Below are 83,495 nucleotides of genomic sequence, written 5' to 3'. Positions count from 1 at the left end.
TGATTTGTTTACTTATATTTGGTTGTCAAAGATCATTCAATAACACTCTTGCTAGCAACTCGCTAACCGTCCATGTGTTGTTGGACGCGTATTATAGCACCAGCTAACTTTATTGTCAAGGGTTTTTTAGCTTTTATGGGAAATTTGTTGAAATTTATTCTTTACTTACATAATATATACAAAAAAATCCCTTTTATTACCTATGTTTAAGTGTAGTCTTTTATAATCATGATTTAATTTAACCTTCAAGGACTACAATGCGTCTACTCTTTCTTATCTCTGCCCTATTCTTTTTATCTGCTTGTATGAAAACAGATACCGTTGAAATTCCCTCCTCAACAGAAGAAAAAAGCGCTACACAGATCCTTAGCAACAAAACAGATGCCCAAAAAGCACGAGATGAGTACAAAAAGCTACAGGAACAAAGAGAAAAAGAGTAAATTCTATTATTAACCTTAGATTAATCTCTCTGGACTATACTTTGCATTATATTAAAAATTGAAGGAAATATTATGGCTTTATATGATAGAGACTATACATCAACAGAAGCTGGATACGTTCAAGAAGGCGCATCCGTAAGCTTCATGAAACAAACTTACCAACTCTTGGCTGCAAGCATGATCGCTGCTGCGGCAGGAGCTTATGCAACGATGCCTTACGCTGAGACAATTATGCAATACAAGTGGTTCATCTTCGGTGCTGAACTTTTAATACTTTTCTTTGGACTTAGTATGACAAGAGGTAAAGCAGGACTTAATTTGGCAATGCTTTTTCTCTTTACGTTTTTGACAGGTGTCTCTTTAGTACCGCTTTTGGCGTCGCTTATAGGTGCGGGTAATGGTGCAGTAATCGGGAATGCTTTCTTGATGACCTCTGTACTCTTTGGTGCATTAAGCTTGTTCGCTATTAATAGTAAAACAGACTATTCAAGTTGGGGTAAACCTCTTTTTATTACGCTTATCGTAGTAATCATTGCTTCACTTGTAAATATATTTATACTTCAAAGTCCAATGATGCATGTCGTTATTACTGCGGGTATCTTACTGTTATTTAGTATTTTTACGATCTATGATACGCAGAATATAGCGAATGGCGCATATGACTCTCCTGTAGATGCTGCTGTATCTCTTTATCTAGACTTCCTGAATATGTTTACAGCACTACTGCAACTTCTTGGTATTTTTGGAGGCGACGACTAAGAAGCGTCTTCAGGGAAGAATGCTTCTTACACGCTTCACTATGTCAAACTGATTTGAATGGCCTTTTATGAAGAAGGGCCATTCAAAGATGTAGCCTCAACAAACAACACTTCAAATTCCAAATAATCCAACGGATATGTTTTCATAAGTTGCTTTGTCTTTGTATAAGACAACTGCTTTTCTCCTCCGCTTACCCCACTTTTTTTAATGTAGTTAAACATCTCACGGACTGACTCAAAATGAAGTCGATACTCTTTGACTTCGAATGCAGCATCATAGTATTTTTCAATCGTCTCTTTCAATACTTCTGTATGGTAAATAGGTGAAGTGACTTTCGCCGTTTGGTGCAAAGTCTTAAATGTATTGGAAGTAAAAATAGTAAAATATGCATGAGATGCTTTTTTGGATATCTCAGATAGTGTGAAGTCCAAGTCTTTGCTCCACTGTAAAGCGGAAGAAGAAAGAAGCAGACTATCTTCTGCTAACGTGAATTTTTCAAACGTTTCACTCCTATTGAAATCAGCACAAATTTTTTCGATCTTCTCACCAGAGGGGTGTATTTCTAACATCTCTTTTGAGGAGTCCAGAGCAATGAAGTGTTCAAAAGAAATATTTTGTTTCTTTAGGTTCTTAAACACTTCTCCACTACCGCAACCCATATCCATCAGTGTTGTAAAATGAGATGCAGCAAGTTGCTTTACTAGTGATGCAGCAACCTCTGCTTGAATGACATTATAGGTGTCATACTCATATGCATAACGAGAAAACTCTTGAATGGCATTAGACATTAGTTCTCTCCTTTTTCACGAAATTGTAATCTTCATCACCATTTCAAACTTTTTTGGGTATAATCGCCGAAATTATACCCAAATTTAAATGGGCTATCCAACAAACATAAAGAGGCACAGATGACATCAACACTTTTAATCGTACAAATCGTACTTGCACTAGCCATTACAGTTGCAGTACTTCTACAAAAAAGTTCAAGCATTGGGCTTGGCGCATACAGTGGGAGTAATGAATCTGTATTTGGTGCAAAAGGACCAACTGGCTTCCTTGCAAAACTTACTTTTACCCTTGCCTTTGCATTTATCGTAAATACGTTAGCATTAGGGTACCTATATACTACTGCAAATACTGCATCTGTAGCAGACAGTATCGTTCCAGCAAATAATGCTGCTGTACCGGCAGCACCAATAACACCAGCAAGCACTACTCCCACAGCACCAGCGGCACCAACTGTGACAGACAATAGTGTTCCTACAAATAATACAGTTGTGCCAGCAGCACCAACATCAGAAGGTACTACACCTGCAGCACCGGCTGCACCAACTGCTAACTAATGCAGATATAAAGAAGGGTCCCTTCTTTATATCTTTCCTCCAAAAATACTATCTAAATACATAACAAGGTAAAAAAGGGTAAAATTGCCCTAAATAATGCCAAGGAGACAGTTATGGTAAATGAGATTTATGAACACACACAAGAGAATATGCAAAAAAGTATTGATGCGCTTAAAAGAGACTTTTCAACACTTAGAACAGGAAAAGTAACCACAGGTATCATAGATAACATTAAAGTAGATTACTATGGAACAATGACAGCATTAAATCAAGTAGGTAATGTCATCGCTACTGATGCAACAACGATCAGCATCACTCCATGGGAGAAAACACTTCTTCCAACGATTGAAAAAGCGATCCAAGAAGCAAATATAGGTGTCAATCCAAACAATGATGGAGATTTCATCAAACTCTTTTTCCCTCCGATGACAAGTGATCAGAGACAAGAGATCGTTAAACAGGCTAAAGGTATGGTCGAACATGCAAAAGTATCTGTTAGAAACGTAAGAAAAGATGGTAACGATAAGATCAAAAAACTTGAGAAAGATAAAGAGATCAGTGAAGACGAATCAAAAAAATCTCAAGATCAGATTCAAAAATTTACAGATGAGTACATTGCTAAAATAGATGAAGCTTTTAAAACAAAAGAAGCTGATATACTCAAGGTATAAGTATGCAAAAATCTTATGATGTAGAACAAGCCTATAGGGATGCAAATGCTTTGCTTGAAGGGCACTTCCTTTTGGCAAGTGGTAATCACTCAAACAGATATCTTCAAAGTGCAAAAGTACTTGAATATCCTAAAAAAGCCTCTTTACTCACTGATGCCCTTGCAGAGATGATCAGAGCACATGGTATTGAAGTGGATACTGTATGTGCCCCTGCCTTAGGCGGAGTACTTGCCGGCTATGAGCTTGCTCGTTCTCTTGATGTCCGTTCTATCTTCGTTGAGAAAAAAGAGGGAGGTATGGAGTTACGTCGCGGTTTTGAAGTAGCAAAGGGTGAAAGGATCATTATTTGTGAAGATATCATCACTACTGGTGGTTCTGCATTAAAAGCTGCTCAAGCCATAGAAGCACTAGGTGCTGAAGTGGTGGCATTTGCCTCACTGGCAAACAGAGGATTCTGTAAACGAGTGGGCAGTGATGCTGAAGCAAAAGAAGAGTGTAGCCTCCCAAATGATGTACCACTCTTTGCACTTGATGACTTTACCTTTGAAATGTTCACTCCTGAGGAGTGTCCTATGTGTAAAGAGGGAAGTACTGCTATTAAACCGGGGAGCAAAGGGTAAAGACTATTAAGAACGCGAAAGCAGCAAAGCTGCTTTTTTCTACCCTATCGTTGAGATCTTCTCGGCGAAGTGTCCAAGCGACTAGTCACGTTTACTATTTATATTCATTAGACAACTCTCCAGACAACAGCACATATTTCTACATCAATATCGGTCTTTCTTGGCTTAATACTAAATGTTTCTATCTCGCAGTTGTCTGCACTATATTTTTCATTTAAAGCATCTATTTTATCTTCTAGTTCATACTCTAGTGCCTCAATCTCTTCTTCGATAGCCACCATTCGCTCTTCAGCCCTGCTCATTTCTCCACGCTCTTTGAGTATCTTGCTTCCTTTACTGACTGCACGACCTATCTTTGTCGAACTTGGACGTCCAAACAAGGCACCGAGAACTGCGATACCCGCTTCAATCATTGAGCCTGTAGAGTCCGAAGCTTCTTTGTCTACCCTCTCTTTAGCACGTGTAAGTCTACCTAGAAGTGTTTTCTCTTTTTTACCATAACGTATTTGAAGTTTTTCTATTTCGATCTCTTTTTTATCATTCAGCCCATCTTCTAAACGGACCCTAAAGTCAGAACGTGATTCATCTACTTTAGATTCCAACTTAGGCGAGATACAACGCAGTAGTTCCAAATTATGTTGACGGTAGAGTGTCTCCTTTAATTCTCTTATCGCTTTTGCCAATCTCTTGTCTTCTAAAACAATCTCAGGAAGAGGATGAAATTTTGCATTAGAAGGAGCGGTATGGGGAAATCTATCAAAACCAAGTTCTTCTTCTATAGCATCTTCCCATATAATGCGTTGTTGTTTCTCTTCAAGAGGGATAAAAAGTTCAAGTGCTCTGTCTATATCGATACCTCTTCTTTGTTGATAAAAATGTATCTTTGCCTTTGCTCCCAAGCTTGCCGAAAATATATTTTGTTGTGAAGCATCAGGTTCATAATATTGAGGGATAGAATTATCAATATTTTGATAACTTTCCAGTGTTGAAGTCTCTTTTATCTTACTTTCTACTGACTTGGTTTCTACTCTCTGTACTGACTTTTGCTCTTGCATAAGAGATGCTATCTCATCTCTTTTGAGTGGTCCCTTAAGATAGCTCATCACCCAACGGGTACTAAAGAGTCTAATGTCATCCAAATGTGCACTTTTGAGAAAGAAGGTTCTCTTTTGTAGATTGGCTAGGAGATTCTTAATTTCGTTTTTGTCAAAGTTCGAACCTACTTTGCCTCCCAGCCCATCAATAACCTTCTCTATATCTTGAGTCGTTTGCAATCTACCTACAAACCATGTTCCAATGTTAGAAAGCCCTTTATAGTCCAGATCTACAGGGTTCTGCGTACTGAGGACTACTCCTACACCAAAAGCTCTTGCCTGCTTTAAAAGAAGCAACATAGGCTCTTTACTTGGTGGGTTCTTAGTAGGAGGAAAGAAACCAAAGATCTCATCCATATAGAGTAGTGTTTTGAGTGCAGAGGTTCCACTTTGACGACGCATCCAGGCGATATATTTATTGAGTAATAACGTGACAAAGAACATACGCTCATCATCATTGAGATGTGAGATGGAAAAGATAGCCACTTTGGCTTTACCCTTTTCGTCATAGAGTAGTTTTTGTATATCTAAACTCTCTCCTTGTAGCCAAAGTGAAAAACTTGGACTTGCAAGAAGCGCATTAAATTTGGTTGCCAATTTAAAACGGTCATTTTGCGGATAAAAATCATCTAATGGCAATACGCCTATTTTTTTAAAAGAAGGATTAAGTATCTTGCCTATGATAGCTTCTATGCTCAGATCCTCATTATCCAGCCATGATTTAGTGATGATCTGCGCAAGCAGGATATATTCTTTTGATTCTAATGGGTCTGCATTAATGCCTACCAAAGAGAGCAAAGAGGTGGTAGTACTTTTCAAGTAAGAAGCAAAAGTATCACTGTCTTCGAGTATCTGAGGAGGAGGCACTTCCAGTGAACTCATCACATTAATAGAGACCCCCGCAGAACTTCCTGGGGTATAGATCGTTTTTTTGACATCATGAAACTTTTGTACACGATCAGTACTTTGTCCCCAACTCTCTAATCCCTCTTTCCAGACAGCGGATATTTTCTTGGCATATTCATTGACATCAGCTTCTTTGGATTTTGCTTCATCCGCTACCCATGATTCAAAAGAGGAAGAGGAGAAGCTTGGGTCCGTAAGACATAGATCTCCCATATCTCCTTTAGGATCTATGATAATAGAAGGGATATTATCGATAACCGCTTCTTCAATGATGCCTACACCAAGTCCTGTCTTTCCTGAACCTGTCATTCCTATAATAGCTGCATGTGTTGTAAAATTTTTATTTTTAAGTAGTGTCAGTGCCTCAGTAGCTTCCATACTCTGTTTATCAACATCTTTCCCCAGATAAAAGAGTCCTAACTTTTCATACATCTCTTGCATCCCCTGATCCTTCATGTTAAAAATAGATACTGCCTATTTTAGCAGAAGTTTATTTAGTTCATTTGATTATTCTGTAAGTGTTGAAGTAGTATTGGTATCTGTTTTTCCTGCCGTTTTTTTCTTTTTCACTGGCTTGCTAATTCCCTGCAACATAAAACTGATAGGTTCTTTTGTTTTTTGTTGGATAAGCACCAAAATCTTATCTTTTTCATGATAGACATCAAAAACCTCTATGTCGGACATAACCAGATCAACTTCTACCCTCTCTTCTGAGTTCAAGGGCAAATGGTAGGCATTCCCCTCAATGCGCGCCAGTGTTCTATCTTTTTTAAGCACGACCCAACACACTTTTGCTGTTGGCAGGGCATAAAGGGAATTTCTCGTTTCTTCCATACAGACTCTACTGAATTCATCTTTTTGAATCGTAATATTTCCATCTGAACCCATCATGTCCAAATACAGTACTTTGGTAGATTTAGTGATCTTTTTAGATTTTTCCAAATACTTTGAAAGATGTTCATTGGAGTTTTGCATCATATCAACAGAAGAGAATAGTGCCACAATGACAATACCCAAAAGGGCAATAGATATTAGTACTTCTAAAAGGGTAAATGCTTTACGGCTAGACATCGACCTTAGCCGTCCATAAGCCCGACACGGATGGCTTCTTCATAACTCGTATCTCCGGCTAGAAGCATATCTTTGAGTTTATCTGAAATGGTTCTCATACCTTCTTTCTTCATCGCTTCTCTTATTTGATGGTCGTTATAGCCATCTTTCATCATCTCTTTCGCTTTGTTATCAATGATGAAAAGTTCACCGATAGCTTGTCTGCCCTTGTAACCTGTAAAATCACACTCTTTGCATCCTACAGCTTTAAAATATAATTTGTCTTCAGGCACACCTATCTCTTGTGCTATGGTAGGAGAAAGTTTTGCTTCTTCCTTACAGTGAATACAAAGTTTACGGGTAAGTCTCTGGGCCAATACGCCCAACAGTGTTGAAGATACAAGGAAGTTTGCAATACCCATATCCATCAGACGACTTAGCGCAGACGTTGAGTCATTGGTATGGAGCGTAGAGAGCAACAGGTGTCCTGTTAATGCTGAACGAAGTGCTATCTCTGCTGTTTCGCTGTCACGTATCTCCCCTACCATGATAATATCCGGGTCTTGTCTTAAGATAGAACGTAGTCCCGCTGCAAAAGTCAGACCCACTTTAGAGTTTACCTGTATTTGAGAAATATTGTCGGCATTGTACTCTACAGGATCCTCTACAGTAATGATATTCTTATCTGGGGTAGAGATATGCTGTAGACAAGCATGAAGTGTGGTTGATTTACCTGAACCCGTTGGTCCGGTTACCAGGATCATTCCGTGTGCATGATTGAGTAACTTGTAAAGGTCTTTAGTGATCTCTTCTGCAAAGCCTAAAGATTCAAGCGTAGGGATATGTTCTGTTTGAGAGAGTATCCTCATGACCACTCTTTCCCCATGATAGGTAGGTAGAACGGAGACCCTTACATCGATGGTCTTACCTGAGATAGCTAACTGCGTACGTCCATCTTGAGGCACCCTTTTCTCTGAAATGTCAAGATTTGATATGACCTTGATACGGTTAATCACCAAAGTCACGATACTTTTATCAAGGTCAAGATGTTTTTTAAGTGCCCCATCTATACGTAAACGTACCTCTCCTTTTTTCTCTCCACTCTCTATGTGAATATCACTTGCCCCTTTTTGAAGTGCTTGAAAAAAGAGTGAATTTACCAGTTTGATAATAGGTGCAGACTCTTCACTTGAAAGTAGATCCTGTGAATTACGGATAAACTCCAAAAGATCAGATTCTACTTCTATGAGCTCATCTGAAGTCGTTGCCATCTCTTCAAAATCTGTTCCGGTTTGGATCTCTAAAAATTTATTTTTTAATCTCTCAAAACTCTCTGTATCTACGATGTTTACCGGGTAGTCTACTGAGAGTTTCGCTAAATAGTTCAGTGCATCTGCCAGTGTCTCTTTTTCAACGATACATGTTTTGACATCATCGACCATAGAAAACAGTAGTGCATGTTTAAGTGCTAACTTGTGGTTGATCTCCTCTTCCCAGAGAGGGTCAAGGTTTACATCCTGAAGACGAGGGAAATGCATTACGCTTCCTCATCCAAAAGACTTAAGTTTCTCTGATGAGGCGTTCTTTTTATTCTGTTGCTTGCAGGGGAAACCGGTTCAACAGCAGAGACACCCGTCTCTTCTTCCAATGCTTCTTTGAAAAGATCGTTATACCTCTCCTGCACCTCATCCAGTTCTGAGAGCATCGCTTTCAGCTTTTGGAGATCATCACTCTTTCTTACGATATAAGGGGTAAGATAGATCACTACATTCTGTTCGCGCTCTACATCTGAGCTATGCGTAAATAGTGCTTCACCTAGATACGGTATATCGCCCAAGAACGGTACTTTAGATTGCCCTTTACCCGAAACATTTTTGATCAGCCCACCCAAGATGATCATCTCTCCATTGTTCACGATCGCATTTGTCTTGACCGTTCTTTTTGTAGTCGTTGGTCTATCGGCCATTTGCTCTGAAGAGGGATCAATATCTTCAAGTACTGTTTCTACTTCTAACGTGACCTTATTGTTACTTGAGAGTCTTGGCTTCACTTTCAAGGTCAGCCCTATATCTTCTCTAGAATAGTTATTCACTACGTTAGAGACTCCCGTCGTAGATTGTTGCGCCTGAGTCAAGATAGACATTGTCTGCCCAACATAGATCTCCGCCTCTTTATTATTCGTACAAAGCACAGAAGGCTCGCTCAAGATCTGTGCGGCACCATTTTGTTCAAGTAGATCAAGTGTTGCACCTAAAGCAAAGACCTTATCTGTCGCATCAAATTTGAATGCTGGATCAGAAGAGTAAATAGGATTACCATTGGAATCAAGTCCTTCATACGTCTCTGTATTCGTATTTAAAAATCCTAAAAGCGCTGGAGACATTTGCAGTGCAGCAGCGCCCATATTCCCAGCTAAAGTGTAAAGACCAGCGGATGTAATTGCCCCTCCATTAAATCCATACTTCAATCCTATCTGTTGGGCCATATTGTTATTCACTTCAACAATCTTCGCTTTCACATACACCTGCACTTTAGGAATGTCTATTCTTCTCACCGTGTCCCTGATATTTTTCATCTGTTCTGCTGTAGCAAGCAAGATCAATGCATTTCTTTCGATATCAGAGACCACCATAGCCTTAGTTGGTGGAGTTCCACCTTTTGTAGGTGCTTTAATCGCTACATTGTTCATCTGAGAGATCAATTTACTCATGATCTTTTCCATCTCTTCAACATTTGAGTTTTTGAGCCTGATGACATACATCTGTTGCGTGGTACTTTCCCCTTTAATATCAAGCTGCTTGATATATTTGATCATACGATTGTTATTGGCAGTGTTCCCCACAAGTATGATGGAATTGGTTGCTTCATCTTTAAAGATATCGACCTTTTCACTCTCAATGGTCTGCGGGAAAATTTTCTTTGCCATATTTTGAGCATTAGGGAAAACATCTTTTACCATAGAGTGTTTCAGTTTAAGTACAACCGATTTTTTTTCGCCTGTTACCTCAACCGCTTTAATGACCTTTGAGATAGCTTGCAAAGTTCTTGGATCTGCAGTGATCGCCAAAACATTATTCTCTTTAAACGAGATCACCTTTGCACTCTTGTGAAGCAATGGCTTGATCTTTGCACGAAGGACTGCAGCATTGGAGTTCTTTAACGGGAACATCACTGTTTTCATCGTCTCTCCCTCGATACTGCTACTTACTTCTAGGCCCTCTCCCGCAGCATCATTGGATTTGACGACCTTGTAGTACTCACCCTGTTCTACTATCGTTAAGCCTTTGCCTCCAAGTATAGAGTTTGCCAAAGAGAAAAGTGCACTTTTTTTAATCGGCTTGGTTGATACAAAATTGATCTTTCCTTTGAGGTCTGCTTCTATCAAAATGTTCTTTTGTGTAATTTTAGAGACCATCTCAATGAAATCTTTTACGCTTAGATCACGGAAATTTACATCTACCGTCTCCTCTTGGGCCTGCAGTCCTATAGACAATACCAACAATATACTCAATACAATTTTAGTTAACTTCATATTCTAACTCCATTTCTTCTTTACCTCTTTGAATGACCAATGTCAGGTTATCCATATCTGAAAGATTTTTATATACATCTAAGGCAGCATTATAGCTATTGATCTGCTGACCGTTTATCGCCTTAATGACATCACCTCTTCTAACTCCAAGCTTCTCAAAAAGTGACCCTTTTCGAATGAAGGAGATACTAAAACCTGTTAGGTCTTTACCTTTTTTTATCTCTCTGATACCAATATTCTTTTCAAGATCATTCATGTTCTTTGCATAATGATCTACCAGTGATCTATCTACGATCTTATGGTCACCTGCATCGACCACTTCACCTTCTGGCTCTTTTGCAGAAGAAACAGGGGCAGCAGCAGAAGGGGCAGCACTTTTTATGCTCCCCTTGCCTTTTGTACTGATGATCAAATTAATTTGATATGTTTTTGAACCCTTGCTGAATGTCGCATAGTTATTTCCTGCTCCTTCAAGTACAAACCCATTAATAGCTTCGCCTTTGGCAAGCACTGTAGTTTTACGTTTATGCTCTACAGTCACCACCGTTACATCAGAAGCGTTATAAATAGCTAAAAGCTTAATATCATTAATGCTTCCTGCTTGTTGTAGAGGTTTTTTGATCGCTGTAGGTGCAGGTGCTTCATTTGGCCCTAGTTTTACTCTATAGTAAAGGGCTTTAGCCCCTTTATCTTCACTATGTTGCACTCCTGTCGCCGGCAGCCAGAGTACCGCAACAAGGAACCAAACCATTTTAACCGCCAACAATAAGAACAATAGCGCCCAAAGCCCTTTCACTACATGCGGTTTAAAAAGATGTTTCATAGACCCATCCTTTTTCATCTTTTCTCAATTGAGGCTTTAACATCTGTATATTTTTACTCTCATTAAAATCTAAACGCACATTACGTTCACTTAGGTCAATGCTACCTGACATTGCACCAAAAGAGCCACTTGCATCAACCAAAACTTCTAATGGAGAAAGAATGGAGTATGTTGCCACTGCTTTTTCCGTATTTTGCGGTACCATCGTTTTTAATGAATCATCTACCTTAAGAGCACGTAATTCTATACAACTGTAGAAAAGTAAAGTAGCCAGTTTTACCTCTTCTATGGTTGCCACGTTGATCCCTTTAAAATAGACGGTAACCTGTTTCAAGTTTAAAGAAAACAACCCTTCGCTTATTTCTTCTTCATTAAGCATGATCTCATGTTTGGCAAGCACTTCTTCAAGCTTATAATAAAATTCTTGCTTAGGCATCAGAACAATAATGGCTATCCATGCAACCATAAAAACGATGAAACTCTTTTTTACCATTTGCATTTGAACTCCACATCGTAAGATGAAGCCAGTTTTTGAATGCTAAGCTTTTGTATCTCTATAGGCAAGTTTAAAATCTTTGTCACCAGACTGTTTAACTCTGAAGTCGTTAAACCTTTATAGGTAGCCGTGACCTTTTTATTCTTACTGTTCCATTTCACTTTATGCGCAGGGATGATCGTTTGGAGTTTACTGACCTTTTTTGTAGTCTTTTTATCGGACCATATCTTTTGCAGAGCAATCACTTCTTTGATCTCATCAACAGAGCGGCTCGATTCAAGTATCGTTTCAGCCTGTGAAGAGATCTGTACATTTTTATACATATATCCGCCTAACATCAACACAAAGGCAGCAAGTACTATCAATTCATTTTGATATCTTTTCCAAATCATAATGCACCCTCTATCTTCACATCATTGCTTCCTGCAACAGCCAAAATATTCAATTGATTTTTCTGTGCCAATGCTTTCACACGTTTTGCCACCTGGGCATCTTCGCATGAAAATTGTACTTTAAACATCTTTTCATTCATCTCCAGTGAAGTAAGGGTAACCCCTTTAAAGATCATGCCAGATAATGTTTTGATCATCTCTCTTTTCTTTCGCTCTGCCCTGTCAATTGTTTTGTATTTGCTCACGATACTGTCTCGTGTATATTTACTCTGAAGAGAAGGATATGCTTCAAGCAACTCTTGCATCTGGGATGCTCCTGCTTGAGAATGATCGCTGTAGCGCGTGCCCTCAACAAAGAACATCAGTGCAAAAAGTGCAAAAATAGCCGTAAGTATTGAGGCTTCTTTCTTGCGAAGTATAGAACCATAAGCCCCATGAAGTGCGACACCTTTTTTAGGTGTAAAGCTATTGTCAAAAACCAAGGCCGTCTCTATCTCTTCTGCCAATGCTCCCTTTGGAACCACGACTGTCATATCATCCAAAGAGACCAGTGCTTCATTGGCCCCCAGAGAAAGAGGTTTATCAAACTTCTCTACTGCCTGCTGGGTGAAGAAGATCTTGTCCACATTTTCCAGAGCAAATCCTTTGCTTTCCAAAAATACGGTGATCATCTCTAGATCATACGCAAGAAAGACCCAATGATCCTCTTCTTTCCACACCATATAATCATAATCCTTGCCCTCTTCAAGCAAACCATCAAAAAGTGATGGAGCGATTTTCTTAGCCTGGTATGCATATCGAAGAGGCAAGGCTTCTTTTTTTACTGTATAAAACTGTGGTGGCAACATTACATTCACACTACTTGACAATGTTACTTGCTTCATCGCAGGATAGGCAAGAAGTAAGTCTTTAGTATTTCCCATAAAATTCAAAATGTTTTGACTCTCCCTCAATATATTCAAATCTAAATCTATACTGCTGTTCATCCAGTGTATAGCTTACTAAGCATTCCGTTGATTCTAAAAATGTTTTGCCCGCTAAAATACTTTTTCTCTCGGTGTACTCTCCGCCATTTAAGGCAACAAAGTCTTCTAAAGAACCAGCACCAGCTATCCACTCTTTTGCTGTTTCTACATCCATACTGAAAAGATAGGCGATCAGCTCTGGTGAAGCATATTCGGCATCTATCTTTTCTGCTCCGGGAGAAAAACTAAAATACTTGTCCCATGGCACAGTTCCTATCTTCGGGTCATCCACCTCAAACTGGTATCGACCGAGTACCTCTTCGAACTGTTGGTAAGATATAATACCGTTTTTTTGGTGAAGCCTGCTTTGCTCTTTTTGTACAAATGTACTTTTGCCACCGATCTCTTCGAGCAGCATCTCTTGCAATCTTCCCACATCTTCTATATCATACTCTTGCGCAAGCAGTTCAAAAAGCTCTTGGGATACAGACTGTAAAGCTTCTTTCTCTCTTCCCCATCCTAACCAATTTACATTAACGCCTTTTTGCAAGGGGTCACACTGCAACACAAGTGAAAACCTTCCATCTTCTGTACTCAAAGGTAAAGCCGTACTATATAATACAGAAAAAAGGGTTTTTTTATTTTTAAAGTTTTGAAATACATTTGTTATATTTGTATAGTATACATCTGCTTGTATAAGTGCTTTTGTCTCACTGGAATCTTGTTGGACTTCTTCGAAATAACTCAAAAGTACCATCGTTAAGGCGATGATCACAGACAAGACTGACAACGTGATGAGAAGGGCAAAACCTTGTCTACTTTTTACAACGTTGCCGGTACTCTGGGTTTTATCCATCTAAAAGCTCTATTAAAGTAAAATTTGTACAATTTAAATCTAAAATATTATACCGAAGCAAACTAAAGGATGCACATGAAACAACATACACCATTAAGAGCAGGTTTTTCTCTTATAGAATTACTGATAGTTATCGTTATCCTTGGAGGGCTTGTTGCTGTTGTGGCTCCCGGACTTATGGACTCTGCTGAACAAGCAAAAAGAGATACCGTTTGTCTTAAAATGAGTGAACAGAAAAAAGTACTGGATATGTTCAAACTGGATAATGGTGTTTATCCCGATACAGAAGAGGGGTTTGAAGCACTTATTTCAAATCCTGACACGGATAAATACCCTAATTATCGTGCAATGCCTTATGCAAAAAAAGTACCTAAAGATTCATGGAAAACGCCACTTTTATACATCAAAAAAGGTGATGATCTTGAAATCATTAGTTTTGGTGCTGATCGAAAAGAAGGTGGAGAAGGCAGTAGTAAAGATATCCTCTTTAGCGAATGTAACGAATAAGATTTTTAGATGCCCTATGTCAAAAGATATGAACTGCGTAAGGGATTCTCTTTTTTAGAACTTCTTATCGTTATACTCATAGTCTCTATGGTCTATTTCCTTGGATTTGAGGGAGTGGAGATGGGTAAAAACAAGCCAAAAGCACTTACACCTCTTAACCTTAAATCCAATATTATCTCCTCAGAACTCTTTTACGGAAAAGGTACGCTTCTCTGTATCGACCAATGTCGATCTTGCTATTTTAGACAAGGGATCTCTTCTGCTTTTGAAGAGTATACAAGTCCTGTAGATCTCACCAATATCGAAGCCTATACGATTGACGAGTATGACTCACTCTCACGAATTGAATATGGTAGGTATCAAGATAAAAAGATCTGTTTGATCATGGATTTTTTCAATAATGGAAGTTCGACCCAGATCATTTTAAAGAATGACAAGGGAACCTATTTCCTCCCCGCTTTTTTTGGAGAACCTCAGAAATTTACTTCTCCACAAGAGGCAAAAGAGTATTGGTTGGAAAACAGTGCATTGGTATCTGGTAGCGGAGATTTCTATTGAGAACTTTACGTCCTGCCTTTACTATTATCGAGATACTCATCTCTGTGATCATTATTACTCTTGCTATTGTTCCTGTGCTTAAAGTTCATACTGACAACCAGGAACAGATCGTTTATATATCTGAAAGAAACAAACGCTCTTTAGAGGATTCACTCTATTTAAGCAAAGATATTCTCTTACATCATCAAGACAATAAAACTGCCTATGAAGTTTTGGAAAAATTCTTTAAGATCAAAGATTCTAAAAGTCGTGAGATCTTAAAAAAAAGCAATAGAGACATCTTCATCCCTGAAGAGAAGGATATCCTCTCCACAGAAGAACAGGGAGGTCCTTCAGCCGTTGTTCACGAGATCATGCTAAAAGATAAACATTCATCGATCTACTATCATTTCAACCTAGAAGGTTTTTGACCTTCTTGACGTTTTGATAAACAGTATAAAAAGACCTAAACCAACAACCATAAGTAAGGTATTACCCATAAGGTCATGTGACCAATAGAAATTTTCTCTTCCTTCCTCTTGCTCTACAAAATGCACTACGAGCAAGATACGCAATACATTCACAAATGAAAACACTATATAGCCTATAGCCATCCATAAAAACTTATGCCATACTGTAGCAGGGTAGGCAAATATAGACGCAAACAAAAAAAGTATAGGGATCATACCGTTACACGCCTGGTTAATAATGATCTTATAGTGTGGATTGATCCAGATATCTATGCCCTGAAGTTGATCTGGACCTAAAAAACTATTGAGTAAAAGAAGAGTGAGTGATGTTTGTGCTTCATTGAGATACACAGATAGCACATTGGTGTCTGCATAAAAAAAAGTAAAAAATATGGCAAGAAAAAGAAAGTAAAGTGCTATAAATCGTTTCATCTTGTACTATAGCAAGATACAGCTAAAAAAGTTATAATACTTATTATTTACTGCAAGGACGTAACACTGATGCTTTTTAAGTACAAAGGTTTTGACAAAACAGGTAAAAAAGTCAAGGGTACTGTTACAGCAAGTTCCATAGAAGAAGCAGGTCAAAAACTCCGTACACAAAATATCTATCATGAAGGGCTGACCCCAACAAAAGAGTTTTCACTTGAAGCCTTTTCCAAACGACAAATGCCAGGGGAACTTCTTAGTACTTTTTCTAAAGAGCTCTCTTCCTACCTCAATTCGGGGATGACTATACTTACCGCAATTAAACTCCTTGAGAACCAACATGAGGGGGAGAAAAAATATGTCTCTTTTCTGAATTCTATTAAGACCATGATCGATGAAGGAAAGTCCCTTTACCATGCACTTAATACGCAAAAGGTCTATGCCCTTCCGGAATTTTTCCTCCAAAGTCTTAATGTCGCGGGACAGAGTGGGAAAATGGTTGAGGTCCTCACCAATATGGGAAACTTTTTCTCTGCACAGAACAAAGTAAAAAAACAGGTGAAAGGAGCGATGACTTATCCTGCAATTATTTTTATTGTTGCTATAGGAATGACCTCTTTTCTTATCGCTTTTGTTGTACCGAAAATTACAGGGATATTTGAAGATACAGGTCAGGAGCTTCCTCCTATCACTCAATTTGTAGTTGGGTTAAGTGACTTTTTAACCTCTCACTATGTTGCTATCATTATAGCGATATTGCTTATTGTCATGATATTTAAAATCACTTATGCCAAAATTGATGCCTTTCATCGTATCATCGATTCACTATTTTTGAAAATGCCTGTGTTGGGTACACTGATCCAAAACCATGAATTGGGACGATTTTCTTACATCCTATCACTCATGCTAAGTTCTGGTGTGGCGTATGCCCAGGCGGTACAACTTGCTAAAGCTACTTTTGCAAACTATGGACTCCGCGATCTTTTTGAGAAAGCATCCGTAAAAGTACTCGAAGGAAATAAGCTTTCAAACTCTCTCCAAATGTCAAAAGGTGTAAAACTAAAGCGTAACTTTATGCAGTCTTTAGCCTTGGGAGAGGAGTCGAGTGAAGTAGCACAGATCCTAGATAACACCTCCGCACTTTACGCAGAAGAGAATGAAGACAAACTCAAGCTTCTGTTAGGTCTATTGGAACCATTTATGATGCTCTTTATCGGTGTGGTTGTGGGTGTCATCGTTGCAGCGATGCTTCTTCCTATCTTTACCATGACACAAGGATTGAAATAAAATGTCAACACTTAACAAACTCATACTTTTCATACTTCTAGCACTGCACTATCTACAAGCCGATACGATAGGAGGAGAAGTATCTCTAGGTTTCTTTAACCATGATCCTAGCGGAAATGCTGCTTACAAAGGTAGTTCTCAAAATCTTAATGATACTTTTGGCTTCAGCGAGGAACAAGATATCTTTTTGAAAGCGTATCTTGAACATCCTTTGCCTGTCATTCCGAATGTAAAGTTGGGGTATACCACACTTTCACATGAGGGAAGCAGTAACGTAAATGACTTTACGTGGGGGGATATTGACAACTTTACAGGAGATATTGACAGCAGTTTGTCATTAGACATGACAGATGTGACACTCTATTATGAACTCCTTGATAATTGGGCCGAAGTGGATGCAGGAATCACACTAAGGTATATCAATGGAGATATGGGTGTCACTGCCACTATAGCGAATGATGTTGCAAACTTTTCAACCTGGGTACCTTTGCTCTATGGCAAAGCACGTTTTAATATGCCCGTAACAGATCTTTCTTTTCAACTTGAAGCCAATGCGATCAGTTATTCGGATATAACCACATATGATTATGAACTCTCTGCCAGGTATACTTTGGTGATGGGGCTAGGCTTGGAAGCAGGCTATAAAGCATTTCATCTAGACAGCGATGACTTGGTAGATGGATTCCATGCAGACATGGACTTTTCGGGTCCTTACGCCTCTGTCATTTGGGATTTTTAATGGCAAAGCAACGTTTTAGAGATATCAAACAGGGAAAGAAGCAGGAAAACACTCCAAAAGTAAAGCCTGTACCTCAACAGGACAACTATGCTCCCGTAGGATTAAAAATAAAAGCATTTATCACTGATGCATTTATGCTGCTTATGCCTATCATGTATGTGGTCTTTTATCTTGTCATGGACGGGAGAGAAGGTTTTGCTGAACATAGGCTGGCAGGATGGTTCTATATACTTATTCCCCTGATCATTGTACAGACCATATTTATGTATAAGACCGGTCAAACACCTGGATATCGTGCCTACAACATCACGCTTATCGACGAAAATACAAAAAAGAAACCCTCTTTGTTTGTGATACTCTTTAGAAATTTGGCTGCTATACTGTCCCTTTTTACCATGTTAGGTTGGGCACTTATGTTTTTTAGAAAAGACAACAAAACATTACATGACCTCTTGTCAGCAACGGCTGTTGTAAACAAAAAATGAAACAAAACAGTGCCCTCTTCTCACCACTTTTAGGGGCTTACTACTTTTTTTACTTTGCACTTGTAGGTGTCTATGTCATCTTTATGCCAAAAGTCTTGCTTGACCTTGGATATGAGCCTCTGGAAGTAGGGATCATTTATGCAGCTGCTCCTTTTATGCGATTTTTACTCCCCTTTGCATTTAGACATTTTTTCTCTTTGACACCGAATGTCTATCAGCTCTCTTTACTCTTTACCTTTGTTGGTACCCTGTTTTTTTTAGCAACGATCAATGATTTCTGGATCTACCTTGTAGCAAACCTTCTTTTTGGTGCAGCGATGGGTATCTCACTTCCTTATGTTGAGACCATCGCCCTGGCATCTTTGTCTAAGCGACATTACGGGAAAGTACGTCTGTGGGGTTCTCTTGGCTTTATGGGTATAGCACTATGGTTAGGTAAAGTACTCAGTACACCTTATGAAGCGCTCTACTACCTAAGTGCAATGGCATTTTTAACCCTTTTTTTTGGCGCTATGCTTACAAAGTATGACACTATCTCGCACTCCAACCCGGAAGAAGATGCCTCCTTCTCACTCTCAAAGTATTGGGCATTTTGGATCTCCATCTTTTTAATGCAAGTAGGTTTTGGTGGGTTCTATAACTTCTTTACTATCTACGAAACTGCACATGGTATTTCGCTTGAAATGGTAAGCTGGATGTGGAGTTTTGGTGTGATATGTGAAATTTTTATGTACTACTTTCAAGGTCCTCTGCTGCAAAGAAACTTACTGCATATCTTGCAGTTTGCCACACTCGTCACTGCAGTGAGATGGATGATGCTCTACCTCTTCCCGGATTCAGTAGTACTCACTTTTGCATCACAATCCCTGCATGCCATAGGTTTTGCCCTCTACCATACTGCAGCCATTACTTATGTTTTTTCACTTTATACTCAGAAAAAGCTTGCCCAGCAGTTTTTCCTGGGCATTGCATTTGGACTTGGCGGTTCAGTAGGTGCTGTGCTCTCAGGGCAAATCTATGGGGAATATCTTTTCTTGGTAGAATCCATTATCACCTTTATGGCATTTGTTGTCCTGCTGATACACCAAAAACGTAAAAAGAGTATACAAGCATGACAAGATCTATCAACGCTGTTATATTTGCAGGAGGAAAAAGTTCTCGAATGGGTAAAGACAAAGCACTCTTGCCTTTTGGGGAATATCTTTCTCTGGCTGAGTTTCAATACGCGAAACTCAGTAGACTGTTCAACAAAGTATATATCTCAGCAAAAGAGCATAAATTTGATTTTGAGTGCATGGTGATCAAAGACACACGCAAAGAGACTTCACCTCTTATAGGACTTATTTCCATTTTTGAAACATTAGAGATAAATGAAGTGTTTATCCTAAGTGTAGATGCGCCATTTGTTGATGAGGAAATCATAAAGCATCTTTTGGAACATGATGAAAGTATGCTAGATATCATAGTAGCGCAAAGCCCAAGTGGTGTTCAGCCTCTTTGCGGGGTCTATAAAAGGTCCATTCTGCCTTTGGCCTACGCGCAATTAGAAAAGGGGAATCACAGGTTGGGTGATCTGTTGGGTCTTGCACATACACGTTTCGTGCCATTTGAAGAAGATAAACCGTTTACAAATCTCAATCATCCCGAAGAGTATCAGGAAGCGATTAAGCATTTTGAGAACTCTGCAGGGTAAGACAGGTTTCCCCCTCTATCATCTGAGTCATCAGTTTTCGAGAGAAGAAAACAAATTTTTCAAACAATGCACTATGATATTTGTCTTTATGATAGATCATTAAGAAATCTCTTTTACACTCAAAGTTCTCTACAGGAACCTTATAGAGTTTTCCTTCTTCCAACTCTTCTTTCACTGAGATCTTGGAAATACAGGTCAAACATTCACGGTTCATCAAAATACTTTTAATAGACTCGGTATGTCCGAGCTCTAAGAATACGTTTAAGTCGTCTACCCTCTCTTTAATATACTCTAAAAAAACTTCTCTGGTACCAGACCCCTCTTCTCTCAATACCCATCTTTTTTGAGACAGTGCATCTATCGTACTGGCTTCACACAAGTTTTTATCTGCTGTCACGACTACCAGTTCATCCACACCTATCTTCTCTTTTACTATATCTGCACCTGGAACAAATCCTTCAACAAAACCAATATCAATCATTCCTGCTTTGATCATTTCAGCTATCTCTTTGGTGTTCCCCTCTTTAAGTGTGATTTTGACATCAGGGTAAGAACTCATATAGCTACAGATAATAGCTGGCATCAGATAGTCGACTATGGTCGTACTCGCACCAACACGTATCATCCCTTTGTTCTCTGAATTCTTAAATTCATACTCAATATCTGAGAGTTTTTTAAAAATAGGATCAATCTCTTTATAAAAAGCACGACCCACTTCATTAAGAACGAGCTTCTTGTTGATCCGATCAAATACCGGTCGTCCTAAAATATTTTCCAATTCCTTAATAGACATTGAGATGGCTGATTGGCTTAGCTTCATATCTTTAGCCACATTGGTTAAATGGCCAGAGGCAACAACATTTAAAAAGATCTCCATTTGCCTAAGTGTTAATTTCATATCTACTCTCTTATTTATAATAATTTTATATCTGATATTTTATTATTAGTATAGTTAATAATTCGTAAATTATATCAAAATTATAGTAGAATTCTAAAAATGTTATCAATTATTTTGAATTAATAAGGATTTTTATGGCGTTTTCTCCAGAAAAACGTAAAGGTACCATGAGTGGGATTTTGTTTGTAGCCATTTTCGCAGCTGCTGCAACATTTATCGCATCACTCGGGCCAGTAAAGGCATTAGGCCTTTCACCTTTGGTCATTGGTATCGTTCTTGGTATTTTTTATGCAAACACCATGCATAATCAAATTCCTTCAGAATGGGAAACAGGTATTACCTTCTCTGCAAAAAAGATACTACGTTTTGCTATCGTTTTTTATGGCTTCAGAATTACGTTTCAACAGATTGCTGAAGTAGGTATGGACGGATTTCTAGTCTCCCTCATTATGCTTTCAACCACATTTATCTTTGGCTCATGGCTTGGATATAAGATATTTGGTATGGACAAAGATACCTCTATGTTAACTGCTTCCGGTGCTGCTGTTTGTGGTGCTGCTGCTGTACTCGCGACAGAACCTGTACTCAAATCAGAAGAGTACAAAACAGCCATCGCAGTCTCTATGGTCGTTTTATTTGGAACCATCTCTATGTTTCTCTATCCTGTACTCTATACCACTATCTTCGAAAACGCAACAGGTTTTCTGCATATGACTGCTAAAGAATTTGGTATCTATGTAGGTGGAACGATCCATGAAGTGGCACAGGTTGTCGCTGTACCATTTTCAATACCTGGAGCGCCTGAGGAAATGGCAAACGATGCAGTCATTGTTAAAATGACCCGTGTGATCATGATAGCACCTATGCTGATCATTTTGGGAATATACTTAAGCTACTCTGCGAAAAAAGAGGGTGGTCTTTCAGGAGAGGTCAAACTTGTGATTCCATGGTTCGCTGTCTACTTTATAGGTGTAGCAGGGTTTAACTCTTTACACTTAGTACCAGAAAATATCGTAAACATCATTAACGAAATAGATACTTTCCTTCTTACTATGGCTATGACTGCTTTGGGTATGGGCACACGCTTCTCTAAATTTAAAGGATTGGGACTGGCTCCTATCTATACTGCTACAGCTATGTTTGCATGGCTTGTGATAGGTGGATTTGTTGTGACTAAAATGGTCTGTGCCTAAAGAAGTCTTCATGGCCTTTTAATTTGCTGTAGATTTGAATAAATGGAGTGAGTGGAATAAAAAAGCATACTTACAGTATGTGACTGAGCGAAACGAAGCCATTTCTTTCAAGATGCAGTGAAATAAAAGAGCTGTCTTCTTCTGTAGCTTAGGGCTTCTAATATATCTGACTTTTCTATCTTCTCATGTGCATTTAAATCTGCTATCGTTCTGCCTATCTTTTTTACAGAAACGATACTTCTATATGAAAGTCCAAATTTATGTATGGCATTCTCTAAAATCTTATTTGCATTCATAGCGTCATGATGCACTAAATTTACAAAAATGGTTAAAAATATGTCAAATTGTAATATAATTTGATTGATACAAACACAAAGGAATATCATGGAGTATATTGAGCAGTCTATGAATCGTGCCAAAAATGGTAACTGTAAAGGTGATACCCTTTTTTTTCAAGCACTGAGAGAAGTGCTTGTCTCTATAGCGCCGCTTATAGAAAAACATCCCGAATATCTGGATCAACATGTCATCGACCGTATTATGGTACCCAACAGAGCCATACACTTTAAAATAGAGTGGCTGGATGATGACAATGTAGTACATGTTAATAATGGGTATAGAATTCAATTTAACAATGCTTTGGGACCCTACAAAGGTGGTGTACGTTTTCACCCATCAGTCAATCCGGATATCTTAAAATTTCTTGCTTTTGAACAGATATTTAAAAATGCGATCACCGGGCTTCATATAGGGGGTGCAAAAGGAGGATCTGATTTCGATCCTAAAGATAAAAGTGATAAAGAGATCATGAAATTCTGTCAAGCTTTTATGGCCGCTTTTTATAACAGTATCGGTGCAGATATTGATATACTAGGAGGAGATATAGGTGTAGGAGCAAGAGAAGTTGGGTACCTTTTTGGAAAATATAAACAACTCACAAACTCCTATGACAGTATCATTACCTCTAAACCACTCTCTCTAGGTGGAAGTTTAGGACGTATACAAGCAACAGGATATGGACTTGTCTACTTTACCCAAACCCTCTTGGAGGATAGGGGGGAGACACTCAAAGGCAAGATCTGTACTATTAGCGGCAGCGGAAATGTTGCGATCCATGCTATAGAAAAACTCTATGATATTGGTGCGATCCCAGTAACGTGCTCTGACTCCAGAGGTACCATACATGACAGTAACGGTATAGACCTAGAGCTTTTAAAAAACTTAAAACTGGAAAGAAGAGCCTCTTTGGAGTATTATACTCTGGAAAGAAAAAATGCTACCTATGTAAAAAGAGAAAACTATGTACAGGGCAGTAGTTTTGTATGGGATATCCCGTGTTTTGCAGCATTTCCATGTGCCACACAAAATGAATTAGGTGAAAACTGTGCACAATTACTTATACATAATGATGTAAAAATTGTTGCTGAAGGTGCTAATATGCCAACAACACCTAAAGCCATCGAACTTTTTGTAGAAAATAAAATTCTTTTTGCACCAGCCAAAGCAGCCAATGCCGGTGGTGTTGCTGTCAGTGTTTTGGAGATGAGTCAAAACAGTTCACTGAACTATCTTTCATCTGAAAAAGTAGATAAAAGGCTGCGAGACATTATGTCAACTATCTACATTGATCTCAAGAAAACATGTGATGAACATAATCTTGGGATGGACCTTATCTCTGCTGCAAATATATTAGGATTTAAACGTGTAGCTGATGCGATGATCATGCAAGGGGTGTAAAAATTATAAAGTGCTTTTCTAAAAAATGACAGTTCACATAATAGAGTCAGAAGTACTTAGATTGTGCGGAAGGTTTTCGAGGCGCACAATCAGTACTCCGACAAAACATTCCGTGCAAGATGTTTGATTATGCCTCTTTTAGTCTTCGTTTCCACTCTTTTTCGAATTTCTTTCTTTTCATATATGAGAGTTTTTCAATAAATACCTTGCCATCCAAGTGATCCATCTCATGCTGAATAGCAATAGCTAGAAAGTCATTATCTTCTATAGTATGCTTATGACCATCTCTGTCACAATACTCCACCTTAACATGTTTGGCACGCTCTACCTCTTCGTAGATACCGGGAATAGAGAGACACCCTTCCTGAAATTTTTCACTACCATCTTTTTCGATGATCACAGGGTTTATCATCTCTAAGGTATTTTCTTTAGGCTGATCATGCTCACCGTCCGTATCCTCTAAAGGGATATTTATGATAAGCGCTCTTAGATCAATGCCCACTTGAATAGCTGCGAGTCCTACACCATTACGGGCACGCATCGTCTCGTACATGTCATCAAGAAGATCATGCAAAGCACCATTAAAAGACTCTACCTCTTTTGAGATAAGTTTAAGTCTTTTGTCTGGATATACTACTATTTCTCTAACCATCTACTGTCTCTATTATGTAAAACTTTTTGTAAGTACTTTATCTATGAGACCATACTCCATAGCTTCTGCAGCAGACATAAAGTTATCACGTTCTGTATCTTTTTCAATACGTTTGGCTGTTTTGCCTGTCTGTTCTGCCAAGATCTCATTGAGTGTGTCTTTGAGCCTCTGAATCTCTTGCGCTTGTATCTGGATGTCTGTTGACTGTCCCTGTGCACCACCTGAAGGCTGGTGGATCATGATACGTGCATGCGGTAGTGCATAACGCTTACCTTTTGTACCCGAAGCAAGTAAAAAGGCACCCATAGATGCTGCTTGACCGATACAGATAGTGACGATGTCCGGTTTGATATAGTTCATCGTATCGAACATAGAGAGTCCTGAAGTGATCACGCCTCCCGGAGAGTTAATGTAAAAGTAAATGTCTTTATCCGGATCTTGCGCTTCAAGAAAAAGAAGTTGTGCTACAACGGTAGAGGCTACTTGATCATTTACCTCCCCACTTAGCATAATGATGCGGTCTTTAAGTAATCGTGAATAGATATCATAAGATCTCTCACCTCTACCTGTTTGTTCTACAACGTATGGAATATAGCTCATTTCTTACCTTTAATAATATATAGTTAAATAGATCTTCATATCAACTCAACTATACACTCTATAAGTTAACAAAGCAAACAGCAACGTTTGTTGCTGTTTACACATTTGTTTTATTTATCGAGACCTAACATCTTACCAAAGAGTTTATCTTCGATCATACCCATCTTCACAGCAGGGAGAAGATTATTTTCCTGGTAGTATTTGATCACTTCTTGTGGATCTTGTCCACTCATCATTGCTTCATAGTAAATAGCTTGTGATACTTCTTGATCATCTACAGCTACTTCTTCTTTCTTAGCCAATGCATCTACGATAAATGTTGCTTTCACAGATGCAACTGCATCTGCTCTTACTTCTTCACGAAGTGCTTCAACTTTTTCAGGGTTGTCTTTGAAAGAGTTAAGCTCATCTTCACTCATCTCTCTTGCTTTTGCATTGATCTTTGCATCGATCTCTTGTTCAACAATGTTATTTGGTAGTGCAAAATCAAATTTTTCAACCAATGCTTCAACCAATTTTGGTTTGAGGTCTTCATTATAGATTTTTGAAATTTCAGCAGATTCGATCTGTGTTTTTACTCTTTCAGTAAGCATTTCAAGCGTTGCATTCTCTTCACCCTGAAGAAGTTTTTGTGCCAACTCATCGTTAAGTTCTGCAGGTACTTGCTCTTGGATCTCGTGAAGTGTTACTTTAAACTCTGCCTCTTTACCTGCAAGATCAGCTGACTGATAATCTTCCGGGAAAGTTACTGTAACCGTTTTTTCTTCTTCATATTTCATACCGATGATCTGTTCTTCAAATCCTGGGATGAATTGACCTGAACCGATCTTTAGGTTAAACTTCTCTGCTTTACCGCCATCAAATGCTACACCGTCAACAAAACCTTCAAAGTCGATAAGAGTCATATCTCCATCTCTTACCATACGCTTTCTCTTGATCTTTGCATAAGGTGATTGCTGTGATGCAACTTCATTCAATTTTTCTTCAATTTCTTTCTCTGATGCTGTTGGTCTGTCAAAGGCAGGAAGCACATCCATGTGACCTTCTGCTTCAAATACTGGTCTTGTAGAAATTTCTACTTCAACGTCAATACCTGAATCTTTTTTATCATACTTTTTAAATGTCGGTTGTCCAAGAATGTCTGCTGAATTGAGACCTGCTTCCTTGATACCTGCATCGATAAGTTCTTTAAGCACTTCACCTTCAGCATCTTGTGCAAGTTTGTCGCCATGTAGTTTTTTCACTACATGTGCAGGTACTTTACCTTTTCTGAAACCATCTACTTTCATCTCTTTACCCGCTTGAACAGCCATCTTGTTAATATTCTCTTCAACAGCACTGTTTTCTATAGTACCACTTACGATTACATTTGCGTCGTCTACTTTGTTTACTGTAACTTTCACTACAATCCTTTTATATATAATTACGTGATTTTATCTAAATAAAGTTGAAATACCAATAAGCATTAAAATTATAGGGGGAAAAGGGTGGTAAAAAGGCTATCCAGAGTAGTTCTGGATAGCGAAGAGGTCACGCTATTTGTAAGTTCTTTTGATATCTTTTTCTATTTCAGCTGGGGTAGAAGCTATTTTCATAAACTCTCCCATGCTTAGAAGCGGTAAAGAAACTGCTAGGTAATACTTAGGATCCAACATCACAGCTTTACCATCTTTGATAATACTTCTGTATGGTAAGATCTGTGCATTATGACCAGCATCGATCTTAAGAAGGAATTTATTGGTTCTGCTTCTTAAACTGTGTCCCACAAGTGTTGATCCATTAGGAAGTTTAAGGCTGTAAGCAACATATTTGTTGTCTTTTAACTTACTTGCCAGATCTGAACCCTCACCTACATTGATCGTCTCATCTACATAAGGCATACCCATCATAAATTGATATTTAGCAAGTTTTGAAAGTTTAAACTCATCTTTGACTGTATGAAGATCACCAAGTGCTTTTTGAAGAGACTTCAATGTTCCAGAGAACTGACCATATTTAAACTTGTCTTGAAGATATGCCGCTCCAAAATATGATGGATTTTGTACACGTACTTCTTTTTCATTTACAAGTACATTCAGTGTTGCCAACCAAGAGTTTGTTGCTTGTAATTCTTTGTTCGTGATCGTGATCACTGTCGAACCTTTGATCGGTGCTGTTGTAGCCAAAACTGAGAAACCATTGGCTTTCAATTTTGATTGCACTGCATTTGCATCCTGTGCTTTAGCTGCATAGTATGTACTAAGTACTGCCGGTGCCGTAGCACCTATTTCTAATTTAGCACCTTCCGCTTGTGCAGTAACCAGCGCCAATAAAAACGCCAATGTCATTTTCATTAATTTCATCTTCTTTCCTTATTTTAGTAATTTCTTTACTTCAAATTGTTTGACTAGTCTTTACCTAGTGTTACAACTTCAAAGCCCATCTCTTTAAATGTTTCAACCACTTCTGCATCGATCGCTCTCATATAATCGATACGTTTTTGGTCTGTGAAGTTCAATGCATTGATCCAGTTGTCTACACTTGCATATCCTACATGTAATTCATTTGTTCCTTTAGGAATATAGAAATATACTGAACATGGTGCGAACATACCCGCTTCAGGAAGACCTCTGTTGAAGATAGAGTTTGAAAATTCAAAGTGACAAAGCAGAGAAACCCAGTATGCATCATATTTATCAAATTCTAAGTCCATATCAGAATATTCAAATTTGAAATCAATAAATCCAGCGATAATAAAATTATGCTTAGAGAAACGTCCATCATGATCCATGACAAAATCTTCAACGAATTCTTCCATATCATCAGGTTTCTCAAACTTTTTTACCAGTCTTGTAAGTCCATTTTTCGGGAGTGGCTTAGTATGCTCAAATCTTTTTGACATTGTAGGCTTCATCTCTTTTTTTACTAATTCATCAAAAGAACCAACCATATCTGTAAAGGCTTTTCTTGCATCTGCATCTTGTTCTCCGATGATATCTAGCATAGTATTCGGAGCAAGGTGTCCATACCATGTGTTATCATCTTTTGCTTTATCAAGTATTTTGTAACCAAAAAAGTTGTACGGAGCATAGGCACCAAAATCAGGGTTTTTAAGTAAAAGAGGTCTCAGTGCTTCTTTATTCACAAGTCCAAAGAAAGAGATCATCTCTAAAGTACTCTCTTTAAATTTATTGTAGTAATGCACTTGGATATCTTTATTGGCAGCCACTGTAGAGTAACCAACTGTGTCTATCTTTTTGATCAACTGGTCTAATTGTACTCTTTGATTACCTTCTGAACCCCAGAGTTCCGCTGTTAACTTTGCTTCAGCTTGAGCCAAGCCTACAAGCATCATAAAGGCTAGTATAACTTTATGTAATTTCATATTTTTTCCTTATAGTGTTAAATAGTAATTCTTATGATAATGCATATTGTATTAATAAGTGTTTAACCATCAAATAAACTGTACTATAATAGATTAAAGTCCTTTTTCGTATCACTCTTTATTTTCACTTCTATCTAAAAAACTATCAACCACTTCTCTCACATTAAAGCCCTGTTCTTCAAGCGTAGGTTTAAATTTTTGCGTTTTTTGTGCTTGAATACCCATACTTTTCAATTCTTTTAAGAACGCTTCACTATCCATATTTAATGCCTTGGCCACCTGTTCAAAAGATTTTCTTCCAAGTCCCGTAACTTTAGGTGTCTTATCCCCTAAAGAAGCGCTTATGAATCTGAAAATATCCCCTGGTGTTTTCCCTTGCTTAACAGCAATATCTTCTAAAATGTCTGTGTTTGACGCACTTATATTGTGTTCGTTCAATACTCTTAACACCTGTTCCACATCATACCCTGTCTTTTGACTAAAATCTTTCAGTGTAGACTCTTCGGCATGTCCGTAAGGAGGTTCTTCACTCTTCTCTACCCAACTCTCTTTCACCTCTTCGCCAAAATCAAGAAAAGTAGAGAAAGGTACTATTGTATAAAGTGTACCAAATAAAAAGAGTAAAACAATACTTAACGCGACTACCATCTCTTTGGTAAAAAATACAAAAGCTTTAGCCTGATTTTTCATATAACTCGTCAATGGTTTCCAATTATAATATATGTGTAACAAAGTTGTCACGATAAAAAGTACCATAAAAGTCGTATGTATCTCAGCAAACTGGTCCTTGCTCCACCCAAACAATTCCCAGTTTGTCCAATAGGCAACCCTGCCATGCGGTGCGATATAAAGAACTATCCCCGTATATGTCATCATGATCATGGACCAAAGCATGACCAGAGATGTTATTTTTTTCAATTTCATCTTTATCCTTTATCAAAGTATCTAGGATTTTAATATATTATAACATGCTAAATGCACAAAGTAACTCATGATATAATCCCAACATGCATAAAAAAACACACCAAAACATCCAAAACTGGTATCAAGAGAATGGAAGATTGGATCTCCCTTGGCGCAATACTTCAGAAGCATATTATATTTACCTCTCTGAAGTAATGCTCCAGCAAACGCAAGTAAAAACAGTATTGGATCGGTACTATATTCCTTTTATTGAACGCTTTCCTTCACTTAAACTCTTGGGTGAAGCGCCTCTAGATGATGTATTGAAGATGTGGGAAGGGCTTGGATACTATAATCGTGCTAAAAATTTACACAAGACCGCTACCCTTATAGATACACTGCCAAATGATATAGATGAACTGATAAAACTCCCTGGTATAGGCAAAAATACGGCACATGCTGTTGCTGCCTTTGCCTTTAACCAGCCCGTTCCCATCATGGAAGCCAATGTTAAACGTATACTATGCCGTTTACAAAAGATCAAAACGCCTAACGACAAAAAACTTTGGGAGCTCGCTTATGATCTGGTAGACAAGGTCCATCCATTTAACTATAATCAAGCAATGATGGATATAGGGGCAACCATTTGTCTACCTAGAATTCCCAAATGTGAGATCTGTCCCCTGAGTGATATTTGCAAAGGGCAGGAAGAGCCTACACTCTATCCTACAAAGAAGAAACGCGTTGTACCCACTAGAGAAGAAAACATACTTATCCGTGTCTATGATGATAAATTGGCTCTGACCCAAAGAAAAGGAAAATTCTTACATGGTCTTTGGGGATTTGAGAGTATGGATATTCCACCTTGTGCCTCTATATACATCGGTGAAATTACCCATGCCTATACACACTTTAAGCTCATTTGTAAAGTGTATGTTTATTATGAGAACAACCCTGAGCAGACAGATTACTTTAATGAAGCAGAAATACAAAAACTTGCCATCTCAAAAGTAGATGACAAGATAGTTAAATTGTTCACCAAAATAAATCCATAACGGGTATGTATTTATTGGAGTTTAGCTACAATGTGAAAAATATCTATATAGGTAACCATGATGAATAAAGAAGAAGAATTTGAACAGGCTGTGACCAAAGTCCTTGAACTTTTAGGAGAGGACCCTACACGCGAAGGTTTACTTCAGACACCTAGCCGTGTGGCTAAAGCCCTAAAGTTTCTTACAGAGGGTTATGATCAAGATCCAAAAGAAATACTCAACCAGGCTCTTTTCAGTACAAGTAATGATGAAATGGTATTGGTACGTGATATCGAATTTTACTCCATGTGTGAACATCACATGCTTCCTATTATAGGGCGTGCACATGTGGCATACATACCAGACGGTAAAGTGGTAGGGCTTTCTAAGATCCCTCGTATCGTCAATGTCTATGCCAGACGTTTGCAGATACAAGAGCAGATGACCGAACAGATCGCAGATGCTATTTTGGGGACGATCAAACCTAAGGGTGTGGCAGTAGTGGTTCATGCACGTCATATGTGTATGGAGATGAGGGGGGTTCAAAAGATCAACTCTACTACAGTCAGTTCTGCGCTTCGAGGTCTCTTCAAAAGAGATGAGCGTACCAGAAATGAATTTTATAATCTTATCAACACACCTACCCCTTCAAATTTTTAAACCAAAACGGATATTATCCGTTTTGGTTCTGCTTTACTGCTTACAAACGCTATAAAATATCTCTATTTACATACATATTTAATGCAAATCAAGGAAAAATAATCTAATTAGGAGTATAATAGTCCTAATTAAGTTAAAATTTTATCTTAGTTTAAGAATAAGAGCGTATTATGCCTTAACCTAATTAGGACTAAATTAGTCTTAATTAAAATGAGTATCGTTATAAATTAAAAAAATGAATTGAATTTTATTCTATTCAGAGGAGATAATGAATGAAAGTCTATTTAGACAATAATGCAACAACTATCGTTGACCCGCAGGTCTTCACAGAGATGGAACCGTATTTTGTACAAAAATATGGTAATCCAAACTCACTACATATATTTGCGAGTGATACACACCCTGGTATAAAGGCTGGTATGGAAAGAATCTATGCAGGTATCAATTCACCTAAAGAAGATTCTGTGGTTGTTACGTCTTGTGCAACAGAAAGTAATAACTGGGTACTCAAAAGTATCTATTTTGAACAGATCTTGACAGGTAAAAAGAACCACATCATTGTCTCTGAAGTTGAACACCCTTCTGTTATAGCCACTGCAAGGTTTTTAGAGAGCATGGGTACTAAAGTGACTTACCTTCCTATTAACCATGAAGGACTTATAGAGGCAAAGTCTGTAGAAGAGAGTATTACTGATAAAACTGCTCTTGTATCTGTTATGTGGGCGAACAATGAAACAGGTGCGATCTTCCCTGTAGAAGAGATCGGTAATATCTGTAAAAAGCATAATGTGCTTTTCCATACAGATGGTGTACAAGCTATAGGTAAAATACCTGTAGATGTACAATCATTTAATGTAGATTACATTACATTCTCTGCACATAAGTTTCATGGACCTAAAGGTGTTGGTGCCCTCTATATGAAAAAAGGTAAAGAGCTTATGCCTCTACTTCATGGTGGTGCACAAATGGGCGGATACCGTTCAGGTACACTCAATGTTGCTGGTATCGTAGGTATGGGTAAAGCGATGGAGCAAGCTGTTGATTCTTTAGAATTTGAGATGACTGAGATCAGAAGAATGAGAGATAATTTTGAAGATGAGCTCCTCAAGATAGAAGATACATTTGTTGTAACACCAAGAGAAAATAGAACACCAAACACCATCCTTATCTCGTTTAGAGGTATTGAAGGTGAATCAATGTTATGGGATCTTAGTCGTGCCGGTATCGGTGCAAGTACAGGTTCCGCTTGTGCAAGTGAGGACCTTGAAGCAAACTCAGTAATGGAAGCTATCGGTGCAGCAGAAGATCTTGCACATACAGCTATCCGTTTTTCAATGAGCCGTTACACTACACAAGATGAGTTAAACTACACACTTAACGTAGTTAAAGCTGCCGTGCTAAGACTTAGAGGTATCTCAAGTTCATACGCATATGCACCAGAAGGTCATGAGAGTGGATTAGACTCTCATCACCATTAATAAATAAAATAATAAAGGATATAAAATGGGTATAGATAGTTTAGTAGGTGGTACCATCTGGGATGAGTACAGTAATAAAGTAACAGATTTAATGAACAACCCACAAAATATGGGTGAGATCACAGAAGAAGAAGCGAAAGAAATGGGTGCTAAACTCATCGTGGCTGATTTTGGTGCAGAGAGTTGTGGAGATGCAGTAAGACTTTACTGGGCAGTTGAACCTGAAACAGACAAGATTCTTTCATCTAAATTCAAAAGTTTTGGTTGTGGTACTGCTATTGCCAGTTCTGATACTATGGCTGAACTTTGTAAAGGCAAAACAGTTGATGAAGCAGTAAAGATCACAAATATCGATGTTGAAATGGCAATGCGTGATGAGGCTGATACTCCAGCAGTTCCACCACAGAAAATGCACTGTTCTGTTATGGCTTATGATGTTATCAAGAAAGCTGCAGCACAGTACAAAGGTGTAGATATGGAGAGCTTCGAAGAAGAAGTGATCGTGTGTGAATGTGCACGGGTAACACTCTCTACACTTCAAGAAGTGATCCGTCTAAATGACCTTACAACAGTTGAAGAGATAACAGACTATACAAAAGCAGGTGCTTTTTGTAAATCATGTATCAAGCCTGGTGGACACGAAGAAAAAGATGTCTATCTTGTAGATCTTTTGGAAGAATACGAGAAAGAAAAAATGGCTGGTGGCGCAACACTTGGTAATACAGGTGGTGCTGATGCTGATTTTGCACAAATGACTATCGTTCAGCGTATTAAAGCGGTGGACAAAGTTGTCGATGAGAATATCAGACAAATGCTTGTTATGGATGGTGGCGATATGGAAATTCTTGACATCAAAGAGAACGGTGCAAATTTTGACATTTACATCCGTTACTTAGGTGCATGTTCTGGTTGTGCAAGTGCTGACACAGGTACACTTTTTGCCATAGAAAATATTCTAAAAGAAAAATTAGACGAAAACATCAGAGTTTTACCTATCTAATTACCTTTTCTTTACACAAACCCAAGGCTTAACTTGGGTTTGAGATCACCTTATCTACCATCAACTGTACAGTTGTCTTTCCTCTAAAATGATTTTCATTTACCGTATAGGTAATATCTGCCTTTGATCCTACTTCAAAAACCTCTTTCGTTTTAAACTTCACACCTTGCATGACTATACCATCCTGTGCAAAAGAAAAGCGTAAATGTTCACCCTCTTTGCCCATACTGTCTGCCTGAAGTATCTCTACATTCGTGCTAATAAACTTTGGTGTCGTGTTTCCCTGTCCGTAAGGTTCATACTTTTTAACAATAGATGTCAGATCAAAAGAGATATATGAAAAGTGTAGATTCCCTATGATCTCTGGATCAACTACTTCTTTCACATAGTTACCTTCAGTAAAGTTTTTTTGTACTTCTGTTTTAAACGATTTCAGGCTCTCTTTCTTCAAAGAAAGACCAATGGCTGCCTGATGTCCTCCAAACTTCTCCAGATGTATCCTCGCACCATCAACGATACTAAAAAGATCACACTCTCCAAAACTTCTACCACTTCCTTTAACTGATCCCTCTTTGCTTTGACTGAGTACGATACAGGGTTTTTCACATGCCCGTGCCACTCTTGCAGCTACAATGCCAACTACACCTTCATGCCATGCTTCACCCACTACTATAATCACTTCATCGCTATGATCCACCTGTAACATTGCCTTTTGTGTAATATCGTATTCTGTAGATTTTCTAAGTGTGTTAAATTCTATGAGACGTTCAAGTCTTACTCTTGCATCATAGATATTGGTCGAAGATAAAAAATCTACGGCAAAAGAAGCATCTTCCATGCGCCCTGCACTGTTGAGCAGAGGTGCTAAGAAAAACCCTATATCCTCAGCATTTAATGTCTCTTTTTGACTATGTTCCAAAAAAGCTTTAATCGCAGGTCTTTCAGTCTTGTTCAGTGCTTTTATGCCCGCTTGTACCATAGCTCTGTTGATATGCTGCAAGGGCATCATATCTGCAATGATAGCAATAGCAACAAGTTCCATATACGCCATCATATTGATTTTCACATCTAAAGCATTTTTTAATGAAGCAATAAGATACCAGGCGATCTGTGCACCACATACTTCTTCGTAAGGAAAGTCACACTCTTCTTGTTTTTGGTTTATGATCGCATAGGCATCGGGTATTTCTGGTGCAAGTATATGATGATCTGTGATAATGAGTTCTATACCCTCTTCTTTACACAGTTTAGCAGCATAGACTGCTGATATGCCGTTATCTACTGTGATCGCCAGATCTGTACCAAGTATACGGGGAATAATGTTCGATGAGAGCCCGTATCCATCTCTGAATCGGTTAGGGATGATCCACTCTATCTCATACCCTATCTCTTCGAAAAAAAGTTTCATCAATGTCGTAGAGGTTACACCATCCACATCATAATCACCGATGATGGTGATTTTTTCTTTGTCTTGAATAGCTGAAACGATACGTTTTGTCGCTTTGTCCATATCTTTAAAAGTAGAAGGTTGAGGGAGGTCGCGTAAAGTAAGAAAACCCTCTTCAAAACGTGTTTGAAGAAGTGTTTGCAATATCTGAAGTGTAAGGGTAGGATAAACCTTACTCATTTATTCAGGTTTGTTATCAATAGACGCTTTTACAAATGCCATGATAGATGGATTTGCATTTTGAAGTCTTGAGGTAAATTCAGGGTGAAATTGAACACCTAAAAACCAAGGATGTTCCTGCACTTCAACTGCTTCAATAAGCCCATGTGATTCACCAGTTATATCTAATCCATTCGCTTCAAATGCTTCTCTGTATTTAGGATTCGCTTCATAACGATGTCTATGTCTTTCAAAAATAATAGGTGCATCATATGCTTTTCTGAGATTTGAATTTTCTTTTGTTTCACATTCATATTCACCAAGACGCATTGTTCCACCCATAGGAGATGTTGTTGTTCTCACTTGTTTTGAACCGCTTGCATCTATAAATTCATCAATAAGATAAATGATTGGATTTGGTGTATTTTTATCAAACTCTACTGAATTTGCATCTTCAATTTTAAGTACATTTCTTGCAAATTCAATCATTGCCAGCTGCATACCAAGACAAATACCTAAAAATGGTATTTTATTCTCTCTAGAATACTGGATCGCTTGAATTTTACCTTCAACACCACGTTCACCGAAACCGCCAGCAACTAAAATGCCGTCACAATCATTCAAATATTTTTGGGCACCGTCATCTTCTACTTTTTCACTATCAACCCATTTGATATTTACTTTATGATCTAAATGTGCTCCTGCATGTATAAGTGCTTCAGTAAGTGATTTATACGACTCTTTTAAATCTAGGTATTTACCTACAAAAGCTATTTTAGTTTCAGCACTTGGCATAATGATCTTATGTACTAGATCTGCCCATTCATCCATTTTAGGTTGACAATTTTCAAGATCTAAATGTTTACATATAGGTGTCAATATATCCTGTTTTAAAAAGTTTAACGGTACTTCATAAATAGTAGGTGCATCTATCGCATCTATGACTGAATCTTCATCTACATCACAAGAGTAAGCGATCTTTCTTTTTAAATCTGCTGGAACAGGTTGTTCTGCTCTAAGCACAAGCATATGTGGTGCGATACCTATACGTCTAAGTTCTTGAACAGAGTGCTGTGTTGGTTTTGTCTTAAGTTCTCCAGCTGCTTTGATATAAGGTAAAAGTGTGACATGTATATTCATGACTTGTGTTTTACTAAGTTCATGTTTCATTTGTCTGATCGTTTCTAAAAAAGGTAAACCTTCAATATCACCAGTAGTACCACCAAGTTCTACAATAAGAATATCTTTATTCTCACCTGCTCTTATAATACGTTCTTTAATTTCATTTACAATATGTGGAACGACCTGGATCGTTTTACCAAGATACTTTCCTTTACGTTCATTTTCAATCACTGTTTTATAAACAAGACCTGTCGTAAAGTTGTTATTTTGTGTGAGTGATGTATCTAGAAATCTTTCATAGTGTCCTAAGTCTAGGTCTGTTTCAGCTCCATCTTTGGTTACAAAAACTTCTCCGTGTTCTAAGGGTGACATAGTCCCAGGGTCAACATTGATATAGGGATCAAGTTTTAATACGCCTACACGTTGTCCTGTATGTTTTAGTAATGTTCCTATACTTGCAGCAGTAATACCTTTTCCTAAAGAAGAGAGTACACCACCTGTAACAAAAATATATTTTGTTTTATTTTCACTCATTAAACGCTTTTCCTTTTATGCCACAATTGGCATGATGATTGTAATAAAATTATCGTCCTTAACGATAAATGGTAGAGATGGTTCATTGAATTCTATAGTAAATTCATTTTTATTGGTTTGTGAGATAAAATCTAAGATGTATTTACTATTAAAAGAGAGTTCGAATTTATCACTTAAACCAGTGTTAAGTTCTATTTCTGTTTTAGCTTCTACATTATCTGCACTCAAAGAGTTGAAAATAATGGTATCTGATAAAAGTGTCATTTTTATCTCTTGTGAAATAGTAGTGATCATTTTGATTGCATCGATCATCTCTTTTTTAGGTAGGTTGATCTGATGTTTTGTCGTAGAAGGTATGATACGTTGGTAATCTGGGAATTTACCATTGATCAATCTAGTATAGAAATAATAGTTTTCATTTGAAATAATAAGATTTGTTTCATCATAAAAGATATCTATTTTATCTAAAAAGAGTTTTTGTATTTCCAAAATAGCTTTTTTAGGGACAATTAAAGAGAGTTCTTCACTATTATTACCGGGAATAGTTGCTATGGCTAATCTTCTAGTATCAGTACCAACTAGATCTGTAGCATCACTTTTTATATTGATCAAAGCACCATTGAGTTCAAATTTTGGATTATTTGTATCAATCGCTGGAGAGATTTTTTTAAGATTTTGAATAAGACTTAAAGAATCTAAAGAAATTTGTGGCTTATCTTCTATTGTTGGAAATGAAGGATAAGAGTTTGGATCAAATGTAGGAAGTTTAAATTTAGAATTTTTTTGTTTAATAATAAGAGTACTATCTAAAAGTTCTAATGTAATTTCATCATCTTTAAGTATACGAATAATATCTAGAAGTTTTTTACCATGTGCAGTAAAAGATCCTTCTGCTTCTATACCAATATTATCTGTAACAATTTTCAAACCTATTTCTGAATCAGTTGCTTTAACGATACATTTATTATCTTGTGTGGTAAATAATATATGTGAGGTTATTTGACTTGCATCTTTCTTTTCTAAAAAAGGTTGTAAATTAATGAGTATAGATTCTATAATTTGTTTTTGTGCTCTTATCTTCATTGACTCTCCTTATTTTTAATAATATTAGTACGTAGTAGTAGTATGACATGAATATGTGAAAAACTACTTTATTGCTGGTGTGACCGTTATTTAAATGGATGATTAATTATTTATAAACATTCACATTTATTCACTTTTAAAATTATATCTTTTTTTTATTCAAGTTTTCTATCATTAAAATAGTTTATAGTATGTCATTTTGCGTTTGCGTATTTACTTTATTCGACAGTTCTTCCAGAATCACTTTAAAATTTTCATCATTCTCTATGATTTCATTGATTTTTTTCATAGCATGTGAAATGGCTGTATGGTCTTTCATGCCAAAATATACGGCGATTTGTGGCATAGAATTGGGTGTAAGATTTCTTGCTAGATAAATGGCAATTCTTCTTGCATTCACTACATTTTTTGTACGTTTTTTTGATTTCATATCAGAAGGTTTGATATTGAGTTCTTTAGAAATAATTTTTACGATCTCATCAATGGTGATATTTTCTTTCTTTTCTTTCAGTTGATCTTTGATGGCATTTTGAGTAAAATCAAGGGTTATCTCTTGGTTAAGCATAGAAGAAAGTGCATTGAGCTTAATAATGGTCCCTTCTATCTCACGTATATTATCACCCATATGTGTAGCGATATAATTGACTATTTCATTATCTAGTCTGATACCATCAAGTTCACATTTTTTTTGAATGATGGCAATCTTAGTTTCTAATCCTGGAGGTTGTATATCTGCCATAAGTCCCATTTCAAAACGGGTTCTAAGTCTATCTACTAGTCCGGCAATTTTATTAGGTTGTCTGTCCGAAGTAATTACGATCTGTTTATCATTATTGTAGAGTTCATTAAAAGTATGAAAGAACTCTTCTTGGGTCTGTTCTTTTCTGCTTAGAAACTGTATATCATCTATAAGAAGAAGATCACACTCTCTAAATTTGTCTCTAAATCTATCCATGGTTTGAGAACGTAGATGTGAAGTAAAAGTGTTCATAAATTGTTCTAATGTAGTGTAGATAACTGTTTTACCCAGATCAATATGATAATTACCTATAGCTTGAAGAAGATGGGTTTTACCCAATCCTACACCACCATAAAGAAAAAGAGGATTGTATTGTTTTCCGGGTTTTTCTGCTACGGATTTTGCTGTAGTAAAGGCAAATTGGTTGGAATCTCCTACGATAAAACTTTCAAAGGTTAAAGAAGGATTCAAATAAGTACTTTTAGAGTGACTTTTTTCACTGCTTTGTTTTATAACGGGAGTTGCAGTTTGTTGATTTTGTTTTCCTACAGAGATCTCTATTTCTGGTTTTATTTCATTTTGCAGTTCAAAAAGATGCGCTAATTTAGCTGTGTATTTACTCTTGATCCATTTAGCTATGATCATATTAGGTGCATTAAAATAGACAATATTGCTTCTTGAACGTTTTGTATCATAGACAAGTTTTTTAATATATCGTTCATACTCTACTTCAGTGATCTCTTTTTTTAATTCAAAAAGTACTTTTTGTCCTATATTCATGTGTATGTTACCTTTGATATTTTTAAATGTGTGAACAAATTTTCACGTTTCTAAAGAGTTAAAATTCTTAATGTGAATAACTTATCATATTTTAGCCAATTTAAGCTAAAATAGCGTTATTAAACAGAGTTGAATAATTTTATTCACTATGTGAACAAAGGTGTGAATGAATATTTTAGGAATAGACCCCGGAAGCCGTAATTTAGGGTATTGCATCATATATTGGGATGGGAAAAACTTTTCACTTGTTGAAGCGGGATTACTCAAAATCAAAGGAAAACAGCTACAAGAGCAGATTGTAGAGCTTGTAGAGGGTATAGACGTCATTTTAAAGGCACATAAGATAGATGAAGTGGCTATTGAAGATATCTTTTTTGCCTTTAATCCTAAGTCAGTTTTAAAGCTTGCACAGTTTAGAGGAGCACTCTCACTAAAGATACTTCAAGAGGTAGGTTATTTCTATGAATACACTCCATTGCAAGTAAAAAAAGCAGTGACGGGTAATGGAAAAGCAACGAAAGAACAGGTAGCATTTATGGTTAAAAGATTGTTTGGTATCAAAAAAGAGATAAAACCCTTAGATATCACAGATGCTATGGCCATTACACTTACACATCTTCAAAGAGTGAAGATGCGCAAGAAGACGACTTAGATAGAAACCTAATTAGATAAAGGTTGAGCATTTTTCTTTACAGATATCATGCGTTTTTCGGGTATCGTAAATGTAGACTTTTTATTTCCTTCTACGGACTCTTCAATGATCTTATCGTATAGATAGATATCATTTTTAAAATAAGCTAAACCATCCTCTTCATACACTGTAAAATAAACGATATGTACAGGAATTGACTTTCTTAAGCTAATAGTTGTTGGTTTATTGCTTTCAAGTATTTCATCTATTTTAGTTTGAGAATAACGCTTTCTTGTGTGTTCAAGCAGCGTATCAACCAGATCAAAAGGTTTTTCCAGACGTACACAGCCTGAACTGTATATTTTATAACGTCGTGAAAGCAGTGATTTATTGTCTGTATCATGCAGATAAACAGCATATTTGTTAGGGAACATAAATTTAACACGACCAAGTGCATTCGTTTCACCAGGGAACTGTACAAAACGATAAGGCACACGTTTTTCACTTTTCTCATAAGGGTCTAACATCTCTTGGGTTATTTCTATCTTTTTTTTCCCTTGAAAGGCATGGATATTATTCTCTTCTAAATACATTGGGTTTTGTCTTAGAACAGGTATCAGATCACGTTTGATAAGATTATCCGGTATGGTCCATGTAGGGTTTAGTACCATATAAGTTATGGCATCGGAAAAAAGAGGTGTTGGTCTGTCTATACGCCCTACTACAATACCTTTTTTCATGATCTTTTGTTGATCTTTATAATAACGAAGATTGAAATCAGGGATATTGATCTCAATATATTCATTTTCAAATTTTTTCGGGTAGAGTTTCGTTTTATCCAAGTTGGTAATGATGGCCTGTATATTGTTTTTAACAGGTTGATTGAGATAGTAGGTGGTTGTTCTGTCAACCATTCCCGTTACTTTAATCAGATAGCGTTTTTGATAAGTGATAACGGCGTTTTTAAGCGTTTGATCGAATTTACTGTTGATAGGCGCTTTTTTCGGGTAATCTCCAGAGATCTGTAGACGTTTTTTTATCTCTTTAATGCGACTTGAACTGTCACCCATTTTTAACGATTTTTTGCTATATTTTATCTTTGGAAATTTATCCATGATACGATAGTTTTTAAGTAGTTTAACAAGCTTTTTATAGTGTCTTTCCATAGGAAGAAGAGAAGTTAAATACTCATAGATATCACCATCTTCTATGGCAGATATAAGCTCATTTTGATTTGGAAATGCTTTCAATGACATTTCCCAACGGGCCGTAATATCGTCACTGTGCGCGAGTGTCTCTAGTTTCTCCTGAACCATATTCCAATCTACATCACCTTGGACAATGAAGCGTACCAAACGTACCATGGAACTGGTAAGTACAAGATCGAGTTTTGCATAGGCAGCAGCTTGTTTTCTTCGACTGATCTCCCCATTATCAAGCTGATAAAAGAGGAGTTTAATAGATTTTTGATCAAATGATCTATTTTTGTAGTTAAAAAGAGGATCATTAAGTGCTTGTATCAGTTGACTGGTTTTTGTTGTGTTCTTAGTGCCTATCCATAAAGGCTTATTACCCGTCTTGGCATAAATATTTTGTATGATAGGTTTGTTTTGGCCTTTGATACGTGTTTGGAGACCTTTTTGGATATGCGCAGAGATATTCTCCATGGAAAGAGTCTCTGCATGGAGATTGATCTGTAACAATCCGATAAATAGTAGTAGTGTTAAGCGTCGCAAAAAATTCCCCTAATCTATTTTATGGGTATTATATCTAATTTAAATTATTGAAAATTACTTATATTTTTTATCGATAAGTTTTAAATATTTAACTGGGGTCACTTCTTTCATCTCCTCAGCTAACCACTGTATCTGGAACCATGCTGCACCAGAATCTCTAAGGTCAAAATAGTTTTTAAGACTTCTGATGTTAAATGTAACCACCATATCTACTTTCCAGTTGTCTGAGACAATGTGTTTAAATCCATCCCCTACATTTCTCTTTTTCTTTCCATTTTCCAATGCACTATAGAGTGTGTCTGCATTACCCTTGTGCTCTTCTAAAAATGGAATAGATGATTTAGCTACTGCAGCGTTTATAAAGTCATCATTTTTTTGATATTGAAAGTATAACTTATCATAGATAGCTCTGATCTCTATAGCCAAATACGCTTCATCTGTAACAACAAAGAGATTTAAATTAAGAAGTGTCTTTAAAAAGAATGGGTAACCATCTTCATTTTCAAGTGATGCTATAAAAGCGTTGATCACAGATGACATAGTATATCGTGTACTTCTTACAGAAATAGCTTGAAGTCTATGTCTTGCATGTTCTTGAAGTACTCCTCGTGAAGTACCCTGAATCAAAAAACTTAGAGTAGCATGTTCGATGATGGAGTGATGGTGATGGACCCATGCAAGGTTTGAAAGTAGATCCGAATCATCGATATCATTGATCGCATCGGTATCTAGATTATTCATGGCATTTTTAACACAGGCATTCTCACTGTTCTCAAAACTGTCATAACATGTTCTTGCAGCAATTTCTGCAACACCCAGTCCAGATTGTTGTAAAAGTGTAACTTTAGGTTTTTCATACTCTATGTGATACATTTCCATTTTTTCCATATGCACACTCCATCATAATTTTAGATACAATTATATCACTATAAATTTAGAGCAATATAAGGATTAGACCGTGAAGGCAGATGAACGATTTTTTAGTTTTGAAAAAGATTTTAGGGACCCTTATGCAAGAGACAGAGACAGAGTACTTCATTGTAGTTCTTTTAGACGGCTGGAGTATAAGACGCAGGTTTTTTTAAATCATGAAGGCGATTACTTCCGTACACGATTGACCCATTCACTTGAAGTGAGCCAGATAGGACGAACACTTTCACGTATGTTAAAGCTTAATGAAACCCTTGCAGAAGTGATTGCATTGTCACATGATCTGGGACATACGCCGTTTGGACATGTAGGCGGAGATGAGTTAGATAAACTTCTTAAAGCGGATGGCAGACCTTTGGGTTTTGAACATAATTTTCAATCTTTTAGGGTATTGACCAAATTGGAAAAACGTTATAAAGCATTTGATGGGCTTAACCTTACTTTTGCTACGCTTGAAGGGGTGCTTAAACATTCCTATCCCTATCAAAAACCTTTTTTAGAAGGTTTAGATCCTCGTTTTGCTTTAGACAAACATCCTTCACTTGAAGCGATGGTGGTAGACCATGCAGATGAGATCGCCTATACCTCACACGATATAGATGACGGTATCAAATACGGTCTCATAACGTTTGATGACCTCTTAAAAGATGAATTGTGTTTGAGAGTCGATGAAGTGGTACAAAATGAAGGTATTAAAAGAGATGAAAAACTTTATAGACATCGTTTTGTAGCAGGACTTATTAAACTGCTTGTAGAAGATTTCATTGATCATTCAAGAGAAGGTGCAAAAAAGTACCGTCAGGAGATGCCTATCTGTGTGACTATGGATGCTCAGGAAAAATTACCAGTAGGATTTTCGAAAGAGACAGCAACACAGCTTAAAAAACTCAAAAAGCTTTTACTTCAGAAACTTTATAGACATCAAAAGATCGTACGTAAAATGCACGCAGGGAAACAGTGTATCATAGGTTTATATACAGCATTCAGAGAAGATGAAAATTTACTTCCTCCTTATCAAAAAGCGCTTTTTGATATACGTACGAAAGAACGTGTTATTGCAGATTACATCGCAGCTATGACAGACCGATATGCGATGAAAACCTATCATGAAATGTATGGGTTTTCACTATAAAAACAACATTAAGTATACATCGTGTATGACGGTGTGTACATAGACTTTCTCATACTTATTCAGTATATCTTTATCTACAATTTCACATAAAAATCTCTTATATAATATATTTTGGGTATAATTCGCGAAAATTACATAGGGCAAGCAGCCTTATTTTAGGACATTTTATGCAAAAGATTAAAAACATTGCGGTTATCGCTCACGTTGACCACGGTAAAACAACATTGGTAGATGAACTTCTTCAACAGTCTGGTACATTTGCTGCCCATGCAGAAGTACAAGAAAGAGCAATGGATAGTGATGCTATTGAAAAAGAAAGAGGGATCACGATCCTTTCTAAAAATACAGCAATTGTATATGGTGATCACAAGATCAACATTATCGATACTCCGGGTCACGCCGATTTTGGTGGTGAAGTTGAGCGTGTTCTTAAAATGGTAGATGGTGTACTTCTTTTGGTAGATGCACAAGAAGGTGTTATGCCTCAAACTAAATTTGTTTTGAAAAAAGCGATTGCACTTGGTCTCATCCCTGTTGTTGTTATAAACAAGATCGATAAAGATGGTTCAGATCCGGATAGAGTAATGGACGAAGTATTTGACCTTTTAGTGGCGCTTGATGCAAACGAAGAGCAACTTGAATTCCCAGTACTTTACGCGGCAGCCAGAGATGGTTATGCTAAATGGGAAATGGAAGATGAAAACAAAGATATGACGCCACTTTTCGAAGCAATTTTAACGAAAGTTCCATATCCACAGGGTTCACCAGATGATGATACACAAGCACAGGTATTTACACTTGACTCTGACAACTTTGTTGGCCGTATCGGTATTACTCGTATCTTTAACGGTAAAGTGAAAAAAGGTGATGAGTATCTTCTTGTAAAAGCATGTGGGGCTAAATCAAAAAGCCGCATCTCTAAACTTATCGGGTTTAAAGGACTTGAGCGTATTGAGATCCAGGAAGCTGAAGCGGGAGACATCGTAGCTATCGCCGGATTTAATGACATTGATGTAGGTGATTCTGTGTGTGATCCAGTGAATCCAGTTGCATTGGACCCTATGCATGTTGAAGAGCCTACACTTTCAGTTATCATGTCTGTTAACAACGGACCTTTGGCTGGACAAGAAGGTAAACACGTTACTTCTAACAAGATCAAAGAAAGACTTGAAAAAGAGATGGAAACGAACATCGCTATGCGTATGGAACCTCAAGGTGATGCATCGTTTAAGGTATCGGGACGTGGTGAGCTTCAGATCGGTATTTTGGCAGAGAACATGAGAAGAGAAGGATTTGAATTCCTTCTTGCACGTCCGGAAGTTGTTGTGAAAGAAGAAGACGGTGTGAAAATGGAGCCATTTGAGCACCTCGTTGTAGATGTTCCTGAAGAATTCCAGGGTGTTGCCATCGAAAAACTAGGAAAAAGAAAAGCAAACATGACTTCACTTAATCCTATGCCAGACGGTACAGTAAGACTTGAATTTGAGATCCCTGCTCGTGGACTTATCGGGTTTAGAAATGAATTCTTGACTGACACCAAAGGTGAAGGTATCATGAACCACTCTTACTTAGAGTACAGACCATACTCAGGTACAGTTGAAAGCAGAACTGCAGGTGCACTTGTTTCTATGGATAACGGTGAAGCAGTAGCCTTTTCTATCTTCAACCTTCAGTCAAGAGGTGTAATGTTCATTAACCCGCAAGATAAAGTATACGCAGGTATGGTTATCGGTGAGTCTGCACGTCCAGGAGACTTGGATGTGAACCCGCTTAAAGGAAAACAGCTTACAAACATGAGAACATCTGGTGCAGATGATGCGATCAAACTAGTGACGCCAAGACCTGTGACACTAGAGTCGGCAATGGAGTGGATCGAAGACGATGAGCTTATCGAGATCACACCTATTTCTGTAAGAATTCGTAAAAAATCACTTGATGCGAATGAAAGAAAAAGAGCAGCAAGAGATAAAAAGAACGCAAAATAGTTCTTTTATTTCACTGCATCTTCGACTGAACGGCTTCGTTTCGTTCAGTCACATACTTTACGTATGCTCCCTCTCTACACTTACACCATTCAACCAAATCTACAGCAAACTAAAAGAACTATTATTTTTATTTATGACATTTCTAATAGTTTATGAATTAGTCCCTGCGCGCAAGCCACTTACCCAAGCAAAGTGAAAATTAAACCCTCCTCTGTCTCCATCGACATCGAGTATTTCTCCTGCAAAGTAAAGATCAGGTACAAGTTTTGATTCCATCGTTTGTGGGTTCACTTCAGTGGTGTTGATGCCACCTGTGGCTACTTCTGCTCCCTTGAAACCTTTGGTGTCATTGATGCTCAGTTTAAGGTTTTTAATGGCGTAGACGAGTTTCCCTACCTCTTTTCTGTTTAGTTCGCTCTCTAGCTTGGCTTTACATTTTGATTGTTCAAGGATGATGTGAATAAGTTTTTTGTTCAGTACGCCTTGTAGCCATGTCGTTAGAGGTTTATTGCTTCCCTCGTTTAAACGATTCAAGAGTAAATTGGTAAGTTTTTCTTTGCTGAGTTCTGGAATGAGGTCCAGATTGAGTTCACAATAGTCATAGTTTGCCAATCGCGTACTGACTTCACGGCTTAGATCTAAAATGGCCAGACCGCTGATGCCGTAGTTCGTGAAAAGCAGGTCACCTTTCTTTTCTGTGATCTGCTCACCGTTGGCATAAAGTTGTGCTATCCCCGCTACTTTTACGCCTGCACACGCTTTGACCCATTTCTCTTCTGAGCAGAGCTGCACAAGTGAAGGGTGGCGTGGTATAAGAGTGTGTCCCATTTTACTAGCAAACGCATATCCGGAGTTGGAACCTCCAAGTTGAGGTGCTGCAGGTGAACCGGAAGCCAAGAGAAGTTTTTTACAACGCTTCGTTCCTTGAGAAGTTTCTACAGTAAAAGTATCAGCTTCTTTGTTTAAATATGTGACTGTGCAGTCACAGAGTATCTCTACCCCCACTTTTTTAGCTTCATACTCTAAAAGCTCAACAACAGAACTAGCTTGCAAAGACATAGGAAACATCTTCCCTTCTTTACCTTCGATGAGTTCAAGTCCTATCGATGTGAAAAACTTTTCTACTACTTCAAAGCCATAATCCTCTAAGACTGCTGCTATAAATGCAGGATTTTGTGAATGAAAACGATTGAGATTGATATACTTGTTGTCTATGTTACATTGTCCATTGCCCGAGACCAAGATCTTTTTACCTATCTTGTTGTTCTGCTCAAGTAACATCACTTTATGCCCTGCTCTTGCAGCAGTAATGGAAGCGATGAGACCTGCCGCTCCCGCACCTATAACGATCATATCAACCATTTTCATCCTTTGTAGGGTGATTATAACCTATAATCTGTTATAACATCAAAAACACTTAAGGATAACCATGTCAGCATTAGTAGAATTTTCGATGTTCCCCACAGAGAAAACCCAGAGTAAAAGTGCCTTTGTCGCAAGAGTATTAGATATCGTAGATAAAAGTGGTTTAGCATATCAGTTAACACCAATGGGGACTATCATTGAAGGTGAAACCGTAGAAGAGGTTTTATCAGTCATTAACAAAGCCTATGAGGATCTCCAAGTAGATTGTGGTCGTGTCTATAGTTCCATTAAGATTGATTGGCGTGATGGTCCAGTTGGTAGATTGGGCAACAAAGTAGGTTCAGTTGAAGAGAAGCTGGGAAGGAAGTTAAACAGCTAAAATTAGATATAATACGCCCACTTTCTAATAAGGATTTTTAAATGTGTGCTGAAAAGATACAACGTTTAATACAGGCTAGTCTACTGGGATTTGTGATGGGTTTAGCGGGTTCTGGAATGTATGCGGCTGCATTTATTTTACAATTTGCCATGATGGTAATGCTTGTTCTCGCAGGATTGACAGGTTTTTGTCCCGGGCTTATTATGCTTAAAAAGATTTTCCCTGCGTGCAAATGTGAAGAAACGAATGAAAAGGATAACAATTAATGTCAAATATATCATATAAAGATGCCGGCGTAGATATCGATGCGGGTAATGAGTTTGTAGAAGCGATCAAAAGTGATGTAAAATCTACTTTCGATAAAAATGTTATCGGTGGTATCGGTTCATTTGCAGGTGCATATGCACTACCAACAGGCTATAAAGAACCAGTCATCCTTTCAGCTACTGATGGTGTAGGAACAAAGCTTCGTATTGCTATAGATAGCGGTAAGCTTGACACAGTAGGTATCGATCTTGTGGCAATGTGTGTAAATGATCTTATCTGTAATAATGGTACACCGATGTTCTTCTTGGACTACTATGCAACAGGCAAATTACTTCCAGAAAATGCAAAAGATGTGGTTGCCGGTATCGCAGAGGGTTGCCGTCGTTCTGAATGTGCACTCGTAGGTGGAGAAACAGCTGAGATGCCAGGTATGTATTCGGATGATGACTTTGACCTTGCAGGATTTGCTGTAGGTATTGCAGAGCGTTCAGAGATGGATACTGTGGCTAATGTGAAAGAGGGTCAGATCCTCATCGCAATGCCAAGCTCTGGTGTACATTCAAATGGATATTCACTCGTAAGAAAACTTTTCTTTGACAAGTTGGGCATGAGCCTTGAGACTGAGTTTGAAGGTAAACCGCTTGTAGAGACTTTACTTGAACCGACACGTATCTACGTGAAAGAGTATAAAGCCAATAAACAGTATGTAAAAGCTTTAGCCCATATCACGGGTGGGGGAATCGTAGAAAACCTTCCCAGAGTCCTTCCAGAGGGTATGAGAGCCATTGTAAACAAGGATAGCATCAGAGTATTGCCGATCTTTGAATTTATGAGCCAATATGTTGAAGAAGAAGAGATGTATAGAGCCTTTAATATGGGTGTAGGTATGGTATGGGTTGTAGAACCTGAAAATGTAGATGCAGTACTTACAAATACAGATGGTTATGTCATCGGTGCACTTGCACATGGTGAAAAGGGTGTAGAGATGGTTTAATCCATCCTCTTCACATTTCAAACAGAAGAGATGTGATTTACATCTCTTCTACTCCTTGGGGTCACATACCCCTTTTCGTATACACTCTCTATCCAACTCTCCACTTTTCCATTTTGAAAGATATGACTTTAGGTTCTTTTGAACGACGCCTTGGAGGATATAGAGTCCTATGAGGTTTGGCAGGGCCATTGCCAGGATAAGCAGGTCAGAAAACTCTAACAGTGTAGAAGCACTGGTAATCGATGCCATGACCGTAAAGGATACAAAGATCAGTTTGTACAGTAATGTATATTTTTCACCAAACAGATAGGTCCAAGAACGCTCTCCATAATAAGACCATGAGATCATCGTGGAAAATGCAAAAAGGACGATGGAAAATGACAAGATAATAGGGAACCATGAAATAACGGTTCCATAGGCTGCCGCAGTAAGTGCAGCACCTTGTTTGGTAGCAACAAGGTTGGCGAACTCACCACTAGGATTGTAGACACCAGTGGTGACGATCACAAGTGCTGTCATACTACAGATCACGATCGTATCTATAAATGGCTCATAAAGAGCAACCATCCCCTGTCTGACAGGGTATTTTACCGAGGCAGTAGAGTGTACGATAGCAGCAGATCCTATTCCTGCCTCACTTGAGAATGCAGCACGCTTAAATCCTTGCACAAGTACTCCTATCATACCACCAGCAGCCGCAGTAGGGGCAAAGGCTTCATAAAAGATGGTTGAGATGGCACTAGGGACTGCTGAAGCATTTGTGATGAGTATCCATAGGGATGCAAGCAGGTAGATAAATACCATAGCTGGAACGATCTTTTCTGCAGTACTGGCAATACGTTTAATGCCTCCTATGATGACAAATCCTACGATCGTTGCCATAATGAGACCAAATACAATTGGATAGGATGCAAAGAAAGGAATACGTTCAGTAAGTGCACCTAGAGCCTGTGAGGTCTGGAAGGCATTACCTGCACCCAGAGATCCCCCGATGGCAAGTACTGCGAACATGGCAGCGAGTACTTTTCCCAATTTCACATGTCCTTTAGAGGCAAGTCCTTTTGAAAGGTACTGCATCGCTCCACCCATGATCCGTCCATCAGGTCTTTTCTCTCGATAGATCTGTGCGAGTGTAACTTCTGTAAATTTGAGTGTCATACCAAAGAATCCTGCCAGTATCATCCAGAATGTAGCTCCAGGACCTCCTATAGCAATGGCAATAGCAACCCCTGCGATATTTCCAAGTCCAACGGTGGCAGAGAGTGCAGTGGTTAAAGATTGGAAAGGAGTGATCTCTCCTACATCATCAGCAGTTTTGTATTTACCGGTGATGATCTTAAAGGCATGGGAAAACATACGTATATTAATAAAACCAAAACGGAAAGTAAGAACAACCCCTCCCACGATAAGCCATGCAACAATGAAAGGCATACTTCCACCCTCTACGCTACCAAAAAAGACATCAAAGAAAAAGAGATTGCCCAAGAGACTATTGATCTGTTCAAATATACTGTTCATATGTTACCCTGCCATGTAGATGGATTTATTATACTCATTCACACCTAAAGTACCTCTAATATAGGGATTAAAAGTATATTTTTTCATTTTTTTCCAAAATCTATTGACAAATGGAAACCTTTTGACTATAATTGCGTTCCTTTTTATAAGGTAACGGAGTGTAGCGCAGTCTGGTAGCGCACCTGGTTTGGGACCAGGGGGTCGAAGGTTCGAGTCCTTTCACTCCGACCATTTAGGTATTTAACATTATAATAATAAGTCAACATTTAATTGTGGTAGGCGTAGTTCAGTTGGTAGAGCGCCAGTTTGTGGTACTGGTTGTCGCGGGTTCGAGTCCCGTCGCCTACCCCATATTAGTAATTAATCGGGTAACCACCCAATATGAAGAAGCGCTTGTGGCTCAATTGGATAGAGCATCAGACTTCGGATCTGAGGGTTAGAGGTTCGAGTCCTCTCAGGCGTACCATTAATATCAGTTTTGTTATTTATTATTATTTTTTGTGCACTCATAGCTCAGCTGGATAGAGCATCGCCCTTCTAAGGCGAGGGTCTTAGGTTCGAATCCTAATGGGTGTACCACTTACTTTTTATTGTTTTGTAAAACAATCACATGCGGATGTGGTGAAATTGGTATACACGCCAGACTTAGGATCTGGTGCTTTACGGCGTGGAGGTTCGAGTCCTCTCATCCGCACCATCTACAAAAAACTTCATTAACTTAAACATTAAAATTTATTGTATAATTTCATATTAACTCTATAACGAGGATGTCATTATGGATAAAAGTCTATTTATTTTTATACTTATAGGTGTAGGATTTCTTTATTTTATTACGAATTTCGTGGGTGATATCCAGGAAGATGAAAAGTTTCAAAATGAGGAATATAAGCAAAAGCATCAGTATGATCAGTATCAAAGCGTTGACAGTATAGGTCGGGATATACTCGATATGACGGGTGCACCTCTAAGTACACAGATTCAAGCATGGAATAACTCTGCCTTAAAAACAGAATTCTTAGAACTTTTCCCTGATTTTTCTGATATGAAAATGTTTATAAACGAGAGGGTTAGGGGAGATCTTTTAACAGCTAAGCTTACGGCTTCTGTTGATACGGTTGAAAGTAAATACTTCTCTGGTGCAATGAATGCAGAACAAGCCAAGCGAGAGCTTAGCTTGTTGAAGTAAGAGAGTTTAACGGCAAGGGTCAGTCATTCTATTGCTATCTGCATAGAGATAGACTTCTACACGTCTGTTAAGTGCTCTATTCTTAGCAGAATCATTCGGTACGATGGCTTTATTGTACGAACATCCTTTTGTGAAGGGTTTTCCATTTACAGCAAGTAAATTGGCTACAGTACCTGCACGTTTTTGAGAAAGTCCTAGATTATAATCGTAACTTCCTACATTATCTGTAAATCCAGCAACACCTACAACCGTCTGAGGATAATTAGCTAACAATTGGCCTACTTTTTGTACTTTTGTTCTCGCATTTGCTTGCAGTTTAGATGAACCTGTTGCAAACATCATACGATCTCTAAACATGATTTTTACATAACTATTGGTTTTAGATACAACGATGTCATTGTTAGGATTCAGTGCAGCAAGTGGATCATTGTTGACACCAGTACCTAGTGCTTGTGCAATTTCATTTGCTTGTTGGTCCATATTATACCCTATAGCTCCTCCTAGCGCAGCACCTATAAGACCACCAATGATGGCACTTTTTGCATCATGGCTGCCTGTGTTGTATCCTATCATTGATCCTGCAAGGGCACCTGTAGCTGCACCTGTTTTGGTACGATTATAACTTTCATCCTGAACAAGTCCAGGTTGATAGTAACATCCCCCAAGCATAAAAGCTGCTACAGTAGCAGTAAGTATCGTTTTGGTTAATTTCATTTTATCTCCTTTTTATCTATGCGGTTTAGGCTATTGCCATCCGCCTGATTGTACTTGTTCAGGGTTTTGACTGTCTACGGCACTTCCTAAAGCACCACCTGCAAGAGCACCTATCGCAGCACCTACAGCAGCGTTCGTTCCACTATGGCTACCAGAATTGTATCCTATTACTGCACCAGCCAAAGCACCCGTTGCTGCACCAGTCTGTGTTGCATTGTTGGGGGCTATTTCTTGTCCTGTACAACCGGTCAAAAAGGCAATAGTTGCACTTGAAGCAAATAGCATATTAAGTATGTTTTTTTTCATTGAGAAAATTCCTTGTATATTTAATATTTTTGAATTATAACACAGAAATGTGTCACAAATGTGTTTAATTATTTGGACTTTATTTTTTCATGCCATTGCCAAAGAGTTTTTTCAAAACCTATTTGTTTGGTCTCATAGTATTTCTTGGGTACGGTCAGGTAGGATTGCTCTACCCATCCGCCAAAATCATGAGGATACACATAGCTTTTTGCATGAGTTTTGATATGAGAAGGAATAGGGTGTATCTCTCCTGCTGCGATATCTTTAAGAGCAGTGTTGATAGCCATATACGCACTGTTGGACTTAGGTGAGGAAGCAAGATAGATCACAAGTTGAGAAAGGGATATTCTGGCTTCAGGGTACCCTATATGTTTCACGATATTCAGTACGGAGCTGGCAAGATTAAGAGCAGGGGGGTTTGCATTTCCAATGTCTTCACTGGCAAGGATGGCTAAACGTCTTGCGATGAACTCTGCAGGTTCTCCTCCATCTATTAGTCTGGCAAGATAATAGATGGAGGCATCTATACTAGATCCGCGAATACTTTTGATCATGGCAGAGGTCAGCTCATAGTGGCTTTCTCTCTCAGAACTTCCTGCCTGCATGGCATGGGGGCGTATCTGTTTGAGTGTGGCAAATGTAACAGGGCTTTCTACAGCATCAGCACTCTCAAGTAGATTTAACATAGCCCGTACATCGCCTCCACTTGAAAAGACAAGATACTCTTTTGCATCGTCTTCTACTGTGAGATCTTCCAGTTGTATGATTTTATCAAGATAGATATGCAATTCTTTTTCATTGATTGATTCAAGTGCAAAAAGGTGTGAACGTGAACGCATTGCAGCGGTAAGTGAATAATAAGGATTTTCTGTAGAAGCACCTATGATCAGGGCGGCCTGATTTTCCATAAAAGGCAAGAGTACTTCCTGCTGATTTTTACTGAGTCTATGCACTTCATCAATGAAAATAAGAGGCTTTTGTAGTGCGTTGGTATACTCTTTAAAGATCTTGCGTAGATCTTCTATCTTGAGTGTGGTGGCATTCATCTCGTAAAAAGGTATATCGAGAAGTGAAGCGATCACCCTTGCAAGAGTTGTTTTCCCACAACCCGGTGGTCCATAAAAAAAGGTATGGGAGAGGGTTCCTGTAGTGATGAGTTTTTGTAATATGGCATTGTCACCTAAAAGGTGTGATTGACCTATCATCTCACCAAGCGTTTTAGGGCGATATTTCAGTGCAAGATTTGGCACAATCTAATCTCTTTTGCTAAACTTTTTTGAGAGGGTACTCTTTTTCTCTGCAAGCTCTTTTTCACGTCTATTTTTTTCTTCCTGTTTGCGCGCGTTGGCTTCATTTTTAGCAGTGGCTTCAGCATTTGCACGTCTTCGTTTCATGAACTTATGCACATCATCGTATTCTCTACGTGTAAAGTAACGTGTTTTATTGGTAGGAAGGTTGTTTAACTCTATCCCTCCGAAGGCCACACGCTTAAGGTCAAGTACTTTGGCTTCAAAGTGTGCAAAGAAACGTCTCAGTTCTCTGTTTTTCCCTTCAGTAATGGTGACACGAAGTTTAGAAAAACTTTGTCCTTCACTTCTCACTTCAAAGTGAGCAAATGGCGCAAATTCCATACTGAATATCTTAGATTTTTCATGTGCGCCTGCACGGGCATCATCAAGGACAAGACCCTCTTTCATGGCTGTGATCATCTCTGGAGTGATAGGTTTATCTATTTTAAGATTATAAGTACGGTCCAAACCACTTTCCATAAGGGCAGTTGCGACCTCTGGGGAGTCCGTTAAGAGCAAAAGTCCTTCAGAGGCATAGTCCAGTCTACCTACAGGTACAAAGTGTCTGTATTTGCCTGGTAGTTTATGATAGATCGTCGCACGTCCTCTATCATCTTTTTTCGTAACCAGTACACCCTTAGGTTTATTGTAGACAATGATGGTAAGTTCTTTACTCTCTTTGACTGCTTTGCCTTTCACATAGATATGGTCACCTTCTTCTACTTCATATCCAAAGTCTTTCAAGACTTTTTTGTTTAAAGTAACTTCACCCTCTTCTATGAGTTTATCGGCTTCTCGTCTTGAGTATTTTGTGTTATGTGATATATATTTGTTTAATCTCATTGTTTCTCGTTTTTTATTTACTTTTAATTCCGGCATTGATCAGGTCATGGATGTGTAGTACACCGATGATATTACCTGTTTCATTTGTAATAGGCAATAGTTGTATACGCCCATTTTCTATAATTTCAAGGGCATCACTTGCCAGTAATTCTGTATTTGTATAGCTCTTAGGATTTTTGCTGGCATATTCGATTGCCAGATGGTCTAAGCTAAATCCTTCTTTCATAAGTGCACGTCTAAGATCGCCATCACTTAATATGGCAATAAATGTATCTGTCTCATCCACGATGAGTACCGTACCTAGTTTCCCTTCACTCATCGCTACAATGGCATCTTTTAGCATGGTTGTATGATTGATGATAGGCAGGTCTGTTGTTCTCATGAGATCTTTGATCTTCACAAAAAGTTTTTTACCCAATGATCCTCCAGGATGAAAAGAGGCAAAATCTTCTTGCTTGAAGCCTCTTTGTTCCATGAGTGCTACTGCCAAAGCATCACCCAGTGCCATGGTCAGTGTGGTTGATGTTGTAGGAGCCACGCCCAGGGGACATGCTTCTTTCTCTACAGAGATATCAAGAAAGACATCAGCGTAAGATCCAAGAGATGATTTTTCATTTCCGGTCAGTCCAATAAGCGGGATATCAAAACGTTTGATATGAGGAAGGATCTTGGTAAGCTCTTCACTCTCTCCACTGCTGCTGATGGCAAGCAGAGTATCGCCTTTCCCTATCATCCCCAAGTCACCATGGAGTGCTTCAGTTGGGTGCAAAAAGAAACTTGACGTACCAGTACTTGCGAAGGTAGCAGCCATTTTAGCACCTACCAGTCCAGACTTTCCTACACCTGTGATGATCAGCTTTCCTTTTGTCTCCAGTATAAGCGAAATGGCATCCATAAAATTCTGGTCTAAACGTTCGGCAGCTTTGTATAGGGCATCTGCTTCTGTGTGAAAAGTTTCTTGTGCAATTTTGATAAGATCCATAGTTCAGTCTTTATATGTTTTTAAATGATTATATCATAATTAGTAGGTCAGGAGACAAGTGGGTTTTCCCTGGTTATCAGAGATAAAAATATAGGTGGAAATGACTATACCCCCTGCCCTAAGGCAGAAGTAGGTTAAACGATGAAGATAGTAGGAATGATGAGTGGGTATCTCTTTTTCGTACGAACAACATGTTTTCTAACTACTGAACGTATATCATTTTCAATATCTTTATGGTTCTTAAGTGCTTCAGGCTTCATGTTAAGGAGCATTGTCTCAAGTAACACTTCTATCTCTTTTGCAAATTTCTTATCTTCTTTATCTGGAACAAGACCATGTGAAGTGACAACAGGTTTCCCCACCACTTTTTGGTTGCTTTGTGAAATTTGTGCTACAACATTGACGATACCGTCTTCAGCCAGTTTTTGTCTGTCAAGTACTACATCATTTTCAATGGTCATATTGTTTTGGTTATCGATATATGTTTTACCGCTTTTAACCGTTTTTACTTTTTTAAGATACTTCGTTGTGATCTCTACTTGATCCCCATCAGACATAAGTAAGATATTTCTTTCATCAACACCACATTCAACAGCTGTTTTAGCATGTTTAGCGATATGATTGTACTCACCGTGAACTGGTAAAAAGAACTTAGGCTGGATCAGTCTTAAGATCAGTTTTTGCTCTTCTTGCGCTGCGTGACCTGAGACGTGAATATCTCCAAACTCTTTATAACGTACCGTTACACCAGCTTTAATGAGTTTATTCATCAAACCGGAAACGGAAGCTTCATTCCCCGGGATAGCTGAAGCAGAGATGATGACTGTATCTGAAGGCTTAAGTTTGATGTGTCTATGCTCATCTGTTGCCATACGGTTCAATGCTGCCATAGTTTCACCTTGTGAACCTGTAGTTACAATAAGTACTTCATGTTCAGCATATTTTGGTACTTCGTGTACTTCGATAAAGTGTTTGTCTTCAATATCAACAAAGCCAAGCGCTCTGTTGGTTTCAACATTACGCTCCATTGAACGACCGATAACACATACTTTTCTACCGTGTTTTACTGCTCTTTCCATTGCTTGGAAGATACGGTGAACGTTTGAAGAGAATGTGGACATGATCACTCTTCCTTTTGCAAGGTCAAAGAGTGAATCAAATGTTTTTCCAACTACTTTTTCACTTTTCGTAAACCCAGGGTTGTGTGAGTTGGTTGAGTCAGAGAAAAGGCAAAGTACCCCTTTAGCTCCATAATATGCATAACGGTGTAAGTCCATTGTGTAGTTGTCTACAGGAGTATGGTCTACTTTAAAGTCAGCGGTATGGATGATGGTTCCAGCAGATGTCTCAATAGCAAGTGAACAGGCATCTATGATAGAGTGTGTATTGTGCATCCATTCTATTTTCATGTCACCGATTTGATACTGCTTTCTCAGTGTTACAAAGTTAAATTTATTTGTGTGTGCAGAGAGTCCATGTTCATTAAATTTATTTTCTATCATCGCAAGTGCAAGTGGCGTTGCATAAATAGGAAATTGTAATTCTTTAAACAGGTAAGGCATAGCACCAATGTGGTCTTCATGACCGTGTGTGATGATAACATAGACATCTTTTGTTTCTTTAAGTGTATGCAAGTATGAGAAATCAGGTACCAGGATGTCTACACCGTGCATCGTTTCATCAGGGAAAGACATACCTACATCGATGATGATAGCAGTTGTTTCAGTTTCGAGAACCGCCATGTTCCCACCGATCTCGCCGAGACCACCCAGCGGGGTGAAACGTATTTTACCTTTTGCTGATATGTCTATCTGCTTCCATGGGTTCATGGTTGCGTCTTTAACGCGTAAATTCTCTTCGAGAGAAGCTCTCATTGTATCGTTTACAGTGGTAACATTTTTTCTTCTGCCTCTGTTCTTGCCTCCACCGCCACGGTTTTGGTTGGGCTTATTTCCAGAATGTGGTTTTTTATTTGGGTTTTGTCTATTTCCTTGCCCTTCTGCATTTTGATTCCTGTTTGGTTTTCTGTCCGGGTGTGGCTTTCTATTAGGGTTTGGTTTTCTATTCCCGTTTGGTGCTTCTCTATCTGGCACATTACCGTCTACTTCCCTATTAGGGTTTGGTCTTTTGTTCGGGTGCGGTTTTCTATTTGGATTGGGGTTAGGGCGGTTTTCATTCTGCCCTTGCGCATTTTGTCTATGTGGATTTGGCTTTCTATCTCTGGGTGTTCTTTGCCCTTGATTTTGAGATTTTTCGTTGTTCTGCTCGTTGTTTTCCATCTAAATTATCCTTTAATTCATTATATATGTGATGATAAATAGATGTCCCAGCTTCATGAGGTCGTAGGTTAGAATCAAGTTCTAACTTTTCAAAAGTTTGATTGACAATATCTTTAGAAAAAACAGTCATAAGGTTTTTAGAGAGTTTTTTACGCGGTTGCGCAAATGCGATCTTTAAGAACGCTTCAAACTTCTCGTCATCCTGTGACTGGTTTTTCTCTATTAAAAGCACGGCAGAAGTAACGTTTGGAGGTGGAACAAATGCTTCGGGCTCAACTTCGAAACAGAGTGTTGCTTTTCCGACACTTGCAGCAAGAACAGAAAGAGCAGAAAACTCTTTTTGTTTGACACTTGCTGCAAACTTAACGGCAACTTCTTTTTGAACCATAACCAGTATTGACTGGCATTGCTCATCTTTAAATGCTTTTAAAATAATATTGGTCGCGATATAATAGGGCAGGTTGGCTACCAGATGATAAGGTTCATCCAACAGACTTCCTGACTCCCAACGCTCAAGCACATCTCCACACCGTAATTCAAAAATACCATTCTTTATGGGTTCTTCAAATTCAGTGGTAAGATGCTCACATAATCTTTTATCAACCTCAAATGCTGTGACATTTCGAACTTTTACAAGTTCTTTGGTTAAATCACCTAAGCCAGGCCCAATCTCTGCGACTTTTAGATCGTCATTGGGCATCGCTTGGATGATTTTATGAAGATAGATATCATTCTTCAAAAAATTCTGACCAAATTTCTTACTTGCAAATTCGGCTAAATCTTTAATAATCATACTATAATCTACCTTTATACTTACTACTAATCCCGTGTTTGGGATAATTTTTGTATAATCTTAGCATAATTTTGAGAGGAACACAGCTAATTAGATGGATTATTTTGCAAAACGTATCATTCCTTGTCTTGATGTAGATAATGGACGGGTAGTAAAAGGTGTTAATTTTGTTGGGTTACGTGATGCAGGGGATCCTGTAGAAGTTGCCAGACGTTATAATGAAGAAGGTGCAGATGAGATCACTTTTCTTGATATCGGTGCAAGTCATGAAGGACGAGATACGATTGTTGATGTAGTGAAAAAAGTAGCACAGGAAGTTTTTATTCCTCTCACAGTTGGTGGAGGGATCAGAGAGCTTTCTGATATCTATAACCTTCTCAATGTAGGTTGTGATAAAGTAAGTATCAATTCTGCAGCCATTAAAAACCCGGCATTCATTGAAGAGGGTGCAAAACGTTTTGGGTCTCAGTGTATAGTTGTAGCAATTGATGCCAAAAAAGTCTCTGAAGATAAATGGCATATCTTTACCCATGGAGGACGTAACGATACAGGTATCGATGCGTTGGAGTGGGCAAAAGAAGCGTATGGCAGAGGTGCAGGTGAATTGCTTGTGACCTCTATGGATGCAGATGGCACGAAAGCAGGATTTGATAATACTTTGAATAGGAAGATAGGTCAACTCGTGAATATCCCCGTCATTGCTTCTGGTGGAGCAGGAACGATGCAACACATAGAAGAAGCATTTACCCTTGGTAATGCAGATGCCGCATTGGCCGCCTCGATCTTTCACTTTAAAGAGATTGACATTATGGAATTAAAAAGCTATCTTAGAGGGAAAAATATCCCAGTGAGAATGTAGTTTATGATAATTTGTGCAGGCGAGAGTGAGCAATTTGATTTTGCTTTACCCGTTGGTATTGGTATGACAGATGTGGCTATTAATTTAACGCGCTTATGTTTCTCTCAAAAACCAAAATTTATATTGTTCATAGGTACGGCAGGTTCGTATGGAGAAAAGAAAGTTTTTGACATTATAGAATCAAAGACAGCAGCAAACATAGAAAACAGTTTCTTTACTGGAGGTTCATATACTCCTATAGATAATATGGTTTCCACTGCAGAAGATGTTTCACGTGAAACAATAGTGAATACCTCTAATTATATTACTACAGATAAAAGCGTAGGGGAATCATATCTTTCTAAAAATATCCATTTAGAAAATATGGAATACTATGCTGTATTAAAAGTAGCAAAATCTTTTGATATTCCTGCAGCAGGTGTTTTTATAGTGACAAATTATTGTGATGAAAATGCACATAAAGACTTTATGGATAATCATAAAGAAGCAATGCTTAGATTAACTAAGTATATTAAAGAAAGTAAATAAATGAAGAAAATAATACAAGATCTAACTAAAGAAGAGTTAAGTGAACTGATCAAGCCTTCTTTCCGTGCGAAACAAATATACAACTGGATCTACCACAAGTATGCAGACTCTTTTGAAGAGATGAAAAACCTTCCTAAAGAGATGAGAGAAAAGCTGGATGAAGAGTATACAGTTGCTCCTCTCAAAACAGTAATGGTACAAAATTCCAAAGACGGAAGTCGTAAATATCTTTTTGAACTTCATGATAAACACACGGTTGAAGCCGTACTTCTTTTGATGAAAGATAAAGAATATCATGAAGATGGCTCTGTAAAGCATCAGGAACGCTATACAGTCTGTATCTCATCTCAGGTAGGGTGCAAGGTAGGTTGTGCCTTTTGTTTAACTGCAAAGGGTGGTTTTATGCGTAATTTGACTGCAGGTGAAATTGTTGAACAGCTGCGTATGATCAAGAAGGATAATGAGATCGATGCCAACCGTCGTGTCAATATTGTCTATATGGGTATGGGTGAACCACTTGACAACCTAACAGAGGTTGCAAAGTCAGTGAAGATCTTTGCAGATCCTGAAGGTATGGCAATAGCCACACATAGACAAACGATCTCTACCTCTGGATTGAGTACTAAGATTGAAAGACTAGGCAAGATGGACCTAGGAGTGAATCTGGCTATCTCACTCCATGCAGTTGATGATGAGTTAAGACAACAGTTGATGCCTATTAACAAAGCGTACAACATTGGTTCAATTATAACAGCAGTGAAAAACTTTCCTGTCAATGCTAGGAAAAGAGTCATGTTCGAATATCTTGTCATCAAGGATGTCAATGATGATATCTCAGCAGCAAAGAAATTACTATCTCTTTTAGATGGCATTAAAGCCAAGGTGAACTTGATCTATTTTAATCCATATGGTGGTACTGAATTCAAACGTCCAAGTGAAAAAGATATGAAAGAGTTCCAGGAATATCTCACGAAGAGAGGTTTGCATTGTACGATCCGTGAGTCTAAAGGGTTGGATATTTCAGCGGCTTGTGGGCAGTTAAGAGAACAAGAATTAGAAGGAGAAGTATAATGCCGAGTTTGGAACTTTTTATGTTGGGATTTATAGTCATTGTTGCTGTCATTGGAGTTGGTTGGTTTATCTATGAGTCTCGGAGTGATGAAGAGAAGTAGAATTCTTTTTGTCCTTGTAGTATTTTCTTTCTTATCTTTCAAACACTTTTGTTTTCCTACCGTTCATTACCCTCTTCTACTTTATAAAAAATACTTTTCTGTACTATATGTGGTTATGCTGACTTTTTGATCCTTCATGGTTTAATGCATAAATATATGAAGGACTCTTACTATAATATCAAAGAAGTCTATCTGCACAAAAATCATCTTATGAGTTCATTTCTAATAAGTGGGTATTTTATCTTAGTGACAAAAAGCCTATGTCAAGTATAAAGATTAAAGGATGAAATAAGTCTGTTGCAGAGTATAACTATAGATCAAGTCTTTCACCATTTATAGAATAGCTTGTACATATTTTGGAATTAAATATATTTGTGCAGATACTTTTTTTATACTGGAAAGTGTATATATTATATTTTATGTATACCCCTATCTTCAAGTTATGTTTTTATATTTACAAGTCATTCTGAATGTATACAAGTTATAAAAAGTCATATGGAAAAAATTGTTTCACGTGAAACGCATAGGTATTCATTTATAAGAAATATAAAAAGTTTTTGAAGAAATAATCTATTTTATTTGTATGTTAAAAGCTATTGTAAAAATTTAAAAAAAGTGAAAAAACATAGCTAAGGATTAGAATTCAATTGGAAGATCTATTTCAGTAATGGTATCTTTAAGTTGTAAAAAATGATAAAACTTTTTCTTTGTTATGGCCATCTTATAGCTTAATAAAAAGAATTTAATCTAGTTAAATTCTTTAATGTATAAACTTGAATTTAGATGTAATAAAATAATAAAAACATGATAGTGTTTGTATGAAATCTCATGTATAAATACTTGATTAAATTGGCTATATAAATTCAATTTTAAAATGTATCTGTTCTCTAAATTACTATAAAAAAATATATCATCAATAGGATGTTTCACGTGAAACCAATCTATTTCTATCTTGTTATTTAATGTAAAATCAGATGAACTGATAATGACTTTTTTAGAGTAAAAGATTTTTATGAAGAATGGTAAAGAGAATTGGTTTGAGAGGTATAAATAGTTATTCTTGTGTATATTTACTGATTTGAGTTTCATGAAAGAGAGATTATTTTTTAAGTATTTATTGCTTAGAAAATAATGTTTTAAATATATAATTTATATTAAAATCTATAGTGCTTACTAGTGCTTTTATTGGATATTAAAAGCTCTTTTATCCTTCAGGCAGATCAACTCTTTCATGTCAGCAAAATCGATTTTACTTTCAATATGAAATCTTGACCCCATATTGAAAGATAGGCTTTGGGCATGAAGCATAAGCCTACTTGCTCCGGTTTTTTCCATGCGTTCTTCTTGGCTTAGTTCATCTTCCAAATATGCATTGGCAGTTTCAAAGGTTGTACCATATATAGGGTCTCCTAAAATAGGATGTTTCACGTGAAACAAATGCACTCTGATCTGATGGGTTCTTCCTGTATGAGGATAACATGCTACTAGGGTAGCATGAAGTTGTGCATCATATTCAAGTGGGATAAAGTCTGTATGTGAAACTTTGCCTTCTTCAGAGATAAAGACCTTGTGTTTGGTTTGACTGTAGTCATTGTTTATCTTGATTTTCTTACTTGATGAAAAGGGTTCTGTGAGTTTACCATCAACCCATGCAAGGTAAGACTTCTTAATACTTCTGTTCTCAAAAGAACCTTTCAGATAGGACTCTGACCTTTTGTGTTTACTCGCCAACAGTAATCCAGATGTTTCCATATCTATACGGTGAACAGCATTGGCATCATCACCAGCAATAGTTCGAATCTCATCCAGCAGGGAGTATGGTGTTGCCATGGTATTAGGGTGTACTAAAGTACCTGAGTATTTTTCAAAGACCATAAAGTCTTTATTATGAAACAGAGGTTTTTCCCCTCTTGAAGAAGCTTTAAAATAGACCACTTCTACTTCACCTTCTATGGACTCTCCAGTATTAAATATTGACATACCATTGACAAGTAATCTGCCTTTAGCCAAGACACGTTGTGCTTGTCCCTGTGTAAAGTTGAATGTGCGCATGATAAAGAGGAAAGCGGGCATCTTCTTTGGTACTGTAAACTTCTCTTTGACAAATGGCATATGATTTTACCTTACTTTTATTGTTAGACAATTTTGACATAATCCAAAACTTTCGTTGTCATGGAAACAACTTATGATACAGTGTACAGTTATATTTAGTTGATTGTCAAAGTTGACTTATTTCAGTAGTTATAATTCATCTCAGTATAACTGCTATTTTGGTAGAATTGTATCAAATATTTATACAGATAAAGGTATGCAATGGTAGAAAGATATGCAAGAGAAGAGATGACAAAACACTGGACACAACATGCAAGATATGCAGCATGGCTTGAAGTTGAAAAAGCGGCTGTCAAAGCCTGGAACAAGTTAGGGCTTATATCTGATGATGATTGTCAAAAGATTGTCAATAATGCTACATTCTCAGTTGAGAGAATAGAAGAGATAGAAGCTGTAACAAAACATGATCTGATCGCTTTTAATACAAGTGTCAGTGAAAGTCTTGGAGAAGAGTCTAGATGGTTCCACTATGGTATGACCAGTTCAGATGCAGTTGATACAGGTGTCGCACTGCAAATGAAGGCTTCACTGGAAATCATCATAGAAGATACAAAAATGCTCATGGTATCCATTCAAAAAAGAGCGGAAGAACACAAGATGACGCTTATGGTAGGAAGAAGCCATGGTATACATGGTGAGCCTATCACATTCGGTTTAACTTTAGCCGTTTGGTATGATGAGATGGCTAGACATTTAAAGAACTTAGAGGAGACTATGGAAGTTATTTGTGTGGGACAAATTTCTGGTGCTATGGGTAACTTTGCACACGCTCCACTAGAACTTGAAGAGTTAGCAATGGCAGAATTAGGGTTAAAACCTGAACCTTGCTCAAATCAAGTAATTCATAGAGATAGATATGCAAGGTTGGCAACTACTTTAGCTCTTCTGGCTTCATCTATCGAAAAGTTTGCAGTACAAGTGAGACACTTACAAAGAACAGAAGTGTATGAAGCTGAAGAATTCTTTGCTAAAGGGCAAAAGGGATCTTCCGCTATGCCACATAAAAGAAATCCGATCCTTACTGAAAACATCACAGGTCTTGCCAGAATGATTAGATCCTATGCTGCGCCAGCTATGGAAAACGTTGCATTATGGCATGAAAGAGATATCTCTCACTCATCTACTGAAAGATTTTGGCTTCCAGATGCATTTATCACTACAGACTTTATGATGCACAGAATGAACAATGTTATTGCAAACTTAACTGTAATGCCTGAGAACATGATGAGAAACCTTAACCTTACTGGTGGACTTGTTTTCTCTCAAAGAGTACTTCTAGAGCTTCCTAAAGAGGGTGTAAGTAGAGAAGACGCATATAAAATTGTCCAAAGAAACGCTATGAAAGTTTGGGATGAAATTAAGCAAGGGAAACCAACTACCAATGATAAAGGTGAATCGTTATACTTAGGGCATTTACTCGCAGATGAAGAATTAAGATCTAAACTCTCTGAAGAGCAGATCAGAGAGTGTTTCAACTTTGATTACTATACTAAAAATGTAGATGCTATTTTTAAAAGAGTATTTAAATAGCTTCTATCGTGGGCATTTTGTCCACGATAAAAGTCAGATATTTGTGTTACTTTCAGCACTCTTTTTTTATATAAATAAATCTTATTTTTTCGAAACTCCCCACTCAGGCACCCTTTCAAAAACTATCACTAAATCTTATAAAAAAGATGTCTAAAAATGATACAACTTTTCAAAAATACACAAGGTAAATTTGAGTAAAATCGGATTAATCATTGTCATGAAAATAAGATGACAAAGCAAGCTAAAAGGACAGGGAAATATGATCAGAGTTGTAAAACGAAATGGTAGAGTAGAAACTTTAGATGTAGCAAAGATTCAAAAGTATACGGCGGCATCAGTAGAAGGACTTATACGCGTAAGTCAAAGTGAACTTGAAGTAGATGCCAAACTCCAGTTTCGTGACATGATCAGTTCTGAAGAGATTCAGCAGACACTGATCAAAACAGCGGTTGACAAGATAGACATTGACAGACCAGACTGGACATTTGTTGCTTCAAGACTTTTCCTCTATGATATCTATCATAAGGTAACGGGCTTTACAGGCTATAATCATTTACGTGAACATTTTGAGCGTGGAGAGAAAGAGGGACGTATCGTTCTTGGATTAAAAGATAAATATGATCTTGATGATCTTAATGATTACATTAAACCTGAACGTGATCTACAGTTTACATATTTAGGTATCCGCACATTGTATGACAGATATTTACTAAAAGATCGTAGTGGCACACCTATAGAGTTGCCTCAACAACTCTTTATGGGTGTAGCAATGTTCTTGGCACAAAATGAGTTTGATTGTCAAACATGGGCGAAAAAGTTTTATGATATCTTGAGTAAGTTTGAAGTGATGGCAGCAACACCAACCTTGTCAAATGCAAGAACACCAAGACATCAGCTAAGCTCTTGTTACATCGGGTCAACACCTGACAACATTGAAGGTATCTTTGACGGATACAAAGAGATGGCACTGCTTTCCAAATTTGGTGGAGGGATCGGTTGGGACTGGTCTTTGGTTCGTGGTATGGGTTCATACATCGATGGGCATAAACATGCTGCGGGAGGTATCGTACCTTTCCTCAAGATCGCCAATGATGTTGCCATAGCTGTTGACCAACTTGGTACACGTAAAGGAGCTATAGCTGTTTACATAGAGCCATGGCATGTTGACATTCGTGACTTCCTTGACTTGAAGAAAAATTCAGGAGAGGAACGTCGTAGAGCACATGATCTTTTCCCTGCAATATGGCTTAATGATCTCTTTATGAAAAGAGTTGAAGCAGATGAGATGTGGACACTTTTTGATCCATTTGAAGTGACAGAACTGACAACACTCTACGGTGATGCATTTGAAGCACGTTATATAGAACTTGAAAATTCAGATGACAATATTACTAGAGAGAGAATCTCTGCAAAGAGTCTTTGGAAAGAGATGCTTCGTTCTTATTTTGAGACAGGAAATCCATTCCTTACATTTAAAGATACTGCGAATAAAGCAAATCCTAACAAACATGTAGGTGTTATTAGAAGTACGAACCTTTGTACAGAGATCTTCCAAAATACAGGACCGAATACATACAAAACACGGTTTACATTTGAAGATGGAAGCCAGGAAGCCTATGATGAAAATACGATGCTTACTGTTGACAATGGAACAACAAAGCCTGCTAAGAAAGTGACAGCACTTGACAGCCTAAATGGTAAACAGATCTGGATAGTAGATAAAGAGAAAACGGATGGAGACACGGCGGTATGTAACCTTGCATCTGTCAACCTTTCTAAAGTACATACACAAGAAGATCTAGAGCGTGTTGTGCCAACAGCGATCCGTATGCTTGACAATGTGATTGACTTAAACTTCTATCCTCTGGCTAAAGTAAAGAGGACCAATGAAAAGTCAAGATCTATAGGCCTTGGAGTAATGGGTGAAGCTCAAATGCTTGCAGAGTCACAGATAGAGTGGGGAAGCCATGAGCACTTTACAAAAGTAGATGAAGTAATGGAATCATTCTCTTACTATACTATTGAAGCATCAAGTAATCTTGCTTTGGAAAAAGGTCGATACCCAACCTTTGAAGGTTCGGACTGGTCTAAAGGTATTTTCCCGATAGACAAGGCAAATGAAAATGCTTGTAAACTGGTTGACAGAGGTGGACTCTTTGGTTACAGTCATGACTGGCAAGCACTCAAAGAGAAAGTAAAAACAGATGGTATGAGAAATGGATATCTTATGGCTATTGCACCGACGAGTTCTATCTCTATCTTGACAGGGACAACGCAAGCCATAGAGCCTGTCTATAAAAGAAAATGGTTTGAAGAGAACCTTTCAGGGCTGATTCCTGTAGTGGCTCCGAACCTTTCAGCAGATACCTGGCAGTACTATACACCAAGTTATGACCTAGATCAAAATGCGCTTATTAAAGCAGGGGCGATCAGACAGAAATGGTTAGACCAGGGACAAAGTCTTAACATCTTCATCACGCTTGACAAAGCGAGTGGTAAATACTTGAATGAGATCTATATGAATGCTTGGAAGTTTGGATTGAAGTCTACCTATTATTTGAGATCTCAGTCGCCTGAATCTTCTGGTGATGTTGAAGATCGTTCACAAGAGTGTGTAGGTTGTCAGTAGACTCAACTAATTGACAGAGGTAGAAAATGAATATACTAGATGCATCAATACTCTTTTCAAGAGCAGAAAATGTAAAGACACAGTTAGATTACATCCTGGGGCATGAAGCAATTTCTGAAAAGGATCGTCAAGTGTTTGCTTATATGGGTAGAACTCTTGATAAGATATACATGTCTGCCAATACTAGAAAGCATAGACAAGATCTACAAGACTTTATTGTACTTAATGGCGATAAAATTTATAAAAAGTATACTGAATTGTCTAATGTTGTCTTGAAAAATGATGACAGTGGATTGACAAGTGATGACTGTTATGAATTAAAGCTGGATCTGTAATTTAATTTTGTTTTCAAACGGTGTCTGGAAATGAAGAACTGAATATTTCTCTTTTTAAATCTTTTACTCCCCTTTCTTCTTCATTCCTTTTTTTCTTTGTTGATGCAACAAAAGAAAAAAACAAACCCAAAAAAAGCATCGTACCGATATACATAAAATAAAAATGCAAATTGCTAACGAGGGAAATTAGATTTTATAGCTATTTGACTTTTTTGAAGTAAATATATTATTGAAATGAATGGAAAAGTGAATAAAAGCCCTAAAATCACCATCAATCTATCTAACTCAAAAAATAACACACTTTAAACCCTTTTTTAACCTCTGATATGAAAAAAATAAAAAAAGCGCTTATTTTGGCCACTAAGAAGAGGCCATTTTGACGATAAAATGATAGTATTTCTTAGTCACCTGTGTAGAGTTGTCTTGGTCTTGCAATTTTGGATGTTTTGTCTTGTTTGAACTCTATCCATTGGGTGATCCATCCTACCGTTCGTCCTATAACAAAGATTGGGGTGAACATAGATTTTGGTATTTGAAGTGCCGTTAAAATAACACCTGAATAAAAGTCTATATTAGGATAGAGTTTACGTGAAACAAAATACTCATCATTGAGAGCGATCTCTTCTATTTTACTTGCGATGGCCATGAGTTCTGAATCGAGGTTGAGCTCAGCTTTGAGTTCATCTTGCAATCCTTTGAGGATCTTGGCACGCGGGTCAAAGTTTTTGTAGACTCTGTGTCCAAAACCCATAAGTCTAAAGTTGTCATTGGGGTCTTTTGCTCTTTTGATGAACGCTTCTACATTTTCGACGCTTCCTATATATTCAAGCTGGGCTATGACGGACTCATTTGCCCCACCATGAGCACGTCCCCAAAGTGCAGAGATACCTGAAGATATGGCCACATAAGGATGGGCACCTGTGGAAGCTACATTTCTTACTACCGTGGTTGAAGCATTTTGTTCATGGTCGGCATGTAGCGTAAAAATGGTATCCATAGCACGTATTTCTACTTCTTTTATTTTATCATGCCCATTGGGAGAGAGGTGCATTTTCCCTCCAGGGTAGGCACGCATCATCGTTAAAAAGTTTTCTGTAAAACCCAGATCTATATCAGGTTGTATAAAAGGTGTACCTATGGAGTGTCTGTAAGCAAACGCTGCAATGGTAGGGATCTTTGAAATAATGCGATGTGCCATCTCCAAATACTCTTCTTCATGTTCCATGTCCAGGTGATCATTGTAAAAGGTAGCAAGTGCAGTAACAGAGGCAGAGAGTGTTGCCATAGGGTGGGCATTGTCCGGAAAGGCATTAAAAAGGTGACGTAACCCTTCATGCAAAAATGCACGGTGACGTATCTCTAGATCGAAATCAGTAAGTTCTTCTTTAGTGGGGAGACGACTGTTGAGAAGAAGAAAACATGTTTCCAGGTAAGTATGTTCTGTTGCTAGATCTTCTATAGGAAAGCTTCGGTAGCGTAATTCTCCTTTTCCTCCATCAATAAAGGTGATTTTAGATTCACAACTTGCCGTAGAGGTGTATCCAGGATCAAAAGTAAACATACCTGTATCTTTAAAAAAAGTACGTATATCTACCACAGAAGGACCTCTTGTAGCCTCTAAGATATTATATTCGTATGTTTCCCCTGTATTGTTGTTCGTTAAAGTGATTGTGTTTTTTTGCATCAGCTAATTCCTTATTCTGACTTTTTTTCATTATAGCCAAAGTTAAGAGACTATCATAACTTTAATTTTTTAAGATCAATGTTTACGGAATGAAAGCCCTTCCCTGTGTACATATAGCAAATGATAACATAGAGGTGTAGAATGTATGTGTACTCTTCTACTCCGTCAGGTCTTTTAAGAATTGTGCCTCATCGAACGTTAAGTCAAGGAAATCTACGATTACCTTAAGGTCTCTTTCTGCATTCCCCAAACATGATGTCGCACCAGGACTTGGCGTCATGTTGAAGATCAGACCGTTACCTGGATTGATAGAAGCTTCACCGAGCATGAGCTTCTCTTTTTCTTTGTCTAGAACCTGTGGTCTAACGCCTCCAAATCCTTTTGCATAGGTGATCTCCTCTACACTTAAGGAAGGAACGATCTTTCTTGCATCCTGCACAAATAATTTTTTGTTGATAAATGGCACTTCAAATAAAAAGTTTTTAAATACGTAATTTCTAATATCGCTGTCTTTAAGCAGGTCCCAAAATATTTTGACTATTTTTGAGTCAAAATTTAGGGTCTTCCAAAAATCTAAATAGGTGCCAGGTTTAAATCTTTCAAGTTTTGGCAGCATAAGTGCTGTTGGACCAAACCTAGTTTTCCCTTCAGCCAAAATATCCGGATCTCCATGCAGTGCAGCAAAAGGAAGTTTATTGTTTTGAACCATGTAGACCTTACCGTTGAGAAAATTTCCATCGGTCATATAAAAACTACCTGCCATGGGTAAACAACCCATATGTGTTCCATAGCCCATTTGATGGGCTAAAAAGAGTGAATGTGCACCTGCATTTACCACAACAAAATTTGCCGTATACTCTTCGCCTTTAGTAGTCAATACTTTAAATGTTTTATCTTCCAGCTCTTCAATTGTCTCAACTTGTGAATGATAGAAGATGTCAGTAGTCGCATCAGATGCTTCTTGTGCCTCATTGGCCAAGGCTTCAGACATAGCCCCGAAGTCAACAGTAGTGTATTGTGTGGATGTTCCCATAGCGACGATAGGCTCCGGGCGTATCTTTGTCTGTTCTTTATCTGCGTAAACAACCTTTGGTTCCAATTCTTTTAATTTTTCAACATCCCAAAGTTCAAGATAGGGAAACAATTCTTTAAATTCATGGTATCTGTTCTCAATAAAACGTACTTCTTTTTTACCCACACCCAGCGCCATTTTTTGATGCGCAAACATTATCTTATCTTCAAGACCATACTGTAGACAAAATTTTTCTACCATTTTTGCTGTTCTTTTGGTAACCTTTGCCTTTTCTAGCGTATAGTTTGTTTCTATGTCTCCTATATGTATCGTTTGAGAGTTACTTGTGCCTTTAGAATTCAGGGTCGATAAGGCTTCATATTTCTCAAGCAGACACATAGATTTAACATTTGTGTATTTTGCTAACTCATAAAAAAGAGCTGTTCCGGAGATTCCTCCCCCTACGATTAAAACATCATAATGTTTTTGTTTCACTGTATGCTTCTCCATATTCTTTTAAAGTGCCTCTAATTTCATCGCGATATCTTCAGCGATCTTTTCATAATTTTTTATGTCCAATAATCTTTTTTGACCCTTAATCCCGACTTCAGTGATAGAGTCTTTACTTAAAGAGATGATATATTCGAGTTTTTCTTTTATCGCATCACGTTCAAACTTGCTGAACCAAGCATCATTACAATCTGTAAAGACCGTGTTGGTATGCTCAGTACCTGTCATGATACAAGGAATGGCAGAAGTGTAATAGTCAAATATTTTGACAGGCGTTGAAGTATTATAGACGGGGTAATCTGGTAAAAGAGCCACACCTATATCTGCTTTGGCAATGAGATCGAGCAACGCATCTTTCGTTTTTGCATTGTGAATTTCAATGTTGTTTTCAAATCCTTTGTATTGACTAACCAGTTGATGTGCATACTGAGGGTCTCTGGTTGAAATAATAAGTTTCCAAGTAGCGGAATCCAGTTGTGAAAATGCATCTAAAACCGTTTCAAATTCTCTTACTTTGTCCAACGTTCCTGAGTAGAAGAATCTTTTTTCTTCTCCTCTGTGTTGTATGTTTGGATGGAGCATCTTCGGATCTATTCCTGGAGGGCAAATAATGGTTTTTGTCGTAACATGAGGGAAAAACTCTTTGTGCATACTTGGGGAAGTGGGCAAAAATGCATCACACTCATTGATGATCTTTGTTTCATTAAACGTTTTAAACTTATCTGTCATCTTGTCTAAAAAAGTGGTCTCTCCCTCAGCGATACAGCATCTGATCTGTACTCTTCTTTTTGGAATGGAGAGTCTAAAAGCGGTTTTATAATGGTATTTCTTTTTTTCTTCGAGTACATGTTGCATGAGACTTATATCGTTTCTAACCATGATATAGTCATAACTATCAATAGGAACATCATTTCTGTTCAGTTCATCAAGAAGTATATTTTTGTATCTTGTAGGCATAGTAAATCTATGCGAGTCTTTTTGTTCAAAGTCAGATTTAAATTCTGTAAAATAGACAATGTCAACCGTTAAATGCTTTTTCAGATATGTTTCAAACAAAGGAGCTATGAAACTATGATCCATGTATTCATCTTGGTCTGTAATATATAATAGTTTTTTCATACAAATACCTCTCAATACGCTTTTGGTTTTAACTATGTAATAGTAGTATGATTTAGCTATAATCCAACTCAAAAAAGGAAATTATGATGAAAAGTTTTGAAAATGTAAGTGTAGAACTAGAGGGTAACAGCTATTTTGATGGGAACGTTACAAGCCGTACGGTAAATTTTGCAGATGGAAGTAAAAAAACATTAGGATTTATGTTGCCTGGTGAGTATGAATTTGGTACTGCAGCAGCAGAGTTAATGGAGATCACATCTGGAGAACTGGAAGTAAAATTACCAGGAAGTGATGTATGGGTCAGCATCAATGGCGGAGAGTCTTTTGATGTACCAGCAAACAGTAAATTTCTGGTAAATGTGAAAACAATTACTGATTACTGTTGTTCTTATCTGTAGGTTCCACAATAAGTACACACAGGAAAAGTACAATATCAACATGAAAACATAGAGGCTCTCCTCCTCCCTTTTATATAGGCCTCTATGGTTTTCTAGGCAGCTTTTTATTTTATTTCGCATCCATGAATTCTTCTCTGGATACCCTTTTCTCAAACATTCCAAAACATATAAAAGCTGCTTTATTTCTAAACTCCATTCCAAAATAGTTATGCTATAGTATAGTATTCTTGGAAAATAATTCACACTTACTTCATACTATGAGACTATACTAATAGTATGAAAATCCTGAAGGGTTCTTTTCCCTTTTCCCACTTTAGATCCTCAGGGTTTTCAAGGCAACTTTTTATTTTTATTGCATCCCTGTCTCCCATTTTGGATGTGTATCTTTTTTTTAAGTATTTTTTCTTAGAAAGTTGCCAAAAATCACTTATTACTTCTTTTCCTTATCTATATATGCATCTCTAGATCATGCTACATTTTGATCATAAGCTTACCTCATTACTAAAATATCCAATGCGTTTTAAGGCTCTACCTGCTACGATTTCAAACAGTAGTTTGCGTTTGTCTTTTTCTCAATCATTCATGGACTTATTCAGGCTAAACAATCAGCCAAAATGTGTATAATGTTTTAAAAACATAGATGAAAAAACTATCAAGGTATACAGATGGAACGAAAAAGAATATACAACCCTGACTCAGAAGAAAGAACAAGCGACCGTAAGATATTTGGTGGGGATCCTACCGGGATATTTGAACTCAATGATATTAAGTATCAATGGGCGTATAACCTTTGGGAGATGATGCTGAATAACTCGTGGTATCCAAAAGAAGTGGATATGACACGTGATGTGAATGATTATAAACATCTTACAGATTCAGAGAAATCGGCTTACGATAAAGTACTGGCGCAGCTTATCTTTATGGATTCTTTACAGACAAATAATATTATCGATAACTTGAACCCATTTATAACTGCACCAGAGGTAAACTTGATTTTGGTACGACAGGCGTTTGAAGAGGCATTGCATTCTCAGAGTTATGCGGTAATGGTTGACAGTATATCGACCAATTCTCAAGAGATCTATGAACTCTGGCGAAGAGATATGATGCTGAAGACTAAAAATGATGCTATTGCTAACGTTTATGAAGAGCTTTCAAATAATCCAACAGATACAAACATTGTGAAAGCGATGTTTGCCAATCAAATTCTTGAAGGTATTTACTTTTATAGTGGTTTTGCGTATCTTTATACGCTGGCACGTTCAGACAAGATGCTTGGAACAGCACAGATGATACGTTTTATCCAGAGAGATGAAGTGACACACCTTCTTTTGTTCCAAAACATGATCAATTCAACTAAAAAAGAGCGTCCGGAACTTTTTACTAAAGAGCTGGAGGAAGAAGTATATCAGATGTTTAGGGATGCGGTAAAACTTGAATCTGAATGGGGTGCATATATTACACAAGGGCAGATACTTGGACTTACAGATGATATTATCGAACAGTATATCAAGTATCTTGCGGACAAAAGACTTCATGCAGTAGGTATGGAAAAGATCTATAATGTAGAACATCCTATTAAGTGGGTAGATAACTTTTCGCAGTTCAATGACCAAAAGACAAACTTCTTTGAAGGGAATGTAACGAATTACTCCAAAGGAAGTCTGGATCTGGACGACTTTTAGGTCTTACTATGTTAAACATGCCTAAAACTATGGAAGTTGTGACTCTGCAGCTTCCTTCTCATAAACGGTATCAGGAAAACCTGGACACTCTTCTCTTTCATTTAAAAGAACATCAAGACAAACACATTGTTGTTGCACCCGAAGTATTTTTGACAGCGCTTGATTATGAGCATATGGCAACGGCTGCAAAATTTTCAGCCAATGCGCTTAAAGCACTGAAAAAAGAGGTAAATGAGCAGATAGTTGTTTTAACGCTTATCCTTGAAGAGGGAGATAATTTTGTGAACCAGGCGGTGGTGATCCATAAGCATAAAATTATACACAGGCAAGAGAAAGTAAAACTTTTTAAACTTGGTGATGAAGATCTCTATTTCCAGGCAGGGAAAAAGAAAAAAATCAAACCATTTGAAATAGAAGGGGTGAAGTATGCGCTGCTTATCTGTTTTGAGTTACGATTTAAAGAGTTATGGGCGCAGGTAGAGGGTGCCGATGTGGTGATCGTTCCTTCAAGATGGGGGAAGCTACGTAAAACACACATGGAAGTACTTTCACGAGCACTGGCAGTGATGAATCAGTGTTATGTGATCGTTTCAAACTCTTCTGATGAAGACATGGCAAGTTCATCCTGCATTATTTCTCCTACAGGAGAAGTGATAATGAATGATAAACTAGAGGCGGTAGAGGGAAGTATAGATTTCAGGGAAATCAAAAAAATGCGTCGATATATAGTGATGGACTAGAGGAATATACATAATCGCAAAAGCCTTTTTAACTAGATTTTAGATAGAATGCCTGCATTATTTGGGGGATGAGGTATTTACACGTATGATAAAAGCTAGACAGCGACAAAATCTTGTCACAGAAATCGAAAAACACTTTGCATTGGATGAGCATGTCAGAGAGGCATTTTTGGCTGTTGACAGAGAGACCTTTGTCCCCTCACAGTTTAAACATCTTTCTTACCAGCTAGAAGCCCTTCCTTTAGCCGCAAGCCAGTGGATATCTTCTCCTTTGACTGTCGCCAAAATGACACAGCACTTAGAACTTAAAGGTGTTGACTCAGTACTTGAAGTCGGCTGCGGAAGTGGTTATCAGGCAGCAATACTCAGTAATATCTGTCGTCGTGTATTTACGATAGAACGTATCGATGAGCTTCTTAAAGAAGCGAAAACCCGTTTTGCTGCACTTGAGATAAACAATATCATCACACGTTTTGACGATGGACAAAGAGGGTGGAAACAGTACGCTCCTTTTGAACGTATCCTGTTTTCTGCAACAGCCAAAGAGATCCCTGAAGTGCTTTTTGAACAATTGGCTGAAGGTGGTATCTTAGTGGCTCCTGTGGAAGAGGCTGAAAATTATCATATCATCACACGTTATTATAAGAAAAATGGTCGTATCACTTCTGAAACGATAGAACAGTGTCTTTTTGTCCCTGTACTTGACGGTACACAAAAGTAGATCAATCACCATCATTGCATGCATACATCACTGAAAAAGCTTCTATGAAATAGAAGTTCAGTCATGGTTTTTTTAAATATTTCTAAAAACAAGCACAGCAATTACTTTCTCTTTTGACAAACGATCAATATTGCTTCCTGTAAACCTTTCATTAAACTTATGCTATCATTTACAAAATTGTAAACAGGGATGGATATGGAAAAGTTGATGAAGCCTGCAGAGTATGCACAAAAGCTTGGTATCTCTAGACAAGCGGTCTATGCGAAGATCAAAAGAGGAATATTGACAGCAAAGAATGTAGAGGGAAAACTTTACATTGTAGTTGACAAAGAGACAAGTAATACCCCTAAGAAAACAACTGTAGAGGAGAAGTCAACTACGTCTCCTGCAGCATCCCCTGCTTCTGAAAGCAAAGCTAATACCCGTGATTACAAGGCACTTCTCAAAGCCAAAGATGAGACGATCTCTGTACTCAAAGGTACAGTCAAGGACCTCAAAAAATCCAATAAACAGATCACTACTACACTTAAAGGGGAGATTGACTTGCTCAAAGAGGCATTTTACGAGATGCGTACACTCTATGTCCATCAATTGGAGCAAAAAAAGTCTCATGAAGTAGAAGAAGCCATAGAGGTCATGACGGATGAAGTGGTGACCGAAGAGGATGAGGGGCGATGGATAGGCGTGAAAAAATTCTTTAAACAATACAAGATCACTAAAGAAAATGCACAGACCAAGATCATGAAACGTTTGAAGAAAGCCTACAAATCAGGTGATGAACGTATCATGAAAGTTGAGAATAAACTCAAATTCAACGCAAACAAAAGTTATAAGGATATCTTAAAATAATACATCTATACGAAGAGCCCCACAAGTTTACTTACCACCTCATCATCCGTAAAGATCTTCACAGAACGTATATCATAACGGGCAAAATGTTCAGCCAGTTTTTCGTCGTTCTCTTTGAGTTTTGCAAGATATTTCTCTATACTTCTTTGACCAAAATAGGTGTCCATCTTCTTCTTGTCCTGTGGAGAAGAGAGTGTTACTTCTCCAAGTCTTTTTGGCATTTCTTCTTCTCTGTCCCTGATAACGACAGCAATGACTTCATGTTTTTGTGAGAGGAGAGACAGGTCTACCTCTTCTAAAAAGTCGCTCAGTACAAACAAAAGAGAAGGCTTGTGAAGTCTTCTAAAAAGGTCTTGAACAGCAGTGTGGTAGTCAAGGCTAGTGTTCAGCAGTGAGGCTTCAAAAAGGGTTTTGGAAAACTGCTCTATGTGATACAATTGTTTGGTGGGAGGGGTAGCGTTAGTGCTCTCCTTCGTATAGCTTAATCCTGTAAAAAGGTCACTGTTCTGCTGCGCAGCATAGCCCAGGAGTGTGGCAACCTCGGTAAGCTTTTCCTGTTTAGCCTTTCCTGGACCAAAATAGAGGCTTGCATCCATGAATGCAGCTACTACAACAGAGAGTTCGCGGTTGGCATGCAACTCTTTTATATAGGGTTTTCCGAGCTTTGCCGTGATGGTCCAGTTTATCTTACGGATATCATCACCAATCTGATACTCCCTCAACTCTGAAAAGTCATACCCCTCTCCATGGAGCTTGGAGAGGTTATGTCCGCTAAGCAGAGTATAGACTTGATGTCTCGCTTTGAGTTGGAGGGCTTTAAGGGCTGCGTTCATTAGGGTATCGGTAGCGTCTCAATGATCGTAGAGATGATCTCATCTGTATGTATACCTTTGGCTCTTGCTTCATAAGAAAGAACGATACGGTGACGCAGTACATTGTGGATCACATACCCTATGTCTGCAGGGCTTACAAAATCATTGCCACGTAAAAAGGCTTTCGCTTTAGAAGCTTTATAGAGGTCTATCGAGGCTCTGGGACTTGCCCCGAACATGATGTTTTCTGCAATGCTCTCTAATCCAAATCTCTCCGGTTCCCTTGTAGCAGTGATGATCTGTACCATATAGCGTTCAAGTTCTTCGTCTACATGCACGTTTTTGATCTCATCCTGAAGCGCATGGAGTTCTTGAATGCTAAGCACCGCTTGTACTTCCCCAAAACTCTTACTGGCAGCTTTTCTCATGATCTCAAGCTCTTCTGCTTCACTGTTATGCTGTACAACGATCTTCATCATAAACCTGTCCAATTGAGCTTCCGGAAGGGCATAAACACCCTCTTGCTCTATAGGGTTCTGTGTGGCCATGACCAGAAAAGGACTGTCAAGTTTAAATGTCTCTTCAGCAATGGTGACTTGTCTCTCCTGCATCACTTCAAGCAGGGCAGACTGTACTTTGGCAGGGGCACGGTTGATCTCATCAGCCAGGAGGAGATGGGTAAAAAGAGGCCCTTTTTTGATACTGAAACTATGGTCTTCGGGATTATAGATCTGTGCACCGATGATGTCAGAAGGTAAGAGGTCAGGAGTGAACTGTATACGTTTAGAGTCTAATCCTATGGCACTGGAAAGTGCATTGATGGTAGTGGTCTTCGCTAGCCCTGGTACCCCTTCAACAAGGATGTGCCCATCACAAAGCAGTCCAATGAGTAAACCTTCTATCATCGCATCCTGTCCGATAACTGCCTTGCTTAGTTCTTTTTTGAGTAGAGTTATTTGTTCATTCATATCTGTTCTTCTGCCTCTTGTTTGACTTTGTTCAAATTAATTTTACCATTTCCATATAAAGAAGCTTCCAATTTTTCTATACTTGGGGTAAAACGTTTATTGTCTGCTGCGATAAGCACTTGCAGTAAAGCTTTTTCATCTTTACAGTCCTGTATCTTTTGAATTAACGGATGACGTGTGTTGGAGATACTTTTCTTTTTCCATTTCCAACTAAGTGCAGTCAGGTATCCTGCAGTAAATACCACTATATAACCCAATAGTGTACTGAGCCAGGACCAGTCCTCTTCTAGCATATCAGGTGCGTCTATAGTATCAACTAAACTGTCCGTCACTACCTCCTGGATGTCAAAGTGTTGTTCAGGCACCGTGAGGGTATAGCTTATTTCTGTTTTAGGGTTAAAAGCCTTGAGTACAAGAGGGGGAAGGGTAAAGCTTGTACTGTGAGAAAGTGCCATAGGATAAGTGACATTACTTTGTGTACCTACCGTATTTGCAAAAGAGTTAACGATAGGTTTTTCTGTAAAGCGTGTAAAGTTACCCTCTTGAGGGAGAAGCGTATCTAGCAGTGGAGGGTACCCAAGACCTTTGATCTGTACCTGAAAAGGCAGCGGTTCGTACGCTTTGGCCTGGTGTTTTTTAATGCTGTGCGTCAGGGTGAAATCGCCTACAAGTGTTGTCCCTGAAGGTAAAGGTTTCACTTTCAGTTCTACCGGCGGCAAGATAACATTGGTATCAACGGTTACCAGTCCTTTTACATTATCTCTGTCTCCTGAGAAGCTGTAGGCAACACTGTCATCGGTCGTTACCTTTTTGAGAAGGTTGAATGTTACATTGATATCACCGGAGCGTAAAGGGTAGATGAGATAAACATAATGTATTTTGGCATTGTGATAGCTGTCAGTCTCTTTGATATCAAGTCTTTGAAACGTGTAATCTTCACTCTTATTAATGGTCAAGTTAAAGAGCAGAACGACATCATGATTGGTTTGATTCACATCAAGCGTAAGGATAACGGGTTCTTTGACATAAGGACTTTGAGTATTTGCATTAAAAGCGTAGGTAAAATCTTCTGCCTGAAGCGATATGAAGCTCAGAAGGAAAAAGATTAAACATGCATATGTCTTACCAAGGTTGTTTTTCACGTATGTATCCTTCATTTATGAGCTCATAGACCTTAGAACCCAACGGGTGTTGTTCCTCACTGCCATCACTTAAGAGTTTATTCTTTTCCTGCTCTTTTTGTGTCTGGCTCTCTCCCCCACCACCACTTCCGGAACTGGGTTCATCTTCAGATCTTGACTCTTTTTCCTCTTGTCCTTCCTGGGACTCACTTTTGCTGGAAGAAGAATCTTGTGACTTAGGATGGGCGATGCCAAGGTCTGCACTCTTTTTGTCACTAAGTAGTGCCACAAGTTGCAGGTTATATCTTGCATCTTCATCGTCACCCAATTGTAATGTTTTAGTATAGTAAATTTTGGCTTTATCATACGATTCGAGCATAGCATAGGCATTGGCTATGTTGTAGTAGAGTTGCTGTTTGATATTCGGCGAGGTGGAACGGATCGATTTATAGGTCTGTATGGCTTTTTTAAATGCACGCTGCTTGTAGTAGCTATTGGCCAGCAATATTTGGCTTTGCAGGGAGCGCACTTTAATCTGTTTTAGCTGGCTTCTTGTCTCGTTGAGATCAGATCCTTTATAGCTTTTGTAGGCACTATGAAGATGGTAGTTGTCAAGCATAGATGCTTCGGCCTGAAGTCCGAAAAAGGTAAAAAGTACGAGGAGGTATTTGACTGCACGGGTATGTACCATAAAGAATAACAAAAGAGCCAAGAGTAAAGGTATCTGATAGAGCTCGAGGTAATGTCGCTGCATCTTCTGCACATTTTGCGCGTTACTCTCATTTTTTTGCAGGGCATCATTGAGGTTGTCAGCGGTTGCTGTGGCTGTGCTTGATGGGGTAATGTAGGCACCCGAGACGGAAGAAGCAAGAGATGCCAAAAGCGGATTGACACGAGAGATGACAAGGTTGCCCTCTTTGTCTTTAAGCAGGCTGCCGTCTTTGTTCTTGATAGTGGTTCCCTGTGTGGTTCCCAGGGCTAAGATGCTTAATGAGATATCAGCATTTTGTACAAGAGGAGTCAGCTTCTCAAGGGTTTCTTCTTCTCCTCCATCTGTCATCAGGATGAGGTTTTTGTGCCCCATCTTCATGGAAGCCAGTTTCTTAAACAGCTTTTCCAGAGAGGTCCCTTTGGTCAGGATGAACTCCGGATTAAGGTTTTGCAATGCAATGTTGATGAGTGTATGATCTGTGGTAGGAGGAGAGAGCAGCAGAGGGTTGGTTGTAAATGCAATGAGCATGATGTTGTCACCAGGGTTTTGCTGAAGCAAAGCAGCAATGGTCTCTTTGGCAAAATCATAACGGGTAGGTGCTATGTCCTCTGCCTTCATAGAATAAGAGACATCCAGCGCGATAATGATATCTTTTGCTTCTATACTTGCTTCTTGCAACGCTTCTTTCTGTACTGGACGGCTGAGTGCCAGTACGATAAGCATAAGAATGATGAGGTGTACAGATGTGATCAGTTTACGTGGACTACTCCATAAAAGTAATGCTAAAGGAAGGAGCAACCATAAAAAACTTGGCGTGAGAAGTGTCATTTTTCAGCCCTTTTTGTACCCAGTACCCAGAGTAAAAGCAAGATAAATACCAGACCTAGAGGATACTGTATGAGCAGTCTTTGATTGAGATAGTTTTCGCTTCTGATCGCGCTGGGTTCCAAAGTATTGATCTCTTTATAGATTTGAGATAGGGCTTTTGCCGAAGAAGCGGCGTAACTTTTAGCACCACTTTGCTTCGCGATGGTCTCTAGCAAAGAGACATCATAATCAGACTTCTTTCCTATACCTATCGTATAGATCTTGATGCCAGCCTCTTTTGCTTTTTTGACTGCTTCTTTAGGGGAAGATTTCCCTGCATTATGGTATCCGTCTGTGAGTAAAACAATCGCTTTATTTTTGGCTTGGCCATAAGAGAGTGTACGTATGGACTGCATGATGGCATCACCTAAAGCTGTGCTCTCTCCGGCAAGTCCAGCATTGGTCATCTCCAACAGGTAAGAGAGAGATTCAAGGTCATAGGTCAGAGGCGAGGCTGTGTAAGCAAAGGTACCAAAAACGACAACCCCCATGTTGTCATCAAAACGTTTTGCTATGAAGTCTTTGGAGAGCGTTTGTGTGATCGCATATTTGGTTTGAAACCTGTCTTTTGCATCAAACCCGCTCTGTGCCATAGAACCGCTTGCATCGATAGCCAGAATGAGATCCCGTCCTTTTTTGTGCTGATCAGCACTGGCATCATAGACAAAAGGTTTGGCAAGGGCAAAGACCATCAGTGTGAACAGTGCCATTTTGAGCCATGGTTCCCAGCTTAAAAGAGGACTCTGTCTTGTCACCCATGACAACTTGGGGAAATAGTAAGGTTTACTGTATTGTTTACACCAGAGAAAACAAGGCAACAGAAAAAGAAGAACCAATAGGTATGGCGAACCAAATGTAAAATGCATGGGGATATTCTAGCACTTATATGGTTATTTTAGTATAATAACTTCATGAATAAATTACTTAAGATCACTACTTCGATACTATTATTTCTCTTGCTCACCATTGTGGGCCTCTATTTTCTTACTTTTAGTCCCATAGGCAGTAGTCTCTTAAAGCCTTACATCAAAAAAGAGTTAGAAGAAAAGATAGGCATGCCTGTGGAGATCAATACCTTTGATCTTGAATATGGAACATCAAGTTTAGACTTTAGTATTGATAAGCAAGCCGATGTACATATCGAAGTATCACAGTACGATCTATTGAATGATTCCTATGAAGGTGTATATCATATAAAAACCGAGCAGTTTGTCTATAAGAATAAGAAGGTAAATAATGCAGATATCAAAGGAAAATTCAAATATATGCCTGAAGAAGTCTATGTCGATGGAAACGGGACTGCACTGAATGCAAAAGTAGACTACCGTTTGAATATTATCGAAAACCTTCCTCAGCAAATTTTACTTAATATCAAAGATGCACAACTCTCTGAAATCTTACAGCTCGCAGGACATCCTGACATCGCACACGGGAAAATAGATGTGAAGATCAATATCCCTGATATGGGTGGAGATCAAGAAGATATATATGGGTATATTGAACTTAAAAAGTCCTATTTCAATCCTAAACGTCTGAAAGAACTGTACGATTATACTGTGCCTGAAAAAAGTTATGTGTATGGAAGAATAGATGGAAACTTGGAGGGGGAAAATGTTAAATTAGTAGGAGATATACAGAGTAATTTATTTGTCTTGCAGATAAAAAATGCTTTGGTAAGCCTATTTTCCGAAGACTGGAGTGGGGAGTATGATCTAGATGTAAAAGATATGCGTATATTGACAAAAAATAAGCTTGTAGGTGTTTTAGACCTGCAAGGAAAAGTGAAAGGGAAAAGTAAAGAAGCTTGGATTACGGCCAAAAGTAATTCTTTGGATGGAGATCTTCGTTTTTATGTATATCAGGGAGTTGAGATTACTGTTGAAAAAGTTGCATTAGAGAAAGTATTGACTTTATTAAAACAACCTGATTATGCGACAGGGAAACTTAGAGGTTTTGTTAAGCTATATTGGTTTCCTTCAGATTCTGCAAAAATTGGCAAAGTCCTGACTTGGCACAAGTGGACAGCTTTTTCCCATGACTTACACATCGATAAAGGGATATTGACACCTAAGGCCATAGAAAAAATGGCACCATATAAAATCCCTGTCAATAATTCATTTTCACTTGAAACCAAAGGGAAGATAGCTAAAGGATCTATAAAAAAACTCAAAGCAAATGCCAAAGTTGATTCAACATTTTCAGATCTGACACTCTCTTCATTAGAATATGACTTCCATAAGAAAATATGGACTTCAAAATATGATCTATTGGTTCATGATATCAACACACTTCTTCCCAAAGCAAAAGTGAAAAAAAATACCCCACT

At 38.1% G+C, this 83,495-nt stretch carries 81 protein-coding genes and 5 tRNA genes; 43 read left to right on the top strand and 43 right to left on the bottom strand.

What is annotated here, in order from left to right:
• Nucleotides 1–257 precede the first annotated feature (257 nt).
• Nucleotides 258–440 (top strand): hypothetical protein, encoded by a 183-nt coding sequence (locus WBM70_RS05755; RefSeq protein WP_424557557.1) that lies wholly within the window; start codon nt 258–260, stop codon nt 438–440.
• A gap of 72 nt (nt 441–512) precedes the next feature.
• Nucleotides 513–1,199: a Bax inhibitor-1/YccA family protein gene (locus WBM70_RS05750; protein WP_424557556.1), complete on the top strand. Its 687-nt coding sequence runs from the start codon at nt 513–515 to the stop codon at nt 1,197–1,199.
• A 65-nt stretch (nt 1,200–1,264) separates the two neighbouring features.
• On the opposite strand, the gene WBM70_RS05745 is transcribed toward WBM70_RS05750, so the two are convergent.
• On the bottom strand, nt 1,265–1,987 hold the full coding sequence (locus tag WBM70_RS05745; protein ID WP_424557555.1) for a methyltransferase domain-containing protein: 723 nt from the start codon (nt 1,985–1,987) through the stop codon (nt 1,265–1,267).
• A 120-nt stretch (nt 1,988–2,107) separates the two neighbouring features.
• Here WBM70_RS05745 and secG point away from each other — a divergent pair, with 120 nt between their 5' ends.
• The 3 genes from secG to pyrE all read left to right on the top strand — a co-directional run bounded on the left by secG (nt 2,108) and on the right by pyrE (nt 3,833).
• Nucleotides 2,108–2,542, top strand: coding sequence for a preprotein translocase subunit SecG (gene secG / locus WBM70_RS05740; protein WP_424557554.1), 435 nt, complete (start codon nt 2,108–2,110; stop codon nt 2,540–2,542).
• A 113-nt stretch (nt 2,543–2,655) separates the two neighbouring features.
• A complete protein-coding gene (frr, locus tag WBM70_RS05735; protein WP_424557553.1) occupies nt 2,656–3,213 on the top strand; it encodes a ribosome recycling factor in 558 nt (185 codons plus the stop codon).
• 2 nt (nt 3,214–3,215) lie between these two features.
• Nucleotides 3,216–3,833, top strand: a complete 618-nt coding sequence (gene pyrE, locus WBM70_RS05730) for an orotate phosphoribosyltransferase (protein WP_424557552.1) — start codon at nt 3,216–3,218, stop codon at nt 3,831–3,833.
• A 107-nt stretch (nt 3,834–3,940) separates the two neighbouring features.
• Here pyrE and WBM70_RS05725 read toward each other — a convergent pair whose 3' ends face one another.
• From WBM70_RS05725 to WBM70_RS05685, 9 genes are all read right to left on the bottom strand, one after another.
• Nucleotides 3,941–6,274, bottom strand: a complete 2,334-nt coding sequence (locus WBM70_RS05725) for an ATP-binding protein (protein WP_424557551.1) — start codon at nt 6,272–6,274, stop codon at nt 3,941–3,943.
• Between the two features lie 66 nt (nt 6,275–6,340).
• Nucleotides 6,341–6,904 carry a PulJ/GspJ family protein gene (locus WBM70_RS05720; RefSeq protein WP_424557550.1) on the bottom strand — a complete coding sequence of 188 codons (564 nt, stop codon included), beginning with the start codon at nt 6,902–6,904 and terminating at the stop codon, nt 6,341–6,343.
• Between the two features lie 5 nt (nt 6,905–6,909).
• On the bottom strand, nt 6,910–8,421 hold the full coding sequence (locus WBM70_RS05715; protein WP_424557549.1) for a GspE/PulE family protein: 1,512 nt from the start codon (nt 8,419–8,421) through the stop codon (nt 6,910–6,912).
• Nucleotides 8,421–10,415 (bottom strand): type II secretion system secretin GspD, encoded by a 1,995-nt coding sequence (gspD, locus tag WBM70_RS05710; protein WP_424557548.1) that lies wholly within the window; start codon nt 10,413–10,415, stop codon nt 8,421–8,423. Before gspD ends, WBM70_RS05715 begins: the two co-directional genes overlap by 1 nt.
• A complete protein-coding gene (locus WBM70_RS05705) occupies nt 10,402–11,238 on the bottom strand; it encodes a PDZ domain-containing protein (RefSeq protein ID WP_424557547.1) in 837 nt (278 codons plus the stop codon). The genes gspD and WBM70_RS05705 overlap by 14 nt, the downstream gene beginning before the upstream one ends.
• Nucleotides 11,222–11,737, bottom strand: coding sequence for a hypothetical protein (locus WBM70_RS05700; protein WP_424557546.1), 516 nt, complete (start codon nt 11,735–11,737; stop codon nt 11,222–11,224). Before WBM70_RS05700 ends, WBM70_RS05705 begins: the two co-directional genes overlap by 17 nt.
• Nucleotides 11,725–12,126 (bottom strand): hypothetical protein, encoded by a 402-nt coding sequence (locus WBM70_RS05695; protein ID WP_424557545.1) that lies wholly within the window; start codon nt 12,124–12,126, stop codon nt 11,725–11,727. The genes WBM70_RS05700 and WBM70_RS05695 overlap by 13 nt, the downstream gene beginning before the upstream one ends.
• Nucleotides 12,123–13,049, bottom strand: coding sequence for a hypothetical protein (locus tag WBM70_RS05690; protein ID WP_424557544.1), 927 nt, complete (start codon nt 13,047–13,049; stop codon nt 12,123–12,125). The genes WBM70_RS05695 and WBM70_RS05690 overlap by 4 nt, the downstream gene beginning before the upstream one ends.
• Nucleotides 13,036–13,947 (bottom strand): hypothetical protein, encoded by a 912-nt coding sequence (locus WBM70_RS05685; protein WP_424557543.1) that lies wholly within the window; start codon nt 13,945–13,947, stop codon nt 13,036–13,038. Before WBM70_RS05685 ends, WBM70_RS05690 begins: the two co-directional genes overlap by 14 nt.
• A gap of 75 nt (nt 13,948–14,022) precedes the next feature.
• Here WBM70_RS05685 and gspG point away from each other — a divergent pair, with 75 nt between their 5' ends.
• From gspG to WBM70_RS05670, 3 genes are read left to right on the top strand one after another with little or no spacing between them, the layout of a single operon-like run.
• Complete coding sequence (gspG, locus tag WBM70_RS05680) at nt 14,023–14,454, top strand: type II secretion system major pseudopilin GspG (RefSeq protein WP_424557542.1); 432 nt, start codon at nt 14,023–14,025, stop codon at nt 14,452–14,454.
• 9 nt (nt 14,455–14,463) lie between these two features.
• Nucleotides 14,464–15,012 carry a type II secretion system protein gene (locus WBM70_RS05675; protein WP_424557541.1) on the top strand — a complete coding sequence of 183 codons (549 nt, stop codon included), beginning with the start codon at nt 14,464–14,466 and terminating at the stop codon, nt 15,010–15,012.
• Nucleotides 15,009–15,422, top strand: a complete 414-nt coding sequence (locus tag WBM70_RS05670; protein ID WP_424557540.1) for a hypothetical protein — start codon at nt 15,009–15,011, stop codon at nt 15,420–15,422. The genes WBM70_RS05675 and WBM70_RS05670 overlap by 4 nt, the downstream gene beginning before the upstream one ends.
• Here the strand turns inward: WBM70_RS05670 and WBM70_RS05665 are convergent.
• Nucleotides 15,408–15,893, bottom strand: a complete 486-nt coding sequence (locus tag WBM70_RS05665) for an exosortase/archaeosortase family protein (RefSeq protein ID WP_424557539.1) — start codon at nt 15,891–15,893, stop codon at nt 15,408–15,410. The genes WBM70_RS05670 and WBM70_RS05665 overlap by 15 nt on opposite strands.
• Before the next feature lie 69 nt (nt 15,894–15,962).
• On the opposite strand from WBM70_RS05665, the gene WBM70_RS05660 reads away from it, so the two are divergent.
• The 5 genes from WBM70_RS05660 to mobA are packed head-to-tail and all read left to right on the top strand — an operon-like array spanning nt 15,963 to nt 20,094.
• Entirely contained in the window at nt 15,963–17,177 is a 1,215-nt protein-coding gene (locus WBM70_RS05660; protein WP_424557538.1) for a type II secretion system F family protein, read from the top strand.
• Nucleotide 17,178: 1 nt separating this feature from the next.
• Nucleotides 17,179–17,916, top strand: coding sequence for a TIGR04219 family outer membrane beta-barrel protein (locus WBM70_RS05655; protein ID WP_424557537.1), 738 nt, complete (start codon nt 17,179–17,181; stop codon nt 17,914–17,916).
• Nucleotides 17,916–18,401: an RDD family protein gene (locus WBM70_RS05650; protein ID WP_424557536.1), complete on the top strand. Its 486-nt coding sequence runs from the start codon at nt 17,916–17,918 to the stop codon at nt 18,399–18,401. Before WBM70_RS05655 ends, WBM70_RS05650 begins: the two co-directional genes overlap by 1 nt.
• Nucleotides 18,398–19,516, top strand: a complete 1,119-nt coding sequence (locus tag WBM70_RS05645) for an MFS transporter (RefSeq protein WP_424557535.1) — start codon at nt 18,398–18,400, stop codon at nt 19,514–19,516. Before WBM70_RS05650 ends, WBM70_RS05645 begins: the two co-directional genes overlap by 4 nt.
• Nucleotides 19,513–20,094, top strand: a complete 582-nt coding sequence (mobA, locus tag WBM70_RS05640) for a molybdenum cofactor guanylyltransferase MobA (protein WP_424557534.1) — start codon at nt 19,513–19,515, stop codon at nt 20,092–20,094. Before WBM70_RS05645 ends, mobA begins: the two co-directional genes overlap by 4 nt.
• Here mobA and WBM70_RS05635 read toward each other — a convergent pair.
• Entirely contained in the window at nt 20,066–20,992 is a 927-nt protein-coding gene (locus WBM70_RS05635; RefSeq protein WP_424557533.1) for a LysR substrate-binding domain-containing protein, read from the bottom strand. The genes mobA and WBM70_RS05635 overlap by 29 nt on opposite strands.
• 134 nt (nt 20,993–21,126) lie before the next feature.
• On the opposite strand from WBM70_RS05635, the gene WBM70_RS05630 reads away from it, so the two are divergent.
• On the top strand, nt 21,127–22,185 hold the full coding sequence (locus WBM70_RS05630) for a YeiH family protein (RefSeq protein WP_424557532.1): 1,059 nt from the start codon (nt 21,127–21,129) through the stop codon (nt 22,183–22,185).
• A 107-nt stretch (nt 22,186–22,292) separates the two neighbouring features.
• Here WBM70_RS05630 and WBM70_RS05625 read toward each other — a convergent pair whose 3' ends face one another.
• A complete protein-coding gene (locus tag WBM70_RS05625) occupies nt 22,293–22,481 on the bottom strand; it encodes a hypothetical protein (RefSeq protein WP_424557531.1) in 189 nt (62 codons plus the stop codon).
• A gap of 88 nt (nt 22,482–22,569) precedes the next feature.
• Between WBM70_RS05625 and gdhA the strand changes: the two genes are divergently transcribed.
• Entirely contained in the window at nt 22,570–23,922 is a 1,353-nt protein-coding gene (gdhA, locus tag WBM70_RS05620) for an NADP-specific glutamate dehydrogenase (RefSeq protein WP_424557530.1), read from the top strand.
• 127 nt (nt 23,923–24,049) lie between these two features.
• Here the strand turns inward: gdhA and def are convergent, their stop codons facing one another.
• From def to WBM70_RS05590, 6 genes are all read right to left on the bottom strand, one after another.
• Nucleotides 24,050–24,574 carry a peptide deformylase gene (def, locus tag WBM70_RS05615; protein WP_424557529.1) on the bottom strand — a complete coding sequence of 175 codons (525 nt, stop codon included), beginning with the start codon at nt 24,572–24,574 and terminating at the stop codon, nt 24,050–24,052.
• A gap of 12 nt (nt 24,575–24,586) precedes the next feature.
• The gene (gene clpP, locus WBM70_RS05610; RefSeq protein ID WP_424557528.1) at nt 24,587–25,174 is read right to left on the bottom strand and encodes an ATP-dependent Clp endopeptidase proteolytic subunit ClpP; all 588 of its coding nucleotides are present in this window, start codon (nt 25,172–25,174) and stop codon (nt 24,587–24,589) included.
• 110 nt (nt 25,175–25,284) lie between these two features.
• Nucleotides 25,285–26,577 carry a trigger factor gene (gene tig / locus WBM70_RS05605; RefSeq protein ID WP_424557527.1) on the bottom strand — a complete coding sequence of 431 codons (1,293 nt, stop codon included), beginning with the start codon at nt 26,575–26,577 and terminating at the stop codon, nt 25,285–25,287.
• A gap of 132 nt (nt 26,578–26,709) precedes the next feature.
• Nucleotides 26,710–27,516 carry a hypothetical protein gene (locus WBM70_RS05600; RefSeq protein WP_424557526.1) on the bottom strand — a complete coding sequence of 269 codons (807 nt, stop codon included), beginning with the start codon at nt 27,514–27,516 and terminating at the stop codon, nt 26,710–26,712.
• 44 nt (nt 27,517–27,560) lie between these two features.
• Nucleotides 27,561–28,538 carry a hypothetical protein gene (locus tag WBM70_RS05595; protein WP_424557525.1) on the bottom strand — a complete coding sequence of 326 codons (978 nt, stop codon included), beginning with the start codon at nt 28,536–28,538 and terminating at the stop codon, nt 27,561–27,563.
• Nucleotides 28,539–28,649: 111 nt separating this feature from the next.
• Nucleotides 28,650–29,462 (bottom strand): DUF4405 domain-containing protein, encoded by an 813-nt coding sequence (locus tag WBM70_RS05590; RefSeq protein WP_424557524.1) that lies wholly within the window; start codon nt 29,460–29,462, stop codon nt 28,650–28,652.
• Between the two features lie 83 nt (nt 29,463–29,545).
• On the opposite strand from WBM70_RS05590, the gene WBM70_RS05585 reads away from it, so the two are divergent.
• The 4 genes from WBM70_RS05585 to WBM70_RS05570 all read left to right on the top strand — a co-directional run bounded on the left by WBM70_RS05585 (nt 29,546) and on the right by WBM70_RS05570 (nt 33,613).
• A complete protein-coding gene (locus WBM70_RS05585) occupies nt 29,546–30,496 on the top strand; it encodes an A/G-specific adenine glycosylase (RefSeq protein WP_424557523.1) in 951 nt (316 codons plus the stop codon).
• Nucleotides 30,497–30,556: 60 nt separating this feature from the next.
• On the top strand, nt 30,557–31,135 hold the full coding sequence (folE, locus tag WBM70_RS05580) for a GTP cyclohydrolase I FolE (protein ID WP_424557522.1): 579 nt from the start codon (nt 30,557–30,559) through the stop codon (nt 31,133–31,135).
• Nucleotides 31,136–31,407: 272 nt separating this feature from the next.
• The gene (locus WBM70_RS05575) at nt 31,408–32,613 is read left to right on the top strand and encodes a NifS family cysteine desulfurase (protein WP_424557521.1); all 1,206 of its coding nucleotides are present in this window, start codon (nt 31,408–31,410) and stop codon (nt 32,611–32,613) included.
• A gap of 25 nt (nt 32,614–32,638) precedes the next feature.
• Nucleotides 32,639–33,613 carry an iron-sulfur cluster assembly scaffold protein gene (locus WBM70_RS05570; protein WP_424557520.1) on the top strand — a complete coding sequence of 325 codons (975 nt, stop codon included), beginning with the start codon at nt 32,639–32,641 and terminating at the stop codon, nt 33,611–33,613.
• Between the two features lie 28 nt (nt 33,614–33,641).
• Here WBM70_RS05570 and recJ read toward each other — a convergent pair whose 3' ends face one another.
• The 4 genes from recJ to dnaA all read right to left on the bottom strand — a co-directional run bounded on the left by recJ (nt 33,642) and on the right by dnaA (nt 39,477).
• The gene (gene recJ / locus WBM70_RS05565) at nt 33,642–35,240 is read right to left on the bottom strand and encodes a single-stranded-DNA-specific exonuclease RecJ (protein ID WP_424557519.1); all 1,599 of its coding nucleotides are present in this window, start codon (nt 35,238–35,240) and stop codon (nt 33,642–33,644) included.
• The gene (locus WBM70_RS05560; RefSeq protein ID WP_424557518.1) at nt 35,241–36,875 is read right to left on the bottom strand and encodes a CTP synthase; all 1,635 of its coding nucleotides are present in this window, start codon (nt 36,873–36,875) and stop codon (nt 35,241–35,243) included.
• A gap of 15 nt (nt 36,876–36,890) precedes the next feature.
• Nucleotides 36,891–37,958: a DNA polymerase III subunit beta gene (dnaN, locus tag WBM70_RS05555; protein ID WP_424557517.1), complete on the bottom strand. Its 1,068-nt coding sequence runs from the start codon at nt 37,956–37,958 to the stop codon at nt 36,891–36,893.
• A gap of 184 nt (nt 37,959–38,142) precedes the next feature.
• Nucleotides 38,143–39,477, bottom strand: a complete 1,335-nt coding sequence (dnaA, locus tag WBM70_RS05550; protein ID WP_424557516.1) for a chromosomal replication initiator protein DnaA — start codon at nt 39,475–39,477, stop codon at nt 38,143–38,145.
• 166 nt (nt 39,478–39,643) lie between these two features.
• Between dnaA and ruvC the strand changes: the two genes are divergently transcribed.
• Complete coding sequence (gene ruvC, locus WBM70_RS05545) at nt 39,644–40,129, top strand: crossover junction endodeoxyribonuclease RuvC (RefSeq protein ID WP_424557515.1); 486 nt, start codon at nt 39,644–39,646, stop codon at nt 40,127–40,129.
• A gap of 8 nt (nt 40,130–40,137) precedes the next feature.
• Here ruvC and WBM70_RS05540 read toward each other — a convergent pair whose 3' ends face one another.
• Nucleotides 40,138–41,844, bottom strand: coding sequence for a L,D-transpeptidase family protein (locus WBM70_RS05540; RefSeq protein WP_424557514.1), 1,707 nt, complete (start codon nt 41,842–41,844; stop codon nt 40,138–40,140).
• A 54-nt stretch (nt 41,845–41,898) separates the two neighbouring features.
• A complete protein-coding gene (locus WBM70_RS05535) occupies nt 41,899–42,732 on the bottom strand; it encodes an FAD-dependent thymidylate synthase (protein ID WP_424557513.1) in 834 nt (277 codons plus the stop codon).
• 70 nt (nt 42,733–42,802) lie between these two features.
• Between WBM70_RS05535 and WBM70_RS05530 the strand changes: the two genes are divergently transcribed.
• Together WBM70_RS05530 and typA are read left to right on the top strand one after the other, a co-directional pair.
• Nucleotides 42,803–43,906, top strand: a complete 1,104-nt coding sequence (locus WBM70_RS05530; RefSeq protein ID WP_424557512.1) for a deoxyguanosinetriphosphate triphosphohydrolase — start codon at nt 42,803–42,805, stop codon at nt 43,904–43,906.
• 167 nt (nt 43,907–44,073) lie between these two features.
• Complete coding sequence (gene typA, locus WBM70_RS05525; protein WP_424557511.1) at nt 44,074–45,891, top strand: translational GTPase TypA; 1,818 nt, start codon at nt 44,074–44,076, stop codon at nt 45,889–45,891.
• Nucleotides 45,892–46,041: 150 nt separating this feature from the next.
• Here typA and WBM70_RS05520 read toward each other — a convergent pair whose 3' ends face one another.
• A complete protein-coding gene (locus WBM70_RS05520; RefSeq protein ID WP_424557510.1) occupies nt 46,042–47,253 on the bottom strand; it encodes an NAD(P)/FAD-dependent oxidoreductase in 1,212 nt (403 codons plus the stop codon).
• A 67-nt stretch (nt 47,254–47,320) separates the two neighbouring features.
• Here WBM70_RS05520 and WBM70_RS05515 point away from each other — a divergent pair, with 67 nt between their 5' ends.
• Genes WBM70_RS05515 through purM form a run of 3 tightly spaced genes read left to right on the top strand, consistent with a single transcriptional unit; the run spans nt 47,321 to nt 48,896 of the window.
• Nucleotides 47,321–47,635 carry an MTH1187 family thiamine-binding protein gene (locus tag WBM70_RS05515; RefSeq protein WP_424557509.1) on the top strand — a complete coding sequence of 105 codons (315 nt, stop codon included), beginning with the start codon at nt 47,321–47,323 and terminating at the stop codon, nt 47,633–47,635.
• A gap of 41 nt (nt 47,636–47,676) precedes the next feature.
• Nucleotides 47,677–47,901: a hypothetical protein gene (locus tag WBM70_RS05510; RefSeq protein WP_424557508.1), complete on the top strand. Its 225-nt coding sequence runs from the start codon at nt 47,677–47,679 to the stop codon at nt 47,899–47,901.
• Nucleotides 47,901–48,896 (top strand): phosphoribosylformylglycinamidine cyclo-ligase, encoded by a 996-nt coding sequence (gene purM, locus WBM70_RS05505; protein WP_424557507.1) that lies wholly within the window; start codon nt 47,901–47,903, stop codon nt 48,894–48,896. The genes WBM70_RS05510 and purM overlap by 1 nt, the downstream gene beginning before the upstream one ends.
• Before the next feature lie 48 nt (nt 48,897–48,944).
• Here the strand turns inward: purM and WBM70_RS05500 are convergent, their stop codons facing one another.
• Entirely contained in the window at nt 48,945–50,414 is a 1,470-nt protein-coding gene (locus tag WBM70_RS05500; protein ID WP_424557506.1) for an alanine/glycine:cation symporter family protein, read from the bottom strand.
• A gap of 154 nt (nt 50,415–50,568) precedes the next feature.
• Between WBM70_RS05500 and WBM70_RS05495 the strand changes: the two genes are divergently transcribed.
• From WBM70_RS05495 to WBM70_RS05470, 6 genes are all read left to right on the top strand, one after another.
• Nucleotides 50,569–50,645, top strand: a tRNA-Pro gene (locus WBM70_RS05495).
• Between the two features lie 44 nt (nt 50,646–50,689).
• A tRNA-His gene (locus WBM70_RS05490) sits at nt 50,690–50,765 on the top strand.
• Between the two features lie 38 nt (nt 50,766–50,803).
• Nucleotides 50,804–50,880: transfer RNA gene (locus WBM70_RS05485), tRNA-Arg, on the top strand.
• Between the two features lie 36 nt (nt 50,881–50,916).
• Nucleotides 50,917–50,993 (top strand) — tRNA-Arg (locus tag WBM70_RS05480).
• Nucleotides 50,994–51,026: 33 nt separating this feature from the next.
• Nucleotides 51,027–51,111: transfer RNA gene (locus WBM70_RS05475), tRNA-Leu, on the top strand.
• A gap of 78 nt (nt 51,112–51,189) precedes the next feature.
• On the top strand, nt 51,190–51,600 hold the full coding sequence (locus WBM70_RS05470) for a hypothetical protein (RefSeq protein ID WP_424557505.1): 411 nt from the start codon (nt 51,190–51,192) through the stop codon (nt 51,598–51,600).
• Between the two features lie 6 nt (nt 51,601–51,606).
• On the opposite strand, the gene WBM70_RS05465 is transcribed toward WBM70_RS05470, so the two are convergent.
• From WBM70_RS05465 to rsmA, 7 genes are all read right to left on the bottom strand, one after another.
• Nucleotides 51,607–52,314 (bottom strand): OmpA family protein, encoded by a 708-nt coding sequence (locus WBM70_RS05465; protein ID WP_424557504.1) that lies wholly within the window; start codon nt 52,312–52,314, stop codon nt 51,607–51,609.
• A gap of 30 nt (nt 52,315–52,344) precedes the next feature.
• A complete protein-coding gene (locus WBM70_RS05460; RefSeq protein ID WP_424557503.1) occupies nt 52,345–52,620 on the bottom strand; it encodes a YMGG-like glycine zipper-containing protein in 276 nt (91 codons plus the stop codon).
• Nucleotides 52,621–52,688: 68 nt separating this feature from the next.
• Entirely contained in the window at nt 52,689–53,870 is a 1,182-nt protein-coding gene (locus WBM70_RS05455) for a replication-associated recombination protein A (protein WP_424557502.1), read from the bottom strand.
• Nucleotides 53,871–53,873: 3 nt separating this feature from the next.
• Nucleotides 53,874–54,752 (bottom strand): pseudouridine synthase, encoded by an 879-nt coding sequence (locus tag WBM70_RS05450; protein WP_424557501.1) that lies wholly within the window; start codon nt 54,750–54,752, stop codon nt 53,874–53,876.
• A gap of 13 nt (nt 54,753–54,765) precedes the next feature.
• Nucleotides 54,766–55,734 carry a KpsF/GutQ family sugar-phosphate isomerase gene (locus tag WBM70_RS05445; RefSeq protein ID WP_424557500.1) on the bottom strand — a complete coding sequence of 323 codons (969 nt, stop codon included), beginning with the start codon at nt 55,732–55,734 and terminating at the stop codon, nt 54,766–54,768.
• Between the two features lie 134 nt (nt 55,735–55,868).
• Entirely contained in the window at nt 55,869–58,013 is a 2,145-nt protein-coding gene (locus WBM70_RS05440; protein ID WP_424557499.1) for a ribonuclease J, read from the bottom strand.
• Nucleotides 57,949–58,806 (bottom strand): 16S rRNA (adenine(1518)-N(6)/adenine(1519)-N(6))-dimethyltransferase RsmA, encoded by an 858-nt coding sequence (gene rsmA, locus WBM70_RS05435; RefSeq protein WP_424557498.1) that lies wholly within the window; start codon nt 58,804–58,806, stop codon nt 57,949–57,951. The genes WBM70_RS05440 and rsmA overlap by 65 nt, the downstream gene beginning before the upstream one ends.
• Before the next feature lie 94 nt (nt 58,807–58,900).
• Between rsmA and hisF the strand changes: the two genes are divergently transcribed.
• Genes hisF through rlmN form a run of 3 tightly spaced genes read left to right on the top strand, consistent with a single transcriptional unit; the run spans nt 58,901 to nt 61,264 of the window.
• Nucleotides 58,901–59,665, top strand: coding sequence for an imidazole glycerol phosphate synthase subunit HisF (gene hisF, locus WBM70_RS05430; RefSeq protein ID WP_424557497.1), 765 nt, complete (start codon nt 58,901–58,903; stop codon nt 59,663–59,665).
• A gap of 3 nt (nt 59,666–59,668) precedes the next feature.
• Nucleotides 59,669–60,193 carry a purine-nucleoside phosphorylase gene (locus tag WBM70_RS05425; protein WP_424557496.1) on the top strand — a complete coding sequence of 175 codons (525 nt, stop codon included), beginning with the start codon at nt 59,669–59,671 and terminating at the stop codon, nt 60,191–60,193.
• A complete protein-coding gene (gene rlmN, locus WBM70_RS05420; protein ID WP_424557495.1) occupies nt 60,194–61,264 on the top strand; it encodes a 23S rRNA (adenine(2503)-C(2))-methyltransferase RlmN in 1,071 nt (356 codons plus the stop codon). It begins immediately after the preceding gene.
• A 1,283-nt stretch (nt 61,265–62,547) separates the two neighbouring features.
• Here rlmN and WBM70_RS05415 read toward each other — a convergent pair.
• Complete coding sequence (locus WBM70_RS05415; RefSeq protein WP_424557494.1) at nt 62,548–63,477, bottom strand: RluA family pseudouridine synthase; 930 nt, start codon at nt 63,475–63,477, stop codon at nt 62,548–62,550.
• A 201-nt stretch (nt 63,478–63,678) separates the two neighbouring features.
• On the opposite strand from WBM70_RS05415, the gene purB reads away from it, so the two are divergent.
• The 3 genes from purB to WBM70_RS05400 all read left to right on the top strand — a co-directional run bounded on the left by purB (nt 63,679) and on the right by WBM70_RS05400 (nt 67,971).
• Entirely contained in the window at nt 63,679–65,007 is a 1,329-nt protein-coding gene (purB, locus tag WBM70_RS05410) for an adenylosuccinate lyase (protein WP_424557493.1), read from the top strand.
• A gap of 259 nt (nt 65,008–65,266) precedes the next feature.
• Nucleotides 65,267–67,636 carry a ribonucleoside-diphosphate reductase subunit alpha gene (locus WBM70_RS05405; protein WP_424557492.1) on the top strand — a complete coding sequence of 790 codons (2,370 nt, stop codon included), beginning with the start codon at nt 65,267–65,269 and terminating at the stop codon, nt 67,634–67,636.
• Nucleotides 67,637–67,662: 26 nt separating this feature from the next.
• On the top strand, nt 67,663–67,971 hold the full coding sequence (locus tag WBM70_RS05400; RefSeq protein WP_424557491.1) for a hypothetical protein: 309 nt from the start codon (nt 67,663–67,665) through the stop codon (nt 67,969–67,971).
• Between the two features lie 400 nt (nt 67,972–68,371).
• Here the strand turns inward: WBM70_RS05400 and WBM70_RS05395 are convergent, their stop codons facing one another.
• The 3 genes from WBM70_RS05395 to WBM70_RS05385 all read right to left on the bottom strand — a co-directional run bounded on the left by WBM70_RS05395 (nt 68,372) and on the right by WBM70_RS05385 (nt 72,296).
• Entirely contained in the window at nt 68,372–69,655 is a 1,284-nt protein-coding gene (locus WBM70_RS05395; protein ID WP_424557490.1) for a citrate synthase, read from the bottom strand.
• Between the two features lie 157 nt (nt 69,656–69,812).
• Nucleotides 69,813–71,162, bottom strand: coding sequence for an FAD-dependent oxidoreductase (locus WBM70_RS05390; RefSeq protein WP_424557489.1), 1,350 nt, complete (start codon nt 71,160–71,162; stop codon nt 69,813–69,815).
• A gap of 21 nt (nt 71,163–71,183) precedes the next feature.
• Nucleotides 71,184–72,296 (bottom strand): glycosyltransferase, encoded by a 1,113-nt coding sequence (locus WBM70_RS05385; protein ID WP_424557488.1) that lies wholly within the window; start codon nt 72,294–72,296, stop codon nt 71,184–71,186.
• Between the two features lie 86 nt (nt 72,297–72,382).
• Between WBM70_RS05385 and WBM70_RS05380 the strand changes: the two genes are divergently transcribed.
• The 5 genes from WBM70_RS05380 (at nt 72,383) to WBM70_RS05360 (ending at nt 76,689) form a co-directional block, all read left to right on the top strand.
• Nucleotides 72,383–72,694: a pyrimidine/purine nucleoside phosphorylase gene (locus WBM70_RS05380; RefSeq protein ID WP_424557487.1), complete on the top strand. Its 312-nt coding sequence runs from the start codon at nt 72,383–72,385 to the stop codon at nt 72,692–72,694.
• A gap of 665 nt (nt 72,695–73,359) precedes the next feature.
• Nucleotides 73,360–74,379, top strand: coding sequence for a ribonucleotide-diphosphate reductase subunit beta (locus WBM70_RS05375; RefSeq protein WP_424557486.1), 1,020 nt, complete (start codon nt 73,360–73,362; stop codon nt 74,377–74,379).
• Between the two features lie 8 nt (nt 74,380–74,387).
• Entirely contained in the window at nt 74,388–75,119 is a 732-nt protein-coding gene (locus tag WBM70_RS05370) for a carbon-nitrogen hydrolase family protein (protein WP_424557485.1), read from the top strand.
• 85 nt (nt 75,120–75,204) lie between these two features.
• Nucleotides 75,205–75,840 carry a protein-L-isoaspartate(D-aspartate) O-methyltransferase gene (locus WBM70_RS05365; RefSeq protein WP_424557484.1) on the top strand — a complete coding sequence of 212 codons (636 nt, stop codon included), beginning with the start codon at nt 75,205–75,207 and terminating at the stop codon, nt 75,838–75,840.
• A 195-nt stretch (nt 75,841–76,035) separates the two neighbouring features.
• Nucleotides 76,036–76,689: a DUF3972 domain-containing protein gene (locus tag WBM70_RS05360; RefSeq protein WP_424557483.1), complete on the top strand. Its 654-nt coding sequence runs from the start codon at nt 76,036–76,038 to the stop codon at nt 76,687–76,689.
• Nucleotides 76,690–76,694: 5 nt separating this feature from the next.
• Here the strand turns inward: WBM70_RS05360 and WBM70_RS05355 are convergent, their stop codons facing one another.
• From WBM70_RS05355 to WBM70_RS05335, 5 genes are read right to left on the bottom strand one after another with little or no spacing between them, the layout of a single operon-like run.
• Complete coding sequence (locus WBM70_RS05355) at nt 76,695–77,522, bottom strand: DUF58 domain-containing protein (protein ID WP_424557482.1); 828 nt, start codon at nt 77,520–77,522, stop codon at nt 76,695–76,697.
• Nucleotides 77,522–78,469 carry an AAA family ATPase gene (locus tag WBM70_RS05350; RefSeq protein ID WP_424557481.1) on the bottom strand — a complete coding sequence of 316 codons (948 nt, stop codon included), beginning with the start codon at nt 78,467–78,469 and terminating at the stop codon, nt 77,522–77,524. Before WBM70_RS05350 ends, WBM70_RS05355 begins: the two co-directional genes overlap by 1 nt.
• Nucleotides 78,466–79,611, bottom strand: coding sequence for a hypothetical protein (locus WBM70_RS05345; protein ID WP_424557480.1), 1,146 nt, complete (start codon nt 79,609–79,611; stop codon nt 78,466–78,468). Before WBM70_RS05345 ends, WBM70_RS05350 begins: the two co-directional genes overlap by 4 nt.
• Nucleotides 79,592–81,130, bottom strand: a complete 1,539-nt coding sequence (locus WBM70_RS05340; RefSeq protein ID WP_424557479.1) for a VWA domain-containing protein — start codon at nt 81,128–81,130, stop codon at nt 79,592–79,594. The genes WBM70_RS05345 and WBM70_RS05340 overlap by 20 nt, the downstream gene beginning before the upstream one ends.
• Entirely contained in the window at nt 81,127–82,035 is a 909-nt protein-coding gene (locus WBM70_RS05335) for a vWA domain-containing protein (protein WP_424557478.1), read from the bottom strand. Before WBM70_RS05335 ends, WBM70_RS05340 begins: the two co-directional genes overlap by 4 nt.
• Before the next feature lie 45 nt (nt 82,036–82,080).
• On the opposite strand from WBM70_RS05335, the gene WBM70_RS05330 reads away from it, so the two are divergent.
• The coding region (locus tag WBM70_RS05330; protein WP_424557477.1) for a hypothetical protein at nt 82,081–83,495 on the top strand (1,415 nt) is incomplete at its 3' end.

This window comes from Sulfurovum sp., from assembly GCF_049668085.1.
Classification (GTDB): Bacteria; Campylobacterota; Campylobacteria; order Campylobacterales; family Sulfurovaceae; genus Sulfurovum.
Note: the sequence above shows the minus strand (reverse complement) of the source record. Positions and strands in the feature narration are given on the sequence as shown.

Bases quoted from the DNA above. Each gene is read 5' to 3' on its own strand.
- WBM70_RS05395 (WP_424557490.1), bottom strand. From the start codon at position 69,655: ATGCAAAAAAACACAATCACTTTAACGAACAACAATACAGGGGAAACA.
- WBM70_RS05440 (WP_424557499.1), bottom strand. From the start codon at position 58,013: ATGGAAAACAACGAGCAGAACAACGAAAAATCTCAAAATCAAGGGCAA.
- WBM70_RS05465 (WP_424557504.1), bottom strand. From the start codon at position 52,314: ATGAAATTAACCAAAACGATACTTACTGCTACTGTAGCAGCTTTTATG.
- WBM70_RS05510 (WP_424557508.1), top strand. From the start codon at position 47,677: ATGTGTGCTGAAAAGATACAACGTTTAATACAGGCTAGTCTACTGGGA.
- WBM70_RS05655 (WP_424557537.1), top strand. From the start codon at position 17,179: ATGTCAACACTTAACAAACTCATACTTTTCATACTTCTAGCACTGCAC.
- WBM70_RS05405 (WP_424557492.1), top strand. From the start codon at position 65,267: ATGATCAGAGTTGTAAAACGAAATGGTAGAGTAGAAACTTTAGATGTA.
- WBM70_RS05520 (WP_424557510.1), bottom strand. From the start codon at position 47,253: ATGGTTGATATGATCGTTATAGGTGCGGGAGCGGCAGGTCTCATCGCT.
- secG (WP_424557554.1), top strand. From the start codon at position 2,108: ATGACATCAACACTTTTAATCGTACAAATCGTACTTGCACTAGCCATT.
- mobA (WP_424557534.1), top strand. From the start codon at position 19,513: ATGACAAGATCTATCAACGCTGTTATATTTGCAGGAGGAAAAAGTTCT.
- WBM70_RS05590 (WP_424557524.1), bottom strand. From the start codon at position 29,462: ATGAAATTGAAAAAAATAACATCTCTGGTCATGCTTTGGTCCATGATC.
- WBM70_RS05630 (WP_424557532.1), top strand. From the start codon at position 21,127: ATGGCGTTTTCTCCAGAAAAACGTAAAGGTACCATGAGTGGGATTTTG.
- WBM70_RS05450 (WP_424557501.1), bottom strand. From the start codon at position 54,752: ATGAGATTAAACAAATATATATCACATAACACAAAATACTCAAGACGA.
- dnaN (WP_424557517.1), bottom strand. From the start codon at position 37,958: ATGAAGATAAGAGCACAAAAACAAATTATAGAATCTATACTCATTAAT.
- WBM70_RS05585 (WP_424557523.1), top strand. From the start codon at position 29,546: ATGCATAAAAAAACACACCAAAACATCCAAAACTGGTATCAAGAGAAT.
- WBM70_RS05355 (WP_424557482.1), bottom strand. From the start codon at position 77,522: ATGAACGCAGCCCTTAAAGCCCTCCAACTCAAAGCGAGACATCAAGTC.
- WBM70_RS05470 (WP_424557505.1), top strand. From the start codon at position 51,190: ATGGATAAAAGTCTATTTATTTTTATACTTATAGGTGTAGGATTTCTT.
- gdhA (WP_424557530.1), top strand. From the start codon at position 22,570: ATGGAGTATATTGAGCAGTCTATGAATCGTGCCAAAAATGGTAACTGT.
- purB (WP_424557493.1), top strand. From the start codon at position 63,679: ATGGTAGAAAGATATGCAAGAGAAGAGATGACAAAACACTGGACACAA.
- WBM70_RS05560 (WP_424557518.1), bottom strand. From the start codon at position 36,875: ATGAGTGAAAATAAAACAAAATATATTTTTGTTACAGGTGGTGTACTC.
- WBM70_RS05425 (WP_424557496.1), top strand. From the start codon at position 59,669: ATGATAATTTGTGCAGGCGAGAGTGAGCAATTTGATTTTGCTTTACCC.
- WBM70_RS05665 (WP_424557539.1), bottom strand. From the start codon at position 15,893: ATGAAACGATTTATAGCACTTTACTTTCTTTTTCTTGCCATATTTTTT.
- WBM70_RS05445 (WP_424557500.1), bottom strand. From the start codon at position 55,734: ATGGATCTTATCAAAATTGCACAAGAAACTTTTCACACAGAAGCAGAT.
- WBM70_RS05335 (WP_424557478.1), bottom strand. From the start codon at position 82,035: ATGCATTTTACATTTGGTTCGCCATACCTATTGGTTCTTCTTTTTCTG.
- frr (WP_424557553.1), top strand. From the start codon at position 2,656: ATGGTAAATGAGATTTATGAACACACACAAGAGAATATGCAAAAAAGT.
- recJ (WP_424557519.1), bottom strand. From the start codon at position 35,240: ATGAGTAAGGTTTATCCTACCCTTACACTTCAGATATTGCAAACACTT.
- WBM70_RS05705 (WP_424557547.1), bottom strand. From the start codon at position 11,238: ATGAAACATCTTTTTAAACCGCATGTAGTGAAAGGGCTTTGGGCGCTA.
- def (WP_424557529.1), bottom strand. From the start codon at position 24,574: ATGGTTAGAGAAATAGTAGTATATCCAGACAAAAGACTTAAACTTATC.
- WBM70_RS05570 (WP_424557520.1), top strand. From the start codon at position 32,639: ATGGGTATAGATAGTTTAGTAGGTGGTACCATCTGGGATGAGTACAGT.
- WBM70_RS05415 (WP_424557494.1), bottom strand. From the start codon at position 63,477: ATGCCATTTGTCAAAGAGAAGTTTACAGTACCAAAGAAGATGCCCGCT.
- WBM70_RS05595 (WP_424557525.1), bottom strand. From the start codon at position 28,538: ATGAAATTACATAAAGTTATACTAGCCTTTATGATGCTTGTAGGCTTG.
- WBM70_RS05370 (WP_424557485.1), top strand. From the start codon at position 74,388: ATGTTAAACATGCCTAAAACTATGGAAGTTGTGACTCTGCAGCTTCCT.
- WBM70_RS05385 (WP_424557488.1), bottom strand. From the start codon at position 72,296: ATGAAAAAACTATTATATATTACAGACCAAGATGAATACATGGATCAT.
- WBM70_RS05720 (WP_424557550.1), bottom strand. From the start codon at position 6,904: ATGTCTAGCCGTAAAGCATTTACCCTTTTAGAAGTACTAATATCTATT.
- WBM70_RS05635 (WP_424557533.1), bottom strand. From the start codon at position 20,992: ATGAAATTAACACTTAGGCAAATGGAGATCTTTTTAAATGTTGTTGCC.
- WBM70_RS05400 (WP_424557491.1), top strand. From the start codon at position 67,663: ATGAATATACTAGATGCATCAATACTCTTTTCAAGAGCAGAAAATGTA.
- WBM70_RS05685 (WP_424557543.1), bottom strand. From the start codon at position 13,947: ATGGATAAAACCCAGAGTACCGGCAACGTTGTAAAAAGTAGACAAGGT.
- WBM70_RS05360 (WP_424557483.1), top strand. From the start codon at position 76,036: ATGGAAAAGTTGATGAAGCCTGCAGAGTATGCACAAAAGCTTGGTATC.
- WBM70_RS05700 (WP_424557546.1), bottom strand. From the start codon at position 11,737: ATGCAAATGGTAAAAAAGAGTTTCATCGTTTTTATGGTTGCATGGATA.
- WBM70_RS05745 (WP_424557555.1), bottom strand. From the start codon at position 1,987: ATGTCTAATGCCATTCAAGAGTTTTCTCGTTATGCATATGAGTATGAC.
- gspG (WP_424557542.1), top strand. From the start codon at position 14,023: ATGAAACAACATACACCATTAAGAGCAGGTTTTTCTCTTATAGAATTA.
- purM (WP_424557507.1), top strand. From the start codon at position 47,901: ATGTCAAATATATCATATAAAGATGCCGGCGTAGATATCGATGCGGGT.
- rsmA (WP_424557498.1), bottom strand. From the start codon at position 58,806: ATGATTATTAAAGATTTAGCCGAATTTGCAAGTAAGAAATTTGGTCAG.
- ruvC (WP_424557515.1), top strand. From the start codon at position 39,644: ATGAATATTTTAGGAATAGACCCCGGAAGCCGTAATTTAGGGTATTGC.
- WBM70_RS05460 (WP_424557503.1), bottom strand. From the start codon at position 52,620: ATGAAAAAAAACATACTTAATATGCTATTTGCTTCAAGTGCAACTATT.
- gspD (WP_424557548.1), bottom strand. From the start codon at position 10,415: ATGAAGTTAACTAAAATTGTATTGAGTATATTGTTGGTATTGTCTATA.
- clpP (WP_424557528.1), bottom strand. From the start codon at position 25,174: ATGAGCTATATTCCATACGTTGTAGAACAAACAGGTAGAGGTGAGAGA.
- dnaA (WP_424557516.1), bottom strand. From the start codon at position 39,477: ATGAATATAGGACAAAAAGTACTTTTTGAATTAAAAAAAGAGATCACT.
- WBM70_RS05725 (WP_424557551.1), bottom strand. From the start codon at position 6,274: ATGCAAGAGATGTATGAAAAGTTAGGACTCTTTTATCTGGGGAAAGAT.
- WBM70_RS05755 (WP_424557557.1), top strand. From the start codon at position 258: ATGCGTCTACTCTTTCTTATCTCTGCCCTATTCTTTTTATCTGCTTGT.
- WBM70_RS05380 (WP_424557487.1), top strand. From the start codon at position 72,383: ATGAAAAGTTTTGAAAATGTAAGTGTAGAACTAGAGGGTAACAGCTAT.
- WBM70_RS05350 (WP_424557481.1), bottom strand. From the start codon at position 78,469: ATGAATGAACAAATAACTCTACTCAAAAAAGAACTAAGCAAGGCAGTT.
- WBM70_RS05575 (WP_424557521.1), top strand. From the start codon at position 31,408: ATGAAAGTCTATTTAGACAATAATGCAACAACTATCGTTGACCCGCAG.
- WBM70_RS05340 (WP_424557479.1), bottom strand. From the start codon at position 81,130: ATGACACTTCTCACGCCAAGTTTTTTATGGTTGCTCCTTCCTTTAGCA.
- WBM70_RS05695 (WP_424557545.1), bottom strand. From the start codon at position 12,126: ATGATTTGGAAAAGATATCAAAATGAATTGATAGTACTTGCTGCCTTT.
- WBM70_RS05625 (WP_424557531.1), bottom strand. From the start codon at position 22,481: ATGAATGCAAATAAGATTTTAGAGAATGCCATACATAAATTTGGACTT.
- typA (WP_424557511.1), top strand. From the start codon at position 44,074: ATGCAAAAGATTAAAAACATTGCGGTTATCGCTCACGTTGACCACGGT.
- WBM70_RS05375 (WP_424557486.1), top strand. From the start codon at position 73,360: ATGGAACGAAAAAGAATATACAACCCTGACTCAGAAGAAAGAACAAGC.
- WBM70_RS05645 (WP_424557535.1), top strand. From the start codon at position 18,398: ATGAAACAAAACAGTGCCCTCTTCTCACCACTTTTAGGGGCTTACTAC.
- WBM70_RS05650 (WP_424557536.1), top strand. From the start codon at position 17,916: ATGGCAAAGCAACGTTTTAGAGATATCAAACAGGGAAAGAAGCAGGAA.
- pyrE (WP_424557552.1), top strand. From the start codon at position 3,216: ATGCAAAAATCTTATGATGTAGAACAAGCCTATAGGGATGCAAATGCT.
- WBM70_RS05600 (WP_424557526.1), bottom strand. From the start codon at position 27,516: ATGAAATTAATGAAAATGACATTGGCGTTTTTATTGGCGCTGGTTACT.
- WBM70_RS05690 (WP_424557544.1), bottom strand. From the start codon at position 13,049: ATGGGAAATACTAAAGACTTACTTCTTGCCTATCCTGCGATGAAGCAA.
- WBM70_RS05715 (WP_424557549.1), bottom strand. From the start codon at position 8,421: ATGCATTTCCCTCGTCTTCAGGATGTAAACCTTGACCCTCTCTGGGAA.
- WBM70_RS05750 (WP_424557556.1), top strand. From the start codon at position 513: ATGGCTTTATATGATAGAGACTATACATCAACAGAAGCTGGATACGTT.
- hisF (WP_424557497.1), top strand. From the start codon at position 58,901: ATGGATTATTTTGCAAAACGTATCATTCCTTGTCTTGATGTAGATAAT.
- WBM70_RS05500 (WP_424557506.1), bottom strand. From the start codon at position 50,414: ATGAACAGTATATTTGAACAGATCAATAGTCTCTTGGGCAATCTCTTT.
- WBM70_RS05660 (WP_424557538.1), top strand. From the start codon at position 15,963: ATGCTTTTTAAGTACAAAGGTTTTGACAAAACAGGTAAAAAAGTCAAG.
- WBM70_RS05535 (WP_424557513.1), bottom strand. From the start codon at position 42,732: ATGGAAAAAATGGAAATGTATCACATAGAGTATGAAAAACCTAAAGTT.
- folE (WP_424557522.1), top strand. From the start codon at position 30,557: ATGAATAAAGAAGAAGAATTTGAACAGGCTGTGACCAAAGTCCTTGAA.
- WBM70_RS05675 (WP_424557541.1), top strand. From the start codon at position 14,464: ATGCCCTATGTCAAAAGATATGAACTGCGTAAGGGATTCTCTTTTTTA.
- WBM70_RS05365 (WP_424557484.1), top strand. From the start codon at position 75,205: ATGATAAAAGCTAGACAGCGACAAAATCTTGTCACAGAAATCGAAAAA.
- rlmN (WP_424557495.1), top strand. From the start codon at position 60,194: ATGAAGAAAATAATACAAGATCTAACTAAAGAAGAGTTAAGTGAACTG.
- WBM70_RS05515 (WP_424557509.1), top strand. From the start codon at position 47,321: ATGTCAGCATTAGTAGAATTTTCGATGTTCCCCACAGAGAAAACCCAG.